This is a genomic window from Arsenophonus sp. PmNCSU2021_1, from assembly GCF_036919435.1.
Classification (GTDB): Bacteria; Pseudomonadota; Gammaproteobacteria; order Enterobacterales; family Enterobacteriaceae; genus Arsenophonus; species Arsenophonus nilaparvatae.
The window spans coordinates 94,950-206,610 of the sequence record NZ_JAZHPL010000009.1 but is presented as its reverse complement, the minus strand read 5'-3'; the positions used below and the strand labels follow the sequence as shown (position 1 = coordinate 206,610).

Below are 111,661 nucleotides of genomic sequence, written 5' to 3'. Positions count from 1 at the left end.
CCTAATAGGGCAAGTAAACCCGAAGACACTAACGCCGCTTGCCCTAAAGAAAGGAAAAATATCAGTGTCGAGGGCAGATTAACGTTAACGGCGAACAGCTGAATTTGACTGACATCCAGTCCGAGATTGCGAGCAGTGAATCCCACCATCAGCAAAATTATCGCTGACCAATACAGCATTTCTACCATCCACTTTAAATAGGCGTTTGGCTTTAACTACGGCGTTGACCCATCGAGGCTGGGTTGTTTTTTGGCTGAAATACTCAACGATTGCCAAACCCAAACAAAAAATACCTAAAATCCAGAGTGTATGAGTCATCCCCCAAAAAAGCGCTAGGATTTCAAGGTTAGGGTTTTGTTTTATTAGTTGGGTGACGGCGTTGAACGATATCCCGCCTGCCCCTACCCCAACGGTATAAAAACAAGATACCAACAGAATAAAAAACGACGCAAAAGTGAACGTGATTGCTTTCTTTATTGCATGCGTTTTCGTTAATCCCGTAAGTAATGCGACTATTTTTTGCATGTTGAGTTTCTCCAAAAAATTAATCGGTTAAGGTGATTACGAGTGCTCACTAAAGCCTTATCCCATGGCATGAGTGAGGAATACTTTCAAGAATGTTTAATAAACACATGACACTTCCTACATTCAGCGTCAGCACTAACGCAATATCCAGCACAACTCGTCTTTTCCCTGTTTCATCCAATCGAATAACACTAAACCACAATGCGACAATCATCAGAAACGTAATTATCAAGATATCCAATCACCCCACCTCTCTCACGGTTTTACCTGTTTTAATTTCGCCAATAACGCAGGGTCTTTCTGTTGCGCCATTTCAAAAATAATGTCATTGATATTTGCCCCTTCCTTTAAGCGCTTCTCCCGATAGGTGAAGTCATCACCGCGGGAAGAAAAAAGCTCATTACTTAACGGGTCGAGCATCAATCGATGAAAACTGCTATAACCACCAACACTTAAATGCACGGCGCTAAATCCGGCACGGCTGGCAGGGGGGAACTTTTGAATTAATGCCCATTCCATCTCGTTAAAGGTGGAAGGCTCTTCTTTCTGAAAGGTGGTAAAGGCTTTGACGTCTTGCATCATGGTGAATTTAAAGCTGCTATTGTCATAACACGCCAGTGACGCGGTGCTCAGGTTTTTATCACGGATACCCTGGGTCACGGTGCCAAATGAACCATTATGTTTACGGGCAGTACGGTAACCTTCTTCGATAAAAGCCCTGACTTTGGGGCTTTCGGCATCGAGCAGTTTCCAGCCTTCATCAATGATGTTCATCTTGCGTAAACTGCGTGGTGTGTTGTACATCAGGTTTTCTGACCAAAGCATGAGTGTAAATAGCACCGCCATCAACAAATCCCGATTAGCCTTCAAGCCGCCCAGTTCGGTGACCACAAAGCGCATATCGGGCTTTAAGGTCGGCTCACTGCTGTTAAAGTATTTGCCGTATATTCCCTTGGTGGTGTATTTGTTTAACAGTACCAGAATTTCATCAATGCGACCGGTGATACGGCTAGCAGCCTGGATTTTCCCGCGATGGTTTTTAAGATATGCCACCACATCATCAATACGCATATCCTGTTTTTTGTCCGGCCAGGATTCGGTAATCGCTTCGAGTATCAGCGATTCATGCACTTCATCCATCAGGCCATTGGGGCTGGCCAGAATGCATAACTGGTCACGAATGCGCTCAGCACTCAAGGTGATATCGGTGATATTGGCAAACGGATTAAAGCGCAAGGTTTCCCCATTAATGTAGGTGCCACCCACACTCTGGCAAAACGCCTTGTAGCTGTCGCCGATATCAAAGATGGACAAATAACCCCCACTATCTAACACCTGCCTGGCAATCGTTTGTGCCAGCACTGATTTCCCTGCACCTGCGGTACCTGACGCAAACCAGTTAAAGTTAGTATTCGGCAAGCTGCCGTCAAAAATATCGAGAAACGCCAGTTGATGGCGGTAACTCGGGAAGACTATTCCCGCCTGACTGAGTTTGTTATCGGCAATAATCGGCATTAAATTAACCGCCTGAAAAGACTCCGCACGCTGTATGGCACCCGTTTTTAAGAAGTCTTTCCAGAGCTTCGGATTATCACCTACCGCAAAAGGCAAATGACCCAGGAAGTTACGCATCTGCATTAAATCGGCTCTCACCATATTAAGTCCCTGCATGGAAAAGGCTTTTTTGGTGCGCTCGGCTTCTTTGGCCGCTTCCTCTTCATCATCACGACAAAAGAGCGTAACCCCGAAGTAATAACCGGACAGTGACGTTGAGGTGGACAACAATCCTTCACGCAAGTATTTCCATTCTGCGTGCTGGCGTTTGGTTGACGGGATATATTTGGCGTAGGAGGAGACGACCTTTTGCTCCAAACTCAAGAAATTCTTATTGGCTTCGGCCTGACTACGGGACTGATTTTCAGTTTGAATGATAAAACTCATGACAAACGGGCAACGGATGCCGTTTTGCGGATTAAGCAGATTGGAAATAATATTGCCGTTTTGCCAGAGGTAGTGCTCTCTGGGATTACTGTCGAGATTAAAGTGAATGGCACGGGTGGAAAACGGTTTATCTTCTTCATTGCGACCGGTAATTTCCACATAGCCAGGCTTAAACCAGTAGCAGGTATTGTTTTGCACAATCTGCTGATTAATGTCTTTGTCTTCTATCCACTCGGATGAATACGGTTTTAATCTTTCCGTGTCCAGGTTAATCATTTCGCGCATCATCTGCAAAAAGCGGGTAATTGACGCATTGTTGGCATGAATATCCGAAGCATTAAGTGCACTTAACAGATTACGGCGGGTTTCACGGATTTTGATGATTTCACTTTCTGTTACCCGCTTGAACGGCTGACAAAAGGCAAAATAAAGATGATAATCCCTCAGCGTCAACGGCAGATTTTGCGGATTAGCAAACTGATGACGCGCCGCATCCAGATAAAAGCCCTGCGTTATCTGATTGCATTCATCGGCACGATTGCCTTGCCAGCTAAAATCTCGCAATCCGGTGGTTAATTTCTCATACACTGTTTGACTGGACAGTAAAATGACTTGCAGCGGAATATCGCGCGGCAGATTGTTTTTCACCAGTTCTTCTAACGATTCCACCAGTTTTTCATTCGCGCCGATTAAGGGCTGCGCTTCCAGTAAAAACCCTAATGAGTTCTGGTTAATAAAAAGCTGATGGTCGCCGTCATAATCCCGATAGGGTAATAAGTCGCGTAAATGCGGATAATCCATTGACTCGAGCTTTTTCGCCGTTTCACGGGTGGTGTCTTTTTCCATCAGGGCATTGCCCACCAGTTCAATGATTTTGAGTGGATTGACGTGTTTTAACATTACACCTTCTCCACATTTGCCCAGGTGGACGGAGTGGTCACGAAATAAACTACTTCGCCGGCATGGACGACTTCATCCGGTGACACGTAAGGTGCAATCCAAGCACGCGTTATCCGCTCCGCTTGCCGAGAGGGAGTGCCAGTTTCACCCTGACAGGGGCTTGCCGGACAGACAGCACTGGACTGTACGGTGACGTTATTCGTTAGCCAACGTGATGAAAAGGATTTAACCGGTAACGGGAGTGCATTGTTTGTGCTTTGGGTGCGCTCGGTTAACAATGTTACCGCTGGTTGCAGATTACTTAACTGAATTAAGCGATAAGCCGATAGATTAAAGCCTTTAGCGGACTTGACGACCTCGCCTTTATGTTGGGCGGTTGAATGACTGGCAGTATCCGTCATCTCATCGGCTTCACTCATCCAGTAACCGGAATCCTTGGCGGGCTTGCCAAATTCAAATTCGCTATTCATGCCCGCACAACCTGAGAGCAACACAATGCCACTGATAAGCCATATGCGATGTTTCAGCATGATGTTGACTCCTTCTTGTTAGATTTTTTTCGAAAAATCCCGATAGCCAGTCGCAAAAAACAAAGCATTAGCGTGATAGCCAGTGACAGACGAAAAACGGGGGTGAGCAGGTTGGCAACGTTATTGAACGTTAAGTACATCGCATCCGGTTCAATTGGATAACTTATTGCCAGATTTCCGCTTAACGCAAAAGCGACCGTGAACCAAATAAACGTCATGGGAAAATAAAGACTGAAATTCATTATCAGTTGCAAGCCATGCAGGGCGATTTTTTTAACGATTGACGCCTTTTGTTTAATCGGTAGCATCGCGGTGTTTTTTGTACTCACCCCATTAAGGAATGGATGTTTGATAATGGGTTTCTGCGCTAACGTATTCATCAGGTTATTCCTCTTTGATTGATTTCATCTGGGTTAATTTCGACGAAAAAGACCGATGGCAAACTGCAAAACACAAAGTATCAGTGTGATACAAAGCGACAAGCGAAAAACCGGTTCAAGCAGTTGCCAGCCTTCATCTATCGCCTGGCTCACTTTGCTAAATTTAAACCCCTCATCCGTTGATAAATGACCCACATAAAAAAACATCATCGTTAACCAGAAAAAGATAACCGGTAAGTAAAAAAAGCCTTTTTTAACCTGTTGTAACGTGTGTTTAACGCCGTGATGGATGGCGACGAGAATTTTTGTTGCGAATCGACTCATGGCTTCACGCCTCCGTTATTTGACGGTTGTTTTGTGGGGGTGACAAAATCGGATAAATCCATTGAGGCGGCTCTGCCTAACTGATTAAGCAACTCCGGTGGAAGGTTGGTTTTTACGCTGTTGCTGACGTTTTTCGCCAGTTGAGTGGGCGATTCGCTGACCTTTTTTGCTGCCAGGTCTTCAATGAATTCGGCCTTAAAGCCTTTTTGGAAAACCACTTCGACGAGATTGGCTGCGCCTATCGGGATAACCGGATGATATTGCTCCGCGCGCTCAATGTAATAATCCGCCAGTTTATTGGCTGCCGTCGAAGCCCCGCTACCGAGCGCTTGTCTGGCGACTTCCTGGGTAGTGGCCTGATGGCTTGCCCCCATGCCGACGGTGGTACTGCCAATTTGCGAGAAGGCGTTACCCAAACCCCCTAATGCACCCGCCCCAAAAGCCAGTCCGAGCATGGCACCATTTCGCATCACGGGTATGCCTTTAATGCCGTTTTTGCCATAAAAGCCAACATGCCCTTCAACCACCTGGTCAATATGTTTGTTATTAATGACACACGACAGGCGCTCGAGCCTCACCTCTGCCCGTTCGCTGGAAATTTCACCCCAGGCCGACGCGGTGACAAAGCAATGGGTTAACTTGTCGAGCTTTTGATTGCCTGGAAGATGAGCAAGGCCGGTTAATTTAAACTGCATGGCCACTTTTTTAGTTTCGCCTTTCACTGACGCATTGGCATCCGCCCCTTCCAGTACAATGGCGGTTGAAAACGTCCCCGAGGGGACATAAAAACCGGATGAGGCCGCGTTTTCTTTTTTTGGATAACTAAAACGGGTACTTTCAAGTTGGCCTTTCGGTGGCAGGATAGCGATTTGCGAGGAATACCCTGTTTGACTTGCCCCTGGTGTTGGCCGGCTTTCCATCGCTTTTTGATTACTCTGTATTTCAGCCTGAAGCTGACCCACATTGGCCTTTAACTGGCTATTTTCGTTTTTAACCGCATCAAAATCGCGCTTAATACCCTGAATTTCCTTTAATAGCCCCGCCATTGCCTGGCGGTTTTCTCTTTGGCTTAACTGGGCATCGGTGACCACATTGCCTTGCACCTTATTGTCAAAGGTATTGGTGATGGCGCCGGTTAAATCGGGCTCCTGAGCGGTGGTATTACCTGATTGCACAGTGCTGTCAGCGGCGGTGAGTTCCACGCCTGAGGCTTGCCTGTTTATCCACCACAGCAGCGTGAAAATCGCCACCACGCCGAGGCCAATTGCACTAAATACCACCTTTTGATTTTTGCGGATAAAATGATTGATGTTCATTCAGGTTTATCCTTAATCAGAAGAAACAAGGTAACCTGCTCATGCGGTCGTAAGGTGTTAACGGTCGGATTAAACGCAATGGCCATCGTTTGGGGTACCCAGAAGACCCGCTCATTTAACTGAATGGGCTGGGTTGTTTTATTCTCAATGTTCACGCGTAATAGCCGAAACTGTTTACCCTGGAAGCTGACACTGTCCCGAAAGCGAAAGTTGTTTAACGCAGCGTCTTGCCAATTGACGTTGACACGACCATTTTTAACAAAACCCGTTGGGATGTTGCCGTTCATCGCTGCCATTAAAGTCCGCGTGATAAACTGACTGTAAGAGTCGCTACTCTTTCCCCACTCCTCGGCACTTGCGTCAGCTTTCGCCTCGGTATTCATTACACTTATATTGATACCCTGGGATTTTTTAACCGGTATCGCATTGACCGTAAAACCAAAGCCCTTTTCGGTTTCAATGTAGAGCGAAAAGGGTGTTGTTTCTTGAGTTGTAAAAATTAATGCCCCGCTGTCAGTGGCTTTTTTATCGGCGAGCTTGCCAGAGGCGCTATTGGCTTCCACTATCCGGTCGTTCATCACCGCAATCACATTGGGTTCACGATTACTCACCATTAGGCGCACCACACTATGAGGGGTAACGGTCAGGGTTTCTGCCCAAATGGATGTGGAAATCAACATAAAACTTAAGCAAAAAAGCAGTTTGTTCATGCCGGCAACTCCACAAAATCCGTCAGTTTCAATGCGCCTTCACGGGTCTCGAGGCGCAAGCGATAGTGCTTCTCGACCGGCTCCACGGCTTTAATGCCGTAGAAAAATTGTAATTCGCCAGTAATATCCACCACGCCGGTATCGGGACTCACTTTTACTTCCTTCAGATAGAAGGAAGAGCTGGCTTCATTGATAGCCATTCTCTGGCGCTCTTCGGCTAACACGGCAATCAATTTTTCGCGCAAATGGGCATCACTGTAGGCCAGCAACAAATCATGACTGTCTTTGATGGTTTGCGCCGAAACGTTAAGACGCAGATTCAGCAGACTTAAGGCCATCAGACGAAGATAACGCGCATCACCGCGGGTGCCATGAAAGGCAAAACCTTCGTGGGCACTCATCGGCGTAATAATCGTTTGATGATTGTTAATAAGCTGAGAAGTCAATTCCCTGTTCTGCATCAGTAGCCGATAACAAACTCCCAGACTTAAAATGGTTATCACCACACAAGTAACCACCCCGATTGCTAATTGCTTTTGTGATGATTTTCGCAGTTGATAATCCATGTTCGCTCCTCACGCTATCCAGTACCGTTTGAAACTTTCGGGTAAAACAGTGATAAAAAAACGCATGACTGATGTGGGTAGACACCAGTATGCCAGCCCCAACAGATAACTTGACCCTTTGCCCTGCTTAAGTCTCCGAAGACCCACAAAGGCCACCGCTAAAGCCGGCGCAAATATCCACATATTGACGAAAATCGCGCAACCAATAAGCGGCAAATAGACCACCACCTCATCCATCGTCAGCCCACAAAAACGACGCTGATGGGTGAACGTGGTCGGAAACTGATAGCGAGAAGCGGCATCCATTTAAATCAACCCGAAGACCACGTTAACAAATACAATCACCGCAGCAATCCCGCCAAATACCGCTAGATTCTTGGTTTTTACATAAGCAAAAATCGCCGCCAAAATTTCCAGTACGTACAAAATCCAGACAACCGTTGAACCTTTCCCGAAGGTGCTTTTCACTACATCCTTGCCGCCACTGAATAAATCCCCGGTTGTCGGTGGATCCGCATAAACCTGCATGGCAGGAATAAACATTAACAATCCCAAAAACGTCAGAGTGAATAACGATTTTTGTTGCTTTAACACCTTGCGGATGGCTACCGCACCGACAGTGAAAGGGTTTTTTAGGCATGAAGTGACCTTGCCGTTCATTTAAGTCTCCTTAAAACGGTTAATGGTTAAATTGAGTAAAAACTTAGCGTTGTGCTGTGCTAACCCTTAGTAAGGGTTGGAATTTAGGTAATTAAAAATTAACAGTGGTTAATTTTAATGTTAATTAATTTCTCCTTTTTAGATTTTTTAAAAGTGAAAATTTTATTTACTTTAAGGTATACCCTAAATTTAGGTATTAAAAGTGCTAAAAATTACGTGGAAATTTTTTAAATTTGTGCTATGGCGACGAGGGGTAATGTTTGTGATTTTTTATAAAAAAACTAAATTATGAAGATATATTTTACGCATTAATCAATAGCAAACAGGATGACATTAATATGGAATTTATACTGAGTGATACCGAAAATGATAAAGAAGAAAACACCATAATAAATAACCTATGGAAACATAATTCACAATTTACGCCTGTTGATATTCATCCTCTAAGAGTGATTTTTCAAGATAACAATCAGATTCAGGGTGGATTAATTGCTAGAACATGGTGGGGAGGTCTTGACATCCAATACTTATGGATAACTGAAAATTACAGAAAAAAGAATATTGGCAAAAAATTAATGCAGATGGCAGAAGATGAAGCGATAAAAAGAAAATGTCACATGGCTTATGTTGATACTTTCGATTTCCAAGCCGTTAATTTTTATAAAAAGCTCGGATACGAAGAATATGGTCACCTGTCCGAATTCGCTCATCGTCATACCCGATATTATTTATCTAAACAACTAGGGATCTGAACTATGAATAATAATGCCTATATTGATAGCAACAATAATATTATTGCTCATGCGATTATGATGATAGAACATCTCAACGAACCGTGGGGAATTAAGGATAAAAATTCACACCATGTCTACATGAACAAGGTGGCGCTAAAATTCACAAACACCCCTCAACACTTTGCTTTCGAAGGGAAAAAAGATTGTGAATTTCCTACCCAATGGAGTGAACTGGCAGATGACTTTGTTCAGCATGATAATGTAACCGCAAATACTAATCGAAGTGTCAGAGTAATAGAAACACATTATTGGAATGGCAATAAATGTTTAACCCCTTATATTAGCGAGAAAATTCCGCTTTTAAATTCTCAAAGAGAATCATTAGGTATTTTATGGAATGCAAAAGAACTCATTTATATCAACCCATTAATTAACATAAATAAAAGAAATCCGACGGTAGTTACAACAGAAATAAAAAACACCCCATTCAACAAAAAAGAATTAAATGTTATTTTTCTTGTACTTCAAAATTTATCTTATAAAGAAATTGCCAATATATTAAATATTGCCCCTCGTACTGTCGAGAGTCGGCTAAAAGTCATCTTTAAAAAAACAGATGTGCATTCCCTTTATCAATTAAAAGGCTATTGCAGTCACATAGGCTTGGATAACTATGTGCCTGATTATTTTTTATGTAAAGGACTTCATTTTATCACAAAATAAAATGGGTATATGCGGGATAAATACTGCTATTTATAACAAGGTAAACTTATCATATGAACCTAATAGATAACTATCCGACAAGTCGTGTTCCCACCAATATACGTTTATCATTCCTTAGTGTCACCTTAGTGCATGCGGGCATGTTAACCGCTTTAGATCAGTTCATGCTAGGCGCAGTATTAGGTCATTCAATGACTATAGCTGATGCCTTTCTAACCATTTTTATCAGCAGTATTATTTTCGGAGTGGTAACTTTTGGATTAGGTTTTGCGGGTATGAAAGAGGGATTATCGAGTAGTCTCCTCGCCAGATGGTGTGGTTTTGGACAAATAGGTTCAATTCTCGTTAGTTTGGTGATAGCCATTAGTTTGATAGGCTGGTTTGGCGTGCAAAATGCCGTCTTTGCGAAAGGACTTAATTTTGCATTAGGCGATAAATTAGGGTTTGAATGGTCAGCAACATTTTCTGGATTATTTTTGACCGTCCTGGTTGCTTTTGGCTTTAAAGCCTTACGATTTACGGCGTGGATTGCCGTCCCTTTCTTTATCATCGTTATTGTCTTCATTTCTGTTAGAATTCTTGATAATAACAATACCATTGAATTAATTAATTCAATTCCTACCGGTGAACCAATGACACTCTCTTCCGCAATTACATTAATTATGGGAGGTTGTATTGTAGCAAGTCTTATTACACCCGATATGAGTCGATATTTAAAAAACAGTCGGCAAGTATTTCTTATGACGATGGTATCCATTATTCTGGGTGAATTTCTGGTTAATGGCCTTGCTATATTATTAGCTAGAGCATTAAATACCGCAGATGTTGTCACTATTATGACCGAAACGGCTGGCGGGATTGGATTGCTGGTTGTTATCTTTTCTACTCTACGTGTCAATGATATTAATCTTTACTCATCATCATTGAGTATTGCTAATTCAATTTCTGTGCTAACGGGCAAAAAGGTCAATTATACGTTAATCACCTTAACAATAGGTATCATTGGAACAACGCTTTCTGTTTTAGGGATTTTGGAAAGATTTGTGGATTTTTTAACGCTGCTTGGTGTGGTCTTTCCCCCTATAGTCGGCGTGATGCTAACTGATTATTTTATTGTCAAAACTCACAGAAATATTCTCAAAGAAACACAACAATATGAAAAAATCCCCGAAAATAAAGACACACCATTTATAGGTTGGTATGCCCTTTTTGCCTGTATAACAGCAAGCTACATTGGATTAACAATAGAAACAGGCGTTCCTACTGTTAATTCCTTGCTTATTGCCAGAGTTATTTATGGTTTACTAAACTTCATCAAAATCCCTTTTTTCATGAAAAAAATAAAAAGCTAATCTTAATAATGGGAGAAATAGTCGCATTTGTGCCACCGCTCTCAATGAGCTAGTAGAGCCTAATTCCAAACGGTGCTGAGCTTCAATCAAAGAAGCTTGGACACTTCGAATAGAGACATGACGGATATCAGCTATATTGGCAATAGGAATACCAATTGCAAAGAGAAAAACATTTTCTTGTTGAGTTTGCGTAAATTCAGGAAACAACTGAGAAAATTGTTTTAGTTCGTCAGAATCACGAGTTTCGCACCAATAAAAAAACGCTCTATTTTTAAGTTTAATTCAGCATAATATATAAATAGAAAAAATCTCATAAATTAAAAATAACTTATTGTAATTTAAGTAAATTTATACGTCTTAGCAAGTTACAGATTAATTATTGTTCTGAAGCCATTTCTAGAATTTTATATGCCCGTGCGAAACTCGTGAGAATAAAAAACACTCATGCGATCCCTCCCATTTCTACAAATCCACGTCCCTTATTAATAAATTCAGCAGGAATATAGCGCTCAAAGCCTTTGGCTTTACCCAATGCTCTTAACTGGCAATCTGAATGAACGCCCGCTTTTTCATAGATAATGTTTAAATGATTATCAGTTGTTCTCGTCCCAATATTTAACCGTCTGGCGATTTCCTTAAGACTTAATCGCTGCATCATAAAAAATAGAACTTCCCACTCTTTAGCAGTAAACAACTTGTTAGGTTTTTCTGTAGTCACGGCATAAGGCTGCATACCATCGACATACTCCAGCGGTGATAAAAACAGGAACTCGTGGGCGTGAAAGAAAGTGCCTAGGTAGCCATTTTCACTACAAAAAAGCGGTAAAAGATGGAATTGCCAAACTTTGGGCGCTTTGTTGTAATCAGATGGCAAATGGCATATTACGAAAAACGGGGATCTTTCAGTTTGTACTTTTTCTATCAATGTTTTCATTTCAGGAGTACGGATTAACTTAAAAAGTAAATCTGTCATTTTGGCATTGGTCTGAATTTTTCCCTCGCTATTGCTAAAACCACAGGGAATATTAGCACTCAAAGAAAGTTTAATCATCTCAGGTTTCATGCAGCACCTCCGATACTACGAAGGTACTCACGCTGACGTGCTGTAAGGTGTTTTGATGTGATAGCAAAGCTCAAAAGCTGCTCGATTGATATGCTGCACGCTTTCATTATGCGTGCAACATGCGTACTATTTCGCATAGTCCGACTCCTAGATGGCTTAGGGTTTGGGTTAGCTCTGTACGAATGCTGAATTCATCCGTACAGAGTGTTATTAATTTACTTCTTTAATAATTTAAATTTTTTTCGCTATCTTACTAATAATTACTTTATCAGCATCATCTATATAGCAATTCCAGCCTGTCACTGAAGCTAGTTCATATAACGCATTTTTTAATCTATATCTAAACATCCTTAATTCTTTTATACTGCTCCCACTTAATTCTCTAATTGTCTCAACTTTAATAGGAACAGGTTTAGAGTGGCTACTGTAGAAACCGTGTATCCATTGAGTTAGGGGTTTTCCTTTTAATTGCAAACGAACGCTTTTTGTAATACCCGTCCAACCAGAATCATCGAAACAAACCACTATTTTTGGATTAAGAATTAAACAACTTTCAGTTGTTTCTTCATCTCGATATTGTTCAAATATCAAACTTCCCATATAGGTATATTTGCCATCAGATATTTCAACATCATTGACTCGTAGTCTCCACAAACTTTCATTTAACCAAACATAGTCTGATTTACCATTACTGCGTCCAATTGATATCAAAAAATCATTAGGAGTAAATTTTACGACTTTCCCTAACGGAGTTGATTGACACCTTTGTAGACATTCTAGCCAAACATCAAGATCCGATTGATCCAACTGTTCACCAGAATATTTAACGGTGTAGCCGTTAAAAGTGGCTTTTAATACATTTTTTTCATATTTTCTATTCCCTTTTTTAACTATACCAAATAGAGCGCTACGTAATATCACATTGGGTGTGGGAATCTGTGTGTTTTTACTAATAGGCAAATGTACTTCCTCAATTTCCTTATTGAATTCAGGATCTATTTTATCTTTTACATTAGAAATTTTTTTGGACGGATTTTCATCACCAACTGTTATTGAGTCTATTTTATCCATATGGTGATCGAGTAACTGTTGATTTCTGTTTTTGACTAATTCCGCAATATTGTTAATCTTAACATCAAGTTTTTTCATATCATCTTCCCTGTGCATAGGCGCACGATAGAAGATAAAAATAAGACAAACTTATTCCCTACTATAATGATTAATATTACAGGAAGATTTTTGCAAAAAAGATTACAAAACAGTATTATTGCTAATGTCGACATTAATTATCCTTGTAATAAGTGTAAAGTTGACATTCAGCCCTTATTTTTGAACGGGTAGGGGCTGAAATCATTTTTTCATAGCTGCAATTCTTTTCTGTTTTACGATAAACAATCGTATTGCATTCGCCGTAACTTCAAACTTTTTATTTTCAGCTAACCAAAACGCGATTCTCTCGTAAGAAAGCCCTTGTTCTCTAAGCCTTAAAATATCATCTTTGAAGTCACTTGTTGTTTTTTTCATATGACACACATTTTTCCTAAAACAGCGAAATAATAAGACAATAATAGCACACCCACAAGCACAAGTGTTATTATCAATAAGGATATTTTTATTCGGGATAACTGTAACGCTTATTCGGGATAGCTGTAACGAAAAGACGGGATATTAGCCAAAAAGTACAGAATAGCTGTAATAAAAAGTCATTTAATAAATTAAAAAGATAATAAATACAATAACTTAAATTCATAAAATGAAGTAAATAGGAAGGCAATGATTCAACCGAGTAAATTCATAAGCCATTGATTTTAAAGATAAAAAAAATAAACAAGGTATTATTTAAGTAATTGAAAATAAAGAAAAAAATAAAACACCCCCCCAAAAAAAAGCCAGCTAATTCTTTTATAATCAAAAAAATAATAATCTTTTTAATCGGCGTTACCCCTGTGGATAACTTTTCCTCCAACAAAAACCCTGAACCTAAAAATATGTTACTACTGAGTGACCGTATTTCTTTGTTACTAAAGTTATATTCCGCTTCCTCGTCTGCTCACTCGCTTCGCTCGGTCACAGACTTGCGGCGAGCGTAGGAGTTTTAATTAAAAAGATTTTTTTGGTTAATCAACACTGAAACATTGCACTATTCAGTTGCTACAGCTAGCATCACTAGAATTAACGTATCCACTCATTCAGGCAAACCATGAACAAAACAGAAGTCATCAATCAAATTGCTGAAAAAGCCGATTTAACCAAAATAGATTCAGAGAAGGCACTGAACGCATTCATTGAAACGGTGACAGAAGCGCTAAAGGCGGGAGATGACGTACAGCTAGTTGGCTTTGGTAGCTTTCAAGTTAAGCAAAGAGCAGCAAGGGAAGGACGCAATCCACAAACAGGCAAGGTTATTCAAATTGCTGCTACCAACGTACCCAGTTTTAAAGCGGGTAAAACTTTGAAAGAAGTGGTCAATTAAGATTTCAGGCAAAAATATAGCCAACGGACTAAGTTGGCTAAATAATGTGATGAAATTTTTATTTTTATATCGATTTCTTATTGGCAATAAGAACCTTAATGAGCAAATCCATAAAATCCATAGTACGCCTATTAGTTAAATTATCAACAAACCTTGCTTCAATACCTCATCTTCGACAATAAACTTCATACTCGCTGTTATATCGTGCTAATGGGCTTAGCAGGAAAGATAACGCAAGGTTACGTGCAATATATCAACCTCTCACCGCTTCGCGGGCTTCGGCGATTTAACTATAGTCATTCTCTGTCACTATCTAGAATCGCCTTCCATGCCTAACGGCATTAAAAACCACTATAAGCGATTCCACTCGACACAAAATTATTGGCAATACGTTTTGATGAGTTAAATCACAAAAACGCCGTACAGAGCGTTTTAGGAGGCTTAAAATTGATTTATGAACTAGATGTGAACTGCAATATCAAAAAATTTTCAGATTTCTCTAAAATTCCCTTTAATCGATTTTTCGGGTGTTTTCAGATAGAAAAAATCTGATTTTACACCAAAAATTGCAGTAGATGCCCTGCACGCCTGCCCGTTAAAAGTGTCGTTTTTTGTGCAGTTGCACAACGCCACTCAACGTATGCTAGTACTGGCCTTTCCTGTGATTTCAGGTGAGCAAAAACTTGTGCAAATCCATGCACTTTTATGCAAAATTATGCACTTATTTTTTATTGAAAAATAAGCCTAGCTTTTCAAAAAAACACCCCGTGAAGTTAACGAGGTGTTTTGATGGCATGAAGGATTAATGTCATGTAATGAAAAGATTGCTCATTCAATATAGCCTATTCGTTTGTTATGATGCAATTTGTTATGTAAACAGTGAAAATATCGAATGAGTAAAAAATTCTCCCCAACGCCACACGATAGTGTATTCAAGCAGTTTTTAAGTGAAAAAGAGACGGCTAAAGATTTTTTCGATATTTGGCTTCCTGATGAGATAAAATCGCTGTGTGACTTAGATAGTCTGAAAGTAGAATCTGGCTCTTTTATCGATAGTGAGATGAAAAATTACCAGAGTGATATTCTCTATTCAGTCAGCACCACGAAAGGAAGCGGATACATCTACGTATTAATTGAGCACCAATCTACCCCTGATAAACTCATTGCATGGCGGTTGATGCGTTACTGTATGGCTGCCATGCAGAAGCATCTGGAAGCGGGACACAAAGAGCTGCCACTCGTTTTCCCCATCCTGTTTTACACAGGTGAGAAAAGTCCTTATCCCTATAGTACTGATTGGTTCGACTGCTTTAGCGGGCGGGATATTGCCGAAAAAATATATACCAAACCGTTTCGATTAGCAGATGTCACCACACTTGAAGACGGTGAGATTATGAAACATAAGCGAATGGCTTTGTTGGAGTTGATACAGAAACACATTCGGCGACGAGATATGACCGAGTTTCTGAATGAAATTGTCACGCTGCTGTCGTATAATTATTATACCGATAATCAAGTTATTACTATGTTTAACTATCTCATTCAGGAAGGTAACGCCAAAAAGCCAATGGAATTTATCACTGAGATAGCCAAACAATCAGAGAAACACGAAGGAGCACTTATGACTATTGCTCAACAAATTGAAGAGATCGGAATTCAAAAAGGTATGCAACAAGGTATGCAACAAGGTAAAGCAGAAGGCATTCAAGAGGGAATGCAGAAGGGTAAAATTGAAGGCGAAAAACAGGCTTCGATGAAGATAGCGCGTCAACTTCTTGAGAAAGGCGTAGAAAGAGATATCGTGAAACTATCAACGGGTCTCACTGATACTGAAATGAGCAACCTGTTTAAAGATTAAAACGATGACGGAACGCAAGAAATTAACCCTCAATCGCCCTGGAAAGGCTTCACAGGAAGAACAGACTTCAAGTACCTCTGTTTACGGTAAAAAGGTATGGGTAAATGCTGCGCCTAAAAAAAACAGGCAAAAAAGCCTCATCCTCCGAAAGTAGCAAAACAGCAACCCAAGAAATCGGTTGTTAAACCTAAACAGGCAGTGAAGGTTAAAATTCCAAAACCACCCATACCGCCCAAAAAGCGATTGCCGTTAGAGGAAGCGATTTCCCAGATAACCACTTTTTGGCCTAATCTTTTTGCTGATAGCGAGTTGCTCCCAATGAAAATTGGTATCCAGCAAGATATGTGGCAAGAGGTGAAGGAAAAGGACTTACCGATAGCCAGAAAGCGTTTGAGAGCCTGTTTAGGTAGTATTGGACATCATGCTAATTATCGCGCACTTATCCAGTTAGGGGCTAGTCGTTATGACAAAGACGGTCAGATAGCTGGAGAGGTTACCCAAGCGGATGTTGAGAATAATCTGCAACGTTTAGCACGACGAAACAAGAAAAAAATATAACCAAAGATAATAATCTCAAAGTGAGTAATATTATTATCTTAATATGACAAAAATTGTATTTTTTTGTTCTCAAATTGAGATTTTGTTATTTTTTGTTTCAATTTGAGTTATTTAATTCTCTATATTTGCTTGTTTGTGCCTATTTTTATTGACACTCATAATGATTTTTTATTTGAGATTTGGCTCATTTTGAGTTAATTTATGTAAATACAATTGCCCTTATTGAGTTTTATTTATGTTGAAAATTGCCTGTGATGATGGTTCTACTAGTGTTAAATTAGCCTGGCTAGAAAATGAAAAAATAGTGACACATATATCACCAAATAGCTTTAAAGAAGGTTGGAATACTGAGATATTGAGTAATAATCCCGTATTCAATTATTTAGTTGACGATAAAAAATATACTTTCGATATCGGGAGTAGTTCTGTTATTGAAACAACGCACGTGTCCTATCAATACAGCGCGCTTAACCGACTCGCCATTCACCATGCGCTTTTAACTTCGGGTTTACTCCCCCAAGATATTGAGTTGACTGTGACGCTTCCTGTTACTGAATTCTTTACGGAAGATGCGCAAATTAACGAAAAAAATATTCAGCGAAAAAAAGAAAATATTTTAAAGAAAGTTAATATCAATAAAGGGGAAAACTTTGACATCGTTAACGTGATGGTGATGCCTGAGTCTATTCCGGCAGTGAGGGAAGTATTAATAAAAGATAATATTTCTTCTTTAGAACGAAGCTTAATTGTTGATTTAGGCGGAACGACATTAGATTGCGCCGTAATTCAAGGTCTGTTAGATAATATTTCAGAGATTAAAGGTAATTCTGAAATAGGCGTATCAAAGCTGACTAAATCTGTTATCAATGCCCTTTATCTTGCCTCATCACCGAGTAGTTATTACATTGCCGATGAAGTTATTAAAAATGTGAATAATATGGCGTTACTAAAAAAAGTCATTAATGACCCGAAAAAAATCACTCACATTACTGAAGTTGTGATTGAGGGTTCTAAAAATTTAGCGGACAGAGTTATCTCTGAGATTGAGAAAATTAATAATATTAATCGAATTTATTTAACAGGTGGGGGTGCTGAAATTATTTATTCTTATGTTAACGATTATTTCAAAAATCATAAGGTAGAGAAAATTTTTGAACCGCAATTAGCCTTAGTTAAAGCGATTGCTTTGTCTTAACTGAATAAGGTTAAAACTTTATGAATAATAGTCGAAAAAAAATCACTGCTTACCTTCATCCTTCAATATATCAACAGGATAAAAAGGCCATTGACTTTATTGAAAACTTACCTAGTCAACTGAAAGGCGATTTTTATCGTCAGGCAATAATAACGGCGGCGGCCTTATCTGAGATGGATAGTCGTTTGTTAGGATTGATTAGTACTTTCTATTCTAAAGAGTTTGATATTAATAATTTTTATTCAATTTTAGAGCAGACAACAGGCAGAGAAAAAATCAGTCAATCTGTAGAACTTAAGCATGAGGCGACTAATGAACTTTCTTCTGAAAAAAATGTGTCTGCTATGTTATCAAATCTGAAAAGATAATTGGCGAGATGAACTCTCTCATTAATGTATTAATTCTTTTAACAAACTATGAACAAGCAAGAACTATCAGCCCTCAATATGGCGGGTTTTATCATTAGATAAGCTCAATCAACTTAATCTGGATGATTGTGCAGATGAGTGCGAAGAATTGCACGACATGGCAGAAGCACTTTATCTTAATTTGAAGAGAACACTGGAAAGATAATTACTCACTCCTATTCTTTGCACAGAAAAACAAACAAAAGATTGTAGTTACTCATAAAAATAAGGATGTCGCCGCTAATGGCGGCTCCGCTTATGTTTCCCTACGGGGTGTTAGAAGCACAGTGAAAAAAAGCGTATCGCTTAAATAAATTTAATTCCGCCAAGAAATCAGATTTATCCATCGCATTAATTTGAAATTTGAAGGACTCCCTTACTGCCCGATGCTAGCTTGCCATACGCCCATTTTGAGGGGACGGCAAGCCTTCAAGTGGCTTTCGCGGCATATCCTCGCCATACATGGCTCCGGTATTCCACGTTCCACTTGACCCCAAATGGTCAATGGCTTCGTGACATCGGGCAGTAAGGGAACGGTGACACGGGGTCACCTCCTGCTGTCCCACTAAATAGGAGACACCTGAAATGTCCCGATTTATACAGGGTGACAGCCTGAAAATTATGTCAACTTTTCCTGATAATGCAATCGATTTTATTCTCACCGATCCTCCCTATCTGGTTGATTACACGGATCGGTCAGGACGCTCAATTGCCAACGATAAAAATGACGAATGGCTAAAGCCCGCCTGTCAACAAATGTTTCGCGTATTGAAGCCAAATAGTTTGATGGTCAGTTTTTACGGCTGGAATCGGGTTGAAAAATTTGTTGATGCGTGGAAAAAATCCGGCTTCCGTATGTATTGTTGGTCATCTCGTTTTCAAGAAACGTTATGCGTCAAAAACTGGTTTTTTGGGGCACAGCCACGAAAATGCTTATCTGCTGGCGAAAGGCCGTCCCGTGATGCCCGTAAAGCCAATGAAAGACGTACAGTCATGGCAATATACAGGCAATATCTATCATCCAACTCAAAAGCCCATCAGTAGTTTACAACCGCTCATAGAGTCTTTTACGCAACCTCACGCTATTGTACTCGATCCGTTTGCAGGTTCTGGCTCTACCTGTATCGCTGCTGCGCTTTCCGGACGGCGTTATATTGGTATTGAGCTTCTTGCTGAATATCATGCCATTGGTCAACAACGTATTGCTGCTTTGCGTGCTCGTCGGGCAGCCTAGAGAGGACATTAAAATGAATTATTCTGGTCATGAAGTACTACGAAAAGAGGTGGCTTTACTCGTTGAGAAAATGGATATGTTTTATATACAACTTTTCGAATTTGAGCGGAAATATTTATATGACTCTGCCGAATGTCAACGATCACCGAAAACTGATCCACTTTTTAGCTAAATCCGATCAATCAAAATTGATCCACTTTTACTCAGTCATTGCTCCTGAGGGCCGCTTATCTTTCAATCGATAGCTTTCACCGCTTAATTGCAGTACATGCGAATGATGAAGTAAACGATCAAGCATAGCGGCAGTTAATGTTGCGTCATCAGCAAAAGCATTTGGCCATTGCCCAAATGATAAGTTACTCGTCAATATGACACTGCCATGCTCATAACGCTTGGCAATCACATTGAAAAACAGGTTTGCTTCTTCTCGCCCAAACGGCAGGTATCCAATCTCATCGATAATCAACAATTTCGGGGCCATCACCGAACGTGATAGATATTGTTTGAGCTTATTTTGTCGTTTGGCAGTTGAGAGTTGCAACATCAGTTCAGCTGCCGTGGTAAAGCGGGTTTTCTTCTTGGCCTGTACTGCTTTTAATCCTAACCCAATAGCTAAATGCGTTTTGCCTACACCGCTTGGGCCAAGCAACACGACATTTTCATTACGTTCAATAAACGTTAATGCGCTTAATTCCTGTATGTGTTGTTTGGGGATCCCCGTTGCAAACTTAAAATCGAACGTATTAAGTTCTTTATGTGCTGGGAATCCTGCCATCCGACTCAAAAGATTACGGGTTCGTTCATCTCGTTGTTGTTGCTCACATTTTAATAGGGACAGTAAAAACTCTCCGTAGCTTTTGTCTTGGGCAATGCATTGTTCGGCAAGTGATGACCAATGAGTCGGAATAGAATTTAATTTCAATGACTCACACAGGTGTTCAATTTGTTCATGCAATAACATGTTCACCTCCCAGCAATGCTTCGTATACGCTGATTGAGTGTTGCAAACTGACAGATTCAAGCGGCGGTACGATACGGATATTAAGCGTATCAGTCTGCGGGATAGATTGGCAAACCCTTGCTGGTAAGGGTAGAAGATACTTAACTTCCTTAGCTAGTCTATCTGCTGGCTTCTCTAACGTTGTTCCATGAATCCGCTGATGGGCAACGCGTTGTAACCAGGGCCCCACTCTTGCATTAGCTATCTCAATATCCAGTTCAAGATTATGAGCACGAAGGTCGGTATTTAATGGTACGATAAAGCTGTTTTTTAAATAGTGGTTAAAGCGCTCTACTTTCCCTTTAGTTTTTGCCCTGTAGGGCTTGCAAGCACACAATTTAAACCCGTAATCTTTCGACATGTAATTTATGTTCACATTCTGCATAAGCATCCCGTTCGATGATGAGGGATTTTGCGTTATCACACAATATTTCGTGTGGTACACCACCAAAATAGTCGAAAGCTTCTCGTAAACCTTGTTGCCAGGATTCTGCTCGTTCATTATCAAAGAACTTTAAATAACTCGCACGCGAATAGCCTAGCGTTGCACCAAACGCTTTTAGTGATTTTTTACCTCGCCGGATGCTGGTGAAGTCGATTTGCATTTGTTGACCTGGCTGTGTTTCAAAACGGACGACAGCTTCGGGAACAATGCTTGGTTTAAATTGACAAACAAATCGGCGTAATTGAGCAATACCGCCTTGATAGCCGCTTTCAACTACTTCATCAAATAAGACTGTTGCAGGGATCCAATCAGGTTTAGCCAGTTCAATTCGATGAAGCAAATAAGGTTAAGGGTGCTAATTTAGTCGGTTGTTGACTTCTTTTAGCATAAGTTGGCATTGTCTGTTGTTGTAAATGATGTTTTACGGTGTTACGGGATATGCCCAATTCACGGGCAATTTTTCGAAGGCTTTGTCCTTGTGCAAAGCGAACATGAATATCCACAAATATCTCCTTGGTTAACATAAATTATCCGTACAAAAATGTGCGAATAATACCAAGTGGATCAGTTTTAGATGATCGTTAGTGGATCAGTTTTGCATGATCGGTGACAGCCGAACTTACCGAGCGTTTAGCGGCGCAACTGATGAAGCCGATTAAAAAGCAAATGCAAGAGATTTATCAACAAGTTATTTTTCTAGAAAGTGCTTTTAAAGATTAATAGAACGGGCGGTATATCCGCCCAGTTATTTTATTATTTATCTTTTTGTTGTTTATTTCTTTTAAAATCAGCAAGGCTAATGACGGGGGCTTTTCTTTTTTTATTTTTGCGTGGTTTTATCACCGGAATATTATTATGATAAATAAACATAATAGGTTTATCATTTTCGTTTCGAATTTCAATCTTATCAAGATTAATATTTTCCCCATGAAAATAAAGATTCACGCCGGAAAGAAATTCAATGTCATAAAATTGTAATTCCTCAATCACTTCACAAATTGCATTTTTAAGACTTTGTTTATTCCAGCGACCCGTAAATTTTATTCTCATTTATTCTTCCCACTTTTATTTTTTGATAATGTCGATAAATTTTATTGGCATAGTGGAAACGATTTTTAATTGCTGTATTGGTATTTCTCATTCCCGCGTTATACATACCAACGGCTAACCAATTTTTGCCGTAGAGAGCAAAATTACGACTTAAAATCATTGCCCCTATATAAATATTTAAACAAGGATGATTGATTAAGGCATTTACAGATAATGTAGGATATTCTTTTTTAATGGCGTTAAAGGTTTTGCTATTAATTTGCATAATCCCTAAATCGAATGAGCCATCTTTATTTTTGTTTTTTGCATGGGGATTAAAGTTTGATTCTTGTCTGGCAATCGCTCTTAAATAATCGGGGTCAATTTGATAATAACTTCCTGCTTTATCAAAACAATCGGCAAGCGATATTTTTGAGATAACAAGACAAAATAGCCACATTAAATTTTTAATTTTCATTACTCATCTCTTTACTTAAAAACATAACAATTCGGCATATTGTCGCCCCTATAAAGCAAAAGGATTTTTTAAAGATATTCCAATCATCATATTCATTTTACCTACCTCAATCCGCTTTTTCTACCACTAACTTGCACTCGACACATGCAAAATAAACTTTGCATAATTTTATATTTAAAATTCAGTTATTTATATAAATATAGACTATTTTATAATCAACAAAAACGATAAGTAAAAAATATTTTTTAAATAAGTTATGACTATTTATGTTATAACTACATGTTATTTAATAACAAAACATAAAAATAAAGTTTATATTAATTTTTTATTAAGTTTTAGCTTAATTTATAAATAGTTTTAAAATGTGATGTAAGTCAAAATTTATTGCAATAAATAGTTTTTAATTAATTTAAATATAGTTATAACTTAATTATAAAATACAAAATTAAGTGTAAATTTAATTCATTTTTTTGAGGTTTGAAATGAAAGACGAAAAAAATCATCCTGTTCTGTTGAAGATTCCTTTTAGTATTATGGATTTTATCGATGAAATGGTCGATGAAAAATTAAAAGATGGTGAAAATAAATCTACGGCAAACCGGACGGCGGTTGCATTGGAAATACTAAAAATAGGGGTCAGAGTTTTAAAGAAAAAAAATGAACAAATGGGCAATAAGGATATTAGTTTAGATGAAAAACTCTCTTTAATCGCTGATGCCGTGCTTAAATCAGAATTGAAGTTAGATTCTATGTTTGAATTTGCGCATAAGCGACCACAGGATATTGATGATAACATGATTAAAGCATTTGGTTATCAAGCTGTGAAAGAAAGAATTAACGAAGTGGATTATAAAGTTAGTCATTTTTTTAGACAAAAATAAAATAACGCTTTTTTATTTAAAGCCCCTGAAATTAGGGGCTTTAAAAGTTATTTTTTGTGCTCAATAACTTCTGGTTGAGACGTTTGACCAATAGCGATTTTTTGTGGTTTTTGTTCTTCCGGTATTTCGTAATTAAAGGTTAATGTTAGCAATCCATCGGCTAAGTTGGCATTTTGTATTTTTATTCGATGGTCAAGGTCGAAATTCATTGAAAAGCCTTTTTTCTCAATACCTTTATGTAGCCATTTATCTGTTTTGCTATCATCGTTACTTTCTTCTTTCTCTGTTTCACTTTTTCCGCTGATGGTCAGCTTATTATTCAGCACCGATATATCTAACTCGTATTGTTTATAGCCAGGAACCGCTACGGTGAGTTCCAAATTCTCTTTATCTTTTTGGTATAAATTGTAAGTCGGAATATCTGACAAAGGTTTTTCACCGGTTATTCGGCTAAACAGCTTATCCATTTGGGTAAATCTGTCGGATAACAGGTTATCACTGAGCATAGGAATAAGAGAAAAAGAACGATAAGCCATATTGTCCTCCTTTTTGCGCTTATTGACTTTACTTTTTAAATAAGAACTTTCCTCATTATTTTCAAGTGTCTAATAACTATTTTTTTACGAAAATAATTGTTGCATTAAATACAAAAGTATGACTTAATTAAGCCTATTCTCGAGGCTAACAATCTCTTTTTATTAGTAAAAATTTTAAGTAATTCAAAATCTAGCGATATCATAATACCTCATTCATTAATGAGTTCCTTCTGATTAAATACCATTAGTAAAATCATGTTAATCTTTGATATTTTTGATTAATTAACAAAATTAAGGAACGTATATGTCAAGTATCAATACAGGTATTGTTAAATGGTTTAACGCTGATAAAGGTTTTGGATTTATTTCACCCAAAAATGGCAGTCAGGATGTGTTTGTTCATTATTCTGCTATTCAGGGTAATGATTATAAAACGCTTTATGAAGGGCAGGAAGTAAACTTTTCAGTCGAAAGCGGCCATAAAGGACCTTCGGCAACTAATGTGATAGCCTTATCGTAGGATTGAATTCATTGATATTATCGCGTGGTTATCTTTATACTACTCGATAATTTCGTTTAGTTAGTAACAAATATCCGCTTGCCACTTTCACCTATCAGAGTTCCGTTACCACCCTCAATATCAAAATAGTAAAGTAAGCCTTTATCTGTTAGTTTACGTTCTCGTAATCTTATTATTTTGACAACTCCTTCGTTGTAGAAAACGGACATACCAGGTTCTAGTCTTCGAAATGTTGTTCTGTGTTTGTTGGGTTGAATCATGATAATTTCCCCTGATTGAGATGTAACCAAGAAAAACGAAAAATCGATTTATTGTTGGGGTTCTAATTTCGAACCCCTTATTATTTATTTTTTTGGAGAATTTTCCCTGATGTGAACACTATTTATAATAATTAAAAACTTAAATTAATCACCTCAATATAGGTATATTCTTGCTATCTATTGGTTTGTTTTTTTACTATATTATTAGTAATAAAAAGGAATAATAATGAAATGTAGACATGCGAAAGATACTGATCTGGAAAATGTATGTGATCTTCTGGCAATAGTATTTTCTGAAGAACCAGTACACCAGCTTATCTTCACTGGTCGTGATCGTGAAAGTCTTATTGATGTATTACGGAATTTTTTTCGTATTTACGTTAACCTTGCCAGTAAATATGGAGGTATACTTCTTGCAGAAAATGATGCAGGGACTTTGGTCTATTTTCGCCCTGAAGCGATGGCAATAAGCAAAGAAGAACTCACTATAATTGATACTCAGTTACGTAAAGTGTGCGGTGTAGACTATCCGAAAGCACTGGCTTTTATAGACGGACTTGAACAATATCACCCTAAAAACCTTCCGCATTACTACATATCTCTTCTTGCCGTAGAGCGTTCGTACCGAGGTAGAGGCTTAGTGGGTGATTTATTGAATGAATTTAATGCTATCCTTGATAAGGATAAATTACCTTGTTACGCTGAATGTACAAGGTTTAGCACTCGAACCTTAATTAGAAGGTGGGGGTATTTTGATACTTCCTTACCGATAAGTATTGATGGCTTCCCTAATTTATATCCGGTTTGGCGTGAACCTCAGAGCTGATCTGCTTGTAAAACCGTTGTAGTTATATCTGGTAGTTGATAGGAAACCTTTAAGAACTCGATTTTTATGTTATTTTATTATTTTTCTCTGTTGGGTGAGAAATAAGGTTAAGTTTTACACTTAAGCTGATGGCATGCTTCGCATTGATGACGCCAAGTTTTTTTACAATATTTCCCATATGAAATTTTACAGTGTTTTCGCTTATATTAAGTATGATGCCAATTTCTGAATAAGTTTTTCCTATGCTACACCAGTAAAGTACCTCTGATTCACGGGGAGAAAATATAATTTTTTCAGTTTTTTTTTCATTCTGATATAAAGAAAGAAGCATTTCATGGGTATGAATTAATAATCCCTGAAGTTCATCTTTATTACTATTAATAAAAAAACTGATATCTTTTATTAAAAATTTATCTATATATAGAGATAATATGGCTAAGTTATTAAGGTGATCATGCAAAACAAAGGCATAACCGCTAATATTAAGCGTTTTTATTGGTTCAAAGACTTTTTTAACTGGCCATATGGATTTAATTTTAATATCTTCGTCCCAAGAAAAAGACGAAATACGATTTAATGCTTTAATAATAACAGGATCAATGTCTTGAATTTTCTTGTTAAGATAATTATTAATAAGATCATCAGATAAATCACTAATGATCATCATGTCATCTGTGTTTTTTTTATTCATCACAGCGTAGACGTAGTTTATTTTGTCATATCTAGCTAGTTGTTTATCCAAATGCTGCTTTATATAATTATTTTTTTGTATATTCGAAAAAAAATTACTAGCCATTAAATTTTTTCCTATTGTAAGTGATGGAAATAAAGGTTTTAAGGACAATTTTTATTTTATATGCAAGTGAGTTACCACAATTAATAAATTTCAATAATTAACAAAATAAGTTAATCTCCATATTCCTTTTCTTTAATTTTCTGTTTTTGTTCATCTTCATGATGATATGAAATATTCATTTCATCGTTTTCTTTTTCCAGTTTCTGAGGTTCTTCTTCGAGTTGAATTTCGGGTATTTTCTCATCATCATGCAGCAGTGCTGATTCTAATGTTATGTCCTGATTATCATTAACTTTTTCTACCTCCATATCTTGCGATAAACTCTCAGGGATTTCATTTTTAGGGATGTTATCCAGTTCAATCACAATCGAATGGTCTTTGGTATCATTTTTTAGTGCCTCATCAAATTGTGACAACGAATAAAGATTGATGCTGTTTTCATCATTACCCTTATTTAATACAATATAGATGCCATCGGATGCACCTTTGTAAGTAGCTTCTTCGAGGTCTGTTTTCCCTGTATAAACGCCCACCGGAATATGAAGATTTCCCTGCTGAATGCCGTGCTCGTTGGTGACGGGTAATAATAATTCTGGTCGGTCATGGTGTGAGAATCTGGCGATTTCAACCAGGATTTGGTCGATTTTTTGCGCTAATTTGGTGTTGCCTACTTCTTTGCTGTTATCCCAAATTCTGATTTCATTACGAGCCAGCTGGTCTTCCTGTTTATTCAGGATGTCATGCGCGGTTAATCTGTCCCCAGAATTTTTTGTCAGGTTTTTCATCCAGGTATTGCCATCTGATAAATAAAGCTGAACGTGTTCTTTTGCGCGGGATAATTCCACATAGGTATTATCCATTGCTGTAAGGGTACTCGCGCCTTCATAGACGATAACATAACCTGAGTTCGGGATAAGCGTTAGTTATGAGAAAATAAAAATAGCTCATTTATCAATAAAAACCTTTTAAAATCAATAAAATGATAAAAAAAGGAATATTTTTAGTTGGTTGTAGGTTAAAAAATAAGCTATTTTCTCTGCTAAAATCATGAAAAAAGCCAAAATTTAGCACTGTTTTATGTAATAATTTTAATTTAAGTAATTGAATATATAATGAAAAAATTTATATTCCTTATCCCGAACTCAGGTTAACATACGGATAAGAAGCGCCTTGTGAAGCATAGCTTGTGATGGCATAGGTGTAATCCAGGTGTCTATCAGCGTATTCCTTTTGGGGTTGATAGGTGACGAGCTTGCTGTTTAACTCAATATAGAGCTTATCGTCCTCAATCCGCTTTATCATGCCCCTGTCGTTATTGGCAATATTGAGGTCTTTATCGGTTGTGGTGAGGCGGATTTTTTCACCTTCTGAGACCTCAATGGTTTTGTCTTCAAAAAGTGCGACGACGGCAGGATTCACTTCAAGCGGCGACAGGTATTTCTCCTGATTATTTTCCCGATTTATCAGACTAACAATGCCTTCTTTTGAAACCTCTGTTATCTCAAAATAGTGTTGATTGATTTTTGCGACGTTACCCAACTGGTTTTGCCAAAATTGGGTATCTTTTAAATCCGCTTCCTGATGGTTAATGCTTTGTAAAACAGGGATATGGGCTGATTTACCCAGCATCTGTTGACTTTGCATCACCGCATGAATGTTTTCATTTAACTGATTTCGATCGGCATTTAACGGGGTGATAATCACCGTGTTATCACGGGCTTCTTTCGTTCTGCCTACATAGTCATCAATCACCATTTTTATCATTTGATTGTCGTTTTCCTGTGGTTTACCTGATAAAGCGCCCTTCATGATTGCGCTTTCGGGAATAAAAGCACCATTATCCCTTGCTACTCGGTCAGGGGAAACCTGACGAATAATATCCAGTGATTTTTGCGTGTTTCCGGCAATTATTGCTTCAATAGCGGGTTTTAATTCGGGGGTTTGTCTGACGATTTCGTCCATCACGACTTTGTCTGCGGCACTTCGTTGCCAGGCGAGGGCAAAAGGGGCACCCCGTTCGAAGGCTTTTAGCTGTTTTGCATCCCCTGAGAGGACGACTCTCCCTGCATTATCCGTGATGTTAACCAGTAATTCTGCCAGGGTTTTATTACCAATCATCGAGCTTTCATCAATCACAAACAGGGTATTTTTATACGATATTTTTAGATTGTTCTGGTGCTTTTCCATCAGGAAACTGGCGATGGTTTGGGACTTTATGCCCGCTGCCTGTAATTCATTGACGGCTTTATGGGTGGGTGCGAGGCCAACGACATTCACATCGGGTCGATTATCGTTAAGGGCTTGTGCTACCGTTTTAAACTGGGTGGTTTTCCCGACACCGGCATAACCTTGTATCATGATTGTCTGGTCTTTTGAGGTTAAAACGAGTTTGGCGGCTTTTTGTTGGCTTTGGGTTAATCCGGTAAAATTTAGTTTTTCTTTATTTTGGATTAACGGAAGTTGACTGTTTTTTCCCTGTAAAATCTGCGTGAGGATTTTTACTTCGTTATCAAAATCTTCTTTGCGAATAAAGCGCCCATAAAGCTCGTGTGTTGTTTCATCCACGCATTTCACTTCGCTTTTTTTAGGCGTTGTTTAAAAGCATTTATACAATCATTAAACGAAAAATCACTGGATTTTGCTGCATCGGTTATCACACCGAGGCTATTAAAAACCATACTTGATTTTGTCCGCCGGTCAATGGCGATGTTTAGCTGTTTTTGAATATCAGGGGTGACATTATTTTTAGCAACCTCAGTGGCTTTTAAGAATGATTCATCACCTTGCTGGATATCAGAAAGCACAGTGGTGCTAATTTCACTTTGTTGTAACCGTTTTTGGATACTATCCCTATCCAACCCGGTAATCCCGATAATGTTTTTTCCACTACGCCTTATCTGATTGATGGTCGAATTATTGACCTCTTTTTCGTTAAACACCGCAATCACGGTTTGATTTTTATTGAGACTGTTTCCAAATGCTTCACAGTAGTGGTATTCCAGTTTGCAATCGGCTTTTGGGGTAAATGACGCTTTTTTACCGTGCTCATCTTCCATGATGATTTTATCGGTAAATAAAAAATTGCCTTTTTTTAGTTCTGTGACCGTAAATGTCTTTCCTGCCTGGATGTTTTGGCCAAAAACTCCGGTTGATTTGACGCTATCGCCTTCTCGAAGCTCCATCTCTTGCACCTTGAAAAGACGGTAGTGACTATCGATTTTATTAATTGAAAGCGCAGACGTGTTGCCGAATTGGTCTTGTAACAGGAGTTTATTATTTTGTTTGCTAATACTTTTTATCTGATACTGCTGCCGTTCATTTTCTGTTGTGCGCTCAAGTATCATGCCGATGTTATAGGTGTTGCGCTGATTGCGGTTTGCGGCATCTAAAAATATCGATTTTTTAGTGGTCACTACCCTCTTGTTTTCAGACAGTAATCCTTTTTCGATTAAAATATTACGGGTTTGGGTGGTTATCGCTTCTTTTGTTGGGTTATTGCCTGCCTGAATGATGACCTCTTTATTTAAGGCATAAAGGTTAGCAAAATGATTCGCAGCGGCCTGTATTCTGCTTGCTTTGTCCTGGTCAGGAATAAAATAGAGGTGTTTATCGGCATTGGATTCAAAAGCGTTAATCGGTTCAGCGCCGAGCGCGCGGGCTATCTCACTGGTCAGTCCTTTGTTTTTACGGCTGGCGCTATCTAATGCAATAATCGTGTCGCCCTCGGCATAGGAACGACTGAGTAATGCCGCGACTTTATTAAGGAGTAAATGCTCAGACTGGTAAATCCCGATTAATTGCCGTTTATGGTTGTTTTTCTGTGCGTCATTTAAATAGTCATCAATGCTGATGGTTTTTACTTTTTTATTGACATGCTCTTGTAATTTATCGCTGATTTTTTTATTCGGCGTAATGATAACGGTATTTAACTTGTTTTCTTTGGCAAGGGCATGGATTTCGTCTATCACCTGAATTTCATGGGCAAACCCGCCTTTAAGATTAACCAGATTAAACCTGACATTGTTTTGCGTGATATTTTTGGCTAACGCGCTTTCTTGTGTTGTTGTTAATTCATGTTTACTGTACCGCAACTGATGAATGAGTGTGCTGACCGCATTTTCATGTTTAAGGTGGGTTTGGGTGGTTAACAGTGTGCTTTCTGAATTAAGCGGCACCAGATTCCTGTGTTTAATCGCCTGGTTAATTTCCTTGCGTAATGTTTCTAATGCTTTCGGCTGGCAAGGGATGCGATTAATGACATGGGTTAATAATGTATCATAGGAAAATCGGGTGTTTTTATCTGATAGTACCTTAATGGATTGTGAGATGGCATTTTTAAGGTCGATTTCAGGTGTTGATGGGGTGACGGTTTCTGCTTTTTTCACGTTATCCGCCGAATAACCGGTTTTCGCCAGCGTTTCTTGCCATTCTTTATGCAGTGTTTCGACATTGGTAAAAGTTTTTGCCTTACGGGTTGCTAACACGGCAGCACTTTTTTGTTTAGCAGAAGCGGTTTCGCCTACCGCCTCAACAACCTCTTTGCGTCTGGATGAAAACGGTTCGGTGGGTACGCCTTCTATTTCCCATAAACCATTTTTACCCGTTGAAATAAACGAAAAACCCTGCTTTTGTAAACTTTCTTTTAGGTGCTGGCGATAAATAGAGCCAAAAGTAACCTGTAAATAGCGGATAATTTCGTTAAAGCCATTGCGATTGATGGTATCCGATGACAGCGTTTTCCAGCCCCTTTTATCTGACCAGGTGGCATTAATTAATAAGGCATGCGTGTGTAAATTAGGATCGAGATTGCGGTTAGTCGTGTGAAGGAAAAGGGCAGCAATCGTATTGCCGGTGATTTCCGTTTGCGTGACCCCTTTTGTCATTGAACGGGTTGAGGCCACGCTTTCAATCTCGTTGAGTGCTGACAGTACTGCCTGTTTGTGTGCATCTAACACCGCGGTATTGCCTTCAACCAAAGCTAATACCGACACACTTTTAGGGGCAGAAAACGTTAAGTCATAGCCTGGTCGATGCTGATTTTTACCGGCTTTATTAAAGGTTAACTGTGTGCCATCCGGTAGCTTGCCTTCGAGCATCTGTTCAAAGATATTTCTATCCACCGTGCCGGTTAATCCTAACCGCTCAGCGCCTTTACCAAACCACCCACTCCCTTCTTCACCGACGAAGTAATAGTTGTCCTTTTCTTCATAATAGTTGGCACTGGCGGAAGCGCCCCCACTAGTGAGATTTTTAACAGAGAGCATAGGCTAAATCTCCTTTTCTGTGCTTTTTTCATGTTTTAGGTTGTTGTTTGTCTCCTGTGCTGGGTTATCCAAGTTGTTCTCTTCTGCTTCTAATACTGGTTTGCCGGTTTTTGCTGTGCCATAATAATTAACCGGCTCAACATAATGGGTCTTTTCAGCGGGATGTATTTCCATCGTCTGCGGGTTGTTGGTCTGGTTTTGATTGTTTTGGTCTGATTGCGTGCGCCGACCGGTGACCAATTTATCCACTTTATTTTCAATCCCCGATTTATTCAGTTCCTGTTCAATCTGATTATCAAAAATGGCTGAGACATCACGCTCAATTTTCCCAGCGGCAATCGTTTTATATGTTTTATGTTCCAAGGTGAGTTTAACAATCGGCACATCACCCAGAAGCGAGACAAAACACTGCAAATCATCCAGATTCTGAATATCCGAGAAGCTGACAATTTTTTCACGGGTATCTTCTTTGGAGAAGTTAACGCCATCACGAATGGTATCGACCCCATAACTATACTGGTCACGGAATTTCAGTAAACGGGTTTCGCCCAGTTCTTTTTGTACCCACTCCGCCACACTGCCACTGGGGGCACGGAAATACAAGGTGGTATTAACTAAATCCCAAATCGCCCGCGCTTCCTGAGCGCCATAGTTCGCTTCCAGTTGCGAGAAGTTTTGAATGCCGATGAGGGTTGCACCACCAAACTTACGCGCTTCTGAAAGGTAATCGAGAATAACGGGCAGTTTATGAAGACTGGGCAACTCATCTAACACTGTCCAGATACGCCGTTCTCTACTCGGTGGTAAGGCTAGCACGGATTGCATGGTGATATTGAGCCAGGTGCTGATTAACGGCTTTAAGGCAGCATGCAAGCGACCATCACTGGAGATAAAAATCCAGGCATCTTCATCAGCATTTTGTACCCATTCCCGAATAGAAAAAGTCGGCTTGCCTTGTTTTTCTAATCCCTGACAGTAGCGTAAGGCTTTGACATAAGCACTTAATACGGTACGAATGGTCATGGCGGTTTTTTCAATACTGCCATCAACTAAATTAGCCGCATCGGTGCCTTGCACAAAATCATGCAATTCAACCAGCGAAATGGACAATAACCGTTGTAATAATTTTTTAATCGAGCGGTCAGGGTGCGCGCGCATATGTTCAGCGGTCGCAACAAACAACAGGCGAGCAGACATCAGCCAGAACGGGTCACCACTTTTGGCATCGGGGAATAACGGCAGGGCAAAGGTTTCAAAATCGGCGCGGTCTTGACATTCGCGCCATAAATCCCAGTTCGGGCAACGGGCATCCATCGGGTTTAAGATAATATCTTTGCCTTCGCGATAAAAAAGCGGAATAAAGTTATTGCCTTTGTCATAGATAATCGCTCTTTTTCCCTGTTGTCTTACCTGACTCAACAGGTCATTAATGGCGGTGCTTTTTCCTGTTCCCACCGTGCCATGTAAGCCAAAGTTTTGTTGTTCACTGTTTTCAACCAGGTGCAAATCGCCAATCTTAAGTGGTGATATTTTACCTTTGGCTTTTAAAAACTGGTTAATTTCTTTTACCGAATTTGCCAGATAGCGACCGCCAATAATCTCATTTTTTCGCTGCTGCGCGCCTTTTTTGCCTAACCACCAGAACACCGCCACAATCAGGCTAACAAAGGTAAAGGAGGCAACACCCCACGCCCAAAATGCCGGGTCTTTCAATAACACATAGCAATGAATAAAATACCTATCGAGGCGTACCTCGCGGGCGGTTTTTTCAAATTCAACCACCTGACCGGTTCGGGGGTTTAACCAGTGAAAGGTGAAAGTGCCGCCTTCGCTGGTACCAATTGCTTCCTGTAGCGGGATGACCAGCGTATCCATTGCCCAATAGGATAACCCGTGTATCATTTTCTCGACGGGGATTTGCCAGGCGATGGTGGCAAAAAAGACAAAAATGGTAGCCAGAATTACCCAGAACGCCACGATATTGGCAATCTGCATAAACATCGCCACCATGTATTTAATTACCTGACCACCCTGGGTCATGTTTCTGGCATCAAGACTCATTATCAAGTTTCCTTAGCGAGATGAAGCCCAATTCGTTATCGAAAAAGCGTTAAGTTAACTGGGCTTTATTTTTCAGAAATTAAAGAATATTGGCGATACTTTTGGCTAACTGGTTTTCCAGTTCCGGTTTCGCTTCTTCAAATTTCAGATTGACCTTGTTGGCATTGGACACAATGCGCGTCTGGTATTTATGGCGATTGGTGGTTTCGGTGCTGGTCTGAAGTTTTGCGCCTGAGGTGCCCTGTTTTAAGCGTGCGGTATCATTTACCGTCACATTGGTACCTTTACTTAAGGCGCTAATTTGCAAATCGGTGATCATGGTGTAATTTACATCTTCCACCATGGCATCGACCGCGGCGCCAACCAGTCCTGCGGCTAATCCAACACCTAATGCGCCGCCGGTAGAATCGACGTTATAAGCCATGGCACTTGCGCCCACTGCTGCGCCAAGGGCAGCGCCTTCATAACCTTGCGATAAAAAGCGTTGGGCATCTCTTAAGTCCATCTTATCGGCTTTTAACACATTGGCCTGTATCCAGTAATAGGCGGCGTTGGGGTTATTCACCACGGTATAGCCTTTCGCTTCCACCGCTTTTCTAATCAAGCTCAGTAAATCCGACATATCTTTATCGGAGGTGTTTTTAATTTGCAAGTAAACGGTTTTCTGGGAAGCGGGGTCTAACCAGATAGTTTCGCTCATTTGGGTTTTTACTTCGAGGTTGCGTTTTTTCACTGCCGTACTGACTGCACTACAGCCTGTTATAGCCACAGATGTCGATATTAAACTGACCAAGATTAAACGCTTAAAAGGGTGTGCCATTTTAAAAAACTCCATATTAAAGGTATAAGGGATTACTTGAACAGCTACCTGTTCAAGTAAAATGGTGATAAAAGATGGTTAGATATGATGATCAAATATCACGATGACTATCTGAGAAATGGTCATTGTGATCAAACCCACTTGTCGTGCTGAAATCATTGTCATAATGGTTATATGAAGTATGTGAAGAATCATCGTAAGAACTATCAAACGAGTAGGAAGATAAAGATCCGCCTATATCATAACTGCCAGAACCGTACATATTTCCCGCACAATCTGAGCCACATCCACTCATTGATAGCCCTGTGGCTGGATTAGTATCTAATCTATCAGAGATCTCTTCATCAAAAAGATTGCTATTTGCGTGTTCACTATTGAAAGGAGAAAAGTTATGTGATGAATGATCTGAATATCCATTCCGTTGCCAATCTTGAGGGGCGTAAGAAAAAAGAATGGCGCCAGCAATAAATAATGAAATGATTGCGGATAGTATTATCCCTCCGTAGATAACTTCGGAAAACACATATCCATCATTTTTTGCGGATATCTCTAAAAATTCTCTTGAGAGAATTAAAATATTTCCGATAAAAAAGCCAACTAACAGTGGGTATTTGAATACTTTTTCACTTTCACGCCAATTTTTTGAAAAAAAACAAAATACAGCGCTAAGGTTAATGACGCTCATCGCGATCATCGATGAGGCTTGCTTAAAGTAGAACAAAAACAGCGTTTCGAGGATGACTATTGTGATGATAAATGCAATAAATCTCATTCTGATTTTCCTCCTTTATCCTCGTACCTTTTAAGATTAGTGGATTTTTCCTTATTTATCGCCTTTTCATTAGCGGTTATTTTATCCTGCGTGGGTGCCACGTTATGCCCAAAATCGGTTTTCTCTGCCCGTATCGCTTTTGCATATTCACCGGTATTGGCCTCTGCGGATTCAAGTAGCCTGACTTTATTGCTTTCCCCCGTTTCTGGGTTAACAATGGTCTGGTGTTGTCGAATTTGGCCTTTATTGGCTTGCGTTTCCAATTGTGCCGCATTTTGATTAAAACCGGTTGGATTATATTGACCGGCATCATGAGGTACCTGCATACCCTGATAATGACTGGCGACTACCGTTTGATTGGCAAAGTGGTTATGGCGAATATCCTCCGCAATCCGATCACTAAACTCGCTCACCAGCGCTTCACGCTGTGCTCTAACTTCTGGTGACCCACTGTCGGTTAACACATGACTCGTCTCTGATTGCCCTAAGCGTTGATAAGCAAACTGGGTAAATTCCTGCTCCAGGCGGTGCGAAGCACTTAGGCGTTCTGTTTCCGTTAAATTGGCTTGCTCCGATATGCGCTGCTCTTTGGTTTGACTTGCGGTAAATCCGGCGAAGTTTTCGCTGGTGTTTTGCAGAGAGGCTCTTAGATCTCTGACTAAAGAACGGGTTTCCGAATTAGAGATGCGACTAATTTCATCGTCTGTCATATTCTTAATAACGGTTGCTGACTGACTCGATGCGAAATCTTTTGCCACTTGCATATCTTCGCTGGTTTTGTTGCTTTTTGACGCAGAGTCTGTATTAGTGTCTCGCCATTCATGATTGTACCTTGCGTTAGCATCTAATTCCGCGCTCGCTTTTGCGTTTGATGATCCCTTGCTAACACTCAGGCTTCCTTTTGCCCCAAATCCAAAACCGGCAACATCGGTACTATCGGTTGAAGTTCTATCCTCTCTGGATGTACTGTTATTTGAAGACATAGCTTCTTTTGCGTATTGGGATTGTCGTTGAACATCTTCAATCGCCTGGCGTTGTTCACTGGATAATTTACTGTCTTGCGATCCCTGCTTGCTAAACTGATTACTTAGCGCCGTTGAAATATTATAGGTATCATTAATCGCACTCTTTAACCCCTGATGGTAACTTTCACTTTCTTGGTGTTGACTACTTAACGCTTTACTAAAGCTGGTATCGAGCATCGAGCTGGTATCTAAACTAAACGGCAATTTCGAGATAGCTTGGGTGGTATCGACAATATGCTGGCCACTTTGGGTGGTGCTAATCATCGCCCCGTTATCAATCTGCTGGCTGGAAAGTCCCGCTTTGAAACTCCGGTTTAAATCCGTTTTAAAGCCGTTGATGTTTTCTACCTGCATATTGGCCATGTTGTAATTGCCACTGGCCACCGCTGACGCATCTGCGGTCGTTGCCCCTGCCAGGGCGTTACCGAGATAGGAGCCGGCACTGGCAATCTGCTGGCCGAGTGAGGTGAAGAGCTTAAAACTTAAAAACGGAATCGACATCATCATCCAGCCGGCAATCCCTGCCGTGGTGCTGCCGGTCTGGGTGAGTCTGTCCAGATTAGAAAACGTCACATTTTCGCCATTTAGCGTCGTTGCCATCATGAAATTATAAATGTGATTAAAGATAGCAAACATCACTGGCCACAACATGAGGCTGCCCATGATGTTCAGATAATTAATGATGACTTTGTACGTTATTTCTCGCACAAAAAGCGCTAATGCCATAATCGGAAAGAGCGAAATACATAAAAGCATCAGCACAGTATTGAGTTGCGGCAGCATTTCACTGGCCAGATGATAACTGGCCTGATGTGACAGGCGCATTTTGGCTAGTGATTGTTCGGTGGTAATCAGGTTTAACCCTGCGGGGTCATTCATGGCTGCGGCATAGGCGTTAAAGCCTTTTCTCAATCCTGCTATCATGATGTTCTGTTTTAAAATATCCGCTGCACTTTGGCTTGCTTTCATAAAGTAGTTGTAGCTGCCTTCGAGCATATGCGGTAACACCACCGAGGCATCGTGTCGGCCTGGAAAGAGCTTTCGTGCATAAAACATCAATGTGCTGCCGGTTCCGCTGGTATCCAGATTAAGCAGTGATTTGAGTTTGACGGTGGCTTGCTGGCAGGTCATAAACTGACTGCGTGCCCCCTCGGTGTTTTCAGCCTCCCACCCCTGATAATAAATGCCTCTTAATGGGCTGGGTTTTGAGAAAATCAGACTATAAATATCGCGCGTATTGAGTAGCTGGCTTAAACTGTATTTGTGGTTTAGCTGGATATCAGGAATAACACAGTTTTTCACGTATTCACTGAAATTGGCATTAATCTCAGGACTGTGGCTGTGAAAGGTTAGGGATTCCTGCATCAGTTTTTGCCCAAACATTAAGCCCGTTTTGCTGTAGGCAACACTGTCGGGGAGATGGAAAAAGTCATCATAAAATGTCGCTACCGAATGGCCGATACCGGTGAGCAACCAAAGTGGGGTGGCTAATCCTACTGGCACATTATCCACCCGATTGATTTTGTCTGGCCTTGTCAGGTCGTTGACCACCACCGTGACTTTCGGTGTAAGCAATAATGCCGTCACACAAACGAAGGTGAATCCCCAGGCAAAAAGCCCTTTTAAGTCATGGGTTTTAACGTACGTCATGACGCAGGTTAAAATGCCGAGCGTCTCCGCCAGATAAAGTAGCCCACCCCAGGTGCGGTGATTGACCATCGCCGCCACTGCATTCAAGGTTTGGGTCACCATGTCACCACCACTGATAAACCAGGTATCTAATACCATCTTTACCCTCCAAACTGATAGTTGCTCATCAATCGGGCAGACAACCCTGATGAGAGTTGCTGGCGCAAATAGTGCAAATTGCGCTCAAGCTCTAGCAGATGATTTTGATTAATCCGCATTTTGGTTAAGCGCTGCGCCATTTTTTCGCGCACGGTTTTAAGGCTATTTTGAAACTGCCTGTTTTCTTCTTCAGTATTCAGGCTCCCTGCGCCGGCTACTTCCACCAAATCAATCAGACCGTCGATATAGCTCACCACCATGTCGCTGGCGATGTACTCAGCCAGCGACGTCACCATTGATTCATCAAGGCTTAATGAGGCACTGTCAATCACATAGCGCAGAATTTGGACGCGGGTGCTGCCAATCAAGGCCGTCTCCTTGTCGGTTAATGCCGCATCGGTGGTGGATTTTTTAAACAGGCTTGACAACAACTTTTGGATTTGTGCTATCATGCCATGGCTGGCGGTGACTGTGATTTTGCTCTTCGTTGGCTTTAGGCATTGCGTGACATCGTCACAACGATATACCTCCGTTGTGCCACCTTTTAGAATCGCGTTCATTACACTGTCACTTGCCCCTAGCCCTGGTAAAATCGACAATTCTCCTTGATTGCCATAAATCACGGTGCCGACCAGCGACATCATGAGTTCCTTTAATTCCCTGTCATCGCTGATAAACTGATTAATCTTTTCAAACGCGCTCCAGGTCAAGTTGCGATTGCGCGGTATCCGCTTTTTCTCTTCGTCATTGGCATGGTTAAACACCTTGTTGGTTTCATTGCCCACGCCACAGCCCTGACGGGACGCTGCCCAATCGGCAAAAACGCTGTGGTTACCGGCGATATCCTGACAAATATGTTGGGTGTTAGTTTGATATTTAGGGGCGAGACCACCGATAATTCCTTGTGCCGCCTGACAGGTGGAGATATTCATGTTGTTAATGTCCGAGGCTAGCTTTTGCAGATAATCCTTGACCGCCTTAACTTGTGGCAGTGCGGTTTCTAACGCCAGGTCAAACGCGTAACCGGCGGCATTACTTAAAATCTCTTTCGCCATCACTTTAATCTGGTCGGAGTTAATGAAGCTAAATGACCCCAGATAGGCATCAATGCCGCCACAACCGGATTTCACTTCGGGTAACGTGACCAAGATAAGCTGGATTTGCCTGACGGGATTGCGCAGAAACAGCGACCCACCCGTGAGATAACCTGCTGCCTGCCCTTGCCACGCCGCCGCTTGCGTAATATTCCCGCCACTGCCACTATCGAGTTGCTGGAAAAACTTGTTTAAATCTTCATTGATACCCGCATGCGCTGTGGCACCAAACAGCATCAGGGCGATTATTGGATTGCGGTTTTTCATTGCAATACCCCCAGTTTTTCGGCAAGCAGAAAAGACTGTTCCAGTCGGTTAACGAAGGCCGTTGCACTCAGCATGCCTTGCGAAACTGGAATAGCGACCAGCGTTTGCGTGTTAACAATAAAATCCGTTGGGGTCACCTGCGGTAATTCAGGGAAAAACTCACTTATCACATCAGGTGTTACCGGTAATATGTTGGTAAAGGTACTATCACCGAGTCCGTCAAAACTGTAGACAAAAACCGGAATACCCAGTTGCTGTGCGGTAGCATTCAGAATGGGATTAAACTGCTGGCAATACTGACAATCGGATTTCATAAAATGCACGATTTGCCAATGGGTGATGTTAAGCACCTGACCGGTTGATAAGCGAAAGGTCTGTGGCTTCGTTTTCGGCGCTGTGCGCGGTTGCGTTGGGTTATTCCTGGCTACCGTCTTGTGTTTTTCGAGTGCCGCGATTTCATCAATCGCACCCGCATTGACGGGAATGACGAAAAGCAGCACAAAAAAAGCAAATAGTATTTTCATCGTTAATCCCTCGGGGCAAAATCAGTGACACGGTTTAACAGCCGTTTAGCTAAATCATCCTGACTGATAAAACCATAAGCCAGTGGATGGTAGCTTCCCGTGCTCGGTTCAACCAAAAAAAGCGCAGGGAAATAACGAATTTGCATCGTGGCGGCCTGTCCTCGGTCTTTCTGGCTGTTAGGTAATTCAGGGTTGATGACACCATCGACACTGATTGGCATTACCGCCATCTGATATTGCTGGGCAAATTCCCGCACCACTTGGGCTAATTTGTTGTCCAACGGCACCTTGCCACGATAGAAGAAAAAGACCCCATAGCGTTGATTGACGGCTTTAATGGCGGTGGCTTGGGCTTTACGTTCGTTCGCGTAAGACAGGGGTACGGTGGCGTTATAGTGCGAGTGACGGTTGTTGTAATCGAGTTCCGGTTTGAGGAGTAGCACCTTCTGCCAGGTGGCTGAAAACTGACTGGCGTTATCCGACCAGTAGTTTTGAAATGCCATCCAGCGCGCCACTTTCTCCGGTGATTTCGGGTCGAGCACCGCAGCATTGCGTAATTCATCGCCCAGGGCTTTGATTTTTTGCATGGTTTCCACGGCTGACAGCGGTTTTTGCGGTGATGACGGTGCTTCCGGCGATTCCTGTTGCGGTGCCGGTTCGTTATACCAGTGCCAGCCAACCGCAGGGGAATAGTGATAGCCATCGTCCGGTTTGGCGGTAACCACCGCCGATAACAGCAAGCCACTTAACAAAAGGCGTTTCATGATTTGCGCCCCTGTAATTCGTTTTTAATCTGCTGGCTTATCTTTTCAGTGAGCTTTTTGCTATCCGGTAGTTTCGTTTGGCTATTGAGTTCGTCATAGAATTCGGTGAAATCGAGCAAATCAAATTTCACCCGCTGCAATTCGTCAATCGTCAGTCCGCGACAGTCGGGATGTTTAGCGCTGCCAAACCACACGCCCAGTTGACCATCACGACCTTGTAATTGGACAATTTGCGCGAGCTTACTGTCAAACACGCAATAGCTGTGTTTTTTACGCAAACACACGCCTAACACGTCTTCAGCGCAAAACTCCCCAACATCAACCACCAATCCTTTTTCTTTGGCTTTCCCAATCGCTTTTTCTTCACTGTCACAACTGGCAAGACCGATATCATGTCCCCAACCGTTGCTTTTACAGCAATTACTAAAGCCAATCGCCGTTTTACGACATGCCATCGGTTTACCGGTAAAGGCACTAATATTTTTGCCACGCCTGCTGATGTCTTTACCGGCTTTAGCGAGTGCGGCTAATTGTGATACCGCTTCACCAAAATCATTGTTTTTACCGGATGCAATAGCCGCGCATTTGCCGTCTGAACAGTAGAATTTACCGCCACAGAGAAAACCTTCTCCCTGCGTGGTTTGCTGGCACTGGAATTTGACCGATTCTTTAACGCATAAATTGCCGATTTTCTGCAAACACTGGCGTTTCCCTTCACTGCAATTGGGGTCTTTTTCCCAGCGTCCACAGGTATTATCATCGTTTTCTGAGGCGACCCACTGTTCGGATTCTTGCCAGCAAGGGAGCGTGACAGGATAACGTTTGCCGTCTTTAACGACATAACGGGTTTCCCCTTTTTGGCTGCACCCCGCTTTAGTTTTGACCGCATTGGCTTTATCAACGGGGCAGTTCGCTGTCCAAACGACTTTTGGATGCCAGATTGTTTCATTGACTTTTACGGTAAAGTGCAACGTTACTTTTGCCGGTTGATTAAAGCGATATCTTTTCGCACTGTCTCGATCGTTGTGTGAGAATCGGATGGGTCGACTTTGACTGAATGTTCGGTCAGTTATATTCAGTTCTCCACTCAGCGTCTGTCTTGAACCGATCCAATAAAAGAAATTACCGCCAAGCCCTGAAACTTCCACACCGCCATAGCAACGATGGCAACCTGGGTGAGCATAAGTTACTTTTTCTATCGTCCCCTCAATATCCGGCGTGATAACCACCACAATGCGACCGCCCTCCTTATGGAACGGTAAGTTTTGCAATTGATAAACCCGTGTGACAGTTCTGGTTTGCGTTTCACTTGTCCACTCAACGCTGGCCGTGTTAGTGCAGGTGCTGACAATGGTTTTTCCCCGTTGGCAAACATGCGCTTTAAAGCTTGACTGGCTAATGCTTTTTTTGCTGCACTGCTCAACACTGCCTGCGGTGATGCCTTCGGCATTTTCCTGTATCGTCTGGCTGTTTTTTACCATGTCCGATTGCCAGTCGATTTTATCCTTGGGATTATTGATATAGGTTTCACGGGCGAGCTTGCCTAGTTCACTGTCATTTAGGGACTGATTGGCAGCATTACCTATTTTCGATGCATCTTGATAGAAATTTGCCTCATTGGGGTTAGGGGTAAAATTGGGTAATTCCTTTTGTGGCTGAAAATCCTTTAGCGCAGATTCCGTCTGCTTTTGCGTTTGTTCAGCCAGGTCATAGCCTTCTTTCGCCGCATTATCCATGTCGTTGGCAAGCGCCGATATCGCAAACATCAAGAGTGGCACGGTCAGTATTTTATTCATCACGGCACGCTCCATGACGACTGATTTGTATGAGACCTTCATCTAACGCCACTGACCCATACACGACATCAAATGTCTTGCCACAGCGTTTAACCAGCGCAGGAACCTGGGTAATGCCATAGTCATCAAAGCGCAGCGGGTCAATCTGGATACCCGCTACCTGATATTTTTGCATCAGATTGAGCAAGTAACGGGCGGTTTTTTCCATGCTGTTGTCAATCAGTCCATTAAAATAGACTGGAATTCCTTTTGTCTGTGCTGATTTTAATAGCGGCACTAACGTTTTTTCGGGGATGCTGGATGATAAAAAATAGGCGGTTTCTTGCTGTACACTTGCTAACGGCGCGCCCTCTTCTGCCTGTGTGGTGGCTGAAGCCAGCAAGATTAATAAAGAGAGCAATATCACTTTTCGCACTTTCATCCTCCTAAAGCACCACACAGTTGCGTTTTTTCCACACCAGATAGCCGTAATTCTTTTTGGTGTTGGGCATTTCTTTACCCGTTTGCCAGCGAATCACACTGCGACCGGTCGGATGGCATTGATTGGCATCGGGCACGGGGTTAACCATCTGATAGCGGTAACGGCTTTTGGGCATAATCACAGTCGGGTATTCCTGACATACCGCCTTGTTTTCGCCAATCGTGTCCCAAATCATGCCTTGACGATGTAATTTAAAATTCATCCGCTCAGTGAGTAATAACGCACTATTAATGCCACTGCTTTCGGAATAAACCGTCCCCGTGAATGGATACATCGAGCCGTGAGAACCCGCGCACCAAAAGAGCGCATCGAGTGGCAAACGGGCTTCACTGGCAATCGCATCGGCGGCACAGGCTAACTGCGCGCTGCTATTACCAAATAGCAGCGCCTCTGGATTGGTAAAAAGCGCCAGATTGTCGTCCATCCACATCGGGTCAAGTTCAGAGAGATAACCAATGTCATATTCCCCGCCTTGCATACAGCCAATGGTGGTCAAGATATTAAGCCAGCTAATCAGCGGATATTTATACCAGTGAACGTGGTACATCCCGCCTGGATTTTCATTCGCGCCTTTGGTGCCTTTTCCCATGCCAATTTGTCCTATCGGAATGGTGAAACCGCCCATATTGACCATACACATCGGTGAGCGCGTCACATCGGTCATGGCAAACGGCTCCCAGAAACCTATCGCAAGACCAATGCGCTGAAATAACGGGGGTGGCGCTGGGCATAACTGAATCGGGGAAGAGGGATTACGCGTATCCGGTAATTCACTGCTATTTAAACTGATATTGTCGAGACTTATCGGAAACAAACAGCGCCAGCAGATATCGGTAATGGGATTGACCCAGCGACCCTCACACAATGACGCTTTTGCCGATAGCATCGGATTGAGCAGCAAAAAAGCGAGCAATAGTTGCAAGAGGCGCAGTTTCATTATTCGCCTCGCTTCGCTTTTTGGACGGCGGCTAATAACGTTTTTTCATCGACCACACCGGTTAACATTGTGGTGGTGTTCACGTCTGGATTTTTAGTAGCAGTGACAATGAACGCGGGTGTGGTTTTTATATTTAACTCTTCCAGGAAGTATTTGGTTTGCTTGGCTATCTTGTCGCTCGTGACATCCCATCCCAAAAGTTCCTCTTTCGTGCCAGCAAACGCAATCCCTACACCAAACATTGCTTCTTTTACCGATTCACCCTTAAATAGCTGGCTAAAATAGTGCATAAAGGCCTTCTCTCCCTGCAATATCCAGACCTTTTTTTCAGCCTGTGCCGCTAATTGGGCATTCGGTAATTCACCTTGTGTATTTCGAAATATCACGCGAATATCGGGGTGTTTTTTTGCCAGCGTTAACAACATCGGTGCCATTTTTTTACAGTCGGCACACGCATAATCATAAACCGCGACAAGCGTGACGCTTCCTTTTGCATTAATGACCGGATGCATACCACCAAAATTTGTGCTGATATCTTCAATGACGCTTTTTTGGATTTCTTCCGCGCTAAGCACTTTACAACCTTTTGGCGTACAATGTGTTGTTTCGGCTAATACCGCAGCCGGCAACAGTAATGCGCTCATTAATAAACCCACTGTGATACGGCTTTTCATAAAATCTCCTGTTTTTGTATTCTGATTTCGGTGCCTTTTTTTAACTTCATCAACCGATTGAATAATTCATCACCAATGTCGGCATCCGTTTTTGCTTCATCAAAAACGTAAACTTCGTCGTCAGGCGAAAATTCAGGGGCTACTTGATGGCTGAATTCAATTAAAACGTCAAAATGTTCAATTTCTGGGTCTGGGTGATCGAATAAACAAATCCGCATATCAGGAATACCGACATTCATCATCACTCTCAGCTCTTCCCCTATTTCCTGCTCAAGCGTCCCACTGGCAGGATAAAGATAAATACGGTGATGATCGGGTTTTTCGGGATTAACTTCTAAATCTTCAAACTGACTCATTTTATCGCCACCTCGGTTATCCGTAGTAAGGATTGATTTGGCATTTCATCCACTACACTGGGTAATTTCTCAATACCAAACCGGTTAACTAAAACGCCACCCTGGTCAAAGTAGATACGCTGATTTAAGGTCTCCGCCGTTGTTTTTATATTTCCGTTCACCAAAATGATTTTATGGATGGCGGTCGCGGGTTTTTGCGCAGCGACCCAGGCAAGTTGTTTTTCATCATCGCCATCGATGAAATAAAGCGTTTCATTAAAAGAGGTGATATCAAGCAACTGTCTTGAACAGTATATTTATGGAGCAACGTTATGATACGACTCATCCCATTCTTGGTTCTTTCTGAGAATCGCATTCAGGATAGTCAGCAGTTTGCGCATACAGGCAACCAGCGCCACTTTTTTGGCTTTTCCTGCTGCAACCAGCCGTGTGTAAAATGCTTTTATCACCGGATTGAAACGAGTTGCAACCAGTGCAGCCATGTACAAAGAGGTTCGAACTCCGGCCCGACCGCCAAAAATGGTTCGTCGGCCACGCATGGTTCCCGAGTCTCTATTAACAGGAGCTACCCCAACCAGTGCACTGATCTCCCTGCGCGAGAGTTTCCCTAACTCAGGGACTTCTGCCAGCAATGTAGCAGCAGTCATCATACCAATGCCTTTGATAGTACTTAGCCGCTCTGCAAGCTCGTTGAAATGATCCGTAATATGCTTATGCATATCCTCGTCAATCCGTTTAAGTTCATTTTCTAGTGCATTGATGATGTTACTGATGCTTTTTCTGTTTTGCGGGTGAGATGGATGCATCCGGTTTCTTTCAGCTACAAGCATTGCAATCAGCTGGCGTCTGCGCACCACCATAGCAGCAAGAATCTGACGCTCTGCATCAGGAATAGCCTGGATAAAACGTGACCGCTCAGGATGGCGGTTAATGACATCAGCCATCTGAGCTAAAACTCTGGCATCTATTCTATCAGTCTTTGCCAGATAGCCCATGGATCGAGCAAAGTCTCTGGCTTGCCTGGGATTGATAACGGCAACATCAAAACCTTCAGCCTGAAGAGCGCATGCAATCGCTGCCTCGAGACCACCTGTAGCTTCCATCAGAATCAAGGCTATGTTGTTCTTTTTCAGTTGATAAATGATGGTATCGAACCCGTCAGGGTTATTGCTGACTCTGAACTGCTCAATGTTATTGGTGCCTGCAATATCCAATGAAGCTTTAGAAACATCAATTCCTACACAAATTGGATTTAGCTGACTCATATTACCCATCCTTGCAAATACGTTATGAATTACGGACAACTGTTCGGGTTTCAGATGAGTGGCTAAGTGTATGCATCATTCGCTTTGCTACGGGCTATAAACCCCAGGGACAATCGGATTACATACACCTTGCCAAATCTAATCGCTATTATTATAACCAAATTTCAAGATACAAGGGATAAAAACCATGGGGGTGGCATTGCTAACCAATCCTATTTTTTGGGTCGCTGCTGCATTATTGCTGTTGTCGCCGTCATCGAAGACCTGTACGTCTGGATGAACGGCGGTGAAAGTGTGTTTAGCAAGTGGATGGAAGGCTGGGGAATATTTCCCGATGATGTGCGAAAAATGATTGATACTGTTATCGGTTATTTTTCTGCTATGTGGGATCGCATTAAGGCAGATTTTCTCTTTTTGGTGAATTTCATCACGGCGGTGTTTACTGGCGATTGGGGCACGGTGATTGCCATGATAAAACAGGCGTTTGTGCAGTTTTAAAAGCGATATTTTCACCACTGGTCAATTGGTTCAGTGAAAAATTTACCGCGATCGGCAATTGGTGTGAAAAAACCTTTAACGATGCCTATGACGCTGTAACGCTGTCTTTCATTAAGATGTGGGAAGATATCAAAGCACCGTTTGTGGCTGCGTGGAATTGGGTAAAAGACCTTTTCACGGGCGGTATTGCTGAGACTACTGAGGAGATGACCGCTAGCTTGCACGCCGTGGGTGATATTCTTGAAACGATATTCACCGCACCGCTTAAGATTGTTAAAGCGCTTTTTTCCGGCAATTTTGGTGATATCGGTAACATCATCAGTGACAAATTTAAAAAAGTGGCGGACGGCGTGAAGAAAATCTTTACGGGTACGTGGAATGCCATCAAAAGTATTTTCTCGGATTCCGATAAAGAACTCGACAACGCCACCAAAAACGTGGAATTCGCCAATAACAGGCTGCAACAAGCCAGTCAGACGATTAATCACATCTCAACAAACAGCCAGAAAGTTATCAGCAATGCTGCCTCACAGACCAACAACATCAATGTGAATGTGGCAGGCGGCAATAAGGCAATCGGTCAACAGATTGGCAGGGAGGTTCACAACCATATCCCTATGCTGAGCCAAGACCAGTTGGTACGAGGAGGCGCCTTTTGAGTTTTCTCTCTCAAGTGATCTCAAATCACATTTCCAATACGCCCACGCAAAAAATCGGCATCGCTGGATTCACCGCTTATGTCTGGACGGATAAAACCACGCAACGCAGTGCTACCGTCACCGATATCCCACTGGAAACAGGCGTTGTGATTGCCGATCACATTAACCCTACCCCTGTGCAAATCTCGATAGGCGGCGTGATTTCCGATTCGTTTTTAAGTTTGAGTAGTGAAAATACCGTCTTTGAGTCTTTCAATCGGCAAATTGGTTTTATTGATAGCTATGTAGGCAATCGGACACAGGCGGTCAGGCAAAAAATTGCGGAAATGAACAGCAAAGCGCAGCAAATTCTGGATTTAAAATCGCAGGTCGAAAACACGGCGCAGGGAATTTATCACAGTCGATATGGGTTATCAGGTGCTCGATAACATGGCGCTGGAAAGTTTCGCCACCTCGCAAAGCAATGAAGATAGTTTTTTGCTTTTCACCTTGACGCTTAAGTAAGTGCGCTTTGTCACCTTTGAGCAGGTGAACATCACCCCTGTTGCCAACCAATCCGCTACAGGGATGAGCAAAACAGGGGCAGCACAAATGAGTGTGGCGAAAAACAAAGGCGCTCAGACGCCACAAAAAAGCGCCCTGAAATCTTTGTTTGGAGGTTAAACAGTATGTACCAGACACGAGTTTCGCAATCTCCAAAAAAGAAGTATAAATTTAAAAACAAGAAAAAATCAGGGTGTTCATATTTTGTCGGGTTATCCATGTATTAAAGATATCTATAAAACATTCTTACAAGTAAGCAGTTTAAGATACTCTGGTTTAGCGTTATCAGAAGTAAGCCCATCGCCTTTATCTCATGACACTGTTAGCCGATGGCTAAAAAGTACACGAGTTTCGCACCAATAAAAAAACGCTCTATTTTTAAGTTTAATTCAGCATAATATATAAATAGATAAAACCTTATAAATCAAATACAACTTATTGTAATTTAAGAAAATTCAGGTGTTTTAGTAACTTGCAGATTGATCATTGCTTTTAAGCCATTTCTAGAATTTTATATGCCTGTGCGAAACTCGTGAAGTAGATGTTTTAGACCTAAAGACCTATGGCGATTAGTTGAACCTTCTATAGACAAAAAAAGCCCTTGCGTACTAATTGCCGATGATACATTGATTGCCAAAACACGTAGTAAAAAAATAGAGATGGTCCATTATCAATATTCAGGTAATGAACATGAGGTTATTGCTGGCATAGGTTTAGTTAATTTGCTTTGGCATGATCTGACGAAGGTTGAATCAATTCCTATCAATTATCTTATTTATGATAAAGATTCTGATGGAAAAACAAAAAACACGCACTTTTCCGAAATGCTCACTCTTGCTAAAAAAAGAGGGATCATGCCAGAAGCCGTAGTGATGGATGCTTGGTATTCTAGCCTGGATAACCTGAAATCAATTCGCTCTCATGGTTGGATCTGGGTAACCACGCTGAGGAAAAATAGGATTGTTAACCATAACAAACAACTGAACAAGTTAGACATCTCAGAAGAAGGAACGTCAATACACTTGCGAGGATATGGTTGGGTAACCGTTTTCAAATTTACAGCCAAAAACGGCCGTATTGATTACATAGTAACAAACAAAGAGAATCCCACCCGTCAATACCTCAAATCTATCATGGATGCCCGTTGGTCTGTTGAAGTTTATCATCGAGAAGTTAAACAAAACTGTGGTATTGAACGCTGTCAGGCTCGCACGAGCCGAGCGCAAAGAAACCATATTTTTCTCGCTATTTCTGCGTGGTTTGAACAACATAAACGTCGTATATCTGAAAAAATAACCCTTTATCAACAAAATTGGGACGTAATCAAAAGTGCTATTACTGAGCAAATCCGTGTTTTATTAGCGTACCCAAATTAGTTTTGTGCGAAACTCGTGCCAGATTGAAAACCTATCAAGCGATCCGGTGCAAACACATACGCTGTTAACCGACATTGACGATATTGAACTGACATTGACGTTTCATCCAAGTATTTCAGCGTGGAATATGGATATTACTTATCGGAATATCGCAATTAACGGGGTGGCGGTTTCGCTTAACGTACCGCTGCTACACGATAGCCGATTGCCGTTTACGATAGTGGCTGTCGCCCGTGATAATCGCGATATTGAGCCTTCCTTGCTGGATGATTTTGCCAGTGGCAGGGTAGTGCTCTATCTGCTGGTTGGTGAAGAAGAGAAGGAGGCCGTCTATTGAACCGTCAAACGCCGTTTTTTCGTGATTTCGAGTTGTTAATAGGTGAAGGGAAAAAGGCAATAAAGATAGTCCCGCCGTTTAAAATCACTTTTTCGTTTTCGAAGGATTTAACCCGTGACCGCCCCAATATCGGGCAAATTTCACTGTTTAATTTGTCGCCGTCGCGTCGTCATTCGCTGGCTGATTTTCAATATCGCAAGCAGCATATTGCCGCTCAACTTTCCATAGGTTATCTGACCACGGACTTGAAACTGCTGTTTTCTGGCTCCGTCAGTAAAGTCACACTATCAAAGCAAGGCACTGAGATTGTCACCACGCTGGAAATTGCCGACGGCGGGTTTGCTTTTCGCACGGCAACCATCAGCAAAGCCGTGACGTCAAAATCTGAGGCGGTTGATGCTACTGTGAGTACCATGACAGGCGTGAAAAAAGGCAAAGTCACCACGCAATCACCGTTGATTCGCCCCAAAATCATGACGGGGTCTTCGTTTGATGAATTACGTAAGCTCAAAGATGAAAAAGAACAGCTTTTTATCGACAACGGGCAGTTGCATATTTTGAGACGAAACGAGGTGCAAAATGGGAAAACAGAGTTAATCAGTGTGAATACCGGATTGATGGAAACGCCCACGCTTGACGATAAAAACGTACTGACCTTTAAAAGCGTCCTCAATCCCAATGTCTCAATTGGCTATCAGGTGCCAATTGACAGCAAGGTTGCCCCGCATCTTAACGGCGTTTATCGCATTTGCGCGATTGACTACGCGGGCGAAAGTGACACAGGCGAGTGGACGATGACGTGCAAATGCCAGCAGGAAAAAAACTACGTGGTGGTGAAGGAGAGTAAGGCGTGAATATCGAACTGATGAAAACCATTGCCAATCATATCAAATCTGAGATGGGCTGTGCCTTGATTGCCAAAGTGGTCAAGGTGAACCAAACCACGGTAGATTGCCAGCCTGTCACTAAAAAAAACGTGGTGATTAACGATGAAATTCACGCAATCGAATTTCCGGTTTTCCCCAATGTACCTGTCTCTTGGTCACAAGGTGGCGGCAGCTACACCGCCTATCCGGTCGCCGTGTGCGATTACTGCATTTTGCTCACCTTTGATAGTTGTATCGATAATTGGTGGATAGGCAACGACAACGTGCGCGGAGCAGAAAATCGGTTGCATGATTATAGTGATTGTGTCGCCCTTTTTGGACTTTGCAATCGTGACGGCGCCTTTTCGATACCGAAGGTGGCAACCACCGTCGGTGACCACATTTTTACTCACAATATTCACGTCAAACTCAACGTCACGATTGACGGCAACCTTGAGGTGAAAGGCATTATCACTGCTCCACAAATCACCGCACAGCAATCGTTAACGGTTGGCAATATCGATGTCGGCAACCATACGCACGGAGGCGTAGAAACAGGCAATGACAGCACCGGAAAACCAAAATAACCCGAAGGTGATTTTTATGAAAACCAGCCAGTTGACAGAGCACAACGATTGGCGATTTGGTCAATCGCTTGATGATTACCTCGTTGACAGCGAGGCAATTCACCAGAATATCAAAACCCGTTTGCAGTGTTTCAAATCCGATTGGTGGCTAGATGTTGAATTTGGCATGGACTGGCTGCAACTACTCGGTAGTCGTGGTACGGGCGAAACGTTGCGCCGTGAAATCTACAAGGTGGCATTAGGGACGGAGGGCGTCGTGCGTGTCGATAAGCTCAATATCACCGTTAAGGACTTCACCGCACACATCGAGATGGATTATACCGATGTCTTTAACCGAACACGCCCCCTTAATCAGGAGGTCAGCCAGTGAATATCAAACTTGATGAAAACGGTATCACGATTGCGACATTACCTGAACTGATTGAAATATTCATTGCCGAGTTTAAGACAATTTACGGCAGTGATATTAATCTTTCACAAGATACGCCTGACGGGCAGCGCATTGCTATTTATAGCCGAATTGCCCATGAATGTTTGGTATTGGTCAAAAAGCTCTATCAGAACCACGAGTTTCGCACAGGCATATAAAATTCTAGAAATGGCTTAAAAGCAATGATCAACCTGCAAGTTACTAAAACACATGAATTTTCTTAAATTACAATAAGTTGCATTTGATTTATAAGGTTTTATCTATTTATATATTATGCTGAATTAAACTTAAAAATAGAGCGTTTTTTTATTGGTGCGAAACTCGTGAGAACTTGAAGCCGGAGCAAGCCGAAGGACTCCACCTTGATTATCTAGCCAGAATCAACGGGCTGTTACGTAAGGAAAACGAAAGTGATAGTCATTTACGGCGCAGACGGTTAAAAACCTTTGCGAATGCCAGCCAAAGCACGATTGGCGGTATGGCTGCCCGTTTGAATCTGGTTAAAGGCGTTAATGATGCAGTGGTATACGAAAACACCACCAATGAGACTGATGCGCTGAATATTCCGCCTCATTCGATTTGGGTAATAGCAGAAGGGGGTGAAAATCAGGCAATTATTGATTGTATCGCCCGCAACAAAACAGGGGGGACGGGACTTAAAGGCACTATCACGGGAAAATACATTGACAAGATAGCCCAAGCAGACGACACGTTTTTTGAGGTAGTGCATGAATACCGATTTGACCGTCCTAAAATCACCACAATTTCAATTAAGCTCACCGCCACGCGTGAAAAAGCCAATGAGCCTGTGCCGATACAGGAGATTAAAGACGAACTGGTTAAATCCCTTATCGCATTGGCGAAAACATCAAAGTGACTGCGCTTTATTGCATTTTGAACCGCATTGCACGTACTTACTATGTCTCTGACCTTCAAATATCAAAGGACGGCAACACGTGGACGAGTGCCATTTTAAAAGCCGATGTTGATGAGAAATTCAACATCGTCAGTGACAACATCATGGTTAATGAGGTAGTCACATGAGTCTCAAAGAAGAATATCAAAAACTGCTAATCAAGCAGTATTACACCAAACCCAAGGCAAGGGCGGAGATTTCCGCCCTTTTTAATGGGTATGCGGATTGTTTTGATACCGTTAATGCCTTTCGGGAAGCGTTTAATCTCGAAACGGCGCAAGGTGACCCGCTGGATATCATCGGCAGTTGGGTAGGAATCAGTCGCTTTCAACCCAGTGGTGAGCGCAAAGGCTTTTTTGGCTTTAAAAATCACGCCAAAGCGTTGCCGTTTGGTCAAAAGAGCGGAAAAAACAAGGGGGCTTTCGCTCCAAATTTGCACAGGATTTTTTGCCATTGAAATTACCCGATAAGCAATATCGCAGCCTGATTAAGCTCAAAATCATCAAAAATACCGCCCTTGCTACCGCCACCCAAACCGGTGATGTGAGCCTGTTATCACTGCAACAGGCGGTCAATTTTGCCATAGAAGGCGAAGGCTATTTAATTGACCGCCAGAACATGAGCCTCACCATCGTTATTACACCAAGAGCCGATAGGGAGTGGCTGGAATTCATCTTACGGCTTGATTTACTGCCCCGTCCGCAGGGCGTGCAAATTAATTATGTAACTCAGGAACCGAAAGGCACGTTTGGCTTTAAGGGACATCAAAATGCCATTTCGTGGTACAGCCGTTTTGACGTTAACCCAGAAGCAAGCATTGGTTACTTTGCCAAGAAAACTTTTTTGAATAACAGGAGATAACTTTCACGAGTTTCGCAATCTCCAAAAAAGAAATATAAATTTAAAAACAAGAAAAAATCAGGGTGTTCATATTTTGTCGGGTTATCCATGTATTAAAGATATCTATAAAACATTCTTACAAGTAAGCAGTTTAAGATACTCTGGTTTAGCGTTATCAGAAGTAAGCCCATCGCCTTTATCTCATGACACTGTTAGCCGATGGCTAAAAAGTAGATGTTTTAGACCTAAAGACCTATGGCGATTAGTTGAACCTTCTATAGACAAAAAAAGCCCTTGCGTACTAATTGCCGATGATACATTGATTGCCAAAACACGTAGTAAAAAAATAGTGATGGTCCATTATCAATATTCAGGTAATGAACATGAGGTTATTGCTGGCATAGGTTTAGTTAATTTTCTTTGGCATGATCTGACGAAGGTTGAATCAATTCCTATCAATTATCGTATTTATGATAAAGATTCTGATGGAAAAACAAAAAACACGCACTTTTCCGAAATGCTCACTCTTGCTAAAAAAAGAGGGATCATGCCAGAAGCCGTAGTGATGGATGCTTGGTATTCTAGCCTGGATAACCTGAAATCAATTCGCTCTCATGGTTGGATCTGGGTAACCACGCTGAGGAAAAATAGGATTGTTAACCATAACAAACAACTGAACAAGTTAGACATCTCAGAAGAAGGAACGTCAATACACTTGCGAGGATATGGTTGGGTAACCGTTTTCAAATTTACAGCCAAAAACGGCCGTATTGATTACATAGTAACAAACAAAGAGAATCCCACCCGTCAATACGTCCAATCTATCATGGATGCCCGTTGGTCTGTTGAAGTTTATCATCGAGAAGTTAAACAAAACTGTGGTATTGAACGCTGTCAGGCTCGCACGAGCCGAGCGCAAAGAAATCATATTTTTCTCGCTATTTCTGCGTGGTTTGAACAACATAAACGTCGTATATCTGAAAAAATAACCCTTTATCAACAAAATTGGGACGTAATCAAAAGTGCTATTACTGAGCAAATCCGTGTTTTATTAGCGTACCCAAATTAGTTTTGTGCGAAACTCGTGACTTTGAAAATAGACAGACCGAATATTGATATTCAACCGTTTGCAGGGGGCAGCAAAACGGAAGAAAGAACCGCGTTTGGTTCGAAAGAAATCACCGACAATCTTGAGAAAAATCTCAATGCCGATTTTGAGCGTGGATGGGGCATTTTGCCCGTGTCAGAATTGCCCACCATGCAGGATTTTAATGCGGTGGGATTTACCGTTAGCGCCCTTGTGACCCACCTTTACCAAAACGGGATTGCTGAATATGCCGAAAAGCAGATTTACAACAAAGGGGCGGCATGCCTGTCTGACGGTAATATCTATCTCTCAAAGACCGAAAACAACGCCGGCAATCCCTTAACCGATACCACCCAGTGGCAGTCGCTAAAAGACGCTATTTTATCCGCAAATATCGTGCAGCAAACAGGTAACGCCACTGATAAAGTAATGAGCCAGAAATCGGTGATAGATGCATTAAACAGCAAGCAGCCAAACGGAGACTACGCTACAAAAACAGAATTAACCCAAGGACTCAATACCAAGCTCAACAGTTCCGCTGTAAAACAAACAACGGGTAATTCGACAACCGACGTGCTAAGCCAAAAAGCCTGTAACGACAATTATGCCAAAAAGAATTCAGAAGAGCCCCTAAAAGTAGGCAGGCTTAACGTTGAATCACCAACGTTGTCACCGATCATGCAAAACTGATCCACTTGGTATTATTCGCACATTTTTGTACGGATAATTTATGTTAACCAAGGAGATATTTGTGGATATTCATGTTCGCTTTGCACAAGGACAAAGCCTTCGAAAAATTGCCCGTGAATTGGGCATATCCCGTAACACCGTAAAACATCATTTACAACAACAGACAATGCCAACTTATGCTAAAAGAAGTCAACAACCGACTAAATTAGCACCCTTTAAACCTTATTTGCTTCATCGAATTGAACTGGCTAAACCTGATTGGATCCCTGCAACAGTCTTATTTGATGAAGTAGTTGAAAGCGGCTATCAAGGTGGTATTGCTCAATTACGCCGATTTGTTTGTCAATTTAAACCAAGCATTGTTCCCGAAGCTGTCGTCCGTTTTGAAACACAGCCAGGTCAACAAATGCAAATCGACTTCACCAGCATCCGGCGAGGTAAAAAATCACTAAAAGCGTTTGGTGCAACGCTAGGCTATTCGCGTGCGAGTTATGTAAAGTTCTTTGATAATGAACGAGCAGAATCCTGGCAACAAGGTTTACGAGAAGCTTTCGACTATTTTGGTGGTGTACCACAGGAAATATTGTGTGATAACGCAAAATCCCTCATCATCGAACGGGATGCTTATGCAGAATGTGAACATAAATTACATGTTGAAATGCTTCAAATGTCGAAAGATTACAGGTTTAAATTGTGTGCTTGCAAGCCCTACAGGGCAAAAACTAAAGGGAAAGTAGAGCGCTTTAACCACTATTTAAAAAACAGCTTTATCGTACCATTAAATACCGACCTTCGTGCTCATAATCTTGAACTGGATATTGAGATAGCTAATGCAAGAGTGGGGCCCTGGTTACAACGCGTTGCCCATCAGCGGATTCATGGAACAACGTTAGAGAAGCCAGCAGATAGACTAGCTAAGGAAGTTAAGTATCTTCTACCCTTACCAGCAAGGGTTTGCCAATCTATCCCGCAGACTGATACGCTTAATATCCGTATCGTACCGCCCCTTGAATCTGTCAGTTTGCAACACTCAATCAGCGTATACGAAGCATTGCTGGGAGGTGAACATGTTATTGCATGAACAAATTGAACACCTGTGTGAGTCATTGAAATCACGAGTTTCGCACCAATAAAAAAACGCTCTATTTTTAAGTTTAATTCAGCATAATATATAAATAGATAAAACCTTATAAATTAAATATAACTTATTGTAAATTAAGTAAATTTATGCATTTCAGTAACTTGCAGATTAATCATTACTTTTAAGCCATTTCTAGAATTTTATAGGCCTGTGCGAAACTCGTGGAAATTAAATTCTATTCCGACTCATTGGTCATCACTTGCCGAACAATGCATTGCCCAAGACAAAAGCTACGGAGAGTTTTTACTGTCCCTATTAAAATGTGAGCAACAACAACGAGATGAACGAACCCGTAATCTTTTGAGTCGGATGGCAGGATTCCCAGCACATAAAGAACTTAATACGTTCGATTTTAAGTTTGCAACGGGGATCCCCAAACAACACATACAGGAATTAAGCGCATTAACGTTTATTGAACGTAATGAAAATGTCGTGTTGCTTGGCCCAAGCGGTGTAGGCAAAACGCATTTAGCTATTGGGTTAGGATTAAAAGCAGTACAGGCCAAGAAGAAAACCCGCTTTACCACGGCAGCTGAACTGATGTTGCAACTCTCAACTGCCAAACGACAAAATAAGCTCAAACAATATCTATCACGTTCGGTGATGGCCCCGAAATTGTTGATTATCGATGAGATTGGATACCTGCCGTTTGGGCGAGAAGAAGCAAACCTGTTTTTCAATGTGATTGCCAAGCGTTATGAGCATGGCAGTGTCATATTGACGAGTAACTTATCATTTGGGCAATGGCCAAATGCTTTTGCTGATGACGCAACATTAACTGCCGCTATGCTTGATCGTTTACTTCATCATTCGCATGTACTGCAATTAAGCGGTGAAAGCTATCGATTGAAAGATAAGCGGCGCTCAGGAGCAATCACTGAGTAAAAGTGGATCAATTTTGATTGATCGGATTTAGCTAAAAAGTGGATCAGTTTTCGGTGATCGTTGATGACGCAAGAAGGTTTACGACATCGCGTTCTTGTGTGTGATGTTCGGCGGGTTCACGCCATATGTTATTAATGATTTCTTCGGTTGAGCGTTTTTTTATTAGATATAATCGCAACAAACGGATTTCATCTTCCTTTTTACACTTTTCTATATAACTTGTTTGTCGCAGAAAATTTCTTTTACCTCTTGAATTCATGATAAAAGTCCTTCAACAAGAAGATTTATGCTAAGCACGAAACGTACTTACTACAAATCCACCTATTGGTTATTTGGTGTTTGTGTACGCTAGCGTCAGCGTACCCCGATCGGAAAGTCCCTACGTAAAGTAGGCTCAACTTCGCTTCACATAAACTTCATGCTCAGCTATCAGCAAATTACAGGCGCAACTTCCCTGCCATCCGTTTCACAGATTTTGTTTACTGATACCGTATTGTTAAAGAGCAGTTCCGCAGCAAACGCTGGCTATGAGCTTTCGTTCAGACTTTTTGCTTGGTCATTCAACCCAAGCCATTTAAGCCAAGCATCACGTTCTTCTGCGGGACGGTTGTAATAAGCTTCAAGGACTCTGCGATTAAATTCTGAGATGACTCCCCAGCGTTCACCAACACGCGCCGCAGCTGTTTCAGGATCGATTAACTCAACAACTGGCAATTTGTTGCTGGCTATCACACGAGTTTCGCACGGGCATATAAAATTCTAGAAATGGCTTCAGAACAGTAATTAATCTGTAACTTGCTAAGACGTATAAATTTACTTAAATTACAATAATTTATTTTTAATTTATGAGATTTTTTCTATTTATATATTATGCTGAATTAAACTTAAAAATAGAGCGTTTTTTTATTGGTGCGAAACTCGTGTATCATTCTCCTTACAGCGGTTTCTGGCTTTCCGAGTAGCTCAGAAAACTTTTCAATGCTGACTGCGTCAAGCGGATATTTAACCTCGTAATCGCTTTTAGTCATTGCTGCCTCATATCCTTCAAAGTGCTTCTGGGTACTTCTAAGTAGCTCTAAGTCCTTTAAGTCTCAAAATAGAGCTTGACATCTGTTATGCTTAACTCTGGGTGCATTGGCCACTATTTATCCAGTTTGTCTGGTCTTAGAGGCACTTGCAGATCAATAAAGGTTCTATAACGCAGACCTTTAATGAGAATATAGTCTATCATATGGAACCTTGTCAAATGAAAATGTCTCAAAAGATTAAAGCCATCAGAAAAGCAGAGGGGTTAACACAGATAACATTCTGTAAAATTAACGGGATAGCATTAAGTTCGTTAAAAAATTATGAAGGAGGACACGCGGAGCCAGGTCTTCAACCTATACTCCAAATTACAAATACGAGTCTTTTTGAAAAATATACACTCTGGCTGATGACCAATAAGGTAAAGCCAGGACCCGGGCAAATCGAACCGGCTTTTTCTCTCAGTGGCTCAGAAATTTCGGAGAAGAAGGATCAAAGAAAATCCTTCCATACGAAGGTGAATGGATGTTAGCACTACATGATTTTTGGATGGTGAGTGAAATAATAGTTATCTAACTAAAAGGGAGTTTTTCGCCTCATATAGCTATTCATTACAGCTAGTTATAATATATCAAGATATCACATTATCATTATATCTTGATATCTTCTCTCTATCTTGATATAGTGCTATCTTTATATAAAGATAGCTAAGGTAGAGGTTCTTATGATTTATGCTGTAGTTAATATAAAAGGTGGTGTTGGAAAAACAACTACCGCAGTTCATTTAGCTACAATGCTATCCCGAAACGGTAAAGTTCTGCTTATTGATGGTGATCCACAAGCAAGCGCCGCTAGTTGGGCAGCTTGGCGTAGAGATAACCAGAACTATACGCCTAGCCCAACAACCACTTGCCTTACAGGAAAAGCCATACTTAATGAAGGAAAAGCACTAGCTTTGAATTTTGATCATACCGTTGTTGATGTTGGTGGCGTGACGCTTCGGGATTACGCTCTTCCTTACTGCTAGCTAATAAAGCAATTATACCTATTGGGGTTTCTAATCTAGATGCAGCAGCGATGGCAGATATGTTAGAAATTTTAGAATTAGCGAAAGATTATAATCCTAATTTAGACGTGCGAGTGTTACTGAGTCGTGTAGATCCAAGAACGAAAGATACAAAAGAGATGTTAGAATTTTTAACTGAGCAAAACATTGCGGTACTTAAAAGTTATGTTTGTGAGCGTGTAGCTTTTCGTCGAGCAATCGGAGAGGGAGCAACAGTCTTTGAATTCGGAAAAGATAGCGCAGCGATAAAGGATATTGAATCATTTTTCGTGGAGGTTGAAAAATGAAAAAAAAACCGGATTTAAAGCTGTTTAAAGATCCTGAAAATTTTCTGAATGGGGGTGCGGCTGATATAGCTGAAAAAGATTACACATTTAAACATAAAGGTAAATTTTCAGAAAAAAAATTAACACAACAAAAGATATTTCGGTTATCAGTTGAAGTTTCAAATGCTCTTAAGCTTTATATTGCTCAATCTCAAGCAAATACAGGAATTAGGATCACAGAAACAGAAATAGTAGAAAAACTATTAAGAGAGTATTTAGATTTAAAATGATATCAAGTTATCTAACTATCTTAATATCAAGATATCTGATTTAAAATCAATCAATTAATTATTTTTTAAGAAATTAATTTATTTAACAATGTTTTTTTAAGCTTATACACCTCTTTCTTACCTTTTTCTCTTTTGCGTGAAGCTTCTGCTTGAGGAGTATTTTGATTGCGGTTTTTGAAAGTTACTTTATCTGTAGAAGCATCTAGGAAGATTTCATAATCTGGAAGATCATTAATTTTAGTCAGTTGCTTGATATCAAATTTAAATTTTCTAATCTCCCTAGATGACCCTGTTTTCTCATGAAGCTTTTCAAGACAGATAGTAAATTCAGCTTGATTACCACAATGCTTACGAGCAATTTCGTACAATCGTCTATCAATAGCTTTTCGTATGCGAAAATAGTCAGGGCTAATTTTTAACACTTTAGTTTTAGTTATCGCTTGATAAAGCCAATCTGGTAAAGTCACTTCAACCATTCCAATTTCAAGTTTACCTTTTTGTTTTTCAACAATACGCCAGCTATCGATTAATCCAAATTCCATTGTTTCCTGTTCATCTTCTGAATAAACAATATTTGTCTTAATCGTTGTACCTTTTAGGCGAGAAAGCGCCTTCTCTAATTCAAGATAAGATCGCCCACTTTTATTACGGTTAGTAGTGACAAAAAAATCGTAAGGCGTAAAAGCTATCGTCCGACTAATCGGTTGATTAATATTAATTGCTTCTTGTAACTTAGAAATAGCATAAATTCAAATATCTTTATCAAAGACCGTTGCCAATCCATCAGCATTTGGTTTTACTATTACAGTAACATTTCCATTGTTATATTTTCGTATCTTAATATCTCCACCTTTCAACGCAAAAAATGGATGCTCCATACTGGCTAATTCATCACGAAAAGTTAAAACATCAACCTCGTCAGCAATAAAAAATTCCAATTCTTTATGTTTATGTGGGCGTAATGTCTTCAAATTGAATGTTCCTATTTTCTTAAAATTAAGGTCATAAAGGTAATAATAATTATAAATATCAATAACTTAATTCATTCGGATTTACGGACATTATAGCGTGATTTACGGACAACACAAGAAAATCATAAAAAAATCTGTGGATAACGTTGTTTTTGGTTCTTGATTTACGGACAAACTATCGTGATTTACGGACAAGCACGATTTTTTTATTATTATAATCAAATGCTTATAACCTGTTTTTCGGCCTTTAACTATTTTAACTTATACATAATTATATTTAACTACGCGCGCGCGAGGCTTATCTGTGGATAACTTTTCTTGGCGATCGACACAGGAGAGTTTGGTGTGAACGTGCTAAATGTGACATCTGATGCTCTTCCGCTTCCTCGCCAAGACAGACTCGCTTTGCTCGCTAATCTTGGCTTGCGGCGAGCGGTGGGGGTTAAAATGAAATGACTATCTGGAAATCTTAGCTAAAAATCGAATTTAAGCGGCCTGTAAAGCGCTGTAAGGCGTTTTTTCTGTCAAAACATCCCACAAACAACCCCGCCCCCCAGAATCGCTTACAGCGCTATACGCGCTGTAACGTCCTTTCGTCTTCGACCCTTAACATCCGTATCGCTGAACAGCCTGTTAAAACCAAAACCCACTTAGCAGGGCGGCGCAAGCGCCTTAAGGTCAACAGCAGTCGCTGTTCGCACGGCTCACCGCTCACCGCTCCAACCCACAGCTTTGTATTGCTTAAGAAAATCAGTTACAATTAACAAAAAATGAGGAACATCACTTATGGGCCAAGTTGCATTTGACACACAAGAATTCGTTGAAACACTAGAAAACGCAGGGTTGCCGAAAGATCAGGCCAGAGCGATCTCTATCGCTGTTCGCAAGTCTCATGAAGTGGCCGATGTCGCTACCAAGCGCGATTTAGAGGATGTCCGAAAGGATTTATCCGCCGAAATCGCTGATGTCCGTAAAGACATGGAGCATCGCTTTGATAAAGTTGAAACACAAATAGCTGATGCAAGGAAGGAAGCGGCGGCTCGTGCTGATAAAACTGATGCAAAGATGGCCCTGTTGCAAAAAGATATTGAAAGTATATCAAACAAGTTAATCATTAAAATGGCTAGTGTTATGGTTGCGATTGTCGGGGTTGCAACAGCTATCATTAAACTGGTTTAAATCGATTAATACTAAAACCGCCTGTAAGACTTTCTGCGGCATTCAAATTCAAAAGTGCTACCATTTTACCTATATCAAGAAAACAACGTACAGAGCGTTCTAGGTGCCTTAAAATCGATTCCTGATGCCTACTCGAAGTCAAAATTTAGTTCTGAGCGCGATAACACTCTATCGATTAACTGGAAAATATTTGTAGATGCTAGCCAATGAAACGCCATACAGTAATGCAAGTTGTTTTCTACTATTGCCGGACTCAAGTAATTTTTTAGCCTGCTCTTGCTGTGCAGAAGATAACGAGCAAGGTCTACCGCCGATACGTCCTCTGCTTCTTGCTGCGGCTAAACCGGCCTTAGTACGCTCAACAATCAGTTCCCTCTCCATCTGTGCTAACGCACTCATCACATGAAAGAAAAAACGGCCTGCGGACGTAGAAGTATCAATGGCATCCGTCAAGCTATGAAAATGAATGCCTTTATCTTCCAGTTCAGAGATTAAGCCGATTAAATGTTTGATGCTACGCCCCAGTCTATCGAGTTTCCAAACAACTAACGTATCGCCCGTTTTTAAGCTATTTAGCGCGCGTTTTAATCCGGGTCTCTGGTCTGTTTTTCCGCTGATTTTATCCTCAAAAATCTGCTCACAATTTGAGCAAATCAAGGATTTTTGCTGTAAATCGGTGTTTTGGTCATTTTTTGACACCCTCATGTAGCCAATTTTTGCCATTTTCTACCCTTCTGTAAGCCTTGTAATCGCTGGTTATTATCTAAATTTTACCTAATTTCTCGGTTTTAAAAAACCTTGGTTTGTTGGAAATGATAGATTGTGCAAAAAATGCAACACCCAATCAGCGTAAAATTAACGGCAAAACGCTGACTCAGGATGTGCATCTAACCGCAACCGATGTTCATGCTGTTAGTCCCGAAGTATTGCGTGTCGAAATCCCTGTCGGTGTTCCTCTGCCTTGGCCTACTGAAAAACCGCCGGTAGGTTGGCGTATCTGTAACGGTGAGCGCTTCGATAAAAAACAGTGTCCACTTTTAGCGCTGGCTTACCCGTCGGGAAAGCTCCCTGATTTACGTGGCGAATTTATTCGGGGCTGGGATACAGGACGAAAAGTGGATAACGGACGCGAAATATTAAGCGTACAAAGTGATACCCTTCAAAATTTCACTGGAAACATAACCGGCATTCAGTTTGTCGGTCAATCATCAGCCAGTGGGATTTTCAAAATGGGAAGAAGAATGGTCAGTAGTAGCATTAATGGAGGAACCAGCGGCGTATTCGCTGTTGATTGCTCAGCCAGTTTTCAGTCTGGTTTGAGAACCGCTTCAGAAACAAGGCCGCGAAATGTCGCGTTTAACTACATTGTCAGGTCAGCCTGATATTCAACTTTACTCTGGTTTCTGTGGTGATTCCGGCCACGCAATGTCCGGCCTTTTGCTGATATCGACACGGTTTAGCAGCACACGGTATTTTTTCCAGACCAGCAGTGCCGCTTTTTCGGCTTCTGAAGCCATGTCAAGGTCTACCGCATCCTGCAACGGCGCTATAATTTTTGCTGCCTGCTCAAGCAGATAGTCTCGTTTATGGGTCGCTTGCTCCCTGATTTCATCTGCTGTATAAATGCGTGGAACAACCTCACCATCGATAAAACACCATTTTCGGTTAGGGGCCATCTCTTTAGGCCATTCTGATACTTCTGCTATGCTGCATCCTTCGGGACAGAAACCGCTGATATCGTAGCCCATCGAGCGTATAACTCCGTCGGCTTCATACTCGACTTTCATCGTATCGGGCTTAAAGCTTTTCTGGCACGCATACTAGTCCTGACCATCTTCCGAGATAAGGAAAATCGCCCCAACAGCGTGTTCTAGCCATTTTTTATCAACAGCATCACGGTGATAGCGTTTGAAATTTTTAATATTTTTCATCACATAAACCACACATTTATCCATTCACCGTTAACGTTTTTTTGTATGAGACGGCGCTGAACATAATCCACATAGGCATCAACGTTTCCGTTATACACGCCGGTTATTACATAATGAGGTTCCTCACGATAGCCTGGCCCCTTCCATACCTGAACCTCCTGCATATGCCCCAATCGAATATCTTTTACGAACGTAGTATTGACATAATCCCAAGTAGCGCGGCCATTGACTTTGTTATCCACCCAGCCGCCTAAAGTCCCACCCCAAACGGGTCCTGTCACATCACCGTTTTCGTGAAAGGTTGCGGTTCTGCCGCCCCATGAGATGGTTAAATTTTGACCGAGAGTGACACCGCCATTGACGGTTCCGCCGGTTCGTTTATCCAGTGCGTTTTTTGCACAATCTATCATTTCCAACAAACCAATGTTTTTCAGAAAAAGATTCTTGTCTGGGATGTCAGCCCCATTTTGATTTTTTGCTAATTTTTGATTTAATAAATTAATCACTGTTTCCGAAAATTTCGCATCATTACCAAGCGCTTTTGCAAGCTTATTTAACGTGTTCAAATCTACTGTCGCACCATCAACTAACGCGAGTTTTGCTTTATTCGCCTCTGTCTCAGACAATTTTTTGACAGCCTGATAAAGCTGGTCATGCTGGCTTTTATTAAGACGAATACCTGAGCGTTCAATAACGGTACACACTTCCTCTTGTAGTGCATCATAAAGATCACTATTCAATTTTGTTGACGGTGTTCCCGTAGTCGGATCGCCGTTGGTAAACCCGTTTTTTCCCTGCCCGAATTTATCTTTTTGGGCGGTAGAGGTATCAATTCGATGCATCATTTTCTCCTTTAATGTAGGCAAAAAGTACTTGGGTATGTGAAGGACACAGGCGCTCAATAACACATTCCACGGCGCTATCTCCCCACGTCCTAATCGACTCATTGCAAGCACTGGTACAGCTAATCCAGCGTACATTCGCTTCAGCAGGAATATTCACCCGCCAGTAATAGCGCCACTTATCGTCCCAAGTCAGATCTGGCGTACTATCAAGATGTTGAAATTGTTCTATTGTTGCTGTTGGATAGCCCAATATTTCCAACTGCTTTTTGAAAAAAGCCGCATTAATACCGCCCACATTATTCACTTTGGCATCAAGCACTTGTTGCCTTTCTTCTAGCGTTTGCGCTCTATTAGCGAGGCATTTATCCGGCAGTCCGCATAATTTTTCGTAACGGTTAATTAATTCAACCGATTGGGCCGGGTTAATTTCAATCATCAGGCTATCAGCATGTTGATGGGCTTGTGCCAGTGAAGGGGCTAGCCCTTTAATGAGCGGATCTTCTTCATCCCATGCGGGGCCAGGCGGTAATAACGTTCGCAACAATTGCGTATATTCGTCGTCCAGATTTGTCATGATGCTCACTCCTTAATATTTTGCCCACGTGACCTCACCCAATACCGGCACTTCCGTCTGGGCTAATTCAATATCTACCGTTGGCGCAATAAGACGATGGGCGACCTCACCTGCTGCAAGGCTGATGGCTTCAGCGAATCTTGAAAGAAAAAGCTTGCTGCCAGGCTTGCCTTCTCGCTGTAAGGAGGCTTTGATTATCTGCGATAACCGCTGCCCGTATTTCTGGCGTATCCGTTGATAAGGCTATCGAAATAGCAACGGTTTTTGCTGTAACGGGGAAAATAGTTAAGCCACTTCCGGCAACAGGAGCAAGGGGTAAGATATGCTCTCTGACTTTGGTTAAGATTTCCTGTGTGGGGGCAGGATGGTCTACATCATCACTGGCAACCATCACCCCAACCGTGCCGATACCGTTCTTATGTCGATGTGTCCATGCACGACTTATGCCTAAAACTTCTTTCGCCCAGCGAACATAATCACTATCCCCACCCCCTTGTGGTGTATCGTACCAGCGCGCCATGATGCGTTGTCGCCAGCTATCCAAATCTTCAATATCGGTTCCCGTCCTGATGTTATCGGCATAACAGGTAGACGACAGTCCCGTTATCGGGGTTGCAAGACGTAACGCGATACCATCTTCACAATTGCCAGCCTGACCGCTGCTGTTTGCAACGACGGGCACGCGAAGTACACCCCTTGCTGATATTGTTGGGGCCGTTGTGGTGTAGATTTGACCATCATCACGGTGTATTTCCGTGTCAGCGGGCATCGATAGGGCATTTTGTACACCCTCCCACCGAACAAATCCGCTCGCTTTGGTTGCCCCTTTACGTGGGCAGCGTTTGATATTACCGTGACGAATCAGCCATTCCTCATCCGCCAAATCCGGCAAGATATTACGCGCTAAATAATCGATATAGCCGTATAGGGTATGAATAGCGGCGGCCTGTACTCTGGCGTACACTTCAGCATCGAGGCGGCGTAATACGCTATCTTCATTAAATCGGGTGAGCAAATCACCGCGAATGGTGTCTATCAGTTGTGGCAGGGTCGGGCGCGAAAAACCGCTAGTTTGCATGGATTACGCTCCACAGGTTGTTGAATGTCATGGTTTTTATGTTATGGTCAGGTAACGTCAGGATGACAGTTGCCATTAATCTATCGATGCCTGAGCGTACTACCTCAATATCAACCCGAAGCGCGAGACCGTCGTCTGTCATCCATGTGAGCGCCTGAGCGATATATTCTTTTGCTTTTTGTGCCGTCTGGTTAGTTAAAGTGCTGCGTTTTAACAAGTGCAATCGAGAGCCAATCCGGTCGTTTTGTACGGTCGGCCACGTATCGCCCCACCACCCAAACGGCGTATCTGTGTCATCATCCGGCTCAGCGCGTTGCCAGGTGAACAGCGAGATAATCACGGCACGGCTTAATCGGTCATCATGTTGAATGGGAACGCCTGTCATGTTATTTCATACCTTGAGTAGGTGTGCCGGTCATACCGCCACTATCGCCTGAATGAGCATGGCCGTTGTACTGTTTCCTCATCGTGCTTAATGAACCCACTTTATCTTGCACCTCGGCAGCAGACGTGATCGATTTCTCCGCCTTGATTTCACCGGGTGTTTCAATTAATGCGGTATTAAGTACCACCTTGTTTTTGGCATTCAGGATGAACGTCTCTGTCGTCGCCTCTATCAACCGTCCGCGTTTGAGCACTATGCTATCGCCTTCATCGGTATAGATAGCCACCTCACCACTTTTGAGACTTTTTAATCGATGGCGTCGGTCAGCCACGTTAATAACAATCCCGTGAGAACGATCACCGGAAACGAATAGCGCGACACCTTCTGCGCCAGAATGCGCGGTCGAGGTAAAGCCGTAAGGCTCGAGATATTCCACCATGTGCTTTACCTCGCCAGCCAATAAGCCAGCATCGACGGTCTGACACGCTTTTGTACTGTCGAGTCTTTGCACCAATACCCGCGACCACAGGCGCGACAAGCCGCGCTGTAGCATGGCTAGGGCGTTTTTTATTGAATTACTCCAAATTAAAAGTTGTTAATTATGCCCATATAGGTATAATTAAGTAATGGAACTACACATAAGAAAATTATTTTGGCTTGGTTCATCCAAGAAGGACTTGAAGACGATGCCGAGTGATGTTCAAGACACATTCGGTTATGCGTTGCATCAAGCACAAGCCGGAAAGAAACACCAACAAGCTAAATCTTTACAGGGATTCGGCTCAGCAGGTGTTATTGAAGTTGTCGAAAACTCAGTTGCTGGTACGTTTCGGGCGGTCTACACCGTTAAATTTGAAAATACAGTTTATGTACTTCATTGTTTTCAAAAAAAGTCACCACGTGGTATTGCAACACCAAAACCAGATATGGACTTGATTCTGGAACGACTAAAAGCAGCTGAATCACATTTCAAAGGAGACAAAAATGATAGAAATTGAGGAAGGTAGTGGTAATATTTATGCTGATTTAGGCATAGCTGATTCTGATGAGATGCTGGTAAAAGCACAGCTTGCAACTAAAATCAGTGAAATTATACAAGGTAGAAAATGGAGTCAGTTACATGCTGCTGAAGTCCTCTGTATTCCTCAATCTAAATTATCCAAGATGCTGCGTGGGCAGTTTCGGGGAATCAGTGAATCTAAGATGCTTGATTGCTTGACTCGACTTGGACGTGACGTCCAAATTGTAGTTGGGCCTGCTCGTCGTGCTGTATCCGCTGGACGTGTCGATGTTGTGTTCAGAAAATAATATATTGCTGCACATCTATATATCCGTTTCTTCTTGTGCGTTCAATTCTTCAAGTGGTGGAATATAGGCGGCTTCCGGTGCAACACGGAGTTCACAGAGTGTTCCGCCTTCGTCCTGCGTATAAACAACTTCGCTAATGACCAGTTCCCGATTGTTAAAGCAGAGCACGGGATCAAAAACAATAACCCTCTGGTTAGGTTTCCACAGACTGCCGTCACCTTGCCGCCAACCTTGCACCGTATAAGTGGTTTCCTCGGTTCTGGCTGCCCGTTGCTGCGCTTCAAATTGACTCCGAGCGCGACAACTGGCTCCGGTTGAATTGCCGGATTGCTGGATATGTTGCGGACGATAGCGCGTTATCTGGCTATCTCTGGCTCTGGCGCGGAGTGCTGTCAGCGTGGCTTCACCGTGATCAACATCATCACCTGATCGTTGACCCGCAACCTGATATTCCGAAAAGCGTTCACGGATACTCTGTTCCGTATCACAGGTGAGAATATTTTCTCCCCAGACAAGGGCCGTTGTCGCACGATCATTGCCGACTGTACCAATTAACAGATTGCCCTCTTCATCATCCCAGGCGAGCGCCTGTTGGCTTCCTAGCGCCTTGTTTAATACTTCGTGTACTGTTGCCTGAAAAGCCTGTAGCGGCGTTTTTGGGGCCTTTTGGCTAATGACCTTAATGCTAAACGGTTTTGCCAGTTCTGACGCGATTTGATGTAAGGTTTTGCCCGTAAAAAGCGTCGTATTCGCCGCACAGTCGATTAAATCTGCTGTCTTACTACGACCACTGATACCAACCTGGATACTTTTAGCGTCATAACGTATCGGTGTGGCTTCAATCCAGCCGGTGAGGACTTTATCCTGACCGATGAGGACTTCGACAAGTTCACCTTTTTTAATTCTGGGTTGTAACGGTACGCTTCCTGATCCACCAGGCCATTGGCGGGTGATTTCTACGTTGAAATCGCGTGAGAGCCGCTCTATGCCTGCTGAAATCTGTACCCGCGTCCAGCCCCCCATTCGCGACCGTTGACGCGCAATATCACGTAATCACTCATCTTGCAGGTACTCTCAAGGGTTTAACCGGTATAAAGCCTGGATGATTAACGGCATTCCGGCTGGTGATATCGGTTTCCCGTGCCGCATTGTCATACCACTTGGCAGCCAGAACCAGCGCCGGTAGCACTGCCTCGGGCGTGCGTGTTACCGTTTTTTCAACTTGCGCCAGTCGTGTTGCAATATCCCGGTTAGCATCGGTTTTCACCTGTTGCAAGGCAAGGAACAGCGCATCATCAAGCGTTAATGCCTGTTCGTGCTCGATAGCCTGATTCAGCGTTTCTCGCACCGTGACCAACGCATCCCACGTTACCGCCGCCAGTCCTTCAATGTGACTGCCTGCCGTATGAGAAACCGCGTGTAATGCGGGATGGGATATATTGAAGTGTACCTGACGTTTTGCACGTTGATTAACCGGTAATAGGGCTGTACGCGGCGGCGGTAATTGTGTTAATCGCCAGGCGGTTTCATGGATCGCGGTCGTGCGCAAAACAGCGGCGATAGCATTACCCTGAATGCGTTCAGACTGTACGCTTGGCCTGTCGCTTTTCCATACTCCACGCGGCGCTAAATCATTCCCTAGTGTGACACCCGATAGCGTTTTGATTTGCTGTGCCAATGTAGAAGCATCTTGCGCGGTACGCCTGCCAGCACGCCACATCCGCTGTATCGCTTCGACCAGGTTTTTACCGGATGAGCGGGACTTTAAGATCACCGAAATATCGCCATGCAATAGCCTTGACGCGGCAGTAATGCCGCTATCAATAGTGTCAAAGGCTTTGGTGACGTTGTTAATCATGCTTTTAGTCCGTGCTAACACGCCAGCCTGTGCAAAATCCGGTAAGCCTTTTAAGCCCACATGAGCAAAAGCTTCGCCAATGCGATCATTTAGTGCTGAACAGGAAGAAATTAACGTTTGGCCCGTCGCAACACCGGCTGTTGGGAAAGAAAGCTCTCCAGCCTCAACCACGCTAAAACTAACACGACACATACGACCTTCGCGCCCGCTATGGCTGACTCTCACTTCACCGTCAATACAGACAGCTATTTCACCGTAGTAGGGATGTACCAGCGTTCCCGGCCCTGGCGTATCAATAGCCACAATGAGCCGATCTCGGACATCGAAGAAATCATCACCGACCAGATAGGCATTGATAGTAAATCGCCGGGTGGCGCGTCCAAGATCTTCGGTATAGGGCTTATCCCGATTCGGGTATTCGTGAACCTGTACACGCCGTCCGAACGTCCCCTCGTCGTCTTCTACCTGAAACGGTACGCCGCGAAAAGACGCTGGACGCAGGTTATCTTTCCAGCTCGTCATCTAACCCTCTATATTTAAATAAATGTGATTTTAATCAACAAATGTTATTGTATTACCAGGGCTTGTTTTTCAGTTCAACGGTGCGAAGTTTTTCCATTACATAATTGAAATAATTATCTGCATCTATTTTATTATCGAAAGGAACTCGTTTTAGACCAATCCCATCAAACAGAATTTCAAAGGGGGAATTGGGATTTGACTTGTTAGGATAATACTTTTTTACAAATCTCAGTTTAGATAGGTTAATAATAATGTCTTCGTTTTTGTCATCTTCACGATATTTTATTCTTGCAAATTTCATCGCTTTTACCCCTTGCGGTTTTCTTTTGGTGATAAATCAATTACCTCTAATTTACTGGCTATATACTCGAAATAATCATCACGTTCTTTTATTGTTTTAAAATACTTAACTTCAGGGTAAATATTTATATTTGGGCCATTTGGTATATTGGATGGAATATATTGTTTGCCTCCTTTTTTTATTTCTTCTATAGCCTCAAAATTAATCCCTATCGTTTTCGTTGGTTCGTAGGCGTCGCCATTGTCGTAATTATCAACGTCTATTGTTAAAAAACTCATATTACTTCTCCTTTGTTTTTACTTACTGCTTGGAAAATCGGTTATAGCCGACATCGAAACTCACCCAGGGTAGGACATTACCAACGGGGGCGACATGCATACCTGGCGGAGTGTTTTCAAAGATAACACGAGTTTCGCACCAATAAAAAAGCGTTCTATTTTTAAGTTTAATTCAGCATAATATATAAATAGAAAAAATCTCATAAATTAAAAATAACTTATTGTAATTTAAGTAAATTTATACGTCTTAGCAAGTTACAGATTAATTATTGTTCTGAAGCCATTTCTAGAATTTTATATGCCCGTGCGAAACTCGTGGATAAATCTGACCTCACCGTCTCGGGGCTCAGTTTTGCTAAATGAATCCAGGGTGTTTTTGGGGGCTTCCGTAAATTGCCAGTTACCCTTGTCATCTTTAAGTAAATGACTGTTGCCAATCATTGAACGACCAAACTCGCTCCAATCCCGCGCTGTCCGGATATTTTGAAACCATTCATTACCGCCAAACATCGCATTAAGACCCTTGTCGACAAGCGGTTCGACGCCCATTGATATCCCCCCAATCAGCCCGGCTTTTCCCAGTACGCCCTTGATGCCAGAGGGACTGTTTTTAGCCAATGTTTTCATCTCATGGGTGACATTGCGAATCGATTTCACCATATCGACAGCCCATTTTGTCGTCACAAAAACGAGAATGCCGGCAAGCACGGTTTCCCAACCGCCGATTGCCTGAATAACGTCATCAATATCTTGCCACACCGCTTTAATAATCGGGCCGATCGTTTCCCAGTTGTCGACAATAAGTCCACCGCCTATGACCATTAACGTGACCAGTTTACCTAGCCTTGACATTTTCATCACGCTGTTAAAAATCCTGAAAGCACGGGTGACAACACCGACTGCTGTCGCGGTGCCCAACAGATAAAGACCCCATCTGGCGAAGGATTTAATCAGTTCTGGATTGGCTTTTACCCAGGTGCGAAATTGCTCAATCAACGGCTGAATTTTCTCTGTTGTTTCAACAATTGATGGTAGAAAAATACTACCGATACTTACGCTGGCAACATGCATCTGGTTTTTAAACAGTTGGATAGCATTTGCCGTGGTTGCCGCACGGCTAGCGTATTCCTTCTGCATTGAGCCGCCGTACTTTTGTTTGTCTGCAACTCTATCAAAATTAACTTCCAGTAATTTAAGGTTGGTGAGAAGTGGCGCAATTGATCCCAGAGATTCAGAGCCAAACAAGTCATTTAATAATGCCATCTGATCTTTTTTAGGCAATTGTTCAAGGGATTTTAAAACCATCAACATCGCGCCTTTCGCGTCTTTCTGCATCTGTGCGGCCAGTTTTTTGGGGCTGATTTTTAAGGTGTGTAGTGCGATTTTTTGCGATTTTGTCGCTGATTTCCCCTTGGTTAACGCCAGCATAAAGTTCTTAATGCCGGTTGCCGCCACATCTGACTCAACACCCATTCCGGCAATGGTTGCCCCAAGGGCCGCTATCTCACCGGAGGCGAGACCGCCCACTTCACCCAGCGGGCCAATGCGGGTCACAATTTCAGAGATTTTGGCGGCATTGGCTGGCCCGTTATTGCCAAGGTAGTTGATTTTATCGGCCAGCGAGACGACATCATTTTGCGTTAACCGGAAGGCGGTACGCCACTGTGCCATCATCTGCCCAGATTGCTCAGCTGTCTGGTCAAAGGCGATACCCATTTTTACGGCGGATTGTGCGAAGGACATTAATTCTTCTTTCGCTATCCCTGCCTGACCGCCTGCGGCCACAATCTGACCAATGCCATCTGCGGCCATCGGCAATGCTGTCGATAGCTTAAGAATATCTTCCGACATCTGTTTAAACTGCGCAGGCGTATCAAAATCAACCACCTTGCGGACATCAGCCATCGTCGACTCAAAGTCTATCGCCTGCTTGATAGGGCCAGCCATTGCGGTAACAACGCCAGCCCCTAATGCAGCAGCCCCTGCCAGTCCTGCGCTAAATTCCTTCTTGAAGGACTTCATTTCACGCCGCATCCCCTTTAACGGGGCAGAGAGTTTATCGACGGCAGTGATGATTGCTTTTAACTCAAAACTATTAGCCACCCTGTCGCTCCTCGTTGATGCGAACAGCCTCCGCTTCCAGATCAAAGAACTGGCTTAGCGGATGCTGGCGTAATTCAAAGGGGTTTATGCGCCAGAACCAGGCAACGTTGTAAAATCGTCGTCTGAGAGATCCAAGTTCTGGGCACTGGTAAAAAAACTCACGATGGTCATCGAGGCGACAAATACATCATGTAACGATAACTGTTGCGCTGAAGAGCGTGGGATATTAGCCAGCTCAGGAAGATAAGCGAGTGCTGAGCGCGTATCCAGGCGTGTATCGCCTCGCTCGGAATAACTAAAGGGAATACCAAATTTTTCTACCTGATCAAACGTAGGTTCCTGAATATCCAATACCGATACTTCTTTGTTCTGTACCTTAATTGGCTTACTGAGTGTAATTGATTTCATTGATAAAATCCTTCATCTCCGTGAAACTCCATTTCGACAGTGCCTTCAAGTGGGTTATAGGTAGATTCACCTGACAACCATGCGCCAGACAATACGTACACCATGCCGTTAGCTAATTCGGCGGTAATGGTCATTTCATCAGCAGAGGTTAATTTTTGGATTGGAAAACTGTGTTCTACTTTGAGTTCAGCCTTAATATACGGTGCCTTGTGCGTTTCTTTGTAATGTACACTGCCATCAGCGCCGACAATGTCCTCTCGAATGACGGTATTCATCGGCACTTCCAGATTACCGTTTACTGATAATTGATTACCATCTGTCTTAAAATACACGACGCCGCCTATTCTTTTTTGCCCGTCATCACACTACCTCACCTTGGTTATATTGCAGCCTGAATTGATTCGCCAACGCAAATACACGTAATTGATTGATATAATCCGCCGGAAAGACGACATCAATTCGATTAGCGTCATTTCCGTTACGTTCAACGATAAGATTTTTACGAAAAGCATCAAAATTCTCGACAATGCCTTCTTTTTCCAACTGACGATAAACCGCACAGAGTTCGCCTTTAATCACGGCTGGCGTCGCAATCGCTTGCCCTGACCCTGACCCAAATCGAGTACCATCACTAGCCAGTTTTTGCCGCCCGTATTTGCTGGTGATGACGGATTTTAATCGCCGCAAAACATAGGCACTGGTATAGAGTGTTTCACTGTCCAGATAGCTGTTATCGGCGACGCCGTAACTGTTTTTCTGATACGTCGTTACATCGCGCTGAATGCGTAATACGCCACCTTCGACATTGGCGGTGGCGATACCGTGTGAAAGCAGTGATTGCTGCTCTGTCAAGGTGAAGCATTTGCCCGACGGTGCGGGTAACACCCCGTTTAACTCACCTGTATGGGTGGGTCTGGCCGGATCATTACGCAAAAATATCGCGCACCGTGCCAGTCGTGCCGCAACCAGTTCATCCAGCGCAGTTTGGGTCGCTTTCTCATAGCCTGCAATGGTGAGATGCGGATCATTAAGCGTGTCGCCAAAAGCGACCAGTTCACCGACCGTCCCTTTTTTTGCGGTATAAACATGACCGTACAACTGCTGATAGGGACTCCAGCGCCCGTTCTTGTCGTTCATCGCCGCGCCCATCTTTTGCAAAGAGGCAGCATCAGAGAAAGGCAGCCCAATAAAATCAAATAATAAGTCACCCATTGCGCTGATAACGCTATCCATATCGGGTGAGCCAGCGCCGCCACTCATGGCAGTGATGGTAATATTGAGACCGTGAGGCGTAGTCTCCCCGCCTGTCGGCGAATAGTAATTCATCATCAAGGGAATATCGTTGCCGGTTAACCCTTTATGTTTTGCCGTCAAGCTGATTTTGTCAGCATCTATCGTCACGGTGACGGGTAAGTCCTCGTTATCGTTAATGGCCTTGCCAAGCGCGGCGGCAACCGTATTCGCCGTATCCGATTTCTTGACGGCAGCTAAAATACGTTGATTGCCGATATACAGCGTGACGACACCAGAATCGGTTGCTGTCCCGCTAATCGTGATGTCGCCTTTTGCTTCAGTGCCCGTTGTTTCAGGTACAGCAATGACAAACAGTTCACCGATAGTATCAATCCGGCGATATGCTCGCACCATGCGGTGTAACTGACTGCCACGACCGGCTAATTGTTGCATCATTTCTGCCGAGGGCATGATCATCGGTGAATTCAAAGTCATTTGTGCAGTGGGTAATGCATAACCAATGAGCAAGGCAGGCCCACTTGTTTGCATCGTATTGGCAGCGCTGTTATCCATTTCGGGATAAAAACCAGGCACACGCAGATTAGCGTTTACGGTATTAAAGCTAATGGTCATTCCTGCGTCTCCTCTTTAGCTTTTTTGAATTTGGTTCTTGCGGGATCAGTCGTTTCTTGCACGATTGGGGGATTATCAGATTGACTCACTTCTTCAATATCATCGTCCTGTTTTCTTCTGATCCAAAAAAGCGTTTTTTGAACCTGCAAACCTTCTTCGGGCAGATATTTCCCAAAATATTCTTGGGTATCGCGCATATATTGAGGAATAGGCACTTTTCGCCCGTACTTAGGCTTAATAAAAACAATTTCTGGTTGTGTCCCCATCATGTTATCTGTATCTCCAGATGCGATTTTACGTTGCCTGACTGTTCGTTCATATCAATAGCAACCGTATGTAAATCAGGTAAATTATTCAGGTCGGCGTATTGCCGGGTATCTTCGGCGTTAATTTCGGTTTCCGCTTTAAAATTAAATTGCCAGATCAATTCATCCTGGTTCATATCCAGATATTCATCGTCCGCATATTCAATCGCACCGTAGGCCGGATCAGGACTCCAACCCAGGAGCGCGCGCCAGATTTCACTGCGTACTTCATTAATCAAATCACAAGAGGCGTATTGACCGCGTTTATCGATGTTATTAAGCATGACAATCACAGAAAACTGGTCGGTTAACACTTGCCAATAATCGGTTTGCGAACGTTGTTCGCCAACAGTAGATCCACCAGGGACTACATACGCTGACGGTAATTGCAGGTAAGTACATTCGAGGGCAGCACCATATTCTGCCGTGCCGCCTATCCGTTGTTCAAAGCGGGGGCAATAAGTACGCAGCGCACTAATAACGGGGCTGAGTTTCATTATTTCTTCCTTTTTCGGGGTTGAGGCCGAAGTGATTGTCGAAGTTCGTCGCTGAGCGTGTGCTGTGTCCAACCTTTTAATTTTTCCAGCGCGCCAACCATATAGTTTTCACGTGGCGCAATACGCCAGCCACCACTCTTGTGATGACGTTTTTGTCGCCGATGCTGTTTAGACATGCCGTAGGACGCGTAGCGAACACCGTAATAGAGTAGGGCAGGATAGTAAGTACCCTGTATGGGTATCCCGCCTCGTCCCCATAGATTTTTCCGTTTTTCGCCTTTCCAGCTTGGGGCGATCTTGACCATCAGCCCTGGACGTTTTTTCGAGGCTCTCGGGACGTTATATGCAATGGAACGTGCTAGCGCTCCCGTTTGACTTGCTGGCGTTTCGCCTGCTCTGGAAGAACGCCCGCGTATGCGTCTGGCTAACCGTCTGGCAACATGAGCATGCGCCTGACCGATTTTTGCGAAGCCTTTTCTCAACCGCGCACGATTAAAAACCAGTTCTTTGGGTTGTTCAAAATCAATATGTAAAATGTCCATGCGTCAGCCTCCTTGGCGGTTCATGCCCTAATTCTTTACATTCCAGCAGCCAAAAACGGTGGGCATAATTCAAATCACGGACTCGCTTAACCTGGAACACCTTATCTTGAATAATCACTTGATAATCACGCTTAATATGACGGTCGTGGCGATAACGAAGCGTAATAAAATGGGTGATTAAATCATTAAGTTGCGCAGAGTTTTGATAGATTGTTGCGCCAACCTGCATGACCTTTGCCCATGCCTTAAAGCCATCAGGATAGCTATCATCAAATCCCACCTTGTCATCAGGCGTATTCCGATGACGACGAACCGTAATCCGCGTATTGAGTTCTCCTGGATCGGGATACCTATACGTGGCACTGGTTTCTACATGTCGTAGTTTCATAGAGGGATAATCCGATAAGGCTGCACATTCCATTTAAAACTCATCGGCAACTCGATTTTTTGTACCTCCGATACTGTCGAGCGATTTTCGGTGTAATACGAGACCAGTAACAACATGGCGAGTTTGATATCATCCGTGAGATGCATGCCGGTAGGGTCATCAGCAGGGATTGCGGATTTGGGTGCGTACAATTTTCGATTCAAATACGTTTCGGTTCTCGCTTGTACAGCGCTGCCATAAAATTCAAGCAAAGCATCTGCATCCGTCATATCGGGTTCCACTCCGCATTGTGCCTTAATTTCTTCCAGTTTTAGCAACATAAGTAACCTGAGTTCGGGATAAGAAATAAAGAGAAAGTCTTGATATTCAAATAGTTGAATGAGCCTGTTTTGTTAAAATACTCTAACAGTCTGGTTAAAGAGTAGAGCATTGTTAAACAATTATGGAAAATCTTACTGAACTTTATTGCCTGATGGATGATTTTTGCAAAGACTTCGAGCCAAAAATGCATGAATATTTGCTGACTAACGGTACTAAGCGTCGTAGACGGTCTACTCAGCTTTCGTTGGCGGAAATGATGACACTGGTTGTGTTGTTTCATCAACTCCGATTCAGGCAATTCAAGGTATTTTATCTCTATTATGTCCGCTTATATCTCCGGAAGGAATTTCCTAACTTGCCATCCTATTCACGCTGTGTAGAGTTACTTCCGCGTAGTGCCTTAGCGTTAACGGCACTGTTTGAGTCAATTAAGGGAAAATGCACGGGGCTATCGGTTGCCGATTCTACTCCGATAGCGGTGTGTGATAACTTACGGATCCGCAGACATAAAGTCTTCAATGGGATAGCTGAACGGGGAAAAAATTCAACAGGTTGGTTCTTTGGTTTCAAGCTTCATGTAATTATCAATCATTTGGGGGAAATACTCAGTTTTCGACTCACACCAGGAAACACCGATGATCGGAAACCATTGCCTGAGCTGACAAAGGATCTTTCTGGTTGTTTGTACGCAGATAAAGGGTATTTATCGGCTTCACTGAAACAGCAACTCAAAACGATGGGAATTAGCCTTATAACGAATATCAAGAAGAAAATGAAGCCTATTAAACAGACTTGTTTCGACAAAGCCATCTTGCGTCATCGTTCTGTCATTGAAACGGTATTTGATGAGTTAAAAAATCTTTGTCAAATAGAGCATACGCGACATCGCTCTCCGGCTAACTTTGTAGTGAATTTATTAGGCGGACTGGTTGCATATTGTTTAATGCCATCTAAACCAAAGATACCTGTTGCAGGTACGTATCTTCAAGTATAATTGATAATGCTTATCCCGAACTCAGGTTAAGTAGCTCCTATGCCCGCCGAATGACGGGCATAAAAAAACCGCAAATGGCGGTCATCTTGGTTTTTTAAGTTGTCCAGGGATTAAGTGGGCTTGCCAACCAGCGCCTTGATAGCGGCAGTATCTTCCAGTACACAATCGAAACGATGGAAAGCGACAAAGGCGGTCTGGTCATACTCGGCATACCGTTCAACCAAACGCTTTAGTGTCATATAGCTGACGCGCCGGACGATAAAGCGGTTAAAGTCACCGCAGTAAATGAACTTTTTCCCTTTACCGATATCAGCAATAGCTGGATCAATCACATAAGGGATATTGAGCACAGTCGCTGGCGCGACGCCGACAATTTCCGGTAGCCATAGGGGACGCTTCTGGGCATCTTCCATTCCACTGAGCTTTTTTAACGTATTATCGTTAAACACCAAACGGAAGGTGACGCCATTGCGATAAGCCGGATCAATGCTGTGTTTTAATGCCAATATTTCTTGCCACGTGAACTTGTCTACTGCTGCGGTATTCGTTGTCCCAGTCACCGAAGCTTCGAGTCCTTTGGGTTCAAGGGGGGTACCCGCACCGCTACCTTGCACTAAATATTTTGCTTCGCCGCGTCCCAGCCGTTGGGCAATACGAGCAGCCAGGTAGCCTTCAATATCAACGCCACTGTCTTGCAATAATTCATTGGAAACCTTAATTATTTTTGATGATAGCTTTTTTACGCCCAGGCTTGCCGTGCCAAAGGTCACATCGCCTTCGCTGACCGCCGTATTTTCTGCAAGCAGTTCCCCCTCTTCGGCCGTGCCATCTGATGTACTCCAGGTAATCGCCTGGCCGTCGGAAGTCATGATAATTTGCGCAACGCTGGCAATACCGCCATACGCTTTCATCGAATCGACGATTTTGTTTAACATCACTTTCGGCACGGTATAGCCGCCTTTGTCGTCCGCAGAGACCCCCTGCGCCCGTAATTCGCGTAATGCATGCCGCTCTTCTGAACTCATCTCACCCAGCCCGCAACGCAAGAATTTGTCGAATGCCGCGCTGCGACGCTCGCTTTCCTGTTCTGGGTTGGCTTTATTCAGTGCCTGTCGCTGTTCATCGGCCTGTTCATCGACAACCGCCTGATCCAGTTGGCGCAATTCCTCTTCACGGGTTATCTGTTCATCGATACTTTGCAGCGATGCCTTGGCCTTATTCCACTCAGTACGTTGTTCATCCGTCCAGGCGTTATCGCCAATTTTTTCATTGAGCGCCCGCATATCGGTCGCTACAGTCTGGCGTTTTTGTTGCAACTCGTGGAGTTTCATCTTGTATCCTTTAAACATTTAATAAAGTCAATAGACGCTCGCGCGCCATTCTTTGGTTGATGGCGTGTTGAAGCACACCGGTTTCTTTTGCTTCCTGCCAGGCTTTTAATGATCGGACAGCCGAATCCGTATTCTGATAGGCGGGATAGGTGACAGGACTGACATCGAAAAGCCGTGAAAGCCGGAGGATTTCACGTATTACAATGCCTTCATCGTCCTCATACCAATGCTCACCATCATGAGCAACGCGAAATCCAAATGATGATTGGTCAATATCGCCTCGTCGCATTGGCTCCAGCACCAAGTTGCGGATTGTCTGGGTATCGGGTGCGGAGATGTCGTACTGCAAACCGCGTTCATCCACCGATAACGCCAGTGTTCCTGCTACCGTACGACCAAGAATGAAATTGGCATCGTGATTAAATAGCGCTCTGACATCATCATTGAGCACACCATCAAATGCACTGGGCTTGATAATCTCTCTAAAGCCCCATAATGGCTCTGAGCGACTATTGAACACGAGTTTCGCACGGGCATATAAAATTCTAGAAATGGCTTCAGAACAATAATTAATCTGTAACTTGCTAAGACGTATAAATTTACTTAAATTACAATAAGTTATTTTTAATTTATGAGATTTTTTCTATTTATATATTATGCTGAATTAAACTTAAAAATAGAGCGTTTTTTTATTGGTGCGAAACTCGTGTTGAACACAGAGCCATAGCCAATAATTCGTGATGGCTGGGCATCTTGTTGTTCAGTTCTGATTTTTCCGCTATAACAGCGCATTTCCCTGTCAAGCATCAGCAATTTCCTCTTTGATTTTTTCTTTTGTCTCGTCATCTGTCGTGAAAGGGATCGGGTTGGCTGCGTTAACACTAACCAACATCTCATCGAGTCCATCAACCGGATTCATGTCTTCAAACGCACGAGCTTCATTGCGACTCATCCAACCATCAATAATGGCGTAATGATAGAATTGAGCACGTTCTTGGGGGGTTCCGCGCATCAAACCAGCGAGATTAAAACGTACGTAAAAGCCCGCACGTCGTTCAGCGCGAGTAAATAGACGACGGTTAAGCTCCTGCTCCCAATTAGCCACCCAAGGCATAATGCTATAGCGTACAAAGTGAATGGCTTGCGCAGTGATATTGCTGTAGGTGGCTTTCTCCAAATCGTTAATCATATGTGACGGCAAATTAAAAATACCGGCAATCATTGAACGATTCAGTTTCATCATGTCAATAATTTGTGCATCGACTGGCGAAACGGTCAGCGCCTTGTAATCTAAATCCGCTGGCAAAAGTAGCGTTTTATTCTCCTCACGCCGTAATACCAACATGGCGTTGGCCCATAACTCCTTTAATCGTAGCCAGCCGTCGTCTTTAATTTCTCCTTTTACTGAAACGATGCCGCTAGGTCGGCCATTACCGGCAAAGAAACTGGCAGTATAGTGTTGTCCACTCATGCCGATGCCAATCGTATCAGCATGTTGCAAAATCGGACTTAACCCCATTTTCTGGTTATTGCCCAGTGCTTGAATGAGGATCATATCGTCCATCGATACTGCAAAATGGCCTTGTTCGTTGTAAACGCCGTAGGTATAGCGTCCTCCCGTATTCATCAGTGTGGTTTCCCACGGCATACAGGCTTCCAGTGATAGCACCTCACCGCGACGAGAGCGCATCACGCGCGTAAAACCATTGCCCCAGCCCAAAATATGCCGTTGAGTTAATTCCCGCCACTTGTAACTCGTTTGCCACGTATTTGGCTCATCATGAACCAGATAGAACGCAGGATGATCGCGGCCAATATCGACGCCTTTATCCGTTTTTCTCATCACATGCAGCGGCATCTGGGCAATATTTGACGCTAGCACGGTGATACAGGAATAGACGGCGGCCAGTTTCAGCGCGGTTTCAGGATTAACGTAGGTACCTGATCGGAATAGTCCGTCTGTCTCTGCCATCTCTGCACTAATACCCGTTTTGGGGTTTTCCAGTGGCTCATGGCGGAAAATGGCATCAAGTAGCATGTCTCCTCCTCATGGCGGCTAATAGCGCCCATGTCAGCACGAGAGTACCGGAAAACATCAGTGAACAGGGCAGACCAAATTGCAGGTACACCCCAGCGGAGAGCAAGCCAAAACCGACCAGCCCGATAATATCAATGATTAAATGTTTCATAGCATTAGGAGATCTTCGATAGGATCCAGTGTTGAGAGAAAATCCGTCTTATTACCGCCGTTAACTAATACGCGACTCATCGCAGTAAACAAGGCGACAGGCCCATCTATTTTTGCTTCAGGCGTTGATTTATTGGGAAAAATGTTATCGTTTTTATCGATTTTTACCGTGATATTCGACATCATCCAGTTCATTAACGGGTTTTGTGTATGATGCAGACGTTCGCTATAAACCAGAGCTTCCACCTCTTTCATGGCTTCGGATAAGTTTTTTACCGTTTGCGGCACCTCAACCAGCGGCAAAGCCTCTTCAGCAAGCGATAAACTGAATTGCATTGCACTCCACGGATCGAAAGCAATTTCTTTCAGACTTTCCCGTGACACCCAAGCCTGTAGTTCTTCCTTGATTTGTGCATGATCAATAACATCACCCTCCGTTAAGGTGAGCTTATCCAGTGCCGCCCACTTACGGTACATTTCTGCCATTTGGCGTGAGCAGCGCGCTAGCCGTCCCTCTGGGAGCCAGAATTTACCATCGAGAGGAACATGACCCTCATTCGTCCGCCAGACTTTAACTGCCGCACAAATATCAATTTTGTTTGATAGATCAACGCCTACCCACAGTGGATAGGTGTTTAATTCATGCTGTGGCGCGATATATTTGCATTTTTCCCACTTGATCATGTCCATCCATGCTGATTCCGCCGTTACCCACATATTCATGTGCTTGGTAAAAAAGTTCACACGGGCGGAAACCTGCTCTTGTGCTTTTTTTGCCAAGCGGCGTAAATCATCCCAGCGTTTACAGATACCCAAGCCGGGATTCGCTTTTAACCAGACGCTTTCATCAAAGGGATCGTCGTTTTCATCGAGCGTATAGATGATGGCAAAAAAGGTATCATCTTTGATTGCCCCTTCAACCTTGCTATCAACACCGCACAATACCTTAATGGCGTAGTCTCGAAGTTCGTAGCAAATGCCTTCCTTGTTAAATCCCGCCGTGGTGATACCAAAAATTAGCGATTGCAGACGTGCACCGGTTGCTGTTTCCAGCACATCCCACACATCACGGGTCTTGTGAGCGTGAAGCTCATCGACTATTCCGCAGTGAATATTTAACCCGTCGAGACTGTGAGCATCTGAGGATAGCGGTTGAAATCGAGAGGCAGAATGTTCTTGATAGATAGCCAGCTTATTAAATTCAAAAAAGCGTCCAAGTGTTAGCGGAGCCTTTTTAATCATGATTTTGGCGTCCTCAAATACAATGCGAGCCTGATCTCGCGTGGTCGCAGCGGAGTAGACTTCTGCACCCCCTTCGCCGTCCGCCCACGTCATGTACAGGGAAATCCCCGATGAAAGCGTGGACTTGGCGTTCTTTCGCGCCACTTCGTTGTAGGCAGTACGAAAACGCCGCACCATCACAGGCTTACCGCTGCCGTCAGACTTGAGAACAATTTCACCTGTTTTCTCATCAACCAATGGGATAACAAAACCAAAAATATTGATCAGAATAAAGATGTGCCAATCCATCAGTTCAATCGGCTGACCCACAAGGTCGCCTTTGACGTGCGGGATAACTTTATAGAAATTAAGTACATGCTGAGCGCGAGGCTGGCTGAAATAAATGCCTCGCTCTTCGCTGTTTTTAAGGTCATCCAGAAAGCGTAGACAGGCCAAGCGGACATATTCACGAGTTTCGCACAGGCCTATAAAATTCTAGAAATGGCTTAAAAGTAATGATTAATCTGCAAGTTACTGAAATGCATAAATTCACTTAATTTACAATAAGTTATATTTAATTTATAAGGTTTTATCTATTTACATATTATGCTGAATTAAACTTAAAAATAGAGCGTTTTTTTATTGGTGCGAAACTCGTGATATTCACACGCCAGCACTTCGCCAGACGCCACGCGCTCGGCATAGCGGATGCCTTCCGCAACCGTTGCCATTAATCCTCCCGTTGACTTAACAATGCCGCAAACGGATCTGCTGTCTCTGCCTCGTTAACATTGACCTTTGAGCGACTCGCGGGCGTCATGCCGAATTCTGCTTGCATCCTGCAAATACGCTTCCACGCATCGGCCATCATGGCGACTTGCGGATGAGGACGGATCATCACGCTGCCATCGGCTGAGGTTGTTTTATAAGAATCCCCTTCCTGCTCGATAATGTCACGGTGACGCCTCCACTCGATATAAGCACCAACCAGTAACTCAAGGGCCATGCCATCAAGAACGGTCATCACTCCCATAGCTTCTAGGCGTTCGCCAAGAACCTTAAACCAGTAGCGTTCTTGTTTATTGAAATGTTTTGGTGTTGGGGGGATCCCTTTTTCGGGTTGTGGTTCATTTTTATTGATTGCCCTTTTTGAAGGGTTACCCCTGACTAAACGTAGATGGGTCGGGGTTTTTGGTGGCCCTGACATAATTGAAAACTCCTATTAATCACGCTGTTAGGGATACCCATAAAAAGTTTTCTAACCTGCGGCGATGTAAGAAAGGGAGGCCATTCGCTCCTAACCTGTTGTTTATATAGTGATTTTACCTCCCCCCCATCTCTTTAAGTATAAACAATGTATAATTTATTTGATGAAAACCGCAAGAAGTTATACAATAGTTATACTTAATGTAGTGGAGGGGTATATGCGTGTTGCTATCAAAAAATGGGGAAATAGTGCAGGAATGATTATCCCTGCACCGGTCTTAGAGAAACTGCATTTCCAGATAGGACAAGAGCTTGTTGTGGAGGTCAGAGGCAATGAATTGGTGCTTAAAGCAGGGAAGCCTAAGTATTTGTTAACAGATCTCATTAGGAAATGCGATTTTGATGCTGATCCTGTCTCAGATATAGATATCTGGAAAGAAAGTGCTCCTAAAGGAAATGAAGTATGGTGAAGCGCCCAGGCTTTCAACGTGGTGATATCGTCTCTGTTACCTTCAATCCTGTTGTAGGGCGTGAAGAGCAAGGAATAGAGCGGCCTGCTTTGGTGTTAAGTACGAAGGAATTTAATCAGCTCGGCACCGCGCTTGTTGCCCCGATCACTCAGGGAGGGCACTTTGCTCGCGAGGCGGGATTCGCTGTATCATTGTCTGGCACTGGCATACGTACGCAGGGTGTTGCGCTGATTAATCACATTCGCATGCTCGATTTAACGGCTCGCTCGGCTAAAATTATTGAAAATGCGCCGAAAGAAGTGATCGACGAGGCTCTCGCTATTTTACAAGCAATCATCGATTGAATAATAAATCTACTTTGATTTCAACACGTCGCAAGCTTCCAGCAGATGCCATAAAACATTTGAACCTGAAATGACTGGATATGGGGCTGGCTCATTTGCCGGACGTATTTCACGCATTCAAAGCGCGATGCACGGCCTGTAAGAGCTTCCATATCATCTATTTTACAGAATTTTCCCCATCCTAGACTTCTGCTAAGTAATACCCAGAAGTCTTCATTTTGTTCCGCTTGAACGATGAATCCATTGTGATGAAAATAAGCACTAAAAATTTTCATACAATCTCCGCTAAATTTTAATGAGTGCCTTCACTGGCTGTTTTAGCGCGGTGACAAACATGACAAATTGCTTGCAAATTGGTGTCGTCATCGTTACCACCAAACGCCTTTGCCTTGATGTGGTCAACGGCTTTAGCTTCGGTAGCGATCCCTTGTCGTAGGCACGTTTGGCAAAGGTAGTTATCACGCTTAAGAATTTTGGCTCGAAGGATTTCCCAAGCACGTCCATAGCCCTGTTGCTGCCGCGTTCTACCGCGTTGGTGCTGAACCCAGCCTTCGTTTTTGTGCTGCTCACAGTAGCCATATTGTGCTGTAGTGGTATTGGGGCAGCCGTGTTTGCGGCAAGGTCTAGGAATTCTGTTGGGCATAATGATTTATCATGATAATTTCATATCCTGCCAACACAGCCCATTTATTATATTCCACTGCTGAACGATAAATATCAGAATAAATATCTTTGGTTTCATTGGCGAGTTTTTCAACGTGATCAATGATTATTTCATGTATGCTTATCTGGCACGAGTTTCGCAATCTCCAAAAAAGAAGTATAAATTTAAAAACAAGAAAAAATCAGGGTGTTCATATTTTGTCGGGTTATCCATGTATTAAAGATATCTATAAAATATTCTTACAAGTAAGCAGTTTAAGATACTCTGGTTTAGCGTTATCAGGAGTCAGCCCATCGCCTTTATCTCATGACACTGTTAGCCGATGGCTAAAAAGTAGATGTTTTAGACCTAAAGACCTATGGCGATTAGTTGAACCTTCTATAGACAAAAAAAGCCCTTGCGTACTAATTGCCGATGATACATTGATTGCCAAAACACGTAGTAAAAAAATAGAGATGGTCCATTATCAATATTCAGGTAATGAACATGAGGTTATTGCTGGCATAGGTTTAGTTAATTTGCTTTGGCATGATCTGACGAAGGTTGAATCAATTCCTATCAATTATCGTATTTATGATAAAGATTCTGATGGAAAAATAAAAAACACGCACTTTTCCGAAATGCTCACTCTTGCTAAAAAAAGAGGGATCATGCCAGAAGCCGTAGTGATGGATGCTTGGTATTCTAGCCTGGATAACCTGAAATCAATTCGCTCTCATGCACGAGTTTCGCACCAATAAAAAAACGCTCTATTTTTAAGTTTAATTCAGCATAATATATAAATAGATAAAACCTTATAAATTAAAGACAACTTATTGTAATTTAAGAAAATTTATGTGTTTTAGTAACTTGCAGATTAATCATTACTTTTAAGCCATTTCTAGAATTTTATATGCCTGTGCGAAACTCGTGTCATGGTTGGATCTGGGTAACCACGCTGAGGAAAAATAGGATTGTTAACCATAACAAACAACTGAACAAGTTAGACATCTCAGAAGAAGGAACGTCAATACACTTGCGAGGATATGGTTGGGTAACCGTTTTCAAATTTACAGCCAAAAACGGCCGTATTGATTACATAGTAACAAACAAAGAGAATCACACCCTTCAATACGTCAAATCTATCATGGATGCCCGTTGGTCTGTTGAAGTTTATCATCGAGAAGTTAAACAAAACTGTGGTATTGAACGCTGTCAGGCTCGCACGAGCTGAGCGCAAAGAAATCATATTTTTCTCGCTATTTCTGGGTGGTTTGAACAACATAAACGTCGTATATCTGAAAAAATAACCCTTTATCAACAAAATTGGGACGTAATCAAAAGTGCTATTACTGAGCAAATCCGTGTTTTATTAGCGTACCCAAATTAGTTTTGTGCGAAACTCGTGTCTGGGATTTGTTACCGAAAAAACAGGATGGAGCAATGCCCAATTCGTGTATAAGAGATAGTCTGTTTTCAAGAAATTCAATCCGTGATTTAATTTTTTCTTTTAGAAACACGCAGTGACCTATTGCTTCATAATGTGGCGCTTGATTTAATGTCATTTTTAATTCCTCTTTATAATTTACCCAACATCTTAATGGTTCGAGCATGTCTTTTCTGTATTCTAGACAAAGCCTCCATAAAAGGATCTTTGGCATTTTTAACCGCTTCAATATCGTCATCTTCACTTGGCGATTCAGGTAATGGCATCCAATGGCTGGCTGTGCACGTTTTCTGGATACCTTGACAACAATCTGCATGGTGAAAGTGGTAATTACCAAGATAAATACCGACCAGACATTCTTTTCTATCCTTTCGATAAATAAGCACTGTTTCGTTAATATCTGGCAGACGAACACTACCACGAGTTTCGCACCAATAAAAAAACGCGCTATTTTTAAGTTTAATTCAGCATGATATATAAATAGACAAAACCTTATAAATTAAATACAAATTATTGTAATTTAATAAAATTTATGTGTTTTAGTAACTTGCAGATTAACCATTGCTTTTAAGCCATTTCTAGAACTTTATATGCCTGTGCGAAACTCGTGACTACAAGAAATCCAGTTCATTCATTCTTCGCTTCCTGTTGATGAGACAAGACGACTCGCCGCACATAGTCCTGCAAGCCGTTTATCTGCTCTTCCGCAATTTCGATTCGCCGTCTGAGGGTGAAATAATTTCGTTGAGCGGTGTAGTCAAGTCTGGCGCGGGTTGCATCATCCAAGCCGGAGGGGGTGGTATTGGCGGACACATTGGAACAGGTTGCTTTGACGTGCAACCGGCGACGACTAGTAGCCACATCGCGCTCAAGCTGGGTAATAAGTTTTTTATCATGTTCAAGTGCTTTGGTGTGTTGTGTATCCAGATCTGAGATGGTCTGCATTTGATGGCTTAACTGCTCGAATGCAATCTGTTGTTTTTCCCTATCCGATACGGCAATCTTTCGTGCTTTTTCAGCGTCGTAATACAGTGTCCGGTAATACAGGGTTACACCTGACATTAAGGTCAGTAGCGCGCCGATAACAAGAGGAATTTTCCAGTTCATTTTTCTACACAATACGCTATGCCGTTAATTGATCTCAATGTTTCAAACTTTACCTCAAATATGGTTTTCGCTTTTTCGCAGCGCGCTTTTGATGAAAATTCCTGACTACTTACTGAAGCAAAGTCAGTTTCTGCAAAAGGGGCCGCATACATGGCAAAAATCAATATCCACATGGAGTAATCCTCATTATTTTTTGATTTGAGGCTGATACTTTCCAGCCCAGACTTTGGCAACATGTAGGCAATCGGCAAAAATCTTACCTTTTGCGCTGGCAGTATTGCGGCGATAATGTTCTTTGCTATGTCTGCACTGATCCGTGCCACAGATTGGTCATATCCTTGTTTCATCAATTCAGTGATGACATGTTTTTCAATAAATTCCAGGTTGTTCACGATAACGCTCTACTTTATTCAAATGACATATTGCTAAATTTCAGGTTTGCCCATTCGCTTTCTGGTGGTAACATAAGCATTCCTCTATCATCTTTAACACCAATATCCGAGATCATATCGCCAAATTCATTAAGCAGTGCGTTCATATACTTGATACCACGATGGTTCAACTGTGGAACTTTGCCGGCGCAAATTATTGCTCGTGGATCTGCTTTTTCGCTGAATGATGTCATCAGTTTTACATAAAACTTAGCTCTCCATTCCGCAGGTTTTCTGTCTCCGACACGAGTTTCGCACCAATAAAAAAACGCGCTATTTTTAAGTTTAATTCAGCATGATATATAAATAGACAAAACCTTATAAATTAAATACAAATTATTGTAATTTAATAAAATTTATGTGTTTTAGTAACTTACAGATTAACCATTGCTTTTAAGCCATTTCTAGAACTTTATATGCCTGTGCGAAACTCGTGTCCGAGATAACCATCAAGCAAAGGCATCAGAAAATGGCGACTGACTTCGATATCACCGGTCTCATAGCGGTAGACAGGGCGACGATTCGTTGCCATCAGGTAATACATATAAGCTTCAGCAACACGCCAGCAAAAAAACTCATGAGGTTGGACAATCTGTTTCATTATTTGCCCCCGCCGATCAGCTCGAAGGATATCTGGCCTATTTCAGTTACTAACTTCTGTGCTTTCTCCAACGCAGGCAGATCATCCTGTCGCTTACGTAAGCGGCGACCAGCATCAGATGAATCTTCATCAGATACTTTACGAGCTGAAGCAACAATATTTTGCATCTGTTGGATAGTGTGACGCACATCATTCGGATGGTATTCATTTTCCATCAGATCAAGCGCCCAACGCCGAAGTTCCTTTGCTACCTCGGTTTCTGCCAACATGCCGAGCAGATGCAGACCACGTAACGAGAAAATACGGGTTTTTGTTCTTAAGTTTCCACAACCCTTTGATTTCCCCGAGGTCACTGTAACGATGACCTCGGTCATGCTTGGAGAAAACTCGTCGCTATTTGCGTTGTAAAGGTTAGTTACTGATTTTACATGTGCATAGCCGAGCATTTTCGATGATTGCTTGGCAGTGAACCACAAGCTGCCATCTCCACGATCATATGTAGATACCGCATGATTCTTAAAGGTCAGTGCAGTTTGCATAGTGCTTATCCTTACTTAGGTAATGAACCTTTGGCGCATAGGAAGTCAGCCCGTCGAAGGCAGCACTAGCCAGCTGCTTCCTCAAAGGCTCATTCCTAAACAAGGTTCGACATGTAATTGGTGATTAGTGCATGCGCGGCACCGATAGAAAAAGCCTTGAACGATAACCAAGGCTCATTGAGTTGGATTGATGAGTGAATTTGGATTTAAACAAATTTCCCGTTCTACCTCCCTGCGGTTAATCAGCCCGTTTGATACCTTTCCTTCATCGTATTTCCATCGTCGCATCTGGTCACAAGCGCCTTGAATATCTCCGGCATTCAACTTTTTAATCAGCGTTGAATTGGCAAATGCTCCAGTGCCGATATTGTAAACAAATGAAGTTAAGGCAGCTTTCTGCAAATCAGTGAGTGGCACAGTGACATAACGTTCAACGGTAGAGTGTGCTACCTGCAAATCCTGCTTCATCAAATCGTTGCATTCTTCTTCGCTATAAATTTCCCCGGTCGTAACGTCCTTGCCGGTATGACCGTGACAGACGGTGAGCACACCGCCACTATCACGATAGGGCTTATAGCGCTTACCTTCGTGCCACTGCACCAGGACGGCAGCCAGTGCTAGTACACCTCCTGCCGTTGCAGCCACAAGGCGTTTTTTAAGTTGGCTATTCATTGAGATTTCTCGTTCGATAACGATATTCCTTGTGCCGGTAATACCAGTTCAGCCCAACGGTCAGCACTGAACAGATAATACCCGTCACCAGTGCCCACTCACTGAGTGATAGCGCACCGCATAGAAATGTCGTCGCGCTGGCACCATAGGCAGTGCCCGTTGTGTATTTTTCAATGTTATTCATAGATAGGTTTATTTATTTCGAGAGTTTGAATGATGGAGTGTTGCGTACTGGGGAACATGTGTTATACTGCCCCTTGTTACGCAACAAAATAAGTTTTTTTATGATTAAAAGCTTTAAACACAAAGGATTACGCCAATTTTTTGAAACAGGTTCAACTGCGGGCATCAATGCTAAACAGGCTAATAAAATACGTTTACGTTTGGCGGTTATCGATGCTGCGCATCATGTTAAAGATATAGACAGACCAGGCTACAGTCTCCACCCTCTAGCAGGTGATCGAAAAGGCCAATGGTCAATTATTGTAACGGGTAACTGGCGAATTACTTTTGAGTTTATCGATGGTAATGCACACATTCTTAACTATGAGGATTACCACTAATGACTATGTTCAATCCACCGCACCCTGGGGAAATTATTGCAGAGACATTGGATAACCTAGATGTTGGTATCCGTGAATTGTCCAGAGCACTTCAGGTTGCACCTTCTACAACCCAGAGGCTAGTTAGCGGCAACGCTTCTGTATCCCCTGAAATGGCGATTAAGTTGTCTGCTGTGTTGGGCGGATCTGCTAAATTTTGGCTTAACCTACAAGATAACTATAGTCTTTGGCTAGTGGGGAAAAAGGTTGATACGACTCAATTACATCGATTAGTATGTTTTTCAAATCATTCGTATGTAACATAAAACCCATCTTCATTCTTTTCAGAATTATGACGCCTAGTTACTTTTGCTTTTGGCATGAAAAAAACAGGCGTATTTTTGCTAACTGTAAATTCATAAAAACCACCGCGATTAATAATTGGGAAAAGATGATTATTTCCATCTTTATCATCAAAACAATTAGCCATAGCCATTACAGGATAAAAATAAGTATCCCATTTACTATGCCATTCTGAAAATTGAGCCCACCAATCAGCAGGAACGGGAGTAATTGTTTGTATTTTTATGGATTCAGATACAATAATGTTATTTTGATTTTTCATAAATAATTCCATCGATATGTGAAGTTTATTAATCCAAGACATAATCTTGCGCTATATAGCGGATTACAGAAGATAGCCTCCTCGTTATTCCAGTCGCATTTCAGTGCGTCTTGCTGTTCAGTTAAAAACGCTTTGCATAGCGCGTTGCTTTTATCGGCGGCAGCATCCAGCTTAAAACCAAATTCAGCATCCAGTGTTTTAAAAACGTCAACAGGTGTTCGCCATCTGTCTTTGAATGACTTTGGTGTATTACTGATTAGCATATTTAAACCACGGTAGGATTTTTGTATAACGGAGAATTCCAGACTTTGTTAATCATGCAGCGTGGCGTAGGTTGGTTATTTCGGCTTTCTTCAAGTTTCACCGAAACATCCCACAGTTTTTTATCAGTATTCAATGTTTTCTCAATATGATAGCCCTTCTCGGTGTATTGCTTAACCAGCCTATTGGCTTGTCGTGTGCTAATGGCTTCATGTCGAAACCAGCTTTTTCTTGGGTATCTCATTCTATCACCCAACTTGAATGATAGATTTTTGATAACCTATCTATTGCATTTAGAGGTTGAGTTTTTTTGCGAGAAGTAATTGTCTGTTTTTTTATAAGTGCTCGCGCGGGCAAGGAATCATACCAACTAATTAAAAGCCCACCGTCTACATATTTACCCTCTTCATTATAAAAAAATCTAGCTTCAAATCCATGAAGCTCTAATATATTCAATATTTTTTGCGCGATATGCGGCATAAAAGTATTTAAATCACAGTATGGTTCATCTCTTATTATTACCGAGCAATAATTGTTATTTGCAGCATCAATAATTTCTTTCTCTATAAACTTAAAGTGTTTTGTTAAGCCATCTTCACTAATTTTTTTAGCTTCTTTTGCCGTTATCATTCAATCACCTCGCTTACGCCAATAAGCGAAATCCCGGTTATGTCAGCATTTAATCGTAAGTCTCCACGCTCTGAGGCTAATTTCAATTCAAAGTTTGAAATATCCCTCATTCCTGATTTTTGTTGAAAAATAATTAACAAATCAGTTTTACTAATCTCGTCGAGGCGAACAACACGTCTCGTTTCATCAGTAATTTTCATTTTTGTTTACCCTTCTTGTTTTGTGGCGTGACCGACAACTCCAACCAGTGAGTGACAATGAGGCCGAATTTATCCCGTGAGCCTCTCTAAGCGATTTTTAATCCTAACTGGTGCGTTTGAGTGCCTTGTGGTTAGAAAACGCCGTCACGGGCGTTTTAGGTGCCTTAAAATCGATTCATGCAGCCATGCGTGAACGGTAACTGCCCCACGTGAACGTCAAAGTGCAACCGCCACCGTCGTTCATACGGTCGATAACGCGCTCCCCGATAAATCCGGCCAGTTCGTTCAATGCCAGATTGCTGATAATTATCGTTGGCTTCATGCTCTCGTAACGCGTGTTAATAACCTCAAACAAGATCATTTTTTCCGCTTCGCTACCAACTGCACACCTACTTCGTCGATGATGAGCAAGTCAGACTGGGTGTAGCGCTTGATGACATCAGCTTCTGAGCACTCCGCGTTTTTGACCCAAGTTGATTTAAACTCACGGGCAATTCGCAGAACTGTCGTGAATAGCGCTGAATTTTGGTGCTCGTTGATAACGTGCTTGGCAATCGACAGAGCAAGGTGATTCTTGCCGGTTCCTGGCTTACCGCATATCACCAAACCGCCACCCTGCTTAAGGCGTTCAGGCCAATGGGTGGCATAGGCATTGCAGAATTTTAAGCAACGTGCCGCATCAGGATTCACTGGCTCGTAGTTATCTAGGGTCACATTGGCAAATCGTTCCGGCAGGTTCAGGTTATCCATGAGCATTTTAATTTTGCTGTGCTTGCGTTGTTTCTCCCGCTCTGCTTCGGCTTGCTCCAACTGGGTTAATTTTTCGGTCAGGCAAGCAGGGCATTCGGTTTTTGTCTCAATCCCTTTGCCGTGAAGTGCAATCCTGCGGCAACGTTGTTTGAATAAGCCGTGCCTGTCACAGATGGCCTCCCTCTCCTCGTAAACCGTTTGCTCTAATGGCTTGGGTGGCGCATTCAGGTCTGCCAGTTTTTGGCGTACGGCGGTAATTTCTGTGTTGTAGTTCATAGACCCTCCCTCGACAAACACTCCCTCGCCCAATCAGGTAGCTGCGGTTCCCCATAGTCCTTGTCAGCAAAGCTATCTGCGACAGAGTGGGTCTTGGCCTGCTGGGTTCGTGCAGGGTGTTGCGGCTCAAACAGTCCTTGCCAACCATTGGCGATACTGGCGTTAATAATTTCTTCAGGCTGATGTCCGTTATCGCGGCACTTGCCTAGCAGCTTGATAGCCTGAATTACCGTCTGCTGGGATTTAATCGGCTTGTTAATTTCCTTGCGGTACTGTACCCAAGAATCCCAAGTTGGTTTTGGTAGCCAGGCAGGAAGTTCTACCGAGCTTGGGTCAAACGATTTTGATTTTGCCGCAAGGGGGACTATAGGGGGTTTATATAAATTGTCTTTTTTGTCTTTTGTAATAGTGTCTTTTGTGTTTCCCTGTTTTGGGGAAGAGCTATTACCCATTTTGGGGAAGGTTTTCTTCCCTGTTTCGGGGAATGTTTCCCCCTTTTGGGTATTACCTTTTTTAGGGAATGATTTCTTCCCCTTTTCGGGTAAGTTTTCCCTATTTTGGGCATTACCCTTTTCGGGTAAACTTTGCCACTCAGAAACAACTTTGTTAACCCCTATGCAATTTCCATCCATAAGAAGAAATTTACGTGCCAACAGTTGATTTTTGGCAGTGCAAACGCGCGTCTCTGGGATACTGTTATTTTAGCTATCTGGGAATTAGTGATACGGTCAACTTTTTTATTAAAGCCGTAAGTTTTACGAATAATTGCAAGCATTACTTTTTGTTGGTGAAGTTTAATATTTGCCATCAACAAGGCATCAAGAAGGGTATTTGCTAACTTCACATACCCTTCTTCCAATTCAGCAGCATGAGGCTCTGTGTTCTCATTCACAGTGCCAAAATCCGCATAAGCAACGTTAGTCATAACAAACTCCTATAATTATTTTAAATCGATGTGGAATAACTTATGGTTCAGCTGTACTTATCAATTTCATGTAAAATGCAATCGATATCCGCACATAAGTAATCCAGTATTTCAGGGAGCCAAGGATTCGGTTTGCTGTAACATTCATTCGGATCAAAATACTTGTAAATGTTAGCAGCGACTTCTCTTGCTCTAATTAATCTGCTATGACTTTCGTGACTAATTTCTAGCTTTATTTTTTCCTGTTGGGCAGTCGAGGTATCAACAATTCTCATGTTAATTTCCCCCCAGCCCAGTACGTACAGGTTGCCGACCAGCCCAGATTAGGCGACTATCTTTGAATAGGGCAGTGAAGGTGCGGCGATCTTGACGTGTAAACGATACTTTGCCGTAAGGCGTGGTGGAGTATTCTGGGATAATCCAGTATGTATCAATAAATTCAGGGCGAGTTGGGGTGGTAACCATAGTGGCGGCCTCCTTCGTGGGTTCTTTCAAACCTCGCTCCCTGCTTCTAAACAGGGTGGCGAGACGTAACGGGATTAGAAGACCGGCCACGAAGAACCCGGCGAACCTTTCGGCTCCCCCGCTACGTCCCACCATAATTTAGGGGCGCAACGTTGGTTTAACGGACACAAAAAAACCGCTTATAGCGGCTAACGTCCGCTTCATGGATTGGGCTTCTAAACCCAGCACCCGTTTTATTAAGGTGCTGAGTACAATATAGCGCATGTTTTGCTCTTTCGTCAATGCGTACATGGGTTTATGCCGCAATTCCGTTCATCATGACGCTTAAGAGCTTAGGAAACAGGCTATCGTAGAAGTGTGGCTGTGTCTGGCGCGGGTTATTGTTGTCTGTCAGGTTCTTACCGAACTGCAAACCTTTCTCCGTTAGCGACCAGAACAGTTTTTCTTTATCAGGATGCTTGCTACTAGGGCGCGATTTACGTTCAGCGAGTCCGAGCAATTGCAGCCGCCGATAGCCAGATTGGGCTGTGTAGGGTTTCCCGTGTAGCAGTAAAAGCTCAGTGAGCGAATGGGTGACTTCACTTGATCCTGTTACATTGCCCTCTGGTGCGTCTACCGTGTAGGCTGGTAGAATATCTGGCATGCCAAGGGACGATTGGAGTTTTTTCATTGCTCCCAACATGGCGGAAGGTGCTATGCGTAGCTCTTGCTTGTAGAAAGCGAGCATTGCCAGTCCAGCCTGTACTTTTTCGACCAGTATGCCGTTGCTGGATTTCACAGAATTACGAAATTGCTCATATACCTGAACTTCAAATGCTGGTTCAATCCATGCCGCATAGCGAATAGCCACAAGTTCATCTGCCCAAGTCCCTGATTCGGTACCACCTTTAATGACATTAACCGAAGCCCTTTTTTGGGCTTCGCTCAAAGATTGTACAAATGCAGCTATACCATCAGAACGCATAAATTTTGAAGGACGCTGAGAATCAGTCGCTTTACCTTGAGCAACGGTAGCACGATGTAAATCATTCAAACAATAACGCCCGAAAGCGTCCTGACGGACGACGGTATTTTCAATTACAATTAACTTGGTCATAATAATTTTTTCATTGTTAAATGAATTTGGTTGAAATGCATTGATGGGGAACTTTTAAATTCGCGTTGGCATAACGATAACGAATGTCTTTTTGTTTAACTCGACAGTTGCGGCATTGTCATTACCGTTAGGTTTAATTTTTATTGATTGGTATTTGGGGTTATAAATTTTTGCGGCCTTCTCGATATCTGCAAGATAGCTGGCATTGAAGCCAATTTCTGAAACGGGCTTGTTTTCCTTGGGTATTATTCGGCTAATATCAGGGTATTTCCCGTCAATAACCTCACAAATTGCTACACCAACCCTTATACCGAAACAATCAAGGTAAGTGACAATACCCAATTCGGTGTCTATTTTTGCCTTATCAAATTTGACGAACTTAGGCCCTTTGATAGCAACGATAACGTTTTCTTTCAGATCTTCGGATTCATGCTCACCGAGAAAAGCACGATGACCGTCAGTCGAATAAAGTTTTTTCTCAGGCGCAAAACAAATGCCGTTTAAATAACATCTTTCATCACATTTAGCCTGAAAAATCATCGCACCAAGAAGCGCCTGTTTACTAACAGTTAGAATCATTTTTATCCTCGATAAACCTGTTGCCCTTTATGATTTATTCAAAAAAAACATCATCACCGGGATATTCTGACTGATATTGTTGATGGTAGGTTGCTGGGGCATTATTGCGTTCGTCTTTATCCTGTAGAGTTTCAAGCTTCTTATCGATTGTTTGAGCGGGTAGTCCATTTATTTGTTCATCTAATGTTTGTCTTGTTTGAGCGATGAAGGGCAAGAGAATATCGAAGCTATAAGTGTCCTTTCCGTTCGATTTTGTCTTTAGTGTTTTTTGCAGTACCAGCCCAACACGCTTATTGGTAAATTCCGGAGATATATGTGTGTGCGCATTAATCATTTTGGTTGTTAACTGCTGAACGCCAGCACAGCCCATAATAGCGTTAATCATATTGACACCGAATTTATTTGGCGTACCGTCTTTTTTCTTCGTGTATACATTCAGATAATTTGCTTTCTTGCCATCATCTGCTTCAACCGAAAATTCAATTGATTCAGCGCCGCCGCTACTGGTCATATATTTTGCTTCCTGAATCGTGACCACATAAGCGCCGGATTCATTGATAAATGCACTTTGACCGGCGGCTAATGCAGCCTCTTGATTGTACGTGAATGTTATATTATTCATTGATTAACTCTCTTCGTTTTATTAATTCCATAGTAAGCGCAGATGGTGTCATCAACATATTTCAGGTCATTTTCAATCAGCGTGTCGCTAAACATACCCATAGGACTTTTGCAGCAGTCCATGCCGTTAGTTTGCGTAGAAAAGAGATAATTTCCGTTATTGACGGTTGCCCGTAAAACGATGGTGAAAAAACTTTCAGGGATAATCACTTGGTCAACCATCTTTCCAACCGTTTTCATTCTAATGTTACCAAAATCATCGGTTTGGGTATGAGCGAGAATATAAATCCGTCTGTTTTCTGCCAGCTTTCCAGCCGTATTGAGTATTAACCACGTGTGCTTACCGATATCAGTAAACTTGTCGTAGCTTTTTTCACTGGAACGACTCATTAACTCGTTGACAAGAACATGTTGATAATCATCAATAATGAAAACTTCACGAGAGGAATGCTTCATGATGTATTCAATTTTTAACGGATTATCTTCTTTAATAACACTGCCATCTTCGTTTAATTTATTTCTTACTTTCCAATGCGTTGATTGAAACGGTAATGGCTTGTCTATACCACGAGTTTCGCACAAAACTAATTTGGGTACGCTAATAAAACACGGATTTGCTCAGTAATAGCACTTTTGATTACGTCCCAATTTTGTTGATAAAGGGTTATTTTTTCAGATATACGACGTTTATGTTGTTCAAACCACGCAGAAATAGCGAGAAAAATATGATTTCTTTGCGCTCGGCTCGTGCGAGCCTGACAGCGTTCAATACCACAGTTTTGTTTAACTTCTCGATGATAAACTTCAACAGACCAACGGGCATCCATGATAGATTTGAGGTATTGACGGGTGGGATTCTCTTTGTTTGTTACTATGTAATCAATACGGCCGTTTTTGGCTGTAAATTTGAAAACGGTTACCCAACCATATCCTCGCAAGTGTATTGACGTTCCTTCTTCTGAGATGTCTAACTTGTTCAGTTGTTTGTTATGGTTAACAATCCTATTTTTCCTCAGCGTGGTTACCCAGATCCAACCATGAGAGCGAATTGATTTCAGGTTATCCAGGCTAGAATACCAAGCATCCATCACTACGGCTTCTGGCATGATCCCTCTTTTTTTAGCAAGAGTGAGCATTTCGGAAAAGTGCGTGTTTTTTGTTTTTCCATCAGAATCTTTATCATAAATAAGATAATTGATAGGAATTGATTCAACCTTCGTCAGATCATGCCAAAGCAAATTAACTAAACCTATGCCAGCAATAACATCATGTTCATTACCTGAATATTGATAATGGACCATCTCTATTTTTTTACTACGTGTTTTGGCAATCAATGTATCATCGGCAATTAGTACGCAAGGGCTTTTTTTGTCTACACGAGTTTCGCACAGGCATATAAAGTTCTAGAAATGGCTTAAAAGCAATGGTTAATCTGCAAGTTACTAAAACACATAAATTTTATTAAATTACAATAACTTGTATTTAATTTATAAGGTTTTGTCTATTTATATATCATGCTGAATTAAACTTAAAAATAGCGCGTTTTTTTATTGGTGCGAAACTCGTGGTCTATAGAAGGTTCAACTAATCGCCATAGGTCTTTAGGTCTAAAACATCTACTTTTTAGCCATCGGCTAACAGTGTCATGAGATAAAGGCGATGGGCTTACTTCTGATAATGCTAAACCAGAGTATCTTAAACTGCTTACTTGTAAGAATGTTTTATAGATATCTTTAATACATGGATAACCCGACAAAATATGAACACCCTGATTTTTTCTTGTTTTTAAATTTATACTTCTTTTTTGGAGATTGCGAAACTCGTGTTTAATTAAAAAATATCATGTTACACGTTAAGTATTGTGAATGTAGTTAAGCCACTGTAATTGATCTGTTTTGACGATCGATAACACTTTATTGATCGTCGACATCGCTGATGTTTTATGTTATCCGACAAGAGTTCAGTAGTGAGATTTTGCTGTACATAAAGCACCCCAAAATGTTACAATTTAATCAAAACCTCGATCTTAGCCCTAAATCGGCATTTTGGCTAAAATTTGGACGGTAAATACCGTGCTTTTTGTCATGCATTTTCCTCATTAGGGCATGATTTAGGCTTATTTTGGCAGGAAACAGGCAAAATCCTTTTTTACAAAAAACCTTGGTTTGTTAGAAAAAGAAAATCGTTGGATTAATAGACAGACATTTAACACCTTAATTAGCGGCAGTATTGATGGTAATGCGGACTCGGCAACTCGCCTGAAAACAGCCAAAAAAATTGCAGGCGTGGCGTTTGATGGGACAGCGCATATCAACCTGCCAGGTGTGAACATGGCAGGCAACCAGAGCACCACCGGTAATGCAGGCACGGCTACGAAACTGGCAACCGCACGGAATATTAATGGGGTAGCCTTTGATGGTACAAAAGATATTGATACCGGAGTAGGACTGGGATTAAAACTGGTAGCAATATTGCAGACATCAGTGCATCAGTTGGCGGAAACATATTTTTGGGCGGTTGATGGGTCTACTTTGGAGACGAAGCTGTATTTAAACACGCGATGTCGCCTCATCGAACCCGGGAAGACAAAATTGTTGCTTCTCGATCATATTGCCACAGCATCACGATTTAAGCCTCTGGGAAAATATTCCGTAACATCAAGCAGTTCACCAGATAGCTTCACAACAGAAACGACCATACGCATTCATTATCCGTCGCACGGTGTCTCTACTGGTTCAACAAAAACATTTCGTCTAGGTGGGTTGATTTATAGGGAAGTCGGCTGCTCTTTTGATGGACACGCTTATAACGCTGACGCTGTTTACTATACGTACCTTCTGACGCTCAATGATGCATTGTCGTCAAGAAGCGCGCCTGTCATGACCTCATCTACCGGCAATTACTATCCCTACAACAATGCCTATGGCTCTAGAACGTTGCTTTCGGATCATGATGCGGTGTTGGTTAATACTGACCAAGTGAGCTATAGGAAAATTTTTTTCAATGTCGTAGACAACCAACAGGACGAGGCGAGAAGCGTGGATATGGTGACTATCATGGTGTACGACATTTAAATTGTCTGAGTGTCACTAGAGGCTGTCGTCACAAGATGAAAATATCGAGAATAGTATATTTAAGACCCAAATTATGGTCAAAGTTCACCCAGAGCCATACCAGCATGATCAGTGATTTAATCAAACCTAAGGTGTCCGGCTACCTTTTTCCATCACGAGTTTCGCACAGGCATATAAAGTTCTAGAAATGGCTTAAAAGCAATGGTTAATCTGCAAGTTACTAAAACACATAAATTTTATTAAATTACAATAATTTGTATTTAATTTATAAGGTTTTGTCTATTTATATATCATGCTGAATTAAACTTAAAAATAGCGCGTTTTTTTATTGGTGCGAAACTCGTGTCCATTTGTTTTTGCCTAAAAAAAGAACAACCAATGCCTGTCTTTAACTCGTGACGACAGCCCCTACCACACTGCTAAAAGAAAAAGATTAGGCTGCCCTGACAATGTAGTTAAACGCGACATTTCGCGGCCTTGTTTCTGAAGCGGTTCTCAAACCAGACTGAAAACTGGCTGAGCAATCAACAGCGAATACGCCACTGGTTCCTCCATTAATGCTACTACTGACCATTCTTCTTCCCATCACGAGTTTCGCACAGGCCTATAAAATTCTAGAAATGGCTTAAAAGCAATGATCAATCTGCAAGTTACTAAAACACATGAATTTTATTAAATTACAATAAGTTGTATTTGATTTATAAGGTTTTATCTATTTATATATTATGCTGAATTAAACTTAAAAATAGAGCGTTTTTTTATTGGTGCGAAACTCGTGCAAGCTAAAATTGTTGAGCTTTTAAGCCAGACGAATGAAATCCTGGATGACATGGTTTTTGTTGAAGCTAACCAACCAACGGGTCATCGCACAACCATTCGTACCGGTTTACCGGAAGCGACGTGGCGTTTGCTTAACTATGGGGTTCCACCTAGCAAATCAACCACCGCACAAGTGACCGATATGATAGGGATGTTAGAAACCTATTCTGAGGTCGATAAAGATTTAGCGGATCTGAATGGGCAGAAAAATGAATTTTTGCTTTCTGAATCCCTTGCCTTCACGAGTTTCGCACCAATAAAAAAACGCTCTATTTTTAAGTTTAATTCAGCATAATATATAAATAGATAAAACCTTATAAATCAAATACAACTTATTGTAATTTAATAAAATTCATGTGTTTTAGTAACTTGCAGATTGATCATTACTTTTAAGCCATTTCTAGAATTTTATAGGCCTGTGCGAAACTCGTGCCCATTTTGAAAATCCCACTGGCTGATGATTGACCGACAAATTGAATGCCGGTTATGTTTCCAGTGAAATTTTGAAGGGTATCAACTTGTACGCTTAATATTTTGCGTCCGTTATCCACTTTTCGTCCTGCATCCCAGCCACGAATAAACTCACCACGTAAATCAGGAAGTTTGCCTGATGGATAGGCAAGTGCCAGGAGTGGGTATTTTTTCTTGTCGAATGGCTCACCGTTACAGATACGCCAACCTACCGGCGGTTTTTCAGTAGGCCAAGGCAGAGGAACGCCGACAGGGATTTCGACACGCAATACTTCCGGACTAACAGCATGAACATCGGTTGCGGTTAACTGCACATCCTGAGTCAGCGTTTTGCCGTTAATTTTACGCTGATTGGGTGTGGCATTTTTAGCCAGATTTACCGTTTCCAATAAACCAAGGTTTTTTAAAACCGAGAAATTAGGTAAAATTTAGATAATAACCAGCGATTACAAGGCTTACAGAAGGGTAGAAAATGGCAAAAATTGGCTACATGAGGGTGTCAAAAAATGACCAAAACACCGATTTACAGCAAAAATCCTTGATTTGCTCAAATTGTGAGCAGATTTTTGAGGATAAAATCAGCGGAAAAACAGACCAGAGACCCGGATTAAAACGCGCGCTAAATAGCTTAAAAACGGGCGATACGTTAGTTGTTTGGAAACTCGATAGACTGGGGCGTAGCATCAAACATTTAATCGGCTTAATCTCTGAACTGGAAGATAAAGGCATTCATTTTCATAGCTTGACGGATGCCATTGATACTTCTACGTCCGCAGGCCGTTTTTTCTTTCATGTGATGAGTGCGTTAGCACAGATGGAGAGGGAACTGATTGTTGAGCGTACTAAGGCCGGTTTAGCCGCAGCAAGAAGCAGAGGACGTATCGGCGGTAGACCTTGCTCGTTATCTTCTGCACAGCAAGAGCAGGCTAAAAAATTACTTGAGTCCGGCAATAGTAGAAAACAACTTGCATTACTGTATGGCGTTTCATTGGCTAGCATCTACAAATATTTTCCAGTTAATCGATAGAGTGTTATCGCGCTCAGAACTAAATTTTGACTTCGAGTAGGCATCAGGAATCGATTTTAAGGCACCTAGAACGCTCTGTACGTTGTTTTCTTGATATAGGTAAAATGGTAGCACTTTTGAATTTGAATGCCGCAGAAAGTCTTACAGGCGGTTTTAGTATTAATCGATTTAAACCAGTTTAATGATAGCTGTTGCAACCCCGACAATCGCAACCATAACACTAGCCATTTTAATGATTAACTTGTTTGATATACTTTCAATATCTTTTTGCAACAGGGCCATCTTTGCATCAGTTTTATCAGCACGAGCCGCCGCTTCCTTCCTTGCATCAGCTATTTGTGTTTCAACTTTATCAAAGCGATGCTCCATGTCTTTACGGACATCAGCGATTTCGGCGGATAAATCCTTTCGGACATCCTCTAAATCGCGCTTGGTAGCGACATCGGCCACTTCATGAGACTTGCGAACAGCGATAGAGATCGCTCTGGCCTGATCTTTCGGCAACCCTGCGTTTTCTAGTGTTTCAACGAATTCTTGTGTGTCAAATGCAACTTGGCCCATAAGTGATGTTCCTCATTTTTTGTTAATTGTAACTGATTTTCTTAAGCAATACAAAGCTGTGGGTTGGAGCGGTGAGCGGTGAGCCGTGCGAACAGCGACTGCTGTTGACCTTAAGGCGCTTGCGCCGCCCTGCTAAGTGGGTTTTGGTTTTAACAGGCTGTTCAGCGATACGGATGTTAAGGGTCGAAGACGAAAGGACGTTACAGCGCGTATAGCGCTGTAAGCGATTCTGGGGGGCGGGGTTGTTTGTGGGATGTTTTGACAGAAAAAACGCCTTACAGCGCTTTACAGGCCGCTTAAATTCGATTTTTAGCTAAGATTTCCAGATAGTCATTTCATTTTAACCCCCACCGCTCGCCGCAAGCCAAGATTAGCGAGCAAAGCGAGTCTGTCTTGGCGAGGAAGCGGAAGAGCATCAGATGTCACATTTAGCACGTTCACACCAAACTCTCCTGTGTCGATCGCCAAGAAAAGTTATCCACAGATAAGCCTCGCGCGCGCGTAGTTAAATATAATTATGTATAAGTTAAAATAGTTAAAGGCCGAAAAACAGGTTATAAGCATTTGATTATAATAATAAAAAAATCGTGCTTGTCCGTAAATCACGATAGTTTGTCCGTAAATCAAGAACCAAAAACAACGTTATCCACAGATTTTTTTATGATTTTCTTGTGTTGTCCGTAAATCACGCTATAATGTCCGTAAATCCGAATGAATTAAGTTATTGATATTTATAATTATTATTACCTTTATGACCTTAATTTTAAGAAAATAGGAACATTCAATTTGAAGACATTACGCCCACATAAACATAAAGAATTGGAATTTTTTATTGCTGACGAGGTTGATGTTTTAACTTTTCGTGATGAATTAGCCAGTATGGAGCATCCATTTTTTGCGTTGAAAGGTGGAGATATTAAGATACGAAAATATAACAATGGAAATGTTACTGTAATAGTAAAACCAAATGCTGATGGATTGGCAACGGTCTTTGATAAAGATATTTGAATTTATGCTATTTCTAAGTTACAAGAAGCAATTAATATTAATCAACCGATTAGTCGGACGATAGCTTTTACGCCTTACGATTTTTTTGTCACTACTAACCGTAATAAAAGTGGGCGATCTTATCTTGAATTAGAGAAGGCGCTTTCTCGCCTAAAAGGTACAACGATTAAGACAAATATTGTTTATTCAGAAGATGAACAGGAAACAATGGAATTTGGATTAATCGATAGCTGGCGTATTGTTGAAAAACAAAAAGGTAAACTTGAAATTGGAATGGTTGAAGTGACTTTACCAGATTGGCTTTATCAAGCGATAACTAAAACTAAAGTGTTAAAAATTAGCCCTGACTATTTTCGCATACGAAAAGCTATTGATAGACGATTGTACGAAATTGCTCGTAAGCATTGTGGTAATCAAGCTGAATTTACTATCTGTCTTGAAAAGCTTCATGAGAAAACAGGGTCATCTAGGGAGATTAGAAAATTTAAATTTGATATCAAGCAACTGACTAAAATTAATGATCTTCCAGATTATGAAATCTTCCTAGATGCTTCTACAGATAAAGTAACTTTCAAAAACCGCAATCAAAATACTCCTCAAGCAGAAGCTTCACGCAAAAGAGAAAAAGGTAAGAAAGAGGTGTATAAGCTTAAAAAAACATTGTTAAATAAATTAATTTCTTAAAAAATAATTAATTGATTGATTTTAAATCAGATATCTTGATATTAAGATAGTTAGATAACTTGATATCATTTTAAATCTAAATACTCTCTTAATAGTTTTTCTACTATTTCTGTTTCTGTGATCCTAATTCCTGTATTTGCTTGAGATTGAGCAATATAAAGCTTAAGAGCATTTGAAACTTCAACTGATAACCGAAATATCTTTTGTTGTGTTAATTTTTTTTCTGAAAATTTACCTTTATGTTTAAATGTGTAATCTTTTTCAGCTATATCAGCCGCACCCCCATTCAGAAAATTTTCAGGATCTTTAAACAGCTTTAAATCCGGTTTTTTTTTCATTTTTCAACCTCCACGAAAAATGATTCAATATCCTTTATCGCTGCGCTATCTTTTCCGAATTCAAAGACTGTTGCTCCCTCTCCGATTGCTCGACGAAAAGCTACACGCTCACAAACATAACTTTTAAGTACCGCAATGTTTTGCTCAGTTAAAAATTCTAACATCTCTTTTGTATCTTTCGTTCTTGGATCTACACGACTCAGTAACACTCGCACGTCTAAATTAGGATTATAATCTTTCGCTAATTCTAAAATTTCTAACATATCTGCCATCGCTGCTGCATCTAGATTAGAAACCCCAATAGGTATAATTGCTTTATTAGCTAGCAGTAAGGAAGAGCGTAATCCCGAAGCGTCACGCCACCAACATCAACAACGGTATGATCAAAATTCAAAGCTAGTGCTTTTCCTTCATTAAGTATGGCTTTTCCTGTAAGGCAAGTGGTTGTTGGGCTAGGCGTATAGTTCTGGTTATCTCTACGCCAAGCTGCCCAACTAGCGGCGCTTGCTTGTGGATCACCATCAATAAGCAGAACTTTACCGTTTCGGGATAGCATTGTAGCTAAATGAACTGCGGTAGTTGTTTTTCCAACACCACCTTTTATATTAACTACAGCATAAATCATAAGAACCTCTACCTTAGCTATCTTTATATAAAGATAGCACTATATCAAGATAGAGAGAAGATATCAAGATATAATGATAATGTGATATCTTGATATATTATAACTAGCTGTAATGAATAGCTATATGAGGCGAAAAACTCCCTTTTAGTTAGATAACTATTATTTCACTCACCATCCAAAAATCATGTAGTGCTAACATCCATTCACCTTCGTATGGAAGGATTTTCTTTGATCCTTCTTCTCCGAAATTTCTGAGCCACTGAGAGAAAAAGCCGGTTCGATTTGCCCGGGTCCTGGCTTTACCTTATTGGTCATCAGCCAGAGTGTATATTTTTCAAAAAGACTCGTATTTGTAATTTGGAGTATAGGTTGAAGACCTGGCTCCGCGTGTCCTCCTTCATAATTTTTTAACGAACTTAATGCTATCCCGTTAATTTTACAGAATGTTATCTGTGTTAACCCCTCTGCTTTTCTGATGGCTTTAATCTTTTGAGACATTTTCATTTGACAAGGTTCCATATGATAGACTATATTCTCATTAAAGGTCTGCGTTATAGAACCTTTATTGATCTGCAAGTGCCTCTAAGACCAGACAAACTGGATAAATAGTGGCCAATGCACCCAGAGTTAAGCATAACAGATGTCAAGCTCTATTTTGAGACTTAAAGGACTTAGAGCTACTTAGAAGTACCCAGAAGCACTTTGAAGGATATGAGGCAGCAATGACTAAAAGCGATTACGAGGTTAAATATCCGCTTGACGCAGTCAGCATTGAAAAGTTTTCTGAGCTACTCGGAAAGCCAGAAACCGCTGTAAGGAGAATGATACACGAGTTTCGCACCAATAAAAAAACGCTCTATTTTTAAGTTTAATTCAGCATAATATATAAATAGAAAAAATCTCATAAATTAAAAATAAATTATTGTAATTTAAGTAAATTTATACGTCTTAGCAAGTTACAGATTAATTACTGTTCTGAAGCCATTTCTAGAATTTTATATGCCCGTGCGAAACTCGTGTGATAGCCAGCAACAAATTGCCAGTTGTTGAGTTAATCGATCCTGAAACAGCTGCGGCGCGTGTTGGTGAACGCTGGGGAGTCATCTCAGAATTTAATCGCAGAGTCCTTGAAGCTTATTACAACCGTCCCGCAGAAGAACGTGATGCTTGGCTTAAATGGCTTGGGTTGAATGACCAAGCAAAAAGTCTGAACGAAAGCTCATAGCCAGCGTTTGCTGCGGAACTGCTCTTTAACAATACGGTATCAGTAAACAAAATCTGTGAAACGGATGGCAGGGAAGTTGCGCCTGTAATTTGCTGATAGCTGAGCATGAAGTTTATGTGAAGCGAAGTTGAGCCTACTTTACGTAGGGACTTTCCGATCGGGGTACGCTGACGCTAGCGTACACAAACACCAAATAACCAATAGGTGGATTTGTAGTAAGTACGTTTCGTGCTTAGCATAAATCTTCTTGTTGAAGGACTTTTATCATGAATTCAAGAGGTAAAAGAAATTTTCTGCGACAAACAAGTTATATAGAAAAGTGTAAAAAGGAAGATGAAATCCGTTTGTTGCGATTATATCTAATAAAAAAACGCTCAACCGAAGAAATCATTAATAACATATGGCGTGAACCCGCCGAACATCACACACAAGAACGCGATGTCGTAAACCTTCTTGCGTCATCAACGATCACCGAAAACTGATCCACTTTTTAGCTAAATCCGATCAATCAAAATTGATCCACTTTTACTCAGTGATTGCTCCTGAGCGCCGCTTATCTTTCAATCGATAGCTTTCACCGCTTAATTGCAGTACATGCGAATGATGAAGTAAACGATCAAGCATAGCGGCAGTTAATGTTGCGTCATCAGCAAAAGCATTTGGCCATTGCCCAAATGATAAGTTACTCGTCAATATGACACTGCCATGCTCATAACGCTTGGCAATCACATTGAAAAACAGGTTTGCTTCTTCTCGCCCAAACGGCAGGTATCCAATCTCATCGATAATCAACAATTTCGGGGCCATCACCGAACGTGATAGATATTGTTTGAGCTTATTTTGTCGTTTGGCAGTTGAGAGTTGCAACATCAGTTCAGCTGCCGTGGTAAAGCGGGTTTTCTTCTTGGCCTGTACTGCTTTTAATCCTAACCCAATAGCTAAATGCGTTTTGCCTACACCGCTTGGGCCAAGCAACACGACATTTTCATTACGTTCAATAAACGTTAATGCGCTTAATTCCTGTATGTGTTGTTTGGGGATCCCCGTTGCAAACTTAAAATCGAACGTATTAAGTTCTTTATGTGCTGGGAATCCTGCCATCCGACTCAAAAGATTACGGGTTCGTTCATCTCGTTGTTGTTGCTCACATTTTAATAGGGACAGTAAAAACTCTCCGTAGCTTTTGTCTTGGGCAATGCATTGTTCGGCAAGTGATGACCAATGAGTCGGAATAGAATTTAATTTCCACGAGTTTCGCACAGGCCTATAAAATTCTAGAAATGGCTTAAAAGTAATGATTAATCTGCAAGTTACTGAAATGCATAAATTTACTTAATTTACAATAAGTTATATTTAATTTATAAGGTTTTATCTATTTATATATTATGCTGAATTAAACTTAAAAATAGAGCGTTTTTTTATTGGTGCGAAACTCGTGATTTCAATGACTCACACAGGTGTTCAATTTGTTCATGCAATAACATGTTCACCTCCCAGCAATGCTTCGTATACGCTGATTGAGTGTTGCAAACTGACAGATTCAAGGGGCGGTACGATACGGATATTAAGCGTATCAGTCTGCGGGATAGATTGGCAAACCCTTGCTGGTAAGGGTAGAAGATACTTAACTTCCTTAGCTAGTCTATCTGCTGGCTTCTCTAACGTTGTTCCATGAATCCGCTGATGGGCAACGCGTTGTAACCAGGGCCCCACTCTTGCATTAGCTATCTCAATATCCAGTTCAAGATTATGAGCACGAAGGTCGGTATTTAATGGTACGATAAAGCTGTTTTTTAAATAGTGGTTAAAGCGCTCTACTTTCCCTTTAGTTTTTGCCCTGTAGGGCTTGCAAGCACACAATTTAAACCTGTAATCTTTCGACATTTGAAGCATTTCAACATGTAATTTATGTTCACATTCTGCATAAGCATCCCGTTCGATGATGAGGGATTTTGCGTTATCACACAATATTTCCTGTGGTACACCACCAAAATAGTCGAAAGCTTCTCGTAAACCTTGTTGCCAGGATTCTGCTCGTTCATTATCAAAGAACTTTACATAACTCGCACGCGAATAGCCTAGCGTTGCACCAAACGCTTTTAGTGATTTTTTACCTCGCCGGATGCTGGTGAAGTCGATTTGCATTTGTTGACCTGGCTGTGTTTCAAAACGGACGACAGCTTCGGGAACAATGCTTGGTTTAAATTGACAAACAAATCGGCGTAATTGAGCAATACCACCTTGATAGCCGCTTTCAACTACTTCATCAAATAAGACTGTTGCAGGGATCCAATCAGGTTTAGCCAGTTCAATTCGATGAAGCAAATAAGGTTTAAAGGGTGCTAATTTAGTCGGTTGTTGACTTCTTTTAGCATAAGTTGGCATTGTCTGTTGTTGTAAATGATGTTTTACGGTGTTACGGGATATGCCCAATTCACGGGCAATTTTTCGAAGGCTTTGTCCTTGTGCAAAGCGAACATGAATATCCACAAATATCTCCTTGGTTAACATAAATTATCCGTACAAAAATGTGCGAATAATACCAAGTGGATCAGTTTTGCATGATCGGTGACAACGTTGGTGATTCAACGTTAAGCCTGCCTACTTTTAGGGGCTCTTCTGAATTCTTTTTGGCATAATTGTCGTTACAGGCTTTTTGGCTTAGCACGTCGGTTGTCGAATTACCCGTTGTTTGTTTTACAGCGGAACTGTTGAGCTTGGTATTGAGTCCTTGGGTTAATTCTGTTTTTGTAGCGTAGTCTCCGTTTGGCTGCTTGCTGTTTAATGCATCTATCACCGATTTCTGGCTCATTACTTTATCAGTGGCGTTACCTGTTTGCTGCACGATATTTGCGGATAAAATAGCGTCTTTTAGCGACTGCCACTGGGTGGTATCGGTTAAGGGATTGCCGGCGTTGTTTTCGGTCTTTGAGAGATAGATATTACCGTCAGACAGGCATGCCGCCCCTTTGTTGTAAATCTGCTTTTCGGCATATTCAGCAATCCCGTTTTGGTAAAGGTGGGTCACAAGGGCGCTAACGGTAAATCCCACCGCATTAAAATCCTGCATGGTGGGCAATTCTGACACGGGCAAAATGCCCCATCCACGCTCAAAATCGGCATTGAGATTTTTCTCAAGATTGTCGGTGATTTCTTTCGAACCAAACGCGGTTCTTTCTTCCGTTTTGCTGCCCCCTGCAAACGGTTGAATATCAATATTCGGTCTGTCTATTTTCAAAGTCACGAGTTTCGCACAAAACTAATTTGGGTACGCTAATAAAACACGGATTTGCTCAGTAATAGCACTTTTGATTACGTCCCAATTTTGTTGATAAAGGGTTATTTTTTCAGATATACGACGTTTATGTTGTTCAAACCACGCAGAAATAGCGAGAAAAATATGATTTCTTTGCGCTCGGCTCGTGCGAGCCTGACAGCGTTCAATACCACAGTTTTGTTTAACTTCTCGATGATAAACTTCAACAGACCAACGGGCATCCATGATAGATTGGACGTATTGACGGGTGGGATTCTCTTTGTTTGTTACTATGTAATCAATACGGCCGTTTTTGGCTGTAAATTTGAAAACGGTTACCCAACCATATCCTCGCAAGTGTATTGACGTTCCTTCTTCTGAGATGTCTAACTTGTTCAGTTGTTTGTTATGGTTAACAATCCTATTTTTCCTCAGCGTGGTTACCCAGATCCAACCATGAGAGCGAATTGATTTCAGGTTATCCAGGCTAGAATACCAAGCATCCATCACTACGGCTTCTGGCATGATCCCTCTTTTTTTAGCAAGAGTGAGCATTTCGGAAAAGTGCGTGTTTTTTGTTTTTCCATCAGAATCTTTATCATAAATACGATAATTGATAGGAATTGATTCAACCTTCGTCAGATCATGCCAAAGAAAATTAACTAAACCTATGCCAGCAATAACCTCATGTTCATTACCTGAATATTGATAATGGACCATCACTATTTTTTTACTACGTGTTTTGGCAATCAATGTATCATCGGCAATTAGTACGCAAGGGCTTTTTTTGTCTATAGAAGGTTCAACTAATCGCCATAGGTCTTTAGGTCTAAAACATCTACTTTTTAGCCATCGGCTAACAGTGTCATGAGATAAAGGCGATGGGCTTACTTCTGATAACGCTAAACCAGAGTATCTTAAACTGCTTACTTGTAAGAATGTTTTATAGATATCTTTAATACATGGATAACCCGACAAAATATGAACACCCTGATTTTTTCTTGTTTTTAAATTTATATTTCTTTTTTGGAGATTGCGAAACTCGTGAAAGTTATCTCCTGTTATTCAAAAAAGTTTTCTTGGCAAAGTAACCAATGCTTGCTTCTGGGTTAACGTCAAAACGGCTGTACCACGAAAT

At 41.9% G+C, this 111,661-nt stretch carries 135 protein-coding genes and 20 pseudogenes; 52 read left to right on the top strand and 103 right to left on the bottom strand.

All coding sequences use genetic code 11. From position 1 onward, the window contains the following. Positions 1-84: 84 nt before the first annotated feature. The 10 genes from V3224_RS20830 to V3224_RS20785 form a co-directional block, all read right to left on the bottom strand. Positions 85-525, bottom strand: coding sequence for a hypothetical protein (locus V3224_RS20830; protein WP_334472482.1), 441 nt, complete (start codon positions 523-525; stop codon positions 85-87). A gap of 255 nt (positions 526-780) precedes the next feature. Beyond that, positions 781-3,366: a type IV secretion system protein TraC gene (gene traC, locus V3224_RS20825; protein ID WP_334472481.1), complete on the bottom strand. Its 2,586-nt coding sequence runs from the start codon at positions 3,364-3,366 to the stop codon at positions 781-783. Continuing rightward, complete coding sequence (gene traV / locus V3224_RS20820) at positions 3,366-3,896, bottom strand: type IV conjugative transfer system lipoprotein TraV (protein WP_334472480.1); 531 nt, start codon at positions 3,894-3,896, stop codon at positions 3,366-3,368. Before traV ends, traC begins: the two co-directional genes overlap by 1 nt. Continuing rightward, a complete protein-coding gene (locus V3224_RS20815) occupies positions 3,890-4,276 on the bottom strand; it encodes a hypothetical protein (RefSeq protein WP_334472479.1) in 387 nt (128 codons plus the stop codon). Before V3224_RS20815 ends, traV begins: the two co-directional genes overlap by 7 nt. A 33-nt stretch (positions 4,277-4,309) precedes the next feature. Continuing rightward, positions 4,310-4,600 (bottom strand): hypothetical protein, encoded by a 291-nt coding sequence (locus V3224_RS20810; protein ID WP_334472478.1) that lies wholly within the window; start codon positions 4,598-4,600, stop codon positions 4,310-4,312. Continuing rightward, positions 4,597-5,916, bottom strand: coding sequence for a TrbI/VirB10 family protein (locus V3224_RS20805; protein WP_334472477.1), 1,320 nt, complete (start codon positions 5,914-5,916; stop codon positions 4,597-4,599). Before V3224_RS20805 ends, V3224_RS20810 begins: the two co-directional genes overlap by 4 nt. Continuing rightward, a complete protein-coding gene (locus V3224_RS20800) occupies positions 5,913-6,626 on the bottom strand; it encodes a TraK domain-containing protein (protein WP_334472476.1) in 714 nt (237 codons plus the stop codon). The genes V3224_RS20805 and V3224_RS20800 overlap by 4 nt, the downstream gene beginning before the upstream one ends. Further along, positions 6,623-7,192: a type IV conjugative transfer system protein TraE gene (gene traE / locus V3224_RS20795; RefSeq protein ID WP_334472475.1), complete on the bottom strand. Its 570-nt coding sequence runs from the start codon at positions 7,190-7,192 to the stop codon at positions 6,623-6,625. Before traE ends, V3224_RS20800 begins: the two co-directional genes overlap by 4 nt. 9 nt (positions 7,193-7,201) lie before the next feature. Further along, complete coding sequence (gene traL, locus V3224_RS20790; RefSeq protein ID WP_334472474.1) at positions 7,202-7,498, bottom strand: type IV conjugative transfer system protein TraL; 297 nt, start codon at positions 7,496-7,498, stop codon at positions 7,202-7,204. Next, positions 7,499-7,852, bottom strand: a complete 354-nt coding sequence (locus V3224_RS20785) for a type IV conjugative transfer system pilin TraA (protein WP_334472473.1) — start codon at positions 7,850-7,852, stop codon at positions 7,499-7,501. A 338-nt stretch (positions 7,853-8,190) separates the two neighbouring features. Between V3224_RS20785 and V3224_RS20780 the strand changes: the two genes are divergently transcribed. From V3224_RS20780 to V3224_RS20770, 3 genes are read left to right on the top strand one after another with little or no spacing between them, the layout of a single operon-like run. Next, positions 8,191-8,604: a GNAT family N-acetyltransferase gene (locus V3224_RS20780; RefSeq protein ID WP_334472472.1), complete on the top strand. Its 414-nt coding sequence runs from the start codon at positions 8,191-8,193 to the stop codon at positions 8,602-8,604. A 3-nt stretch (positions 8,605-8,607) separates the two neighbouring features. After that, a complete protein-coding gene (locus V3224_RS20775) occupies positions 8,608-9,309 on the top strand; it encodes a helix-turn-helix transcriptional regulator (protein ID WP_334472471.1) in 702 nt (233 codons plus the stop codon). A gap of 53 nt (positions 9,310-9,362) precedes the next feature. Then, the gene (locus V3224_RS20770; protein WP_334472470.1) at positions 9,363-10,661 is read left to right on the top strand and encodes a cytosine permease; all 1,299 of its coding nucleotides are present in this window, start codon (positions 9,363-9,365) and stop codon (positions 10,659-10,661) included. 442 nt (positions 10,662-11,103) lie between these two features. Here the strand turns inward: V3224_RS20770 and V3224_RS20765 are convergent, their stop codons facing one another. The 3 genes from V3224_RS20765 to V3224_RS20755 form a co-directional block, all read right to left on the bottom strand. Beyond that, positions 11,104-11,724 carry a helix-turn-helix transcriptional regulator gene (locus V3224_RS20765; RefSeq protein ID WP_334472469.1) on the bottom strand — a complete coding sequence of 207 codons (621 nt, stop codon included), beginning with the start codon at positions 11,722-11,724 and terminating at the stop codon, positions 11,104-11,106. Positions 11,725-11,955: 231 nt separating this feature from the next. Next, on the bottom strand, positions 11,956-12,873 hold the full coding sequence (gene trfA, locus V3224_RS20760; protein WP_334472468.1) for a plasmid replication initiator TrfA: 918 nt from the start codon (positions 12,871-12,873) through the stop codon (positions 11,956-11,958). A gap of 201 nt (positions 12,874-13,074) precedes the next feature. Continuing rightward, positions 13,075-13,248: a hypothetical protein gene (locus tag V3224_RS20755; RefSeq protein WP_290604136.1), complete on the bottom strand. Its 174-nt coding sequence runs from the start codon at positions 13,246-13,248 to the stop codon at positions 13,075-13,077. A 676-nt stretch (positions 13,249-13,924) separates the two neighbouring features. Here V3224_RS20755 and V3224_RS20750 point away from each other — a divergent pair. The 7 genes and pseudogenes from V3224_RS20750 (at position 13,925) to V3224_RS20720 (ending at position 19,449) form a co-directional block, all read left to right on the top strand. Further along, positions 13,925-14,197, top strand: a complete 273-nt coding sequence (locus V3224_RS20750) for an HU family DNA-binding protein (RefSeq protein WP_334472467.1) — start codon at positions 13,925-13,927, stop codon at positions 14,195-14,197. Positions 14,198-15,089: 892 nt separating this feature from the next. Further along, on the top strand, positions 15,090-16,055 hold the full coding sequence (locus tag V3224_RS20745) for an Rpn family recombination-promoting nuclease/putative transposase (protein WP_334472466.1): 966 nt from the start codon (positions 15,090-15,092) through the stop codon (positions 16,053-16,055). Between the two features lie 198 nt (positions 16,056-16,253). Beyond that, entirely contained in the window at positions 16,254-16,613 is a 360-nt protein-coding gene (locus V3224_RS20740; RefSeq protein ID WP_334472465.1) for a ProQ/FinO family protein, read from the top strand. 235 nt (positions 16,614-16,848) lie between these two features. Next, complete coding sequence (gene parM, locus V3224_RS20735; RefSeq protein WP_334472464.1) at positions 16,849-17,808, top strand: plasmid segregation protein ParM domain-containing protein; 960 nt, start codon at positions 16,849-16,851, stop codon at positions 17,806-17,808. A gap of 20 nt (positions 17,809-17,828) precedes the next feature. After that, positions 17,829-18,176 carry a plasmid partitioning/stability family protein gene (locus V3224_RS20730; protein WP_334472463.1) on the top strand — a complete coding sequence of 116 codons (348 nt, stop codon included), beginning with the start codon at positions 17,829-17,831 and terminating at the stop codon, positions 18,174-18,176. A gap of 76 nt (positions 18,177-18,252) precedes the next feature. Further along, positions 18,253-18,381 (top strand): Rop family plasmid primer RNA-binding protein, encoded by a 129-nt coding sequence (locus V3224_RS20725; RefSeq protein WP_442890873.1) that lies wholly within the window; start codon positions 18,253-18,255, stop codon positions 18,379-18,381. A gap of 419 nt (positions 18,382-18,800) precedes the next feature. Further along, positions 18,801-19,449 (top strand): annotated as a pseudogene (locus V3224_RS20720) (DNA methyltransferase). Between the two features lie 199 nt (positions 19,450-19,648). On the opposite strand, the gene istB (V3224_RS20715) reads toward V3224_RS20720, so the two are convergent. From istB (V3224_RS20715) to V3224_RS20700, 4 genes and pseudogenes are all read right to left on the bottom strand, one after another. Beyond that, complete coding sequence (gene istB, locus V3224_RS20715) at positions 19,649-20,410, bottom strand: IS21-like element helper ATPase IstB (protein WP_334472462.1); 762 nt, start codon at positions 20,408-20,410, stop codon at positions 19,649-19,651. Then, positions 20,397-21,418 (bottom strand): annotated as a pseudogene (gene istA / locus V3224_RS20710) (IS21 family transposase). Before istA (V3224_RS20710) ends, istB (V3224_RS20715) begins: the two are co-directional and overlap by 14 nt. Positions 21,419-21,647: 229 nt before the next feature. After that, positions 21,648-21,944: a hypothetical protein gene (locus V3224_RS20705; protein ID WP_334472461.1), complete on the bottom strand. Its 297-nt coding sequence runs from the start codon at positions 21,942-21,944 to the stop codon at positions 21,648-21,650. Continuing rightward, the gene (locus V3224_RS20700; RefSeq protein WP_334472460.1) at positions 21,913-22,401 is read right to left on the bottom strand and encodes a lytic transglycosylase domain-containing protein; all 489 of its coding nucleotides are present in this window, start codon (positions 22,399-22,401) and stop codon (positions 21,913-21,915) included. Before V3224_RS20700 ends, V3224_RS20705 begins: the two co-directional genes overlap by 32 nt. A 482-nt stretch (positions 22,402-22,883) precedes the next feature. Between V3224_RS20700 and V3224_RS20695 the strand changes: the two genes are divergently transcribed. After that, positions 22,884-23,282, top strand: coding sequence for a relaxosome protein TraM (locus tag V3224_RS20695; RefSeq protein ID WP_334472459.1), 399 nt, complete (start codon positions 22,884-22,886; stop codon positions 23,280-23,282). 47 nt (positions 23,283-23,329) lie between these two features. Here V3224_RS20695 and V3224_RS20690 read toward each other — a convergent pair whose 3' ends face one another. Further along, entirely contained in the window at positions 23,330-23,818 is a 489-nt protein-coding gene (locus V3224_RS20690) for an Hsp20 family protein (protein ID WP_334472458.1), read from the bottom strand. Between the two features lie 304 nt (positions 23,819-24,122). Here V3224_RS20690 and cspE point away from each other — a divergent pair, with 304 nt between their 5' ends. Together cspE and V3224_RS20680 are read left to right on the top strand one after the other, a co-directional pair. After that, positions 24,123-24,338 carry a transcription antiterminator/RNA stability regulator CspE gene (gene cspE, locus V3224_RS20685; protein WP_290603823.1) on the top strand — a complete coding sequence of 72 codons (216 nt, stop codon included), beginning with the start codon at positions 24,123-24,125 and terminating at the stop codon, positions 24,336-24,338. Between the two features lie 486 nt (positions 24,339-24,824). Further along, complete coding sequence (locus tag V3224_RS20680) at positions 24,825-25,424, top strand: hypothetical protein (RefSeq protein WP_334472457.1); 600 nt, start codon at positions 24,825-24,827, stop codon at positions 25,422-25,424. Positions 25,425-25,488: 64 nt separating this feature from the next. On the opposite strand, the gene V3224_RS20675 is transcribed toward V3224_RS20680, so the two are convergent. From V3224_RS20675 to V3224_RS20590, 18 genes are all read right to left on the bottom strand, one after another. After that, positions 25,489-26,220 carry a helix-turn-helix transcriptional regulator gene (locus V3224_RS20675; RefSeq protein WP_334472456.1) on the bottom strand — a complete coding sequence of 244 codons (732 nt, stop codon included), beginning with the start codon at positions 26,218-26,220 and terminating at the stop codon, positions 25,489-25,491. A 110-nt stretch (positions 26,221-26,330) separates the two neighbouring features. Further along, entirely contained in the window at positions 26,331-27,080 is a 750-nt protein-coding gene (locus V3224_RS20670) for a conjugative transfer relaxase/helicase TraI domain-containing protein (RefSeq protein ID WP_334472455.1), read from the bottom strand. Between the two features lie 271 nt (positions 27,081-27,351). Continuing rightward, complete coding sequence (locus V3224_RS20665) at positions 27,352-28,785, bottom strand: AAA family ATPase (protein WP_334472454.1); 1,434 nt, start codon at positions 28,783-28,785, stop codon at positions 27,352-27,354. 5 nt (positions 28,786-28,790) lie between these two features. Further along, positions 28,791-31,484: a MobF family relaxase gene (gene mobF / locus V3224_RS20660; RefSeq protein ID WP_334472453.1), complete on the bottom strand. Its 2,694-nt coding sequence runs from the start codon at positions 31,482-31,484 to the stop codon at positions 28,791-28,793. Between the two features lie 3 nt (positions 31,485-31,487). Next, complete coding sequence (traD, locus tag V3224_RS20655) at positions 31,488-33,545, bottom strand: type IV conjugative transfer system coupling protein TraD (protein ID WP_334472452.1); 2,058 nt, start codon at positions 33,543-33,545, stop codon at positions 31,488-31,490. A 79-nt stretch (positions 33,546-33,624) separates the two neighbouring features. After that, positions 33,625-34,365: a complement resistance protein TraT gene (gene traT, locus V3224_RS20650; protein ID WP_334472451.1), complete on the bottom strand. Its 741-nt coding sequence runs from the start codon at positions 34,363-34,365 to the stop codon at positions 33,625-33,627. Positions 34,366-34,456: 91 nt separating this feature from the next. Continuing rightward, positions 34,457-35,137 (bottom strand): hypothetical protein, encoded by a 681-nt coding sequence (locus tag V3224_RS20645; RefSeq protein WP_334472450.1) that lies wholly within the window; start codon positions 35,135-35,137, stop codon positions 34,457-34,459. Next, a complete protein-coding gene (gene traG / locus V3224_RS20640; RefSeq protein ID WP_334472449.1) occupies positions 35,134-37,950 on the bottom strand; it encodes a conjugal transfer mating-pair stabilization protein TraG in 2,817 nt (938 codons plus the stop codon). Before traG ends, V3224_RS20645 begins: the two co-directional genes overlap by 4 nt. A gap of 2 nt (positions 37,951-37,952) precedes the next feature. Beyond that, positions 37,953-39,311, bottom strand: coding sequence for a conjugal transfer protein TraH (locus V3224_RS20635; RefSeq protein ID WP_334472448.1), 1,359 nt, complete (start codon positions 39,309-39,311; stop codon positions 37,953-37,955). Continuing rightward, positions 39,308-39,835 carry a type-F conjugative transfer system pilin assembly thiol-disulfide isomerase TrbB gene (gene trbB, locus V3224_RS20630; protein ID WP_334472447.1) on the bottom strand — a complete coding sequence of 176 codons (528 nt, stop codon included), beginning with the start codon at positions 39,833-39,835 and terminating at the stop codon, positions 39,308-39,310. The genes V3224_RS20635 and trbB overlap by 4 nt, the downstream gene beginning before the upstream one ends. A 2-nt stretch (positions 39,836-39,837) precedes the next feature. After that, positions 39,838-40,599 (bottom strand): type-F conjugative transfer system pilin assembly protein TraF, encoded by a 762-nt coding sequence (traF, locus tag V3224_RS20625; protein WP_334472446.1) that lies wholly within the window; start codon positions 40,597-40,599, stop codon positions 39,838-39,840. Beyond that, positions 40,596-42,395 carry a type-F conjugative transfer system mating-pair stabilization protein TraN gene (gene traN / locus V3224_RS20620; RefSeq protein WP_334472445.1) on the bottom strand — a complete coding sequence of 600 codons (1,800 nt, stop codon included), beginning with the start codon at positions 42,393-42,395 and terminating at the stop codon, positions 40,596-40,598. Before traN ends, traF begins: the two co-directional genes overlap by 4 nt. Further along, on the bottom strand, positions 42,388-42,810 hold the full coding sequence (gene trbC / locus V3224_RS20615; RefSeq protein WP_334472444.1) for a type-F conjugative transfer system pilin assembly protein TrbC: 423 nt from the start codon (positions 42,808-42,810) through the stop codon (positions 42,388-42,390). Before trbC ends, traN begins: the two co-directional genes overlap by 8 nt. A gap of 10 nt (positions 42,811-42,820) precedes the next feature. After that, positions 42,821-43,813, bottom strand: coding sequence for a conjugal transfer pilus assembly protein TraU (gene traU / locus V3224_RS20610; protein WP_334472443.1), 993 nt, complete (start codon positions 43,811-43,813; stop codon positions 42,821-42,823). Next, on the bottom strand, positions 43,813-44,487 hold the full coding sequence (locus tag V3224_RS20605; RefSeq protein ID WP_334472442.1) for a thioredoxin domain-containing protein: 675 nt from the start codon (positions 44,485-44,487) through the stop codon (positions 43,813-43,815). Before V3224_RS20605 ends, traU begins: the two co-directional genes overlap by 1 nt. Beyond that, positions 44,484-44,843 carry a hypothetical protein gene (locus V3224_RS20600; RefSeq protein ID WP_334472441.1) on the bottom strand — a complete coding sequence of 120 codons (360 nt, stop codon included), beginning with the start codon at positions 44,841-44,843 and terminating at the stop codon, positions 44,484-44,486. Before V3224_RS20600 ends, V3224_RS20605 begins: the two co-directional genes overlap by 4 nt. Then, positions 44,840-45,121 (bottom strand): hypothetical protein, encoded by a 282-nt coding sequence (locus tag V3224_RS20595; protein ID WP_334472440.1) that lies wholly within the window; start codon positions 45,119-45,121, stop codon positions 44,840-44,842. Before V3224_RS20595 ends, V3224_RS20600 begins: the two co-directional genes overlap by 4 nt. 18 nt (positions 45,122-45,139) lie before the next feature. Beyond that, positions 45,140-46,108, bottom strand: coding sequence for an IS110 family transposase (locus V3224_RS20590; protein WP_032115191.1), 969 nt, complete (start codon positions 46,106-46,108; stop codon positions 45,140-45,142). Positions 46,109-46,237: 129 nt separating this feature from the next. Here V3224_RS20590 and V3224_RS20585 point away from each other — a divergent pair, with 129 nt between their 5' ends. The 18 genes and pseudogenes from V3224_RS20585 (at position 46,238) to istB (V3224_RS20500) (ending at position 56,963) form a co-directional block, all read left to right on the top strand. Then, entirely contained in the window at positions 46,238-46,606 is a 369-nt protein-coding gene (locus V3224_RS20585) for a hypothetical protein (RefSeq protein WP_334472439.1), read from the top strand. Further along, a complete protein-coding gene (locus V3224_RS20580; RefSeq protein ID WP_334472438.1) occupies positions 46,558-47,265 on the top strand; it encodes a hypothetical protein in 708 nt (235 codons plus the stop codon). The genes V3224_RS20585 and V3224_RS20580 overlap by 49 nt, the downstream gene beginning before the upstream one ends. Beyond that, positions 47,262-47,693 carry a phage baseplate protein gene (locus V3224_RS20575; RefSeq protein ID WP_334472437.1) on the top strand — a complete coding sequence of 144 codons (432 nt, stop codon included), beginning with the start codon at positions 47,262-47,264 and terminating at the stop codon, positions 47,691-47,693. The genes V3224_RS20580 and V3224_RS20575 overlap by 4 nt, the downstream gene beginning before the upstream one ends. Positions 47,694-47,769: 76 nt before the next feature. Next, positions 47,770-47,928, top strand: coding sequence for a hypothetical protein (locus tag V3224_RS20570; RefSeq protein WP_334472436.1), 159 nt, complete (start codon positions 47,770-47,772; stop codon positions 47,926-47,928). Between the two features lie 84 nt (positions 47,929-48,012). Beyond that, positions 48,013-48,171 (top strand): hypothetical protein, encoded by a 159-nt coding sequence (locus V3224_RS20565; RefSeq protein ID WP_334470634.1) that lies wholly within the window; start codon positions 48,013-48,015, stop codon positions 48,169-48,171. A gap of 173 nt (positions 48,172-48,344) precedes the next feature. Next, positions 48,345-49,184 (top strand): annotated as a pseudogene (locus V3224_RS20560) (IS701 family transposase); the annotation flags it as partial. A 4-nt stretch (positions 49,185-49,188) separates the two neighbouring features. Next, positions 49,189-49,521: a phage baseplate plug family protein gene (locus V3224_RS20555; protein WP_334472435.1), complete on the top strand. Its 333-nt coding sequence runs from the start codon at positions 49,189-49,191 to the stop codon at positions 49,519-49,521. Next, positions 49,518-50,375: a baseplate hub protein gene (locus V3224_RS20550; RefSeq protein WP_334472434.1), complete on the top strand. Its 858-nt coding sequence runs from the start codon at positions 49,518-49,520 to the stop codon at positions 50,373-50,375. Before V3224_RS20555 ends, V3224_RS20550 begins: the two co-directional genes overlap by 4 nt. Beyond that, a complete protein-coding gene (locus V3224_RS20545; RefSeq protein WP_334472433.1) occupies positions 50,372-50,974 on the top strand; it encodes a Gp138 family membrane-puncturing spike protein in 603 nt (200 codons plus the stop codon). The genes V3224_RS20550 and V3224_RS20545 overlap by 4 nt, the downstream gene beginning before the upstream one ends. Then, the gene (locus V3224_RS20540; protein WP_334472432.1) at positions 50,949-51,344 is read left to right on the top strand and encodes a hypothetical protein; all 396 of its coding nucleotides are present in this window, start codon (positions 50,949-50,951) and stop codon (positions 51,342-51,344) included. Before V3224_RS20545 ends, V3224_RS20540 begins: the two co-directional genes overlap by 26 nt. Then, on the top strand, positions 51,341-51,562 hold the full coding sequence (locus V3224_RS20535) for a hypothetical protein (RefSeq protein WP_334472431.1): 222 nt from the start codon (positions 51,341-51,343) through the stop codon (positions 51,560-51,562). Before V3224_RS20540 ends, V3224_RS20535 begins: the two co-directional genes overlap by 4 nt. 173 nt (positions 51,563-51,735) lie before the next feature. After that, positions 51,736-52,281 carry a hypothetical protein gene (locus V3224_RS20530; protein ID WP_334472430.1) on the top strand — a complete coding sequence of 182 codons (546 nt, stop codon included), beginning with the start codon at positions 51,736-51,738 and terminating at the stop codon, positions 52,279-52,281. Between the two features lie 163 nt (positions 52,282-52,444). After that, positions 52,445-52,777 carry a DUF2612 domain-containing protein gene (locus V3224_RS20525; protein WP_334472337.1) on the top strand — a complete coding sequence of 111 codons (333 nt, stop codon included), beginning with the start codon at positions 52,445-52,447 and terminating at the stop codon, positions 52,775-52,777. Then, entirely contained in the window at positions 52,774-53,181 is a 408-nt protein-coding gene (locus tag V3224_RS20520; RefSeq protein WP_334472429.1) for a DUF2612 domain-containing protein, read from the top strand. Before V3224_RS20525 ends, V3224_RS20520 begins: the two co-directional genes overlap by 4 nt. Positions 53,182-53,254: 73 nt before the next feature. Continuing rightward, positions 53,255-54,229 (top strand): IS701 family transposase, encoded by a 975-nt coding sequence (locus V3224_RS20515; protein ID WP_334472378.1) that lies wholly within the window; start codon positions 53,255-53,257, stop codon positions 54,227-54,229. A gap of 15 nt (positions 54,230-54,244) precedes the next feature. Next, positions 54,245-54,937, top strand: a complete 693-nt coding sequence (locus tag V3224_RS20510; RefSeq protein WP_334472379.1) for a hypothetical protein — start codon at positions 54,245-54,247, stop codon at positions 54,935-54,937. Between the two features lie 40 nt (positions 54,938-54,977). Continuing rightward, positions 54,978-56,018: an IS21 family transposase gene (gene istA, locus V3224_RS20505; RefSeq protein ID WP_334472380.1), complete on the top strand. Its 1,041-nt coding sequence runs from the start codon at positions 54,978-54,980 to the stop codon at positions 56,016-56,018. A gap of 210 nt (positions 56,019-56,228) precedes the next feature. After that, positions 56,229-56,963 (top strand): IS21-like element helper ATPase IstB, encoded by a 735-nt coding sequence (gene istB, locus V3224_RS20500; RefSeq protein ID WP_334472381.1) that lies wholly within the window; start codon positions 56,229-56,231, stop codon positions 56,961-56,963. Positions 56,964-57,488: 525 nt separating this feature from the next. Here istB (V3224_RS20500) and V3224_RS20495 read toward each other — a convergent pair. Then, positions 57,489-57,695: pseudogene (locus V3224_RS20495) on the bottom strand (Cox family DNA-binding protein); the annotation flags it as partial. Between the two features lie 152 nt (positions 57,696-57,847). Next, positions 57,848-57,991, bottom strand: coding sequence for a hypothetical protein (locus V3224_RS20490; protein ID WP_442890761.1), 144 nt, complete (start codon positions 57,989-57,991; stop codon positions 57,848-57,850). 218 nt (positions 57,992-58,209) lie between these two features. Between V3224_RS20490 and V3224_RS20485 the strand changes: the two genes are divergently transcribed. The 4 genes from V3224_RS20485 to V3224_RS20470 all read left to right on the top strand — a co-directional run bounded on the left by V3224_RS20485 (position 58,210) and on the right by V3224_RS20470 (position 59,611). After that, a complete protein-coding gene (locus V3224_RS20485; RefSeq protein ID WP_334472382.1) occupies positions 58,210-58,521 on the top strand; it encodes a helix-turn-helix domain-containing protein in 312 nt (103 codons plus the stop codon). Between the two features lie 192 nt (positions 58,522-58,713). Continuing rightward, complete coding sequence (locus tag V3224_RS20480; protein WP_334472383.1) at positions 58,714-59,016, top strand: nucleotide-binding protein; 303 nt, start codon at positions 58,714-58,716, stop codon at positions 59,014-59,016. Positions 59,017-59,066: 50 nt separating this feature from the next. Then, entirely contained in the window at positions 59,067-59,342 is a 276-nt protein-coding gene (locus V3224_RS20475) for a ParA family protein (RefSeq protein WP_334472384.1), read from the top strand. Then, complete coding sequence (locus tag V3224_RS20470) at positions 59,339-59,611, top strand: hypothetical protein (protein WP_334472385.1); 273 nt, start codon at positions 59,339-59,341, stop codon at positions 59,609-59,611. Before V3224_RS20475 ends, V3224_RS20470 begins: the two co-directional genes overlap by 4 nt. Positions 59,612-59,676: 65 nt before the next feature. Here V3224_RS20470 and V3224_RS20465 read toward each other — a convergent pair. Next, positions 59,677-60,549: pseudogene (locus V3224_RS20465) on the bottom strand (replication initiator protein A). Between the two features lie 819 nt (positions 60,550-61,368). On the opposite strand from V3224_RS20465, the gene V3224_RS20460 reads away from it, so the two are divergent. Beyond that, positions 61,369-61,761 (top strand): hypothetical protein, encoded by a 393-nt coding sequence (locus V3224_RS20460; RefSeq protein WP_334472386.1) that lies wholly within the window; start codon positions 61,369-61,371, stop codon positions 61,759-61,761. Positions 61,762-61,929: 168 nt separating this feature from the next. On the opposite strand, the gene V3224_RS20455 is transcribed toward V3224_RS20460, so the two are convergent. Beyond that, positions 61,930-62,484: a recombinase family protein gene (locus tag V3224_RS20455; RefSeq protein ID WP_334472387.1), complete on the bottom strand. Its 555-nt coding sequence runs from the start codon at positions 62,482-62,484 to the stop codon at positions 61,930-61,932. A 215-nt stretch (positions 62,485-62,699) separates the two neighbouring features. On the opposite strand from V3224_RS20455, the pseudogene V3224_RS30230 reads away from it, so the two are divergent. Continuing rightward, a pseudogene (locus V3224_RS30230) lies at positions 62,700-62,916 on the top strand (phage tail protein); the annotation flags it as partial. Positions 62,917-63,152: 236 nt separating this feature from the next. On the opposite strand, the pseudogene V3224_RS20445 reads toward V3224_RS30230, so the two are convergent. The 6 genes and pseudogenes from V3224_RS20445 to V3224_RS20420 all read right to left on the bottom strand — a co-directional run. Further along, positions 63,153-63,563, bottom strand: a pseudogene (locus V3224_RS20445) (tail fiber assembly protein); the annotation flags it as partial. 740 nt (positions 63,564-64,303) lie between these two features. Further along, positions 64,304-64,534: pseudogene (locus tag V3224_RS30225) on the bottom strand (hypothetical protein); the annotation flags it as partial. Beyond that, positions 64,521-65,111, bottom strand: coding sequence for a YmfQ family protein (locus V3224_RS20435; protein WP_334470401.1), 591 nt, complete (start codon positions 65,109-65,111; stop codon positions 64,521-64,523). The pseudogene V3224_RS30225 and the gene V3224_RS20435, both read right to left, overlap by 14 nt. A gap of 12 nt (positions 65,112-65,123) precedes the next feature. Further along, positions 65,124-66,189: pseudogene (locus tag V3224_RS20430) on the bottom strand (baseplate J/gp47 family protein). Next, entirely contained in the window at positions 66,179-66,574 is a 396-nt protein-coding gene (locus tag V3224_RS20425) for a phage GP46 family protein (RefSeq protein WP_334472426.1), read from the bottom strand. The pseudogene V3224_RS20430 and the gene V3224_RS20425 overlap by 11 nt, the downstream one beginning before the upstream one ends. Before the next feature lies 1 nt (position 66,575). Then, positions 66,576-67,127: a phage baseplate assembly protein V gene (locus tag V3224_RS20420; RefSeq protein WP_334472425.1), complete on the bottom strand. Its 552-nt coding sequence runs from the start codon at positions 67,125-67,127 to the stop codon at positions 66,576-66,578. Between the two features lie 73 nt (positions 67,128-67,200). Between V3224_RS20420 and V3224_RS20415 the strand changes: the two genes are divergently transcribed. Then, entirely contained in the window at positions 67,201-67,572 is a 372-nt protein-coding gene (locus tag V3224_RS20415) for a type II toxin-antitoxin system RelE/ParE family toxin (RefSeq protein ID WP_334472424.1), read from the top strand. After that, entirely contained in the window at positions 67,559-67,882 is a 324-nt protein-coding gene (locus V3224_RS20410; protein ID WP_334472423.1) for a helix-turn-helix domain-containing protein, read from the top strand. The genes V3224_RS20415 and V3224_RS20410 overlap by 14 nt, the downstream gene beginning before the upstream one ends. Positions 67,883-67,897: 15 nt before the next feature. On the opposite strand, the pseudogene V3224_RS20405 reads toward V3224_RS20410, so the two are convergent. The 13 genes and pseudogenes from V3224_RS20405 to V3224_RS20345 form a co-directional block, all read right to left on the bottom strand. Beyond that, positions 67,898-68,943 (bottom strand): annotated as a pseudogene (locus tag V3224_RS20405) (phage baseplate assembly protein). Beyond that, on the bottom strand, positions 68,940-70,262 hold the full coding sequence (locus tag V3224_RS20400) for a DNA circularization protein (RefSeq protein WP_334472422.1): 1,323 nt from the start codon (positions 70,260-70,262) through the stop codon (positions 68,940-68,942). Before V3224_RS20400 ends, V3224_RS20405 begins: the two are co-directional and overlap by 4 nt. A 52-nt stretch (positions 70,263-70,314) precedes the next feature. Then, positions 70,315-70,563 (bottom strand): hypothetical protein, encoded by a 249-nt coding sequence (locus V3224_RS20395; protein ID WP_334472421.1) that lies wholly within the window; start codon positions 70,561-70,563, stop codon positions 70,315-70,317. A 5-nt stretch (positions 70,564-70,568) separates the two neighbouring features. Then, on the bottom strand, positions 70,569-70,841 hold the full coding sequence (locus tag V3224_RS20390; RefSeq protein WP_334469485.1) for a hypothetical protein: 273 nt from the start codon (positions 70,839-70,841) through the stop codon (positions 70,569-70,571). A 294-nt stretch (positions 70,842-71,135) separates the two neighbouring features. Further along, the gene (locus V3224_RS20385) at positions 71,136-72,944 is read right to left on the bottom strand and encodes a phage tail tape measure protein (protein ID WP_334472420.1); all 1,809 of its coding nucleotides are present in this window, start codon (positions 72,942-72,944) and stop codon (positions 71,136-71,138) included. An 84-nt stretch (positions 72,945-73,028) separates the two neighbouring features. Continuing rightward, positions 73,029-73,352: a phage tail assembly protein gene (locus tag V3224_RS20380; protein WP_334469490.1), complete on the bottom strand. Its 324-nt coding sequence runs from the start codon at positions 73,350-73,352 to the stop codon at positions 73,029-73,031. Next, on the bottom strand, positions 73,349-73,696 hold the full coding sequence (locus V3224_RS20375) for a phage tail tube protein (RefSeq protein ID WP_334472766.1): 348 nt from the start codon (positions 73,694-73,696) through the stop codon (positions 73,349-73,351). The genes V3224_RS20380 and V3224_RS20375 overlap by 4 nt, the downstream gene beginning before the upstream one ends. A gap of 16 nt (positions 73,697-73,712) precedes the next feature. Further along, the gene (locus tag V3224_RS20370; RefSeq protein WP_334472419.1) at positions 73,713-75,218 is read right to left on the bottom strand and encodes a phage tail sheath subtilisin-like domain-containing protein; all 1,506 of its coding nucleotides are present in this window, start codon (positions 75,216-75,218) and stop codon (positions 73,713-73,715) included. Then, entirely contained in the window at positions 75,215-75,487 is a 273-nt protein-coding gene (locus V3224_RS20365; RefSeq protein WP_334470392.1) for a DUF2635 domain-containing protein, read from the bottom strand. The genes V3224_RS20370 and V3224_RS20365 overlap by 4 nt, the downstream gene beginning before the upstream one ends. After that, entirely contained in the window at positions 75,484-76,020 is a 537-nt protein-coding gene (locus V3224_RS20360) for a phage tail terminator protein (protein WP_334472418.1), read from the bottom strand. Before V3224_RS20360 ends, V3224_RS20365 begins: the two co-directional genes overlap by 4 nt. After that, positions 76,020-76,562 carry a hypothetical protein gene (locus V3224_RS20355; protein WP_334472417.1) on the bottom strand — a complete coding sequence of 181 codons (543 nt, stop codon included), beginning with the start codon at positions 76,560-76,562 and terminating at the stop codon, positions 76,020-76,022. Before V3224_RS20355 ends, V3224_RS20360 begins: the two co-directional genes overlap by 1 nt. Next, positions 76,543-76,950 carry a phage head closure protein gene (locus V3224_RS20350; RefSeq protein ID WP_334472416.1) on the bottom strand — a complete coding sequence of 136 codons (408 nt, stop codon included), beginning with the start codon at positions 76,948-76,950 and terminating at the stop codon, positions 76,543-76,545. Before V3224_RS20350 ends, V3224_RS20355 begins: the two co-directional genes overlap by 20 nt. Beyond that, on the bottom strand, positions 76,947-77,270 hold the full coding sequence (locus tag V3224_RS20345; RefSeq protein ID WP_334472415.1) for a head-tail connector protein: 324 nt from the start codon (positions 77,268-77,270) through the stop codon (positions 76,947-76,949). Before V3224_RS20345 ends, V3224_RS20350 begins: the two co-directional genes overlap by 4 nt. A 122-nt stretch (positions 77,271-77,392) precedes the next feature. Here V3224_RS20345 and V3224_RS20340 point away from each other — a divergent pair, with 122 nt between their 5' ends. Next, entirely contained in the window at positions 77,393-78,265 is an 873-nt protein-coding gene (locus tag V3224_RS20340; RefSeq protein WP_334467716.1) for an IS982 family transposase, read from the top strand. A 110-nt stretch (positions 78,266-78,375) separates the two neighbouring features. Here the strand turns inward: V3224_RS20340 and V3224_RS20335 are convergent, their stop codons facing one another. From V3224_RS20335 to V3224_RS20310, 6 genes and pseudogenes are all read right to left on the bottom strand, one after another. Next, positions 78,376-79,596 (bottom strand): phage major capsid protein, encoded by a 1,221-nt coding sequence (locus V3224_RS20335; RefSeq protein WP_334472414.1) that lies wholly within the window; start codon positions 79,594-79,596, stop codon positions 78,376-78,378. A 10-nt stretch (positions 79,597-79,606) separates the two neighbouring features. After that, positions 79,607-80,116, bottom strand: a pseudogene (locus V3224_RS20330) (HK97 family phage prohead protease); the annotation flags it as partial. 134 nt (positions 80,117-80,250) lie between these two features. Beyond that, positions 80,251-80,403: a hypothetical protein gene (locus tag V3224_RS20325; RefSeq protein WP_442890774.1), complete on the bottom strand. Its 153-nt coding sequence runs from the start codon at positions 80,401-80,403 to the stop codon at positions 80,251-80,253. Further along, on the bottom strand, positions 80,396-81,634 hold the full coding sequence (locus V3224_RS20320; protein WP_334472413.1) for a phage portal protein: 1,239 nt from the start codon (positions 81,632-81,634) through the stop codon (positions 80,396-80,398). Before V3224_RS20320 ends, V3224_RS20325 begins: the two co-directional genes overlap by 8 nt. A gap of 147 nt (positions 81,635-81,781) precedes the next feature. Next, positions 81,782-83,494: a terminase large subunit gene (locus tag V3224_RS20315; RefSeq protein ID WP_334472764.1), complete on the bottom strand. Its 1,713-nt coding sequence runs from the start codon at positions 83,492-83,494 to the stop codon at positions 81,782-81,784. A gap of 241 nt (positions 83,495-83,735) precedes the next feature. Further along, a complete protein-coding gene (locus V3224_RS20310; RefSeq protein ID WP_334472412.1) occupies positions 83,736-84,212 on the bottom strand; it encodes a phage terminase small subunit P27 family in 477 nt (158 codons plus the stop codon). Between the two features lie 217 nt (positions 84,213-84,429). Here V3224_RS20310 and V3224_RS20305 point away from each other — a divergent pair, with 217 nt between their 5' ends. Together V3224_RS20305 and V3224_RS20300 are read left to right on the top strand one after the other, a co-directional pair. Beyond that, positions 84,430-84,681 carry an AbrB/MazE/SpoVT family DNA-binding domain-containing protein gene (locus V3224_RS20305; protein WP_334468965.1) on the top strand — a complete coding sequence of 84 codons (252 nt, stop codon included), beginning with the start codon at positions 84,430-84,432 and terminating at the stop codon, positions 84,679-84,681. Then, a complete protein-coding gene (locus tag V3224_RS20300) occupies positions 84,675-85,025 on the top strand; it encodes a type II toxin-antitoxin system ChpB family toxin (protein WP_334468962.1) in 351 nt (116 codons plus the stop codon). Before V3224_RS20305 ends, V3224_RS20300 begins: the two co-directional genes overlap by 7 nt. A gap of 20 nt (positions 85,026-85,045) precedes the next feature. On the opposite strand, the gene V3224_RS20295 is transcribed toward V3224_RS20300, so the two are convergent. Genes V3224_RS20295 through V3224_RS20285 form a run of 3 tightly spaced genes read right to left on the bottom strand, consistent with a single transcriptional unit; the run spans position 85,046 to position 85,831 of the window. Beyond that, positions 85,046-85,300 carry a hypothetical protein gene (locus V3224_RS20295; protein WP_334468959.1) on the bottom strand — a complete coding sequence of 85 codons (255 nt, stop codon included), beginning with the start codon at positions 85,298-85,300 and terminating at the stop codon, positions 85,046-85,048. A gap of 17 nt (positions 85,301-85,317) precedes the next feature. Next, entirely contained in the window at positions 85,318-85,668 is a 351-nt protein-coding gene (locus V3224_RS20290) for an HNH endonuclease (protein WP_334472411.1), read from the bottom strand. Beyond that, positions 85,649-85,831, bottom strand: a complete 183-nt coding sequence (locus V3224_RS20285; protein WP_334472410.1) for a hypothetical protein — start codon at positions 85,829-85,831, stop codon at positions 85,649-85,651. The genes V3224_RS20290 and V3224_RS20285 overlap by 20 nt, the downstream gene beginning before the upstream one ends. A gap of 55 nt (positions 85,832-85,886) precedes the next feature. Between V3224_RS20285 and V3224_RS20280 the strand changes: the two are divergent. Next, positions 85,887-86,407, top strand: a pseudogene (locus V3224_RS20280) (transposase); the annotation flags it as partial. A 195-nt stretch (positions 86,408-86,602) separates the two neighbouring features. After that, positions 86,603-87,058 (top strand): annotated as a pseudogene (locus V3224_RS20275) (transposase); the annotation flags it as partial. Here V3224_RS20275 and V3224_RS20270 read toward each other — a convergent pair. The 9 genes from V3224_RS20270 to V3224_RS20230 all read right to left on the bottom strand — a co-directional run bounded on the left by V3224_RS20270 (position 87,018) and on the right by V3224_RS20230 (position 90,649). Further along, positions 87,018-87,233 carry a hypothetical protein gene (locus tag V3224_RS20270; protein ID WP_334472407.1) on the bottom strand — a complete coding sequence of 72 codons (216 nt, stop codon included), beginning with the start codon at positions 87,231-87,233 and terminating at the stop codon, positions 87,018-87,020. The pseudogene V3224_RS20275 and the gene V3224_RS20270 overlap by 41 nt on opposite strands. Positions 87,234-87,246: 13 nt before the next feature. Next, positions 87,247-87,513, bottom strand: a complete 267-nt coding sequence (locus V3224_RS20265) for a hypothetical protein (RefSeq protein WP_334472763.1) — start codon at positions 87,511-87,513, stop codon at positions 87,247-87,249. A 229-nt stretch (positions 87,514-87,742) separates the two neighbouring features. Beyond that, a complete protein-coding gene (locus V3224_RS20260) occupies positions 87,743-88,222 on the bottom strand; it encodes a lysis protein (RefSeq protein WP_334472406.1) in 480 nt (159 codons plus the stop codon). Then, positions 88,219-88,614, bottom strand: coding sequence for a hypothetical protein (locus tag V3224_RS20255; RefSeq protein WP_334472405.1), 396 nt, complete (start codon positions 88,612-88,614; stop codon positions 88,219-88,221). Before V3224_RS20255 ends, V3224_RS20260 begins: the two co-directional genes overlap by 4 nt. 14 nt (positions 88,615-88,628) lie before the next feature. Continuing rightward, on the bottom strand, positions 88,629-88,847 hold the full coding sequence (locus V3224_RS20250) for a hypothetical protein (RefSeq protein ID WP_334472404.1): 219 nt from the start codon (positions 88,845-88,847) through the stop codon (positions 88,629-88,631). Positions 88,848-89,065: 218 nt separating this feature from the next. Beyond that, a complete protein-coding gene (locus V3224_RS20245; RefSeq protein WP_334472403.1) occupies positions 89,066-89,254 on the bottom strand; it encodes a hypothetical protein in 189 nt (62 codons plus the stop codon). Next, positions 89,254-89,793 (bottom strand): BRO-N domain-containing protein, encoded by a 540-nt coding sequence (locus V3224_RS20240; RefSeq protein WP_334472402.1) that lies wholly within the window; start codon positions 89,791-89,793, stop codon positions 89,254-89,256. Before V3224_RS20240 ends, V3224_RS20245 begins: the two co-directional genes overlap by 1 nt. A gap of 174 nt (positions 89,794-89,967) precedes the next feature. Next, positions 89,968-90,465 (bottom strand): lysozyme, encoded by a 498-nt coding sequence (locus tag V3224_RS20235; protein ID WP_334472401.1) that lies wholly within the window; start codon positions 90,463-90,465, stop codon positions 89,968-89,970. Next, positions 90,458-90,649: a phage holin family protein gene (locus tag V3224_RS20230; RefSeq protein WP_015873861.1), complete on the bottom strand. Its 192-nt coding sequence runs from the start codon at positions 90,647-90,649 to the stop codon at positions 90,458-90,460. The genes V3224_RS20235 and V3224_RS20230 overlap by 8 nt, the downstream gene beginning before the upstream one ends. Before the next feature lie 100 nt (positions 90,650-90,749). Between V3224_RS20230 and V3224_RS20225 the strand changes: the two genes are divergently transcribed. Together V3224_RS20225 and V3224_RS20220 are read left to right on the top strand one after the other, a co-directional pair. After that, positions 90,750-91,028 (top strand): type II toxin-antitoxin system RelE/ParE family toxin, encoded by a 279-nt coding sequence (locus V3224_RS20225; RefSeq protein WP_334472762.1) that lies wholly within the window; start codon positions 90,750-90,752, stop codon positions 91,026-91,028. Beyond that, positions 91,028-91,333 (top strand): HigA family addiction module antitoxin, encoded by a 306-nt coding sequence (locus V3224_RS20220; protein ID WP_334472400.1) that lies wholly within the window; start codon positions 91,028-91,030, stop codon positions 91,331-91,333. Before V3224_RS20225 ends, V3224_RS20220 begins: the two co-directional genes overlap by 1 nt. Here the strand turns inward: V3224_RS20220 and V3224_RS20215 are convergent. The 16 genes and pseudogenes from V3224_RS20215 to V3224_RS20140 all read right to left on the bottom strand — a co-directional run bounded on the left by V3224_RS20215 (position 91,315) and on the right by V3224_RS20140 (position 99,191). Further along, positions 91,315-91,632 (bottom strand): hypothetical protein, encoded by a 318-nt coding sequence (locus V3224_RS20215; RefSeq protein ID WP_334472788.1) that lies wholly within the window; start codon positions 91,630-91,632, stop codon positions 91,315-91,317. The genes V3224_RS20220 and V3224_RS20215 overlap by 19 nt on opposite strands. Beyond that, complete coding sequence (locus tag V3224_RS20210; RefSeq protein ID WP_442890768.1) at positions 91,629-91,895, bottom strand: DNA N-6-adenine-methyltransferase; 267 nt, start codon at positions 91,893-91,895, stop codon at positions 91,629-91,631. The genes V3224_RS20215 and V3224_RS20210 overlap by 4 nt, the downstream gene beginning before the upstream one ends. 2 nt (positions 91,896-91,897) lie before the next feature. Further along, on the bottom strand, positions 91,898-92,137 hold the full coding sequence (locus V3224_RS20205; RefSeq protein ID WP_334472399.1) for a hypothetical protein: 240 nt from the start codon (positions 92,135-92,137) through the stop codon (positions 91,898-91,900). After that, complete coding sequence (locus V3224_RS20200; protein ID WP_334472398.1) at positions 92,134-92,523, bottom strand: hypothetical protein; 390 nt, start codon at positions 92,521-92,523, stop codon at positions 92,134-92,136. Before V3224_RS20200 ends, V3224_RS20205 begins: the two co-directional genes overlap by 4 nt. Beyond that, a complete protein-coding gene (locus V3224_RS20195) occupies positions 92,520-92,723 on the bottom strand; it encodes a hypothetical protein (protein ID WP_334472397.1) in 204 nt (67 codons plus the stop codon). Before V3224_RS20195 ends, V3224_RS20200 begins: the two co-directional genes overlap by 4 nt. 175 nt (positions 92,724-92,898) lie before the next feature. Then, positions 92,899-93,749 (bottom strand): annotated as a pseudogene (locus V3224_RS20190) (ATP-binding protein). Continuing rightward, positions 93,746-94,381: a hypothetical protein gene (locus V3224_RS20185; RefSeq protein WP_334472396.1), complete on the bottom strand. Its 636-nt coding sequence runs from the start codon at positions 94,379-94,381 to the stop codon at positions 93,746-93,748. Before V3224_RS20185 ends, V3224_RS20190 begins: the two are co-directional and overlap by 4 nt. Then, a complete protein-coding gene (locus V3224_RS20180) occupies positions 94,363-94,674 on the bottom strand; it encodes a replication protein (protein WP_334472395.1) in 312 nt (103 codons plus the stop codon). The genes V3224_RS20185 and V3224_RS20180 overlap by 19 nt, the downstream gene beginning before the upstream one ends. A 47-nt stretch (positions 94,675-94,721) precedes the next feature. Then, positions 94,722-94,949, bottom strand: a complete 228-nt coding sequence (locus V3224_RS20175; RefSeq protein ID WP_334472394.1) for a hypothetical protein — start codon at positions 94,947-94,949, stop codon at positions 94,722-94,724. Between the two features lies 1 nt (position 94,950). Next, entirely contained in the window at positions 94,951-95,229 is a 279-nt protein-coding gene (locus tag V3224_RS20170; RefSeq protein ID WP_334472393.1) for a hypothetical protein, read from the bottom strand. A gap of 205 nt (positions 95,230-95,434) precedes the next feature. Then, positions 95,435-96,235, bottom strand: a complete 801-nt coding sequence (locus V3224_RS20165; protein WP_334472392.1) for a KilA-N domain-containing protein — start codon at positions 96,233-96,235, stop codon at positions 95,435-95,437. A 54-nt stretch (positions 96,236-96,289) separates the two neighbouring features. Further along, positions 96,290-96,814 (bottom strand): hypothetical protein, encoded by a 525-nt coding sequence (locus tag V3224_RS20160; protein WP_334472391.1) that lies wholly within the window; start codon positions 96,812-96,814, stop codon positions 96,290-96,292. A gap of 34 nt (positions 96,815-96,848) precedes the next feature. Continuing rightward, complete coding sequence (locus V3224_RS20155) at positions 96,849-97,436, bottom strand: DUF669 domain-containing protein (protein WP_334472390.1); 588 nt, start codon at positions 97,434-97,436, stop codon at positions 96,849-96,851. Continuing rightward, positions 97,433-97,891 carry an ATP-binding protein gene (locus V3224_RS20150; protein WP_334472389.1) on the bottom strand — a complete coding sequence of 153 codons (459 nt, stop codon included), beginning with the start codon at positions 97,889-97,891 and terminating at the stop codon, positions 97,433-97,435. The genes V3224_RS20155 and V3224_RS20150 overlap by 4 nt, the downstream gene beginning before the upstream one ends. A 128-nt stretch (positions 97,892-98,019) precedes the next feature. After that, positions 98,020-98,811: pseudogene (locus V3224_RS20145) on the bottom strand (IS701 family transposase); the annotation flags it as partial. Positions 98,812-98,963: 152 nt separating this feature from the next. Further along, positions 98,964-99,191, bottom strand: a complete 228-nt coding sequence (locus V3224_RS20140; RefSeq protein WP_334472388.1) for a hypothetical protein — start codon at positions 99,189-99,191, stop codon at positions 98,964-98,966. A 472-nt stretch (positions 99,192-99,663) separates the two neighbouring features. Between V3224_RS20140 and V3224_RS20135 the strand changes: the two are divergent. Both V3224_RS20135 and V3224_RS20130 read left to right on the top strand, forming a co-directional pair. Then, positions 99,664-99,867, top strand: a pseudogene (locus V3224_RS20135) (phage tail protein); the annotation flags it as partial. Between the two features lie 1,387 nt (positions 99,868-101,254). Further along, positions 101,255-101,569: pseudogene (locus V3224_RS20130) on the top strand (major capsid protein); the annotation flags it as partial. Between the two features lie 148 nt (positions 101,570-101,717). Here the strand turns inward: V3224_RS20130 and V3224_RS20125 are convergent. Then, positions 101,718-102,056: pseudogene (locus V3224_RS20125) on the bottom strand (phage tail protein); the annotation flags it as partial. A gap of 215 nt (positions 102,057-102,271) precedes the next feature. On the opposite strand from V3224_RS20125, the gene V3224_RS20120 reads away from it, so the two are divergent. Further along, entirely contained in the window at positions 102,272-102,826 is a 555-nt protein-coding gene (locus tag V3224_RS20120) for a recombinase family protein (protein WP_334472387.1), read from the top strand. Positions 102,827-102,994: 168 nt separating this feature from the next. On the opposite strand, the gene V3224_RS20115 is transcribed toward V3224_RS20120, so the two are convergent. Next, positions 102,995-103,387, bottom strand: coding sequence for a hypothetical protein (locus tag V3224_RS20115; protein WP_334472386.1), 393 nt, complete (start codon positions 103,385-103,387; stop codon positions 102,995-102,997). 786 nt (positions 103,388-104,173) lie between these two features. On the opposite strand from V3224_RS20115, the pseudogene V3224_RS20110 reads away from it, so the two are divergent. Next, positions 104,174-105,079 (top strand): annotated as a pseudogene (locus V3224_RS20110) (replication initiator protein A). A 65-nt stretch (positions 105,080-105,144) separates the two neighbouring features. Here V3224_RS20110 and V3224_RS20105 read toward each other — a convergent pair. From V3224_RS20105 to V3224_RS20090, 4 genes are all read right to left on the bottom strand, one after another. Then, positions 105,145-105,417 carry a hypothetical protein gene (locus V3224_RS20105; protein ID WP_334472385.1) on the bottom strand — a complete coding sequence of 91 codons (273 nt, stop codon included), beginning with the start codon at positions 105,415-105,417 and terminating at the stop codon, positions 105,145-105,147. Beyond that, positions 105,414-105,689, bottom strand: a complete 276-nt coding sequence (locus tag V3224_RS20100) for a ParA family protein (RefSeq protein WP_334472384.1) — start codon at positions 105,687-105,689, stop codon at positions 105,414-105,416. Before V3224_RS20100 ends, V3224_RS20105 begins: the two co-directional genes overlap by 4 nt. A gap of 50 nt (positions 105,690-105,739) precedes the next feature. Further along, positions 105,740-106,042 (bottom strand): nucleotide-binding protein, encoded by a 303-nt coding sequence (locus V3224_RS20095; RefSeq protein WP_334472383.1) that lies wholly within the window; start codon positions 106,040-106,042, stop codon positions 105,740-105,742. 192 nt (positions 106,043-106,234) lie between these two features. Next, positions 106,235-106,546, bottom strand: a complete 312-nt coding sequence (locus V3224_RS20090; RefSeq protein ID WP_334472382.1) for a helix-turn-helix domain-containing protein — start codon at positions 106,544-106,546, stop codon at positions 106,235-106,237. 218 nt (positions 106,547-106,764) lie between these two features. On the opposite strand from V3224_RS20090, the gene V3224_RS20085 reads away from it, so the two are divergent. Together V3224_RS20085 and V3224_RS20080 are read left to right on the top strand one after the other, a co-directional pair. Then, a complete protein-coding gene (locus tag V3224_RS20085; RefSeq protein ID WP_442890761.1) occupies positions 106,765-106,908 on the top strand; it encodes a hypothetical protein in 144 nt (47 codons plus the stop codon). A gap of 152 nt (positions 106,909-107,060) precedes the next feature. Beyond that, positions 107,061-107,267: pseudogene (locus V3224_RS20080) on the top strand (Cox family DNA-binding protein); the annotation flags it as partial. A 525-nt stretch (positions 107,268-107,792) separates the two neighbouring features. On the opposite strand, the gene istB (V3224_RS20075) reads toward V3224_RS20080, so the two are convergent. The 4 genes from istB (V3224_RS20075) to V3224_RS20060 all read right to left on the bottom strand — a co-directional run bounded on the left by istB (V3224_RS20075) (position 107,793) and on the right by V3224_RS20060 (position 111,501). Then, positions 107,793-108,527, bottom strand: coding sequence for an IS21-like element helper ATPase IstB (gene istB, locus V3224_RS20075; RefSeq protein WP_334472381.1), 735 nt, complete (start codon positions 108,525-108,527; stop codon positions 107,793-107,795). A gap of 210 nt (positions 108,528-108,737) precedes the next feature. Next, positions 108,738-109,778, bottom strand: a complete 1,041-nt coding sequence (istA, locus tag V3224_RS20070; protein WP_334472380.1) for an IS21 family transposase — start codon at positions 109,776-109,778, stop codon at positions 108,738-108,740. Positions 109,779-109,818: 40 nt separating this feature from the next. Then, positions 109,819-110,511, bottom strand: a complete 693-nt coding sequence (locus tag V3224_RS20065) for a hypothetical protein (RefSeq protein ID WP_334472379.1) — start codon at positions 110,509-110,511, stop codon at positions 109,819-109,821. Between the two features lie 15 nt (positions 110,512-110,526). Next, on the bottom strand, positions 110,527-111,501 hold the full coding sequence (locus V3224_RS20060; protein WP_334472378.1) for an IS701 family transposase: 975 nt from the start codon (positions 111,499-111,501) through the stop codon (positions 110,527-110,529). Positions 111,502-111,661 lie beyond the last annotated feature (160 nt).

Bases quoted from the DNA above. Each gene is read 5' to 3' on its own strand.
- V3224_RS20830 (WP_334472482.1), bottom strand. From the start codon at position 525: ATGCAAAAAATAGTCGCATTACTTACGGGATTAACGAAAACGCATGCA.
- traC (WP_334472481.1), bottom strand. From the start codon at position 3,366: ATGTTAAAACACGTCAATCCACTCAAAATCATTGAACTGGTGGGCAAT.
- traV (WP_334472480.1), bottom strand. From the start codon at position 3,896: ATGCTGAAACATCGCATATGGCTTATCAGTGGCATTGTGTTGCTCTCA.
- V3224_RS20815 (WP_334472479.1), bottom strand. From the start codon at position 4,276: ATGAATACGTTAGCGCAGAAACCCATTATCAAACATCCATTCCTTAAT.
- V3224_RS20810 (WP_334472478.1), bottom strand. From the start codon at position 4,600: ATGAGTCGATTCGCAACAAAAATTCTCGTCGCCATCCATCACGGCGTT.
- V3224_RS20805 (WP_334472477.1), bottom strand. From the start codon at position 5,916: ATGAACATCAATCATTTTATCCGCAAAAATCAAAAGGTGGTATTTAGT.
- V3224_RS20800 (WP_334472476.1), bottom strand. From the start codon at position 6,626: ATGAACAAACTGCTTTTTTGCTTAAGTTTTATGTTGATTTCCACATCC.
- traE (WP_334472475.1), bottom strand. From the start codon at position 7,192: ATGGATTATCAACTGCGAAAATCATCACAAAAGCAATTAGCAATCGGG.
- traL (WP_334472474.1), bottom strand. From the start codon at position 7,498: ATGGATGCCGCTTCTCGCTATCAGTTTCCGACCACGTTCACCCATCAG.
- V3224_RS20785 (WP_334472473.1), bottom strand. From the start codon at position 7,852: ATGAACGGCAAGGTCACTTCATGCCTAAAAAACCCTTTCACTGTCGGT.
- V3224_RS20780 (WP_334472472.1), top strand. From the start codon at position 8,191: ATGGAATTTATACTGAGTGATACCGAAAATGATAAAGAAGAAAACACC.
- V3224_RS20775 (WP_334472471.1), top strand. From the start codon at position 8,608: ATGAATAATAATGCCTATATTGATAGCAACAATAATATTATTGCTCAT.
- V3224_RS20770 (WP_334472470.1), top strand. From the start codon at position 9,363: ATGAACCTAATAGATAACTATCCGACAAGTCGTGTTCCCACCAATATA.
- V3224_RS20765 (WP_334472469.1), bottom strand. From the start codon at position 11,724: ATGAAACCTGAGATGATTAAACTTTCTTTGAGTGCTAATATTCCCTGT.
- trfA (WP_334472468.1), bottom strand. From the start codon at position 12,873: ATGAAAAAACTTGATGTTAAGATTAACAATATTGCGGAATTAGTCAAA.
- V3224_RS20755 (WP_290604136.1), bottom strand. From the start codon at position 13,248: ATGAAAAAAACAACAAGTGACTTCAAAGATGATATTTTAAGGCTTAGA.
- V3224_RS20750 (WP_334472467.1), top strand. From the start codon at position 13,925: ATGAACAAAACAGAAGTCATCAATCAAATTGCTGAAAAAGCCGATTTA.
- V3224_RS20745 (WP_334472466.1), top strand. From the start codon at position 15,090: ATGAGTAAAAAATTCTCCCCAACGCCACACGATAGTGTATTCAAGCAG.
- parM (WP_334472464.1), top strand. From the start codon at position 16,849: ATGTTGAAAATTGCCTGTGATGATGGTTCTACTAGTGTTAAATTAGCC.
- V3224_RS20730 (WP_334472463.1), top strand. From the start codon at position 17,829: ATGAATAATAGTCGAAAAAAAATCACTGCTTACCTTCATCCTTCAATA.
- istB (WP_334472462.1), bottom strand. From the start codon at position 20,410: ATGTTATTGCATGAACAAATTGAACACCTGTGTGAGTCATTGAAATTA.
- V3224_RS20705 (WP_334472461.1), bottom strand. From the start codon at position 21,944: ATGAGAATAAAATTTACGGGTCGCTGGAATAAACAAAGTCTTAAAAAT.
- V3224_RS20700 (WP_334472460.1), bottom strand. From the start codon at position 22,401: ATGAAAATTAAAAATTTAATGTGGCTATTTTGTCTTGTTATCTCAAAA.
- V3224_RS20695 (WP_334472459.1), top strand. From the start codon at position 22,884: ATGAAAGACGAAAAAAATCATCCTGTTCTGTTGAAGATTCCTTTTAGT.
- V3224_RS20690 (WP_334472458.1), bottom strand. From the start codon at position 23,818: ATGGCTTATCGTTCTTTTTCTCTTATTCCTATGCTCAGTGATAACCTG.
- cspE (WP_290603823.1), top strand. From the start codon at position 24,123: ATGTCAAGTATCAATACAGGTATTGTTAAATGGTTTAACGCTGATAAA.
- V3224_RS20680 (WP_334472457.1), top strand. From the start codon at position 24,825: ATGAAATGTAGACATGCGAAAGATACTGATCTGGAAAATGTATGTGAT.
- V3224_RS20675 (WP_334472456.1), bottom strand. From the start codon at position 26,220: ATGGCTAGTAATTTTTTTTCGAATATACAAAAAAATAATTATATAAAG.
- V3224_RS20670 (WP_334472455.1), bottom strand. From the start codon at position 27,080: ATGGATAATACCTATGTGGAATTATCCCGCGCAAAAGAACACGTTCAG.
- mobF (WP_334472453.1), bottom strand. From the start codon at position 31,484: ATGCTCTCTGTTAAAAATCTCACTAGTGGGGGCGCTTCCGCCAGTGCC.
- traD (WP_334472452.1), bottom strand. From the start codon at position 33,545: ATGAGTCTTGATGCCAGAAACATGACCCAGGGTGGTCAGGTAATTAAA.
- traT (WP_334472451.1), bottom strand. From the start codon at position 34,365: ATGGCACACCCTTTTAAGCGTTTAATCTTGGTCAGTTTAATATCGACA.
- V3224_RS20645 (WP_334472450.1), bottom strand. From the start codon at position 35,137: ATGAGATTTATTGCATTTATCATCACAATAGTCATCCTCGAAACGCTG.
- traG (WP_334472449.1), bottom strand. From the start codon at position 37,950: ATGGTATTAGATACCTGGTTTATCAGTGGTGGTGACATGGTGACCCAA.
- V3224_RS20635 (WP_334472448.1), bottom strand. From the start codon at position 39,311: ATGAAAAACCGCAATCCAATAATCGCCCTGATGCTGTTTGGTGCCACA.
- trbB (WP_334472447.1), bottom strand. From the start codon at position 39,835: ATGAAAATACTATTTGCTTTTTTTGTGCTGCTTTTCGTCATTCCCGTC.
- traF (WP_334472446.1), bottom strand. From the start codon at position 40,599: ATGAAACGCCTTTTGTTAAGTGGCTTGCTGTTATCGGCGGTGGTTACC.
- traN (WP_334472445.1), bottom strand. From the start codon at position 42,395: ATGAATAAAATACTGACCGTGCCACTCTTGATGTTTGCGATATCGGCG.
- traU (WP_334472443.1), bottom strand. From the start codon at position 43,813: ATGAAACTGCGCCTCTTGCAACTATTGCTCGCTTTTTTGCTGCTCAAT.
- V3224_RS20605 (WP_334472442.1), bottom strand. From the start codon at position 44,487: ATGAAAAGCCGTATCACAGTGGGTTTATTAATGAGCGCATTACTGTTG.
- V3224_RS20600 (WP_334472441.1), bottom strand. From the start codon at position 44,843: ATGAGTCAGTTTGAAGATTTAGAAGTTAATCCCGAAAAACCCGATCAT.
- V3224_RS20590 (WP_032115191.1), bottom strand. From the start codon at position 46,108: ATGAGTCAGCTAAATCCAATTTGTGTAGGAATTGATGTTTCTAAAGCT.
- V3224_RS20540 (WP_334472432.1), top strand. From the start codon at position 50,949: ATGACAGCACCGGAAAACCAAAATAACCCGAAGGTGATTTTTATGAAA.
- V3224_RS20525 (WP_334472337.1), top strand. From the start codon at position 52,445: ATGAGTCTCAAAGAAGAATATCAAAAACTGCTAATCAAGCAGTATTAC.
- istA (WP_334472380.1), top strand. From the start codon at position 54,978: ATGTTAACCAAGGAGATATTTGTGGATATTCATGTTCGCTTTGCACAA.
- V3224_RS20490 (WP_442890761.1), bottom strand. From the start codon at position 57,991: ATGACTAAAAGCGATTACGAGGTTAAATATCCGCTTGACGCAGTCAGC.
- V3224_RS20485 (WP_334472382.1), top strand. From the start codon at position 58,210: ATGAAAATGTCTCAAAAGATTAAAGCCATCAGAAAAGCAGAGGGGTTA.
- V3224_RS20480 (WP_334472383.1), top strand. From the start codon at position 58,714: ATGATTTATGCTGTAGTTAATATAAAAGGTGGTGTTGGAAAAACAACT.
- V3224_RS20475 (WP_334472384.1), top strand. From the start codon at position 59,067: ATGGCAGATATGTTAGAAATTTTAGAATTAGCGAAAGATTATAATCCT.
- V3224_RS20470 (WP_334472385.1), top strand. From the start codon at position 59,339: ATGAAAAAAAAACCGGATTTAAAGCTGTTTAAAGATCCTGAAAATTTT.
- V3224_RS20460 (WP_334472386.1), top strand. From the start codon at position 61,369: ATGGGCCAAGTTGCATTTGACACACAAGAATTCGTTGAAACACTAGAA.
- V3224_RS20455 (WP_334472387.1), bottom strand. From the start codon at position 62,484: ATGGCAAAAATTGGCTACATGAGGGTGTCAAAAAATGACCAAAACACC.
- V3224_RS20435 (WP_334470401.1), bottom strand. From the start codon at position 65,111: ATGACAAATCTGGACGACGAATATACGCAATTGTTGCGAACGTTATTA.
- V3224_RS20425 (WP_334472426.1), bottom strand. From the start codon at position 66,574: ATGACAGGCGTTCCCATTCAACATGATGACCGATTAAGCCGTGCCGTG.
- V3224_RS20420 (WP_334472425.1), bottom strand. From the start codon at position 67,127: ATGCTACAGCGCGGCTTGTCGCGCCTGTGGTCGCGGGTATTGGTGCAA.
- V3224_RS20415 (WP_334472424.1), top strand. From the start codon at position 67,201: ATGGAACTACACATAAGAAAATTATTTTGGCTTGGTTCATCCAAGAAG.
- V3224_RS20410 (WP_334472423.1), top strand. From the start codon at position 67,559: ATGATAGAAATTGAGGAAGGTAGTGGTAATATTTATGCTGATTTAGGC.
- V3224_RS20400 (WP_334472422.1), bottom strand. From the start codon at position 70,262: ATGACGAGCTGGAAAGATAACCTGCGTCCAGCGTCTTTTCGCGGCGTA.
- V3224_RS20395 (WP_334472421.1), bottom strand. From the start codon at position 70,563: ATGAAATTTGCAAGAATAAAATATCGTGAAGATGACAAAAACGAAGAC.
- V3224_RS20390 (WP_334469485.1), bottom strand. From the start codon at position 70,841: ATGAGTTTTTTAACAATAGACGTTGATAATTACGACAATGGCGACGCC.
- V3224_RS20380 (WP_334469490.1), bottom strand. From the start codon at position 73,352: ATGAAATCAATTACACTCAGTAAGCCAATTAAGGTACAGAACAAAGAA.
- V3224_RS20370 (WP_334472419.1), bottom strand. From the start codon at position 75,218: ATGACCATTAGCTTTAATACCGTAAACGCTAATCTGCGTGTGCCTGGT.
- V3224_RS20365 (WP_334470392.1), bottom strand. From the start codon at position 75,487: ATGATGGGGACACAACCAGAAATTGTTTTTATTAAGCCTAAGTACGGG.
- V3224_RS20360 (WP_334472418.1), bottom strand. From the start codon at position 76,020: ATGAAACTCAGCCCCGTTATTAGTGCGCTGCGTACTTATTGCCCCCGC.
- V3224_RS20355 (WP_334472417.1), bottom strand. From the start codon at position 76,562: ATGGACATTTTACATATTGATTTTGAACAACCCAAAGAACTGGTTTTT.
- V3224_RS20350 (WP_334472416.1), bottom strand. From the start codon at position 76,950: ATGAAACTACGACATGTAGAAACCAGTGCCACGTATAGGTATCCCGAT.
- V3224_RS20345 (WP_334472415.1), bottom strand. From the start codon at position 77,270: ATGTTGCTAAAACTGGAAGAAATTAAGGCACAATGCGGAGTGGAACCC.
- V3224_RS20340 (WP_334467716.1), top strand. From the start codon at position 77,393: ATGGAAAATCTTACTGAACTTTATTGCCTGATGGATGATTTTTGCAAA.
- V3224_RS20335 (WP_334472414.1), bottom strand. From the start codon at position 79,596: ATGAAACTCCACGAGTTGCAACAAAAACGCCAGACTGTAGCGACCGAT.
- V3224_RS20325 (WP_442890774.1), bottom strand. From the start codon at position 80,403: ATGCTTGACAGGGAAATGCGCTGTTATAGCGGAAAAATCAGAACTGAA.
- V3224_RS20320 (WP_334472413.1), bottom strand. From the start codon at position 81,634: ATGCTACTTGATGCCATTTTCCGCCATGAGCCACTGGAAAACCCCAAA.
- V3224_RS20310 (WP_334472412.1), bottom strand. From the start codon at position 84,212: ATGTCAGGGCCACCAAAAACCCCGACCCATCTACGTTTAGTCAGGGGT.
- V3224_RS20305 (WP_334468965.1), top strand. From the start codon at position 84,430: ATGCGTGTTGCTATCAAAAAATGGGGAAATAGTGCAGGAATGATTATC.
- V3224_RS20300 (WP_334468962.1), top strand. From the start codon at position 84,675: ATGGTGAAGCGCCCAGGCTTTCAACGTGGTGATATCGTCTCTGTTACC.
- V3224_RS20295 (WP_334468959.1), bottom strand. From the start codon at position 85,300: ATGAAAATTTTTAGTGCTTATTTTCATCACAATGGATTCATCGTTCAA.
- V3224_RS20290 (WP_334472411.1), bottom strand. From the start codon at position 85,668: ATGCCCAACAGAATTCCTAGACCTTGCCGCAAACACGGCTGCCCCAAT.
- V3224_RS20270 (WP_334472407.1), bottom strand. From the start codon at position 87,233: ATGACATTAAATCAAGCGCCACATTATGAAGCAATAGGTCACTGCGTG.
- V3224_RS20260 (WP_334472406.1), bottom strand. From the start codon at position 88,222: ATGAACTGGAAAATTCCTCTTGTTATCGGCGCGCTACTGACCTTAATG.
- V3224_RS20250 (WP_334472404.1), bottom strand. From the start codon at position 88,847: ATGACATCATTCAGCGAAAAAGCAGATCCACGAGCAATAATTTGCGCC.
- V3224_RS20245 (WP_334472403.1), bottom strand. From the start codon at position 89,254: ATGAAACAGATTGTCCAACCTCATGAGTTTTTTTGCTGGCGTGTTGCT.
- V3224_RS20240 (WP_334472402.1), bottom strand. From the start codon at position 89,793: ATGCAAACTGCACTGACCTTTAAGAATCATGCGGTATCTACATATGAT.
- V3224_RS20235 (WP_334472401.1), bottom strand. From the start codon at position 90,465: ATGAATAGCCAACTTAAAAAACGCCTTGTGGCTGCAACGGCAGGAGGT.
- V3224_RS20230 (WP_015873861.1), bottom strand. From the start codon at position 90,649: ATGAATAACATTGAAAAATACACAACGGGCACTGCCTATGGTGCCAGC.
- V3224_RS20225 (WP_334472762.1), top strand. From the start codon at position 90,750: ATGATTAAAAGCTTTAAACACAAAGGATTACGCCAATTTTTTGAAACA.
- V3224_RS20220 (WP_334472400.1), top strand. From the start codon at position 91,028: ATGACTATGTTCAATCCACCGCACCCTGGGGAAATTATTGCAGAGACA.
- V3224_RS20215 (WP_334472788.1), bottom strand. From the start codon at position 91,632: ATGAAAAATCAAAATAACATTATTGTATCTGAATCCATAAAAATACAA.
- V3224_RS20210 (WP_442890768.1), bottom strand. From the start codon at position 91,895: ATGCTAATCAGTAATACACCAAAGTCATTCAAAGACAGATGGCGAACA.
- V3224_RS20205 (WP_334472399.1), bottom strand. From the start codon at position 92,137: ATGAGATACCCAAGAAAAAGCTGGTTTCGACATGAAGCCATTAGCACA.
- V3224_RS20200 (WP_334472398.1), bottom strand. From the start codon at position 92,523: ATGATAACGGCAAAAGAAGCTAAAAAAATTAGTGAAGATGGCTTAACA.
- V3224_RS20195 (WP_334472397.1), bottom strand. From the start codon at position 92,723: ATGAAAATTACTGATGAAACGAGACGTGTTGTTCGCCTCGACGAGATT.
- V3224_RS20185 (WP_334472396.1), bottom strand. From the start codon at position 94,381: ATGGATGGAAATTGCATAGGGGTTAACAAAGTTGTTTCTGAGTGGCAA.
- V3224_RS20180 (WP_334472395.1), bottom strand. From the start codon at position 94,674: ATGACTAACGTTGCTTATGCGGATTTTGGCACTGTGAATGAGAACACA.
- V3224_RS20175 (WP_334472394.1), bottom strand. From the start codon at position 94,949: ATGAGAATTGTTGATACCTCGACTGCCCAACAGGAAAAAATAAAGCTA.
- V3224_RS20165 (WP_334472392.1), bottom strand. From the start codon at position 96,235: ATGACCAAGTTAATTGTAATTGAAAATACCGTCGTCCGTCAGGACGCT.
- V3224_RS20160 (WP_334472391.1), bottom strand. From the start codon at position 96,814: ATGATTCTAACTGTTAGTAAACAGGCGCTTCTTGGTGCGATGATTTTT.
- V3224_RS20155 (WP_334472390.1), bottom strand. From the start codon at position 97,436: ATGAATAATATAACATTCACGTACAATCAAGAGGCTGCATTAGCCGCC.
- V3224_RS20150 (WP_334472389.1), bottom strand. From the start codon at position 97,891: ATGAAGCATTCCTCTCGTGAAGTTTTCATTATTGATGATTATCAACAT.
- V3224_RS20120 (WP_334472387.1), top strand. From the start codon at position 102,272: ATGGCAAAAATTGGCTACATGAGGGTGTCAAAAAATGACCAAAACACC.
- V3224_RS20115 (WP_334472386.1), bottom strand. From the start codon at position 103,387: ATGGGCCAAGTTGCATTTGACACACAAGAATTCGTTGAAACACTAGAA.
- V3224_RS20105 (WP_334472385.1), bottom strand. From the start codon at position 105,417: ATGAAAAAAAAACCGGATTTAAAGCTGTTTAAAGATCCTGAAAATTTT.
- V3224_RS20100 (WP_334472384.1), bottom strand. From the start codon at position 105,689: ATGGCAGATATGTTAGAAATTTTAGAATTAGCGAAAGATTATAATCCT.
- V3224_RS20095 (WP_334472383.1), bottom strand. From the start codon at position 106,042: ATGATTTATGCTGTAGTTAATATAAAAGGTGGTGTTGGAAAAACAACT.
- V3224_RS20090 (WP_334472382.1), bottom strand. From the start codon at position 106,546: ATGAAAATGTCTCAAAAGATTAAAGCCATCAGAAAAGCAGAGGGGTTA.
- V3224_RS20085 (WP_442890761.1), top strand. From the start codon at position 106,765: ATGACTAAAAGCGATTACGAGGTTAAATATCCGCTTGACGCAGTCAGC.
- istA (WP_334472380.1), bottom strand. From the start codon at position 109,778: ATGTTAACCAAGGAGATATTTGTGGATATTCATGTTCGCTTTGCACAA.